115 protein-coding genes and 1 other RNA gene (2 of these 116 running past the window's edge) are annotated in these 114504 nt (G+C 54.5%); 27 read left to right on the forward strand and 89 right to left on the reverse strand.

Going from position 1 to position 114504, the window contains the following annotated elements:
* The 14 genes from ACT3RQ_RS00245 to ACT3RQ_RS00310 form a co-directional block, all read right to left on the reverse strand.
* Nucleotides 1–63 carry the start of a hypothetical protein gene (locus ACT3RQ_RS00245; protein ID WP_193056306.1) on the reverse strand. 1002 nt of this gene lie to the left of the window's left edge, so only the first 63 of its 1065 coding nucleotides appear in the window; its start codon is at nt 61–63; the stop codon falls past the left edge of the window.
* A gap of 4 nt (nt 64–67) precedes the next feature.
* A complete protein-coding gene (locus ACT3RQ_RS00250) occupies nt 68–838 on the reverse strand; it encodes an energy transducer TonB (RefSeq protein ID WP_193056305.1) in 771 nt (256 codons plus the stop codon).
* Nucleotides 835–1242, reverse strand: a complete 408-nt coding sequence (locus ACT3RQ_RS00255; RefSeq protein WP_193056304.1) for an ExbD/TolR family protein — start codon at nt 1240–1242, stop codon at nt 835–837. Before ACT3RQ_RS00255 ends, ACT3RQ_RS00250 begins: the two co-directional genes overlap by 4 nt.
* Nucleotides 1235–1777, reverse strand: a complete 543-nt coding sequence (locus ACT3RQ_RS00260; protein ID WP_172116391.1) for a MotA/TolQ/ExbB proton channel family protein — start codon at nt 1775–1777, stop codon at nt 1235–1237. The genes ACT3RQ_RS00255 and ACT3RQ_RS00260 overlap by 8 nt, the downstream gene beginning before the upstream one ends.
* A 1-nt stretch (nt 1778) precedes the next feature.
* On the reverse strand, nt 1779–3143 hold the full coding sequence (locus ACT3RQ_RS00265) for a MotA/TolQ/ExbB proton channel family protein (protein WP_193056303.1): 1365 nt from the start codon (nt 3141–3143) through the stop codon (nt 1779–1781).
* Nucleotides 3140–3925 (reverse strand): DUF3450 family protein, encoded by a 786-nt coding sequence (locus ACT3RQ_RS00270; protein ID WP_193056302.1) that lies wholly within the window; start codon nt 3923–3925, stop codon nt 3140–3142. The genes ACT3RQ_RS00265 and ACT3RQ_RS00270 overlap by 4 nt, the downstream gene beginning before the upstream one ends.
* Before the next feature lie 259 nt (nt 3926–4184).
* Nucleotides 4185–4598 carry an NUDIX hydrolase gene (locus ACT3RQ_RS00275; protein WP_193053755.1) on the reverse strand — a complete coding sequence of 138 codons (414 nt, stop codon included), beginning with the start codon at nt 4596–4598 and terminating at the stop codon, nt 4185–4187.
* Nucleotides 4599–4636: 38 nt separating this feature from the next.
* The gene (gene nrdF, locus ACT3RQ_RS00280) at nt 4637–5608 is read right to left on the reverse strand and encodes a class 1b ribonucleoside-diphosphate reductase subunit beta (RefSeq protein ID WP_087109253.1); all 972 of its coding nucleotides are present in this window, start codon (nt 5606–5608) and stop codon (nt 4637–4639) included.
* An 86-nt stretch (nt 5609–5694) separates the two neighbouring features.
* Nucleotides 5695–7878 (reverse strand): class 1b ribonucleoside-diphosphate reductase subunit alpha, encoded by a 2184-nt coding sequence (nrdE, locus tag ACT3RQ_RS00285; protein ID WP_253926942.1) that lies wholly within the window; start codon nt 7876–7878, stop codon nt 5695–5697.
* A complete protein-coding gene (gene nrdI / locus ACT3RQ_RS00290) occupies nt 7860–8297 on the reverse strand; it encodes a class Ib ribonucleoside-diphosphate reductase assembly flavoprotein NrdI (RefSeq protein ID WP_444679739.1) in 438 nt (145 codons plus the stop codon). Before nrdI ends, nrdE begins: the two co-directional genes overlap by 19 nt.
* A 7-nt stretch (nt 8298–8304) precedes the next feature.
* Nucleotides 8305–8526, reverse strand: a complete 222-nt coding sequence (nrdH, locus tag ACT3RQ_RS00295) for a glutaredoxin-like protein NrdH (RefSeq protein WP_087109257.1) — start codon at nt 8524–8526, stop codon at nt 8305–8307.
* A 252-nt stretch (nt 8527–8778) separates the two neighbouring features.
* Nucleotides 8779–9390, reverse strand: coding sequence for a superoxide dismutase (locus ACT3RQ_RS00300; protein WP_193053757.1), 612 nt, complete (start codon nt 9388–9390; stop codon nt 8779–8781).
* 200 nt (nt 9391–9590) lie between these two features.
* Nucleotides 9591–10517 carry an electron transfer flavoprotein subunit alpha/FixB family protein gene (locus ACT3RQ_RS00305; RefSeq protein ID WP_172116385.1) on the reverse strand — a complete coding sequence of 309 codons (927 nt, stop codon included), beginning with the start codon at nt 10515–10517 and terminating at the stop codon, nt 9591–9593.
* A gap of 56 nt (nt 10518–10573) precedes the next feature.
* Nucleotides 10574–11323, reverse strand: coding sequence for an electron transfer flavoprotein subunit beta/FixA family protein (locus ACT3RQ_RS00310; protein ID WP_192526376.1), 750 nt, complete (start codon nt 11321–11323; stop codon nt 10574–10576).
* 392 nt (nt 11324–11715) lie between these two features.
* Here ACT3RQ_RS00310 and ACT3RQ_RS00315 point away from each other — a divergent pair, with 392 nt between their 5' ends.
* On the forward strand, nt 11716–13380 hold the full coding sequence (locus ACT3RQ_RS00315; RefSeq protein ID WP_192526375.1) for an electron transfer flavoprotein-ubiquinone oxidoreductase: 1665 nt from the start codon (nt 11716–11718) through the stop codon (nt 13378–13380).
* Between the two features lie 47 nt (nt 13381–13427).
* On the opposite strand, the gene ACT3RQ_RS00320 is transcribed toward ACT3RQ_RS00315, so the two are convergent.
* The 15 genes from ACT3RQ_RS00320 to ACT3RQ_RS00390 all read right to left on the reverse strand — a co-directional run bounded on the left by ACT3RQ_RS00320 (nt 13428) and on the right by ACT3RQ_RS00390 (nt 26649).
* Nucleotides 13428–15635 carry an ATP-dependent helicase gene (locus ACT3RQ_RS00320; protein ID WP_444638903.1) on the reverse strand — a complete coding sequence of 736 codons (2208 nt, stop codon included), beginning with the start codon at nt 15633–15635 and terminating at the stop codon, nt 13428–13430.
* The gene (locus ACT3RQ_RS00325; protein WP_444638901.1) at nt 15632–16216 is read right to left on the reverse strand and encodes a DUF1285 domain-containing protein; all 585 of its coding nucleotides are present in this window, start codon (nt 16214–16216) and stop codon (nt 15632–15634) included. The genes ACT3RQ_RS00320 and ACT3RQ_RS00325 overlap by 4 nt, the downstream gene beginning before the upstream one ends.
* 26 nt (nt 16217–16242) lie before the next feature.
* The gene (locus tag ACT3RQ_RS00330; protein WP_444638900.1) at nt 16243–17082 is read right to left on the reverse strand and encodes a TatD family hydrolase; all 840 of its coding nucleotides are present in this window, start codon (nt 17080–17082) and stop codon (nt 16243–16245) included.
* A gap of 46 nt (nt 17083–17128) precedes the next feature.
* Nucleotides 17129–17461, reverse strand: coding sequence for a PilZ domain-containing protein (locus ACT3RQ_RS00335; RefSeq protein WP_444638899.1), 333 nt, complete (start codon nt 17459–17461; stop codon nt 17129–17131).
* A gap of 90 nt (nt 17462–17551) precedes the next feature.
* A complete protein-coding gene (locus ACT3RQ_RS00340; RefSeq protein WP_193053762.1) occupies nt 17552–18538 on the reverse strand; it encodes a DNA polymerase III subunit delta' in 987 nt (328 codons plus the stop codon).
* Nucleotides 18529–19182 (reverse strand): dTMP kinase, encoded by a 654-nt coding sequence (gene tmk / locus ACT3RQ_RS00345; RefSeq protein ID WP_441677068.1) that lies wholly within the window; start codon nt 19180–19182, stop codon nt 18529–18531. The genes ACT3RQ_RS00340 and tmk overlap by 10 nt, the downstream gene beginning before the upstream one ends.
* Before the next feature lie 62 nt (nt 19183–19244).
* On the reverse strand, nt 19245–20249 hold the full coding sequence (mltG, locus tag ACT3RQ_RS00350) for an endolytic transglycosylase MltG (protein WP_444679740.1): 1005 nt from the start codon (nt 20247–20249) through the stop codon (nt 19245–19247).
* Between the two features lie 9 nt (nt 20250–20258).
* Nucleotides 20259–21086 carry an aminodeoxychorismate lyase gene (gene pabC, locus ACT3RQ_RS00355; RefSeq protein ID WP_444679741.1) on the reverse strand — a complete coding sequence of 276 codons (828 nt, stop codon included), beginning with the start codon at nt 21084–21086 and terminating at the stop codon, nt 20259–20261.
* Nucleotides 21087–21092: 6 nt separating this feature from the next.
* Nucleotides 21093–22331, reverse strand: coding sequence for a beta-ketoacyl-ACP synthase II (gene fabF / locus ACT3RQ_RS00360; protein WP_444679742.1), 1239 nt, complete (start codon nt 22329–22331; stop codon nt 21093–21095).
* Nucleotides 22332–22522: 191 nt separating this feature from the next.
* Nucleotides 22523–22756, reverse strand: coding sequence for an acyl carrier protein (gene acpP / locus ACT3RQ_RS00365; protein WP_008956801.1), 234 nt, complete (start codon nt 22754–22756; stop codon nt 22523–22525).
* 124 nt (nt 22757–22880) lie between these two features.
* Entirely contained in the window at nt 22881–23624 is a 744-nt protein-coding gene (gene fabG / locus ACT3RQ_RS00370) for a 3-oxoacyl-ACP reductase FabG (protein WP_193056301.1), read from the reverse strand.
* A 68-nt stretch (nt 23625–23692) separates the two neighbouring features.
* Complete coding sequence (gene fabD, locus ACT3RQ_RS00375; RefSeq protein ID WP_444679743.1) at nt 23693–24652, reverse strand: ACP S-malonyltransferase; 960 nt, start codon at nt 24650–24652, stop codon at nt 23693–23695.
* Nucleotides 24653–24848: 196 nt separating this feature from the next.
* Entirely contained in the window at nt 24849–25868 is a 1020-nt protein-coding gene (gene plsX, locus ACT3RQ_RS00380; protein WP_193053765.1) for a phosphate acyltransferase PlsX, read from the reverse strand.
* Nucleotides 25869–25911: 43 nt separating this feature from the next.
* Complete coding sequence (gene rpmF, locus ACT3RQ_RS00385) at nt 25912–26082, reverse strand: 50S ribosomal protein L32 (protein WP_087109291.1); 171 nt, start codon at nt 26080–26082, stop codon at nt 25912–25914.
* A gap of 36 nt (nt 26083–26118) precedes the next feature.
* A complete protein-coding gene (locus tag ACT3RQ_RS00390; protein ID WP_087109293.1) occupies nt 26119–26649 on the reverse strand; it encodes a YceD family protein in 531 nt (176 codons plus the stop codon).
* 168 nt (nt 26650–26817) lie between these two features.
* On the opposite strand from ACT3RQ_RS00390, the gene ACT3RQ_RS00395 reads away from it, so the two are divergent.
* A complete protein-coding gene (locus ACT3RQ_RS00395; RefSeq protein ID WP_193056297.1) occupies nt 26818–27417 on the forward strand; it encodes a Maf family protein in 600 nt (199 codons plus the stop codon).
* 8 nt (nt 27418–27425) lie between these two features.
* Here the strand turns inward: ACT3RQ_RS00395 and sppA are convergent, their stop codons facing one another.
* From sppA to ACT3RQ_RS00410, 3 genes are all read right to left on the reverse strand, one after another.
* Nucleotides 27426–28550: a signal peptide peptidase SppA gene (gene sppA / locus ACT3RQ_RS00400; RefSeq protein ID WP_444679744.1), complete on the reverse strand. Its 1125-nt coding sequence runs from the start codon at nt 28548–28550 to the stop codon at nt 27426–27428.
* Between the two features lie 63 nt (nt 28551–28613).
* Complete coding sequence (locus ACT3RQ_RS00405) at nt 28614–29264, reverse strand: HAD-IA family hydrolase (RefSeq protein ID WP_193053768.1); 651 nt, start codon at nt 29262–29264, stop codon at nt 28614–28616.
* 32 nt (nt 29265–29296) lie between these two features.
* Nucleotides 29297–30238, reverse strand: coding sequence for an RluA family pseudouridine synthase (locus tag ACT3RQ_RS00410; protein ID WP_193053769.1), 942 nt, complete (start codon nt 30236–30238; stop codon nt 29297–29299).
* A gap of 673 nt (nt 30239–30911) precedes the next feature.
* On the opposite strand from ACT3RQ_RS00410, the gene rne reads away from it, so the two are divergent.
* On the forward strand, nt 30912–34127 hold the full coding sequence (gene rne, locus ACT3RQ_RS00415; protein ID WP_444679745.1) for a ribonuclease E: 3216 nt from the start codon (nt 30912–30914) through the stop codon (nt 34125–34127).
* A 65-nt stretch (nt 34128–34192) separates the two neighbouring features.
* Here the strand turns inward: rne and murB are convergent, their stop codons facing one another.
* The 7 genes from murB to ACT3RQ_RS00450 are packed head-to-tail and all read right to left on the reverse strand — an operon-like array spanning nt 34193 to nt 41815.
* Nucleotides 34193–35182, reverse strand: a complete 990-nt coding sequence (gene murB / locus ACT3RQ_RS00420; RefSeq protein WP_319643838.1) for a UDP-N-acetylmuramate dehydrogenase — start codon at nt 35180–35182, stop codon at nt 34193–34195.
* Nucleotides 35183–35226: 44 nt separating this feature from the next.
* A complete protein-coding gene (locus tag ACT3RQ_RS00425; RefSeq protein WP_444679746.1) occupies nt 35227–35697 on the reverse strand; it encodes a low molecular weight protein-tyrosine-phosphatase in 471 nt (156 codons plus the stop codon).
* Between the two features lie 27 nt (nt 35698–35724).
* Nucleotides 35725–36495, reverse strand: coding sequence for a 3-deoxy-manno-octulosonate cytidylyltransferase (gene kdsB / locus ACT3RQ_RS00430; RefSeq protein ID WP_444679747.1), 771 nt, complete (start codon nt 36493–36495; stop codon nt 35725–35727).
* Nucleotides 36495–36704 (reverse strand): Trm112 family protein, encoded by a 210-nt coding sequence (locus tag ACT3RQ_RS00435; RefSeq protein ID WP_172116363.1) that lies wholly within the window; start codon nt 36702–36704, stop codon nt 36495–36497. The genes kdsB and ACT3RQ_RS00435 overlap by 1 nt, the downstream gene beginning before the upstream one ends.
* Nucleotides 36705–36717: 13 nt before the next feature.
* The gene (gene lpxK, locus ACT3RQ_RS00440) at nt 36718–37743 is read right to left on the reverse strand and encodes a tetraacyldisaccharide 4'-kinase (protein WP_193053773.1); all 1026 of its coding nucleotides are present in this window, start codon (nt 37741–37743) and stop codon (nt 36718–36720) included.
* On the reverse strand, nt 37743–39476 hold the full coding sequence (gene msbA, locus ACT3RQ_RS00445) for a lipid A export permease/ATP-binding protein MsbA (RefSeq protein WP_444679748.1): 1734 nt from the start codon (nt 39474–39476) through the stop codon (nt 37743–37745). The genes lpxK and msbA overlap by 1 nt, the downstream gene beginning before the upstream one ends.
* Nucleotides 39477–39532: 56 nt before the next feature.
* On the reverse strand, nt 39533–41815 hold the full coding sequence (locus tag ACT3RQ_RS00450) for a DNA internalization-related competence protein ComEC/Rec2 (protein WP_193056291.1): 2283 nt from the start codon (nt 41813–41815) through the stop codon (nt 39533–39535).
* A 97-nt stretch (nt 41816–41912) separates the two neighbouring features.
* Between ACT3RQ_RS00450 and ACT3RQ_RS00455 the strand changes: the two genes are divergently transcribed.
* Nucleotides 41913–42464, forward strand: a complete 552-nt coding sequence (locus ACT3RQ_RS00455; RefSeq protein ID WP_172116359.1) for a DUF2062 domain-containing protein — start codon at nt 41913–41915, stop codon at nt 42462–42464.
* Here the strand turns inward: ACT3RQ_RS00455 and ACT3RQ_RS00460 are convergent.
* Together ACT3RQ_RS00460 and ACT3RQ_RS00465 are read right to left on the reverse strand one after the other, a co-directional pair.
* Nucleotides 42461–43141, reverse strand: a complete 681-nt coding sequence (locus tag ACT3RQ_RS00460; protein WP_193053882.1) for an ABC transporter ATP-binding protein — start codon at nt 43139–43141, stop codon at nt 42461–42463. The two genes, ACT3RQ_RS00455 and ACT3RQ_RS00460, sit on opposite strands and share 4 nt — an antisense overlap.
* A 106-nt stretch (nt 43142–43247) precedes the next feature.
* Nucleotides 43248–44489: a lipoprotein-releasing ABC transporter permease subunit gene (locus ACT3RQ_RS00465; RefSeq protein WP_193053776.1), complete on the reverse strand. Its 1242-nt coding sequence runs from the start codon at nt 44487–44489 to the stop codon at nt 43248–43250.
* A 222-nt stretch (nt 44490–44711) separates the two neighbouring features.
* Here ACT3RQ_RS00465 and ACT3RQ_RS00470 point away from each other — a divergent pair, with 222 nt between their 5' ends.
* The gene (locus ACT3RQ_RS00470) at nt 44712–45764 is read left to right on the forward strand and encodes an agmatine deiminase family protein (protein WP_193053883.1); all 1053 of its coding nucleotides are present in this window, start codon (nt 44712–44714) and stop codon (nt 45762–45764) included.
* Nucleotides 45765–45773: 9 nt separating this feature from the next.
* The gene (locus tag ACT3RQ_RS00475; protein ID WP_193053777.1) at nt 45774–46688 is read left to right on the forward strand and encodes a carbon-nitrogen hydrolase; all 915 of its coding nucleotides are present in this window, start codon (nt 45774–45776) and stop codon (nt 46686–46688) included.
* A gap of 147 nt (nt 46689–46835) precedes the next feature.
* Here ACT3RQ_RS00475 and ACT3RQ_RS00480 read toward each other — a convergent pair whose 3' ends face one another.
* The 4 genes from ACT3RQ_RS00480 to ACT3RQ_RS00495 all read right to left on the reverse strand — a co-directional run bounded on the left by ACT3RQ_RS00480 (nt 46836) and on the right by ACT3RQ_RS00495 (nt 52340).
* A complete protein-coding gene (locus tag ACT3RQ_RS00480) occupies nt 46836–47783 on the reverse strand; it encodes a Nudix family hydrolase (protein ID WP_193053778.1) in 948 nt (315 codons plus the stop codon).
* 109 nt (nt 47784–47892) lie between these two features.
* Complete coding sequence (gene argJ, locus ACT3RQ_RS00485) at nt 47893–49122, reverse strand: bifunctional glutamate N-acetyltransferase/amino-acid acetyltransferase ArgJ (RefSeq protein ID WP_444638885.1); 1230 nt, start codon at nt 49120–49122, stop codon at nt 47893–47895.
* A 36-nt stretch (nt 49123–49158) separates the two neighbouring features.
* Nucleotides 49159–51906, reverse strand: a complete 2748-nt coding sequence (gene secA / locus ACT3RQ_RS00490; protein WP_444638883.1) for a preprotein translocase subunit SecA — start codon at nt 51904–51906, stop codon at nt 49159–49161.
* An 86-nt stretch (nt 51907–51992) separates the two neighbouring features.
* Complete coding sequence (locus ACT3RQ_RS00495; protein ID WP_444638882.1) at nt 51993–52340, reverse strand: hypothetical protein; 348 nt, start codon at nt 52338–52340, stop codon at nt 51993–51995.
* Between the two features lie 107 nt (nt 52341–52447).
* On the opposite strand from ACT3RQ_RS00495, the gene ACT3RQ_RS00500 reads away from it, so the two are divergent.
* Nucleotides 52448–52903 carry a DUF721 domain-containing protein gene (locus ACT3RQ_RS00500; protein WP_193056286.1) on the forward strand — a complete coding sequence of 152 codons (456 nt, stop codon included), beginning with the start codon at nt 52448–52450 and terminating at the stop codon, nt 52901–52903.
* 159 nt (nt 52904–53062) lie between these two features.
* On the opposite strand, the gene lpxC is transcribed toward ACT3RQ_RS00500, so the two are convergent.
* From lpxC to rsmI, 17 genes are all read right to left on the reverse strand, one after another.
* Entirely contained in the window at nt 53063–53974 is a 912-nt protein-coding gene (lpxC, locus tag ACT3RQ_RS00505; protein ID WP_444679749.1) for a UDP-3-O-acyl-N-acetylglucosamine deacetylase, read from the reverse strand.
* A 135-nt stretch (nt 53975–54109) separates the two neighbouring features.
* Nucleotides 54110–55288, reverse strand: coding sequence for a cell division protein FtsZ (gene ftsZ, locus ACT3RQ_RS00510; RefSeq protein WP_172116350.1), 1179 nt, complete (start codon nt 55286–55288; stop codon nt 54110–54112).
* A gap of 34 nt (nt 55289–55322) precedes the next feature.
* Nucleotides 55323–56612 (reverse strand): cell division protein FtsA, encoded by a 1290-nt coding sequence (ftsA, locus tag ACT3RQ_RS00515; RefSeq protein WP_193053782.1) that lies wholly within the window; start codon nt 56610–56612, stop codon nt 55323–55325.
* Between the two features lie 301 nt (nt 56613–56913).
* Nucleotides 56914–57627, reverse strand: a complete 714-nt coding sequence (locus ACT3RQ_RS00520; RefSeq protein ID WP_193053783.1) for a cell division protein FtsQ/DivIB — start codon at nt 57625–57627, stop codon at nt 56914–56916.
* Nucleotides 57628–57636: 9 nt separating this feature from the next.
* Entirely contained in the window at nt 57637–58575 is a 939-nt protein-coding gene (locus ACT3RQ_RS00525; RefSeq protein WP_287077841.1) for a D-alanine--D-alanine ligase, read from the reverse strand.
* Nucleotides 58572–59984 (reverse strand): UDP-N-acetylmuramate--L-alanine ligase, encoded by a 1413-nt coding sequence (gene murC, locus ACT3RQ_RS00530; protein ID WP_444679867.1) that lies wholly within the window; start codon nt 59982–59984, stop codon nt 58572–58574. The genes ACT3RQ_RS00525 and murC overlap by 4 nt, the downstream gene beginning before the upstream one ends.
* Nucleotides 59985–60037: 53 nt before the next feature.
* Entirely contained in the window at nt 60038–61135 is a 1098-nt protein-coding gene (gene murG / locus ACT3RQ_RS00535; protein WP_444630104.1) for an undecaprenyldiphospho-muramoylpentapeptide beta-N-acetylglucosaminyltransferase, read from the reverse strand.
* A gap of 17 nt (nt 61136–61152) precedes the next feature.
* Entirely contained in the window at nt 61153–62337 is a 1185-nt protein-coding gene (gene ftsW / locus ACT3RQ_RS00540) for a putative lipid II flippase FtsW (RefSeq protein ID WP_444638879.1), read from the reverse strand.
* Complete coding sequence (murD, locus tag ACT3RQ_RS00545; RefSeq protein ID WP_444638878.1) at nt 62334–63713, reverse strand: UDP-N-acetylmuramoyl-L-alanine--D-glutamate ligase; 1380 nt, start codon at nt 63711–63713, stop codon at nt 62334–62336. The genes ftsW and murD overlap by 4 nt, the downstream gene beginning before the upstream one ends.
* A gap of 45 nt (nt 63714–63758) precedes the next feature.
* Nucleotides 63759–64841, reverse strand: coding sequence for a phospho-N-acetylmuramoyl-pentapeptide-transferase (mraY, locus tag ACT3RQ_RS00550; protein WP_444638877.1), 1083 nt, complete (start codon nt 64839–64841; stop codon nt 63759–63761).
* A gap of 9 nt (nt 64842–64850) precedes the next feature.
* The gene (locus tag ACT3RQ_RS00555) at nt 64851–66209 is read right to left on the reverse strand and encodes a UDP-N-acetylmuramoyl-tripeptide--D-alanyl-D-alanine ligase (RefSeq protein WP_444679750.1); all 1359 of its coding nucleotides are present in this window, start codon (nt 66207–66209) and stop codon (nt 64851–64853) included.
* Nucleotides 66206–67702: a UDP-N-acetylmuramoyl-L-alanyl-D-glutamate--2,6-diaminopimelate ligase gene (locus tag ACT3RQ_RS00560; RefSeq protein ID WP_444638875.1), complete on the reverse strand. Its 1497-nt coding sequence runs from the start codon at nt 67700–67702 to the stop codon at nt 66206–66208. The genes ACT3RQ_RS00555 and ACT3RQ_RS00560 overlap by 4 nt, the downstream gene beginning before the upstream one ends.
* A gap of 19 nt (nt 67703–67721) precedes the next feature.
* The gene (locus tag ACT3RQ_RS00565; RefSeq protein ID WP_444679751.1) at nt 67722–69431 is read right to left on the reverse strand and encodes a peptidoglycan D,D-transpeptidase FtsI family protein; all 1710 of its coding nucleotides are present in this window, start codon (nt 69429–69431) and stop codon (nt 67722–67724) included.
* Complete coding sequence (gene ftsL, locus ACT3RQ_RS00570) at nt 69428–69763, reverse strand: cell division protein FtsL (RefSeq protein ID WP_444638872.1); 336 nt, start codon at nt 69761–69763, stop codon at nt 69428–69430. The genes ACT3RQ_RS00565 and ftsL overlap by 4 nt, the downstream gene beginning before the upstream one ends.
* Before the next feature lie 2 nt (nt 69764–69765).
* Nucleotides 69766–70722: a 16S rRNA (cytosine(1402)-N(4))-methyltransferase RsmH gene (gene rsmH / locus ACT3RQ_RS00575; protein WP_444638871.1), complete on the reverse strand. Its 957-nt coding sequence runs from the start codon at nt 70720–70722 to the stop codon at nt 69766–69768.
* Nucleotides 70723–70786: 64 nt separating this feature from the next.
* Nucleotides 70787–71160: RNase P RNA component class A (rnpB, locus tag ACT3RQ_RS00580), an RNA gene on the reverse strand.
* Nucleotides 71161–71192: 32 nt separating this feature from the next.
* The gene (gene rsmI, locus ACT3RQ_RS00585) at nt 71193–72050 is read right to left on the reverse strand and encodes a 16S rRNA (cytidine(1402)-2'-O)-methyltransferase (protein WP_444638870.1); all 858 of its coding nucleotides are present in this window, start codon (nt 72048–72050) and stop codon (nt 71193–71195) included.
* A gap of 111 nt (nt 72051–72161) precedes the next feature.
* Between rsmI and ACT3RQ_RS00590 the strand changes: the two genes are divergently transcribed.
* The 4 genes from ACT3RQ_RS00590 to ACT3RQ_RS00605 are packed head-to-tail and all read left to right on the forward strand — an operon-like array spanning nt 72162 to nt 75267.
* Nucleotides 72162–73652 (forward strand): penicillin-binding protein activator, encoded by a 1491-nt coding sequence (locus ACT3RQ_RS00590; protein ID WP_444638869.1) that lies wholly within the window; start codon nt 72162–72164, stop codon nt 73650–73652.
* A complete protein-coding gene (locus ACT3RQ_RS00595; protein ID WP_087109372.1) occupies nt 73652–74023 on the forward strand; it encodes a YraN family protein in 372 nt (123 codons plus the stop codon). Before ACT3RQ_RS00590 ends, ACT3RQ_RS00595 begins: the two co-directional genes overlap by 1 nt.
* A 24-nt stretch (nt 74024–74047) precedes the next feature.
* Nucleotides 74048–74641, forward strand: coding sequence for a phosphoheptose isomerase (locus ACT3RQ_RS00600; RefSeq protein ID WP_172116335.1), 594 nt, complete (start codon nt 74048–74050; stop codon nt 74639–74641).
* 53 nt (nt 74642–74694) lie between these two features.
* Complete coding sequence (locus ACT3RQ_RS00605; protein ID WP_172116334.1) at nt 74695–75267, forward strand: BON domain-containing protein; 573 nt, start codon at nt 74695–74697, stop codon at nt 75265–75267.
* A 93-nt stretch (nt 75268–75360) separates the two neighbouring features.
* Here the strand turns inward: ACT3RQ_RS00605 and ACT3RQ_RS00610 are convergent, their stop codons facing one another.
* The 8 genes from ACT3RQ_RS00610 to zapE all read right to left on the reverse strand — a co-directional run bounded on the left by ACT3RQ_RS00610 (nt 75361) and on the right by zapE (nt 81707).
* Entirely contained in the window at nt 75361–75846 is a 486-nt protein-coding gene (locus ACT3RQ_RS00610) for a ClpXP protease specificity-enhancing factor (protein ID WP_193053794.1), read from the reverse strand.
* Between the two features lie 62 nt (nt 75847–75908).
* The gene (sspA, locus tag ACT3RQ_RS00615) at nt 75909–76535 is read right to left on the reverse strand and encodes a stringent starvation protein SspA (protein WP_172116332.1); all 627 of its coding nucleotides are present in this window, start codon (nt 76533–76535) and stop codon (nt 75909–75911) included.
* Between the two features lie 148 nt (nt 76536–76683).
* Nucleotides 76684–77424 carry a cytochrome c1 gene (locus ACT3RQ_RS00620; protein WP_444638867.1) on the reverse strand — a complete coding sequence of 247 codons (741 nt, stop codon included), beginning with the start codon at nt 77422–77424 and terminating at the stop codon, nt 76684–76686.
* A complete protein-coding gene (locus tag ACT3RQ_RS00625) occupies nt 77424–78674 on the reverse strand; it encodes a cytochrome b (RefSeq protein ID WP_444679752.1) in 1251 nt (416 codons plus the stop codon). Before ACT3RQ_RS00625 ends, ACT3RQ_RS00620 begins: the two co-directional genes overlap by 1 nt.
* Nucleotides 78674–79273, reverse strand: a complete 600-nt coding sequence (gene petA / locus ACT3RQ_RS00630) for a ubiquinol-cytochrome c reductase iron-sulfur subunit (RefSeq protein ID WP_444679753.1) — start codon at nt 79271–79273, stop codon at nt 78674–78676. Before petA ends, ACT3RQ_RS00625 begins: the two co-directional genes overlap by 1 nt.
* 235 nt (nt 79274–79508) lie before the next feature.
* Nucleotides 79509–79898, reverse strand: coding sequence for a 30S ribosomal protein S9 (rpsI, locus tag ACT3RQ_RS00635; RefSeq protein WP_444621412.1), 390 nt, complete (start codon nt 79896–79898; stop codon nt 79509–79511).
* A gap of 13 nt (nt 79899–79911) precedes the next feature.
* Entirely contained in the window at nt 79912–80340 is a 429-nt protein-coding gene (rplM, locus tag ACT3RQ_RS00640) for a 50S ribosomal protein L13 (RefSeq protein WP_172116327.1), read from the reverse strand.
* 185 nt (nt 80341–80525) lie between these two features.
* The gene (zapE, locus tag ACT3RQ_RS00645) at nt 80526–81707 is read right to left on the reverse strand and encodes a cell division protein ZapE (protein ID WP_444638863.1); all 1182 of its coding nucleotides are present in this window, start codon (nt 81705–81707) and stop codon (nt 80526–80528) included.
* Nucleotides 81708–81908: 201 nt separating this feature from the next.
* On the opposite strand from zapE, the gene ACT3RQ_RS00650 reads away from it, so the two are divergent.
* Nucleotides 81909–82373: a ZapG family protein gene (locus ACT3RQ_RS00650; protein WP_444679754.1), complete on the forward strand. Its 465-nt coding sequence runs from the start codon at nt 81909–81911 to the stop codon at nt 82371–82373.
* Between the two features lie 57 nt (nt 82374–82430).
* Here the strand turns inward: ACT3RQ_RS00650 and ACT3RQ_RS00655 are convergent, their stop codons facing one another.
* Nucleotides 82431–83192 (reverse strand): Nif3-like dinuclear metal center hexameric protein, encoded by a 762-nt coding sequence (locus ACT3RQ_RS00655; protein ID WP_172116324.1) that lies wholly within the window; start codon nt 83190–83192, stop codon nt 82431–82433.
* Nucleotides 83193–83330: 138 nt separating this feature from the next.
* On the opposite strand from ACT3RQ_RS00655, the gene ACT3RQ_RS00660 reads away from it, so the two are divergent.
* On the forward strand, nt 83331–84575 hold the full coding sequence (locus ACT3RQ_RS00660; protein ID WP_444679755.1) for a Do family serine endopeptidase: 1245 nt from the start codon (nt 83331–83333) through the stop codon (nt 84573–84575).
* An 18-nt stretch (nt 84576–84593) separates the two neighbouring features.
* Here the strand turns inward: ACT3RQ_RS00660 and hisD are convergent, their stop codons facing one another.
* The 9 genes from hisD to ACT3RQ_RS00705 all read right to left on the reverse strand — a co-directional run bounded on the left by hisD (nt 84594) and on the right by ACT3RQ_RS00705 (nt 91355).
* On the reverse strand, nt 84594–85925 hold the full coding sequence (gene hisD, locus ACT3RQ_RS00665) for a histidinol dehydrogenase (protein ID WP_444679756.1): 1332 nt from the start codon (nt 85923–85925) through the stop codon (nt 84594–84596).
* 12 nt (nt 85926–85937) lie between these two features.
* On the reverse strand, nt 85938–86591 hold the full coding sequence (gene hisG, locus ACT3RQ_RS00670) for an ATP phosphoribosyltransferase (RefSeq protein WP_193053801.1): 654 nt from the start codon (nt 86589–86591) through the stop codon (nt 85938–85940).
* 28 nt (nt 86592–86619) lie between these two features.
* Nucleotides 86620–87882, reverse strand: coding sequence for a UDP-N-acetylglucosamine 1-carboxyvinyltransferase (gene murA, locus ACT3RQ_RS00675; RefSeq protein WP_193053802.1), 1263 nt, complete (start codon nt 87880–87882; stop codon nt 86620–86622).
* Between the two features lie 10 nt (nt 87883–87892).
* Nucleotides 87893–88144, reverse strand: coding sequence for a BolA family protein (locus tag ACT3RQ_RS00680; RefSeq protein ID WP_444630089.1), 252 nt, complete (start codon nt 88142–88144; stop codon nt 87893–87895).
* 96 nt (nt 88145–88240) lie between these two features.
* Nucleotides 88241–88573, reverse strand: a complete 333-nt coding sequence (locus ACT3RQ_RS00685) for an STAS domain-containing protein (RefSeq protein WP_441677039.1) — start codon at nt 88571–88573, stop codon at nt 88241–88243.
* Nucleotides 88570–89226: an MlaC/ttg2D family ABC transporter substrate-binding protein gene (locus tag ACT3RQ_RS00690; RefSeq protein WP_444679757.1), complete on the reverse strand. Its 657-nt coding sequence runs from the start codon at nt 89224–89226 to the stop codon at nt 88570–88572. The genes ACT3RQ_RS00685 and ACT3RQ_RS00690 overlap by 4 nt, the downstream gene beginning before the upstream one ends.
* Nucleotides 89227–89252: 26 nt before the next feature.
* Nucleotides 89253–89717 carry an outer membrane lipid asymmetry maintenance protein MlaD gene (mlaD, locus tag ACT3RQ_RS00695; protein ID WP_193053805.1) on the reverse strand — a complete coding sequence of 155 codons (465 nt, stop codon included), beginning with the start codon at nt 89715–89717 and terminating at the stop codon, nt 89253–89255.
* A 16-nt stretch (nt 89718–89733) separates the two neighbouring features.
* Nucleotides 89734–90534 carry a lipid asymmetry maintenance ABC transporter permease subunit MlaE gene (gene mlaE, locus ACT3RQ_RS00700; RefSeq protein ID WP_172116316.1) on the reverse strand — a complete coding sequence of 267 codons (801 nt, stop codon included), beginning with the start codon at nt 90532–90534 and terminating at the stop codon, nt 89734–89736.
* Nucleotides 90534–91355, reverse strand: a complete 822-nt coding sequence (locus ACT3RQ_RS00705; RefSeq protein WP_172116315.1) for an ABC transporter ATP-binding protein — start codon at nt 91353–91355, stop codon at nt 90534–90536. The genes mlaE and ACT3RQ_RS00705 overlap by 1 nt, the downstream gene beginning before the upstream one ends.
* A gap of 255 nt (nt 91356–91610) precedes the next feature.
* Between ACT3RQ_RS00705 and ACT3RQ_RS00710 the strand changes: the two genes are divergently transcribed.
* The 10 genes from ACT3RQ_RS00710 to ACT3RQ_RS00755 all read left to right on the forward strand — a co-directional run bounded on the left by ACT3RQ_RS00710 (nt 91611) and on the right by ACT3RQ_RS00755 (nt 98737).
* Complete coding sequence (locus tag ACT3RQ_RS00710) at nt 91611–92597, forward strand: KpsF/GutQ family sugar-phosphate isomerase (protein WP_172116314.1); 987 nt, start codon at nt 91611–91613, stop codon at nt 92595–92597.
* Between the two features lie 36 nt (nt 92598–92633).
* Nucleotides 92634–93176: a KdsC family phosphatase gene (locus tag ACT3RQ_RS00715; protein ID WP_172116313.1), complete on the forward strand. Its 543-nt coding sequence runs from the start codon at nt 92634–92636 to the stop codon at nt 93174–93176.
* Nucleotides 93176–93748 carry an LPS export ABC transporter periplasmic protein LptC gene (lptC, locus tag ACT3RQ_RS00720; RefSeq protein WP_444630087.1) on the forward strand — a complete coding sequence of 191 codons (573 nt, stop codon included), beginning with the start codon at nt 93176–93178 and terminating at the stop codon, nt 93746–93748. Before ACT3RQ_RS00715 ends, lptC begins: the two co-directional genes overlap by 1 nt.
* A gap of 8 nt (nt 93749–93756) precedes the next feature.
* Nucleotides 93757–94248, forward strand: a complete 492-nt coding sequence (gene lptA / locus ACT3RQ_RS00725) for a lipopolysaccharide transport periplasmic protein LptA (RefSeq protein WP_444638853.1) — start codon at nt 93757–93759, stop codon at nt 94246–94248.
* A 9-nt stretch (nt 94249–94257) separates the two neighbouring features.
* Nucleotides 94258–95007, forward strand: coding sequence for an LPS export ABC transporter ATP-binding protein (gene lptB, locus ACT3RQ_RS00730; RefSeq protein WP_087109427.1), 750 nt, complete (start codon nt 94258–94260; stop codon nt 95005–95007).
* Nucleotides 95008–95130: 123 nt separating this feature from the next.
* Nucleotides 95131–96543: an RNA polymerase factor sigma-54 gene (locus ACT3RQ_RS00735; protein WP_444679758.1), complete on the forward strand. Its 1413-nt coding sequence runs from the start codon at nt 95131–95133 to the stop codon at nt 96541–96543.
* A gap of 98 nt (nt 96544–96641) precedes the next feature.
* Entirely contained in the window at nt 96642–96950 is a 309-nt protein-coding gene (gene hpf, locus ACT3RQ_RS00740) for a ribosome hibernation-promoting factor, HPF/YfiA family (RefSeq protein WP_172116309.1), read from the forward strand.
* Nucleotides 96951–96954: 4 nt separating this feature from the next.
* Entirely contained in the window at nt 96955–97425 is a 471-nt protein-coding gene (locus ACT3RQ_RS00745; protein WP_193053810.1) for a PTS sugar transporter subunit IIA, read from the forward strand.
* Nucleotides 97426–97492: 67 nt separating this feature from the next.
* Nucleotides 97493–98407, forward strand: coding sequence for an RNase adapter RapZ (gene rapZ, locus ACT3RQ_RS00750; RefSeq protein ID WP_193053811.1), 915 nt, complete (start codon nt 97493–97495; stop codon nt 98405–98407).
* Nucleotides 98408–98467: 60 nt separating this feature from the next.
* Nucleotides 98468–98737 (forward strand): HPr family phosphocarrier protein, encoded by a 270-nt coding sequence (locus ACT3RQ_RS00755; RefSeq protein ID WP_172116307.1) that lies wholly within the window; start codon nt 98468–98470, stop codon nt 98735–98737.
* A 10-nt stretch (nt 98738–98747) separates the two neighbouring features.
* On the opposite strand, the gene pmbA is transcribed toward ACT3RQ_RS00755, so the two are convergent.
* Entirely contained in the window at nt 98748–100088 is a 1341-nt protein-coding gene (gene pmbA, locus ACT3RQ_RS00760) for a metalloprotease PmbA (RefSeq protein WP_444638850.1), read from the reverse strand.
* Nucleotides 100089–100184: 96 nt separating this feature from the next.
* Here pmbA and yjgA point away from each other — a divergent pair, with 96 nt between their 5' ends.
* On the forward strand, nt 100185–100706 hold the full coding sequence (gene yjgA / locus ACT3RQ_RS00765) for a ribosome biogenesis factor YjgA (RefSeq protein ID WP_444621400.1): 522 nt from the start codon (nt 100185–100187) through the stop codon (nt 100704–100706).
* 3 nt (nt 100707–100709) lie between these two features.
* On the opposite strand, the gene tldD is transcribed toward yjgA, so the two are convergent.
* The 7 genes from tldD to ACT3RQ_RS00800 form a co-directional block, all read right to left on the reverse strand.
* On the reverse strand, nt 100710–102164 hold the full coding sequence (gene tldD, locus ACT3RQ_RS00770) for a metalloprotease TldD (protein ID WP_444679759.1): 1455 nt from the start codon (nt 102162–102164) through the stop codon (nt 100710–100712).
* The gene (locus tag ACT3RQ_RS00775) at nt 102161–106021 is read right to left on the reverse strand and encodes a YhdP family phospholipid transporter (protein ID WP_444679760.1); all 3861 of its coding nucleotides are present in this window, start codon (nt 106019–106021) and stop codon (nt 102161–102163) included. The genes tldD and ACT3RQ_RS00775 overlap by 4 nt, the downstream gene beginning before the upstream one ends.
* Nucleotides 106022–106025: 4 nt before the next feature.
* Nucleotides 106026–107489, reverse strand: a complete 1464-nt coding sequence (gene rng, locus ACT3RQ_RS00780; protein ID WP_193053815.1) for a ribonuclease G — start codon at nt 107487–107489, stop codon at nt 106026–106028.
* A gap of 74 nt (nt 107490–107563) precedes the next feature.
* Nucleotides 107564–108166 (reverse strand): Maf family protein, encoded by a 603-nt coding sequence (locus tag ACT3RQ_RS00785; RefSeq protein ID WP_444638847.1) that lies wholly within the window; start codon nt 108164–108166, stop codon nt 107564–107566.
* Nucleotides 108167–108168: 2 nt separating this feature from the next.
* Complete coding sequence (gene mreD / locus ACT3RQ_RS00790; protein WP_441677028.1) at nt 108169–108657, reverse strand: rod shape-determining protein MreD; 489 nt, start codon at nt 108655–108657, stop codon at nt 108169–108171.
* Nucleotides 108657–109598 carry a rod shape-determining protein MreC gene (gene mreC, locus ACT3RQ_RS00795; protein ID WP_444630078.1) on the reverse strand — a complete coding sequence of 314 codons (942 nt, stop codon included), beginning with the start codon at nt 109596–109598 and terminating at the stop codon, nt 108657–108659. Before mreC ends, mreD begins: the two co-directional genes overlap by 1 nt.
* A 24-nt stretch (nt 109599–109622) precedes the next feature.
* A complete protein-coding gene (locus ACT3RQ_RS00800) occupies nt 109623–110660 on the reverse strand; it encodes a rod shape-determining protein (RefSeq protein ID WP_441677026.1) in 1038 nt (345 codons plus the stop codon).
* Between the two features lie 234 nt (nt 110661–110894).
* On the opposite strand from ACT3RQ_RS00800, the gene gatC reads away from it, so the two are divergent.
* The 3 genes from gatC (at nt 110895) to gatB (ending at nt 114197) form a co-directional block, all read left to right on the forward strand.
* Nucleotides 110895–111182: an Asp-tRNA(Asn)/Glu-tRNA(Gln) amidotransferase subunit GatC gene (gene gatC / locus ACT3RQ_RS00805; protein ID WP_444679761.1), complete on the forward strand. Its 288-nt coding sequence runs from the start codon at nt 110895–110897 to the stop codon at nt 111180–111182.
* A gap of 100 nt (nt 111183–111282) precedes the next feature.
* Nucleotides 111283–112743, forward strand: a complete 1461-nt coding sequence (gene gatA / locus ACT3RQ_RS00810; RefSeq protein ID WP_444679762.1) for an Asp-tRNA(Asn)/Glu-tRNA(Gln) amidotransferase subunit GatA — start codon at nt 111283–111285, stop codon at nt 112741–112743.
* Nucleotides 112743–114197: an Asp-tRNA(Asn)/Glu-tRNA(Gln) amidotransferase subunit GatB gene (gene gatB, locus ACT3RQ_RS00815; RefSeq protein WP_444638844.1), complete on the forward strand. Its 1455-nt coding sequence runs from the start codon at nt 112743–112745 to the stop codon at nt 114195–114197. Before gatA ends, gatB begins: the two co-directional genes overlap by 1 nt.
* Nucleotides 114198–114274: 77 nt before the next feature.
* Here the strand turns inward: gatB and sixA are convergent, their stop codons facing one another.
* A protein-coding gene (gene sixA, locus ACT3RQ_RS00820) for a phosphohistidine phosphatase SixA (protein ID WP_444638842.1) crosses the window boundary here: on the reverse strand, nt 114275–114504 show its 3' portion. It continues 253 nt past the right edge of the window; the window shows 230 of its 483 coding nt (coding positions 254–483); the start codon falls outside the window, past its right edge — the gene reads right to left on this strand; it ends in the stop codon at nt 114275–114277.

Below are 114504 nucleotides of genomic sequence, written 5' to 3' on the forward strand. Positions count from 1 at the left end.
TGCATCGGCCTGGGCGGCAGAAGCCCAGACACTGAACATTAGAATCCATGCTAAACGCTGCATTCCGCTACCTCAATTGAAACTCTATGCGCTGTGTGGCACGCCGGATCTGCTGGCTGCTGGCAAACTGCCACTGCCCAATAGCCTTTTGGGCGGCGTCATCAAATACACGCCGTGGCTGAGAATTCGTTACTCGAACGGAGGACCGGTCAACGCTACCATCGCGACGAATAATAAATTCCACCTCAACGAACCCTTCCATACCTCTGCGCTGCGCGCGCGGTGGATAATTGGGGTTAACACGATTGGTAGGCGCCACCTGCCCGACACTTACTGGCTCGTTGGAAGGCGGCGCTTCGGCTACCGGGGCCGCTTCACGCTGAGCGGGTGCCTCCGTGGGCGTCTCTACTGGCGCTGCTTCCTTCGGCGGCTCTGGGGATGGCTCAGGTGCAGGTTCCGGCTGCGGTGCGGGCTGAGGCTCGGGTTGAGGTTCGGGCGCTATTTCCGTTAACTCCGGCAGCTCATCATCCATCTCCACCGGCTCGACGGGTACGTCAGGTAGCTCTACATCAGGCAGCGTAATAGCACTATCGGTTACCGGAGGCGGCTCGGGTGTCGGCATGGGCGGCGGCGCCTGCTGAGGCGTGGCTTGCGCAGGCTGCGGCGCTGGCGCCTCTTGCTCAGGCGCCACTTCTGGCGCTTCCACCATATTCATGGTCATGGTCATTATCGGCGTTTCAGGCTCGCTTTCTGGCGGCGTTACCAGTAGCGCCAGCAGCCAAAATAGACCCACTGCCAGCGTAATTCCCACCAGAAAGGACACCGCATGACGCATCATGGCGCACTCCGGCTCGCAGCGACGGCCACCTGCTCTACCCCAGCCTCTTTAAGGCGATCCATAACTTCAATGAGCAGCCCGGTCGTCGATGCCTGGTCCGCCTGAATCACGGCAGACCCTTGCTCGGTCAACATACCGGCCACTTCCCGCCCTACGTGATGGACATCCACTGGCTTACCGTCCACCCAGACAGCACCTTCAGGCGTAATAGCCACCAGCACCTGCGCTTCCGGGCGTGGACTCGCCGCACTCGATTCCGGGCGTTCAATCTCGATACCGCTCTCTTTAATAAAACTGGTCGTTACGATAAAGAAGATCAGCATAATGAACACCACATCGAGCATGGGCGTCAGGTTGACTTCATTGCTTTCTGCGTTTGCGTCCATTGAACGGCGTCTACGCATCACTCTCCTCCAAGGCACGTGCCAGCCGGTCATGCAACCGCTGATCTTCTCGACGAATCACGTGCTCTAAACGACTAATAAACAGAAGCCCCACGACCGCAATCGCCATGCCGGTTAACGTAGGCAGCGTTGCACGCGCCACGCCATCAGCCATCGCGCGCGCTTGATGCGTATCACTCATCGAGAGACTATCAAATACGGTAATCATGCCGGTAACAGTACCCAGCAGGCCCAGCAAGGGGCAGAGCGCGACCAGCAGCTTTAACCAGGGCAGCGGACGACGAAGCCTGGCCACTAGTGCTTCTGTCCACACGTGGCGTAGCGTGCGCGCGCTCCAGCTGCGGTGGTCGCGGCGCTCCGCCCAGCGACGAATCAACTGCCGACGGGCGGAACGCCAGGTAATGCGGTAGTACCACCAGCGCTCTATCGCCATGCCGAACACCAGCACCGCGACCAACGCCAGCACGACCAGAACCGCACCACCGGCATCGACTAACCGCTCTACCGGTTCAAGCCAGAGAGGTAGCGTGGGCATATCAATTCACCGACGTAGCATGAGCAGTAGATTGAGCTTCCAAATGATCCGCCAAGGTCGCACTCGCCTCGCCTTCAATCACCTGGCTTAAGTGACGGCTGCGGCTTGAAAGCGCCGTTTGCGCAAACAGCAAAGGCACCGCCGTAATGAGGCCCAGCACCGTGGTGACCAATGCCTGGCTAATCCCCCCTGCCATGAGCTGCGGATCGCCAGTGCCAAACACGGTAATCGCCTGAAACGTTACAATCATGCCGGTCACCGTTCCTAACAACCCCAGCAGCGGTGCAATAGCAGCCAATAGCTTAACAATGGGCTGACCCCGCTCAATGCGCGGCAGCTCTGCTAGTACCGCTTCATCCAAACGTGCTTCTAACGCTTCAGGGGTTTGGTGCTTATCCATCTCTTTAAAGCGAAGCAACACGCGGCCTAGTGGGTTATTCGACTGCAACTGATTAAGCGACTGACGTTGACGGCGCACACGAAGACTCTGTAGCACCAAGTAAGCATATTGCCCCAACGCCACCAATAGACCCAACACCCCTAGCACGACGATGACATAACCGACGTACCCGCCCTGCTGGAAACGCTCCCACAGGCTAGGACGTTGAGAAAGCGCCTGTAAAACGGGGCCTTGAGTGGGGTCAATCAGGAATTCCCTGCTTTCTCCCTGATGGTACGCCGCGAGCACACTTTGAATTTCGTCTGGCGTACGCGGCGCTTCGGCCAAATGACTGACGTCACCATCTTGCTGAAGTAGTGCATTTTCCGTAAACGCGGCGAAGTCACCCAATCGAACCACGTTACGGGGCGCGATCGTGCCGCCGGAATCCGCGACCGGAAGCTCCAAACGTTCAACCTGCCCGGTTTTTGCAGCCAGCGTTGCCAGGCTGTCGACCACGTTTTCTAGCTGACGACGCTCAAGCACTTCCGCGTTATCCAGGCGAGGCGGCAGTATCTCTTCTTGCAAGGTTAACCAGCTATCTTCACCCAATGCGTTGCGCACTTCGGTACTGTGTCGCGCAAGGTTGGCCAACAAGCCGGAAAGCGCTTCACCCTGTTCGTTCTGGCGCTCGGTTAACTCACTGGCCTGCTCAGCCTGCTCGGTTTGCTGGGCTTGCAGCGCCTCACGCTGCTCCTCGGCTGACTGGTGGGCGGCGCGAGCCTCTTCAAGCGCTGCATTTAACGCTTGCTGATCTTCCAAAAAGCGCGCCAAGCGCTCCTGATCACGCGCCTCAGCGGCCTGGCGTGCTTCGCGTAGCGATGAAACAGGCTCACTTTGCGCCGAGACGCCGAAACTGACGGCGACAAGCCCCACCAACAAACCAGCACTTACCAGGCGTTGCAGACGTTGACGATTGACGCTCATGGCTGACCTCCCTGCTGTTCTGCAACGGTAATGGATAGCGGCAACCTCAATAGATCCGGCGTGCGCTGGTCAGCGGCGATGCGCAGACCATTGCGGACTTCGCGCCGTGCTCGCTCATCCAACGGTAGCCATTCATGGTTGGCGGCATCCCAAACACCGCCTTCCCGAGCGTCTGGCGTCAGGTAGTAAAATCCAATTCTACCGACGCGTAGATAATCTACTTCCCGAGCATTGTCTTCAGGGCTTTGCAAACGTCCGCGCCAGTTATCAATGTCACGGCCGTATTCAAGCTCTACTCGCCATGCTTCTAATAAGCCGTTGATCCGCTCAACGGTGTTGCTGCTCTGCGCCTCATCAGAGTGCACGACTCGAGCCAAGCGCTCATCGCGCAAGAACGGCATATCCTGCTCAATCCAGCGCGTTAGCTGTGCTTGCATATCCTGCTCGATAAGCGGTAGCGCCGCGCGTGTCTCTTCCAGGGTATTCAGTGCAGTACTTAAACGCTTCTGACGTTCGGCTTCTTCTACCAAACGCGCACTTAGCGACGCGTTTGTGGCCTCCATTTGGCGAGTCTCACGCTCTAGCCGACGTAACTCTTCTAGCGCGCCCCGGGTCTCTTCATCGGCTGCATCAATTTGCTGCTGCAGGGCCGCCTGGGTTTGTTGGGCTTCTACGCTCTGGGCCGCCTGGCCCGCTGTTTCATCGCTTGCCATTAGCCCACCGCTGACTAGCACGAAGGCTAAGCAACACGTACGCACGGCAAAGAAAGACCTGTTCAGCACGTCGACTCTCCGTTACTGCCTAGCGAGCTTTACCATTAGCCACACTAGAAACCAATTAAGTATAAGAACGATTTGCGTTTAAATTCTACGCGTTAGCCTACCACCATCTCAATAAATGACAATATTTATCATTAACATTAAGACGTTTTTTTGCTTTATTTTGGGTATAAAAAAGGGCGCCAAATGGCGCCCCGCTTATAATGGTGATGCTTGATGTCTTAAACGTTCAACATGACACATGTCTTTATGGCACATGTCTTTATGACACGGTCCTTATGACATAGCCTTTGGTTAGCGGCGCGAGAGGAAGCTCCCACGCCTGCTCACGGCTTACCCATTTGGCTTCAGCGATTTCAGCGGCCGCCTCTACCGGCTCATCAATCACCAGCCCATAGAGCTGCGCTTCAATCGTCATGCCAGGCTCATTCGCCGCCGGGGCCTTCTGTACGCCCAAAGGAAGCAGCCGGTCTTCAGTGACATGCAAACCGAGCTCTTCTTTAAGCTCACGACATAGTGCTGCCAGTGCCGTTTCACCCAGGTCGATCTTACCGCCCGGCTGCATAAAGAAAGCGGTGCCCTGTTTACGCACCAGCAGCAGTCGACCATCCAGGTCACTTACAACCGCCGCTGCGATTTTCAGTACACTGGCCGTGTTTGGCGTTACATCTGGCATGGCCCTTCCCTCTTTTTACCGCTTACCGGATGAGACTATTAAAACTCCCAGTCATCATCTTCAGTGGCAATGGCTTTGCCAATAACGTACGAGGAGCCAGAGCCTGAGAAGAAGTCGTGGTTTTCATTCGCGCTGGGCGACAGAGCCGCCATAATCGTCGGGTCAACGTCGGTCACGCTACTGGGGAACAGCGGCTCATAGCCCAGGTTCATCAGCGCTTTGTTGGCGTTATAATGAAGAAATTTCTTCACATCTTCCGACAGCCCCACTTCGTCATACAGTGACTCGGTGTAGCGCACTTCATTATCATACAGCTCAAGAAGCAGCTCATACGCGTAATCCTTGACTTCCTGCTGACGCTCGGGCGTGGCTTCTGCCAAGGCTTGCTGGAATTTGTAGCCAATGTAGTAACCGTGTACCGCTTCATCGCGAATAATCAAACGAATAAGATCAGCGGTGTTGGTTAGCTTGGCGTGGCTGGACCAGTACATGGGCAGATAGAAGCCCGAATAGAACAAAAAGGACTCCAAAAATACGCTGGCCACCTGGCGCATCAACGGGTCATCAGAGCGATAGCGCTCCAGAATCAGTTCTGACTTAGCCTGGAGCGTGGGATTCTCTTCACTCCACCGGAAGGCATCGTCCACATCGCGCGTGGCGCATAGCGTCGAGAAAATCGAGCTGTACGAACGCGCATGCACCGACTCCATAAACGCAATATTGGTGTATACCGCCTCTTCATGGGGTGTGCGAGCATTTTCCATTAGCACCGGAGCACCAATGCTGCTTTGGATCGTATCCAGCAGCGTCAGGCCTGTAAACACGCGAATGGTTAGCTGCTTTTCCTGCTGGGTCAGTGTGTTCCACGATTGAATATCGTTGGAAAGCGGCACTTTTTCCGGCAGCCAAAAGTTACTGGTCAGGCGATTCCATACTTCAAGATCCTTGTCATCCTGAAGACGGTTCCAGTTGATCGCATTCACCCGCGATAAGCGTTGCGTGGTAGTCATGAAATAACTCTCATTAAAAGCGCCGTATTACATACGGCGCATCAAGTACAGAATATCAAATGCTGGCAATTTGCCAGGCACGGGTATTAAAGCGTGCAGGAAACACAGCCTTCCACTTCAGTACCTTCCAGCGCGCTTTGGCGCAGACGAATGTAATAGAGCGTTTTAATACCTTTTCGCCACGCGTAAATCTGCGCCTTATTGATATCACGCGTTGTCGCAGTGTCCGGGAAGAACAGCGTCAATGAGAGCCCCTGATCAACGTGCTTGGAAGCCTCAGCGTAGGTATCAATAATCTTCTCAGGGCCAATTTCATAAGCGTCCTGGAAGTAATCAAACGTGGACTCGCTCAAGAACGGCGCAGGGTAATAAGCACGCCCCAGCTTGCCTTCTTTACGAATCTCGATCCTGGCCGCTACCGGGTGGATACTTGAGGTCGAGTGGTTAATATAGGAAATAGAGCCCGTGGGCGGCACCGCCTGCAAGTTGCGATTATAAAGGCCGTGGGCCATTACCGAAGCCTTGAGCTCCTGCCAGTCCTGCTGAGTAGGCAGCGTGATGTCGCTACGCTCGAACAGGCCGCGTACTTTATCGGTGCGTGGCAGCCACTCCTGGTCGGTATATTTATCGAAGAACTCGCCCGTTGCATATTTGGAGTCTTCAAAGCCTGCAAACGTATCGTTATGCTCAATCGCCAAGCGGTTCGATGCGCGGATGGCATGAAAGGCGATGCAGTAGAAATACAGGTTGGTAAAGTCCAACCCCTCTTCAGAGCCATAATAAATGTGTTCGCGAGCCAGGTAACCGTGCAGGTTCATCTGACCAAGACCAATAGCGCGTGACTTGGCATTACCTTCGGCAATAGAGGGTACGCTACGTAGATTGCTCATTTCAGAAACCGCGGTTAACCCGCGAATGGCGATCTCAACGCTTTCGCCAATATTGCCGGCGTCCATTACCTTGGCGATGTTCATCGATCCCAGGTTACAGGAGATATCCTGCCCCATTTGGCGATAGCCAAGATCATCGTCGTATTCGGTAGGTGTGTTGACCTGCAGAATTTCCGAGCACAGGTTACTCATATTGATACGACCAGCAATCGGGTTCGCCCGGTTGACCGTATCTTCAAACATGATGTACGGGTAGCCCGACTCAAACTGCAGCTCTGCCAGTGTCTGGAAGAATGCCCGCGCATTGATTTTGTGCTTACGGATGCGCGCGTCCGCGACCATCTCATGGTATTTCTCGGTAACGCTGACGTCGCCAAACGGGACGCCATAAACACGCTCAACGTCGTAAGGCGAGAACAGGTACATATCGTCATTACGCTTGGCAAGCTCAAACGTAATATCCGGAATCGTCACGCCCAGCGACAACGTTTTAATGCGGATTTTCTCGTCAGCATTTTCACGCTTGGTATCCAAAAAGCTCAGGATATCGGGGTGGTGCGCATTCAGATAAACCGCGCCAGCGCCTTGGCGAGCACCCAGCTGGTTCGCATAGGAGAAGGCATCTTCCAAGAGTTTCATGATCGGGATAATACCCGACGACTGATTTTCAATACGCTTGATGGGTGCGCCGGACTCACGGATATTGCTCAACAAAAAGGCAACACCGCCGCCCCGCTTGGAAAGCTGTAGCGCTGAGTTAATCGAGCGACCGATCGACTCCATGTTGTCTTCAATACGCAGCAAGAAGCACGATACCAACTCACCGCGCTGCTGCTTGCCGCAGTTCAGGAAGGTAGGCGTCGCTGGCTGGAAACGACCGCTGATTATTTCATCAACCAAGGATTTTGCCAGCGCTTCATCGCCGCGCGCCAGGGTCAGTGCCACCATGCATACGCGGTCTTCATAGCGCTCAAGGTAACGCTTACCGTCGAACGTTTTTAGCGTATAGCTGGTGTAGTACTTGAAGGCACCTAAAAAGCTTGGAAAACGGAATTTGTAGGCATACGCCTGCTCAAACAACGCTTTAACAAAAGCGAAGCTGTATTGGCCGAGCATCTCCGCTTCGTAATAGCCCTCTTCCATCAGGTAATCGAGCTTTTCTTCCAGCGAGTGGAAAAAGACGGTGTTCTGGTTAACATGTTGCAGGAAGTACTGACGTGCTGCTTCACGGTCTTTATCCAGCTGTAGCTCACCGTTGGCACCGTACAAATTAAGCATCGCGTTTAGCGCGTGGTAATCCAAAGTACGCGCTTCGGAAGCTCCCGTAGCCGGCCGTTTGGGTTCAGCCTGGTTTTTCGTGACTAGGTTTGTCGTTTCCAAAACTCTTCTACTCCTTTGCGAACCTTGGCCACGTCATCGTCGGTGCCAAATAATTCAAATCGATACAGCAATGGCACACGGCACTTTTCTGCAATAACGCGACCAGCCAGGCCATACGCATCACCAAAATTAGTGTTACCGGCAGCAATGACGCCGCGAATAAAGCGTCTATTCTGCTCATCGTTAAGAAAGCGAATAACTTGCCCTGGCACCGCACCTTTTGCCTCGCCGCCCCCGTAGGTGGGCGTGATTAATATATAAGGTGCTGTGGCATGTAGCGTCGGTTCATCACGCCCTAGCGGAAGACGCTGTGCGGCCAGACCAAGTTTTTGTACAAAACGATGAGTGTTACCTGATTTGGTGGAGAAATAAATTAGGCTGCCGACCTGGGGTGTTGCAGCGGCGGCGTTCACCAACATAGCAATTTTACGCCAACGCTTGGATACGGTCCGGGCGGAAACCCGACCAGTGATCATCACCAGCAACGACCACTGGAAGCTGGCGGTAGCCAAGGGCTTCTACTTCTTGCTGGGCACCTGACTCAGCGGTGATATCAATAACGGTATACGCTAGACCCTGTTTATCCAGAGCACGGTAGGTAGCAGTACACTGAACACAAGCAGGCTTGCTATAAATCTGGATTGCCATGGTCATTTTCCCCTTTTCATAGCGGTATTTTTCGGGCAGAGCATATCTAGTACCTCCCCCCCTCTGAAGACATCACACATACTATATATAGACCATGGGAAAATCAATTCAAGCATATATAGTATTTTTTCATCCACAGGTTATTGACAGCTCATGCCCAGCCTACGGTCTGGAAACAAAAAAACCGCCCCACAGAGGGGGCGGCATTGTGCAGGCGCCAGCGGCTGGCATCCTGCCCGACATAGCGCTAAATTAAGCGATAGCAGCCTGATAGCGACGCTCTACGTCTTCCCAGTTAACGACGTCGAAGAACGTAGCAACGTAGTCAGGACGCTTGTTCTGATACTTCAGGTAGTAGGCGTGCTCCCATACATCCAGGACGAGCAGCGGCGTGTTGCCGTGCATCAACGGGTTATCCTGGTTCAGCGTATTTTCAACAACCAGCTTTTTCGCGGGAGTCACGGAGAGCCATGCCCAGCCGCTACCAAAACGACCTACGGCTGCCTTTTTGAACTCTTCCTTGAAGGAGTCCAGGCCGCCTAGTTCGCTATCAATAGCATTGGCAACATCGCCCTGAGGCTGACCACCACCGTTCGGCGACATCATTTGCCAGAACATGGAGTGGTTGGCATGGCCGCCGCCGTTGTTAATAACCGCTTGACGCTTGGCTTCCGGCACACGGTCCAGGTTTGAGACGAGCTCTTCAATCGCAACGTCCTCAAGGCCTGTGCCCTCAAGTGCAGCGTTGAGGTTATTGACGTACGTTTGGTGGTGACGCGAGTGGTGAATTTCCATGGTCATCGCATCAATATGCGGCTCGAGTGCGTCATAAGCGTACGGCAGTTCGGGAAGTGTATGTGCCATATTATCATCTCCTTGAGTGGCTTGCGTTGCGTTCATCATGATAGGTGTGGTCAGCCCACACCTTTTTCAACCGCTTTGGCGGCACTTTCTCACATTGCCCGTACTTTAGCCAACTACGGGCAGTTTATCTAATTTACTCTCCTAAAAAAGCCGGCTTTTAATAAGCCGGCTTGGGTAAACCAAGTCAATCCAGAAACGCCTTACAGCTTGCTCTCAAGTTCAGGCAGAATCTCGAACAAATCGCCTACCAGACCATAGTCCGCTACTTGAAAGATCGGTGCTTCATCGTCTTTATTAATCGCGACAATGACCTTGGAGTCTTTCATGCCCGCCAAATGCTGAATGGCGCCCGAAATACCTACGGCAATATAGAGATCAGGTGCCACGATCTTGCCGGTTTGCCCGACCTGCATGTCGTTAGGAACAAAGCCTGCATCTACCGCTGCCCGTGAGGCGCCTACGGCCGCCCCCAGCTTGTCGGCGATACCGTCCAGCAGCTTGAAGTTCTCGCCATTGCCCATGCCGCGGCCGCCTGAAATAACCACTTTGGCGCCACCCAGCTCGGGTCGGTCGGACTGTGCAAGTTCTTCTTTAACAAAGCTTGACTGGGTATTTTCAACCACCACATCGACCGCTTCTAGCGTAGCGCTGCCGCTGCTGGCAACGGCATCAAACGCGCTGGAGCGTACGGTAATTACTTTCAGCGCATCATCACTTTTCACGGTGGCGATGGCGTTCCCCGCATAAATGGGACGCAGGAAGGTGTCAGCGCTCTCAATGCCAATGACGTCGGAAAGCTGGCTAACATCTTTTAGGGCAGCCAAACGCGGCAACACATTTTTACCGGTTGTGGAGGCGCTCGCCAGCACATGGGTGTAACCACTGGCTAACTCCACCAGCAGCGCGCCCATGGGCTCAGCCAGTTGGTAAGCGTAAACAGCGTTATCTGCAACCCGCACCTTGCTGACGCCATCAAGCTTGGCGGCTGCTTCAGCGGCAGCCTGGACGCCCTCTCCAGCCACCAGAACGTCAATATCGCCACCGATGGCTTTGGCGGCAGCTACCACGTGAGCGGTGGCGCTGGCGAGTTGGCCGTCATTGATATCGGCAAGTACCAAAATGCTCATTAGATCAGCTCCTTTCAAAGCACTTATCTTGAAGAACTTATCTCAAAGAACTTTTCTTAAAGAACTTTGGCTTCGTTTTTTAGTTTATCGATCAATTCATCCACCGACGCAACCTTAATACCGCCTTTACGTTCTGCCGGGGACTCGACTTTCAAAAGGCTTACCCTGGATGCCACCTCAATGCCGTAATCGGCAGGGGTTTTGACGTCCATCGGTTTCTTTTTAGCCTTCATGATATCCGGCAGCTTGGCGTAGCGTGGCTCGTTCAAGCGCAAATCGGTTGTCACAATGGCAGGCAGCGTCAGCGCAACAGTCTGCAAGCCGCCATCGATTTCACGGGTAACGTTAACCGTATCACCATCAATGGCCACTTCTGAGGCGAACGTGCCTTGCGGCAAGTTGGTTAAGGCAGCCAGCATCTGGCCCGTCTGGTTATTGTCGGTGTCGATCGCCTGCTTACCCAGGATGACCAAGCCGGGCTGCTCTTCGTCAACCACCTTGGCCAGCAACTTGGCAACTGCTAGCGACTCAACTCGCTCGTCGGTTTCGATGTGAATAGCGCGGTCAGCACCCAGCGCCAGCGCGGTACGCAGCTGTTCCTGGGCGGCTTTGGGGCCAACGGTGACGGCCACCACTTCAGTAGCAACGCCCTTCTCTTTTAGGCGTACCGCCTCTTCCACCGCAATTTCGCAGAAGGGATTCATGGCCATTTTGACATTGGTAAGATCAACGTCAGAGTGATCTGCTTTGACGCGGATTTTGACGTTATAGTCGATGACGCGTTTAACCGCGACGAGTACTTTCATAGGTTCCTCGCTTGGCTGGTGGCAAAAGCCGTTAACCAAAGTCGGCACCCGCCCAGCGGACACCGCTTATAAAAGAGTCAGCCTCGCCATACGCGATGACGATGCCGAAGAGATTCATGCAAGCGTTTGATAGGCACGCAGTTACAAAACCTTGTTAATTTGCCACAGCCTGCCCAATGGCAACAATACCCATTCGCTACCGCTATAGTCGAACAATCACCAAACAGGGCTACGTTTGGGCCACTGAGCATGAAACGCGCTTTTAGCATCGTAGGCGTGACCTGACCACGGTATTATGCCTATCATGGAGCATAACCAGAAGCAAACGACCGTTTTATATTAAGGCCGTGTTTTTATAAGGCACTGCACTTATGAGAATAAGGAGAGACCAGGTGGAAAATGTTGAACGCGACGTCATGGACTTTGATGTAGTGATTGTAGGCGCGGGTCCTTCTGGGCTTGCCGCTGCCTGCCGCCTGATGCAGCAAGCAAATGAAGCCGAACAAGAACTGACCGTTTGTGTCGTGGAAAAAGGCTCTGAAGTCGGTGCGCACATTTTATCTGGCGCGGTGTTTGAGCCACGGGCGCTCAATGAACTCTTTCCCGACTGGCAAGAGCGTGGCGCCCCTTTGAACACTCCCGCCATTCGCGATGATGTTTACCTGCTCAAAGATGCCCAAAAGGCACAGAAGCTGCCCAATTCGCTGGTCCCCAAAAGCATGCACAATACCGGCGGTGATCAAACGCGCTACGTGATCAGTGCTGGTAATCTGTGCCGCTGGCTTGCCGAGCAAGCTGAAGCGCTGGGTGTTGAAATTTTCCCCGGCTTCGCCGCCCAGGACGTCATTATTGAAGAAGATGCCGTACGCGGCATTTTGATAGGCGATATGGGCGTCGCCGCTGACGGCACGCCGAAAGATGGCTATATGCCGGGCATGGAGCTGCGTGCCAAATACACGCTGTTTGCTGAAGGCGCGCGTGGTCATTTAGGCAAACGCTTAATCAAGCATTTTTCCCTTGATGCTGGACGCGACCCGCAACACTACGGCATTGGCCTAAAAGAGCTCTGGGACGTTCCCGCTGACAAGCATGAACCCGGGCTTGTGGTTCACGGTTCTGGCTGGCCGCTGGATAAAGATACCTCTGGGGGCTGGTTCCTGTATCACGCTGAAAACCAGCAGGTAGTGGTTGGCCTGATTATGGATCTTTCCTATCAGAACCCCTGGCTTTCGCCGTTTGATGAATTTCAGCGCATGAAGCATCACCCGGCGCTTAGCCAATATCTGGAAGGCGGTAAGCGTGTAGCTTACGGCGCCCGAGCGCTCACCAAAGGAGGTTTTAACTGCCTGCCTAAAATGACGTTTGCAGGCGGCCTACTAATTGGCTGTGATGCAGGAACCCTTAATTTCTCCAAAATCAAAGGCCTGCATACCGCCATGAAGTCAGGCCTGGTGGCCGCTGAAAGCGTTTTTGAAGCCCTAAAAGCAGGTGATGAAGGCGCGCAAGAACTGGCTAGCTTTACCCAAAAGTGGGAAGCCAGCTGGGCTTACGAAGAGCTTAAAGAAAGCGCAAGCTTTGGACCCGCCATGCATAAGTACGGCACCGTGGGTGGCGGCGCTTACAACTTTGTTAATCAGTTGCTGGGCAACAAGCTGCCCAATGTTCACGACACGACCACTGATTACGGCGCTCTAAAACCGGCGGCTGAGTTTGAAAAAATCAATTACCCCAAGCCGGACGGAAAGCTCTCGTTTGATAAGTCCTCTTCGGTGTTTCTCTCCAACACCAATCACGAAGAGGACCAGCCGTGCCACCTGCACCTGGACGATCCTGACATTCCGATTAAGCACAACTTACCCAAGTATGCCGAGCCGGCCCAGCGTTACTGCCCTGCAGGCGTGTATGAAGTGGTAGAGGATGATGCTGGGCAGCCACGTTTTCAGATCAACTTCCAGAACTGCGTGCACTGCAAAACCTGTGACATTAAGGACCCGGCCCAGAATATTACCTGGGTAGCGCCTGAAGGCGGCGGCGGGCCCAACTATCCCAATATGTAAGCTGTAAACAGCAGGCGCCAAACAGAGCCACTTGCACCGCCTAACAGTTAGGCGGATTGCACAGGTGGCTCTAATCGCTCAATGGGTGCGCGGCGAGCAATTAAACGTCGCCTGCCTGCTTGAACAAAACGCACATCAATGACCGGATCAGAGGGATTACCTTCTACCGAGGCAATCTCTCCCTCACCAAAAACGGCGTGATGCAGCCGCTGTCCGGGGTAAAAGTGCTCCCCTGGCGCATAAGCGGCCTGGGGCTCCTTCACCTCGGGCGCCGTTAACGTAATATCGTCACGCCCTAACCGCTCAAGATAGCGTTGTACAATCGCTGGCGAAGCCGCCCGTAACACAGCGCTTGTGGGCTCGCTCTTCGCTAGACACTCGGCAACCTGCATGCTGTCCTGCCATGCGCTTTCAGCAATAAAGCGACTTGGACGATGCGAGCCACCATCGTGCATAACCAGAAGCTGCTCTTCTGCGCGAGTAATCGCGACATAAAAGAGTCGGCGTTCTTCTTCAAGGCGCTCATCGCTCAGTGGCGTATCCCGGCTATAATGCGGGAAGTCTTCCTCATTGACGCCGGCGACTACCACAAGCGGCCACTCCAACCCTTTGGCACCATGCACGGTTGAAATCAGGACACCCCCGGCCTGGTTTTCAACCGGACGCTCTAATAACGCTATAAAGGCGTCCGGATCAGGCACGCTTTGAGCCTGTTCGATCAGCACATCCAAAAGGCGGACGTCCTCTTCGCCTTTATCCCGCCGGGCTGCGGCACGCTTTAGCGTTTTTTCAGCGTCGATGCTTTCCACCACATGGCTAAGTAATTTAGCGGATGGCCATGCACGTAGCCGGGGAAGCTCACACAATAACGTCCAGCGTTTTTTTAACGTACGCCGTTGAAGCGGCTTTAGCTCAGTAAGCACGGGGTCATGCCGTTCTGGCCACTCTTGCGTAGTGGCCAACTGGTAGGCCAAGCGCTGTAGCCGTTCCCGCGCGACAAAAGGCGTTGGCTGAGAGAGCAGTAACAGCAAGTGTTCTGGGTCGTGGAGAAGCTCAGGACGGCGAGATAGCTTTAAGTAACCCACTAACGCCTGCGCCAACGGTAAGCGAAAAACAAAACGATCTTCACGCAGTAAGCGAAAGGGGATGCCGGCCTGCAATAACGCCAGCTGGAACGGCACGGAAAGTGCCCAACTGCGCACTAACAGGCTGACCTGGTGAAAAGTGCGCCCCTGCGCACTCCAATCCATCAAGGTATCCAGCAGGACAGCACTTCCCTGCCCAACCGACACCCGCGTATGCGGATTATTTGCCGCCGCTAAACAGAGCTGATCGGGGCGTCGTTGATTGGCAACAATCGCATGATTCGCGGTTAATGCCAGCGCATGCCCATGGCGAAACGTCGTTGATAGTGGGTAATCGGTGGGCTGCCCGAAGGTCGCGGTAAAATCCTCCAGCATGGTGTCCGGTCGCGCACCACGCCACTCGTAAATGCACTGATTGGCATCCCCTACCGCCATAACCGCCGCCGTGCTACCCGCCAATACCGCAAGGAGGCGTTGCTGCGCCGCGTTGATATCCTGATACTCATCAATAATGACGTGGTCCAAAAAGCCTTCCACACGCTGGCGTAACGTAGCGTCAGCTTCCAGCGCCTGGAGCGGCCGATACAGCAAATCGGCGTAGGTCATAAGACCTTCATCCGCGAGCATTCGCTCTGCTTCGTTAAACGCGCTGGGGAAGTAATCAGTGTCCGGCTCGTAGTTAAGCCGCTCATAAAGTGCTTGAGGTTCGGCCATTTCTGCTTTGACCAGATTACAAAAATGCGCCAGCGCCTCCAGGCGCTCGCCCTCAATGGCCGCATCGCGCCGCTCAACGCTTTCACGCAGTACATGTAAACTGGCCTGGCGAAGCAAGCGCTCCAACTGCCAGTCAGCCGACAGCAATCGGCGTGGTGCGAGCACTCCCCAACGGCACAGACTTTGGGTTAATCGATGCCCCAGCGAGTGAAAAGTACGCACCGCAGGCAGCGCCTGCCCGAAGGGGGCCATGCTTACCAAGCGTTGATGAAAATCATCCCGTGCTGAGCGGTTAAACATCAATATCAACATCCGCTTGGGCGCAACCCCACCGGCCAGCAGATGCAGCACTCGGGCTGCCATGGTGGTGGTTTTACCCGCACCGGCGACTGCCGCTACTCTGGCATGGCCGTTTTCATGATGGACAACAGCGTGTTGTTCTGCGGTTAACTTCACAAAGCCTCACTCGGTGCGCCATTATCGCCGCCAGCGGCGTCCTCAGCATCCACACAGCCGAGTGGAAACCACTCACCGGCGCTCCACACACCGACTTCACACTGGCCATTAGCCAGTGTTTTCATACTTGCTGCATCAACCAGTTGATAAAACACATGGCGATGTAATCGGGCGGATAACCCATACCGGACAGCAATTTCCGGCAGCATCTCGCCACCTTGAGTCTCGCTGAACGCTAGAGGGTGTGTCGCGTCAAGGCGCACGACATCTTCAAACTGGGTCGTAAACCACCAGGCATCCTCATGAAAGTCGGCCTCAACAGCCACAAAAGGCAAATCGTCTACCTGGAGACACCAGCGCTCAACAGGCGTCACTAGGCAGTAGCCTTCCGGGTCGTGGCGCAACAGCGAGGATAGCAAACGCGCAACATCAGGGCGGGCAAACGGCTGCCCTTCGTGTAACCAGGTGCCGTCTGCTTGAATCACAATATTGATATCGCCAGACAGCGCTGGCCGCCACTGATCCACAGGCGGAATAGTGGCCCCACTTTGACGCTGCTGCAGGAGTCGATCAATATTCATTGCATCCGCCTTGCGCTAAATACCGCTTAACGTGAAGACACGAGCCCAGACTGCGCCAGGGCTTGTTTAACATGCGCAGGCGCATCGGGTACGGCCGCTTTAAACAGCTGAAAGAAGTTGGCCGTCGTTTGCATGGCCACTTCATCGACGCTGATGCCCCGCGCTTTGGCGATGCACTCTGCCACTTCAACAACCCACGCAGGTTCGTTGGGTTTGCCACGGTAAGGCACAGGGGCCAAGTAAGGACTATCGGTTTCAATAAGCAGACGATCCAGCGGCAGTTGGCGGGCCAATTCACGCAGCGACGCCGCGTTATTAAAGGTAATAATACCGGACAACGAAATATAGAAGCCAAGCCGCACCGCTTCACGCGCCATGTCCAAGTCTTCAGTAAAGCAGTGGAGCACACCACCGACACGTGGATCGCTATATTCTCGCAACAAGGCAAGCGTGTCTTCCTTGGCTTCCCGGGTATGCACGATAACGGGCAACTCAAGCTCGCGGGCAGCGATCAAGTGCTGCTTAAAGCGCTCATACTGCACCGCAACCGGCACGCTTTCCTGATAGTGGTAATCCAGCCCGGTTTCACCAATGGCAATGGCGCCGTACTGCTCTGCGGCTTCTTGAATATCACTCGCCACTGGCTCTTGCACAGGCGTATGCAGCGGATGAAGGCCCGCCGAAATAGCGACGTCGCTATGCTCACGAGCAATCGCAGCGAGCCCGGGCATATCCTCAAGGCTCACTGAAATCGCCAAAAACTGGCTAACGTTTGCAGCTCTAGCCGCGTTTAACGTGGCGGCGATATCACCACCATGCGTGTGCTCCGACAAACGATCCAAATGACAGTGCGAATCAACAAACATGAACGTCTCATCAACCAAAAAGAGAAATAAAAAAGGCAGGATAACGCTAAAGCGTCAATGAGGGAGCCGTATGATCATCAGCTTCCAGCAGCATTTCGATGTGCTCGCGCAGAGCGCTATCCTTAAAGCTAAAGTGAACGCCAATTCCCGCAACACGCTGGCTACTTATCTCGTCAGGCGATACCCATACGACATCACCCGAAACCGTCAGGTGCTCACACTCACCTGGCAACGTGAGCAATAAAGTGACCTGATCACCCAGTGCATAGGGCGTTTTAGTCGGTACAAACAGGCCTCCACGCTCCAAAAACGGCATATAAGCTGAAAATAGCGTAGACGTATCAGGCACGGTGAGGGCAAGGGCTTTTTGAATACTCATATCAACCTCGCTAGCCGGTAAATCCATGACCACCATCGTAACGACATGACTAGAAGGTGATGGTTGAAATCCATAGCCAACGCAATAACGCTATGAGCGCAGAAGCGCTGCCCAACGCACTAGCCATGCTTCAAGCACCAGTTGCGGGTTTGGATTGGCTCCAACCGCTAACAGGCGCCGCTGCTCTCGGGCGTAATCCAGCAAACGAAACCAATCCTGCGCACGGCCATTTTTGACCGCTTGGCGGTAAAGGGGTTCTAAATCGGGATTGTGCAGTACGCTTGCTTCACCTGAAATACCCAAGCGAATTAAGTCTTCAAGCCATGCAATACCGTACCACAAGATAGCGTCAATCGCTTGGCGGTCCAGCCGTGCGGCCTCCGATACCGGCTCAGCGCCTCGCACCAATTGCTCAAAGCAGTCATGAATCTGGTGGCGTAATGCCCGCTCTTCAGGCGAAGCTAATTCAGCCGCCAAAAGCGGCAAACCACCCGACACCCGCCACCAAAAATACGCCTCTTCCTCACCGCCCAACTGTTCGATTAACCAACTGCGACACGCAGTAAAAGGCACACTGGGAAACGACCACTGCTGGCACCGGGAACGAATAGTCGCCAACATGCGAGATGGCACATCAGAAAGCAGAATAAACAGCGTTTTAGCGCCAGGCTCTTCCAGGCTTTTAAGCAACGCATTGGCCGCGGCGATGTTCATGCTCTCGGCCGGTGAAAGAACAATCACACGATAACCGCCCTGTTGGGCGGTCTGTGAGACAAACCGATTAACCTCGCGAATAGGGTCAATACGTATCTGGCGCTTGCCTTCTTCCGGCGAAACCCGCAACAGGTCCGGATGATAACCCGACGCCAGCATGGAACAGCTATGACACTGGCCGCATGCCAGCACATTCGGGCTTGCGCACAACGTGCGGGCAATTAGCGCCTCTGCCAGCTGCTGCTTACCCACACCGTGAGCGCCACTTAACAAAATGGCATGGGGCATACGCCCCTCATCTGACAGCCGCACCAACTGCTGCCATGTGGCCTCATGCCAAGGCAGTAGACCACTTAACGCCATAGCGCTATCCGTTCGGCGAGCACATCCTGAATATCGGCTTGTACGCTAACCAGCGACTGATGGGCATTAATGAGCGCAAAGCGCTTAGGCTCAGCACTGGCACGCTCCAGGTAGGCGTCACGGACAGCTTGAAAGAACTCGCCCCGCTCTTGCTCAAAGCGGTCACGCTGCTCATTTTGACTGTTAAGCCGTGACTCCAGGCGCGACTGCGCCGCCGTTAACGGCATATCAAGCAGTAACGTCAGATCTGGCGTTAGCCCCTTCTGCACAAAGGCTTCAAGCTGGGCAATGCGCTCAACCGACATACCCCGCCCGCCGCCCTGGTAGGCAAAGGTCGCGTCAGTAAAACGGTCGCATACCACCCATGCACCGCGCTCCAATGCAGGCACTATTTTTTCGGCCAGATGCTGCGCTCGCGCGGCAAACATGAGTAACAGCTCAGCATCGGCGTGCAATGGCTCCTGGGGAGCAGGGTCCAGCAGTAGCGCGCGGATCGCCTCGGCGCGCGGCGTCCCCCCCGGTTCGCGGGTGCTCACCACGTCAAGACCTTGCGCTTCCAGCGCTGCGACCACAAAAGCCATATTGGTGGATTTACCTACGCCCTCACCGCCTTCAAGCGTAATAAAGCGTCCCCGCTTGGTCATTGCCATCCCTTAATCAACGCGTGCATCGTTGAGATTAACTTCATGAAAACCGACACTTTGGGTCAGCGGTTGCGAATATAGCGATTAACTGCATTATTGTGCTCACGCAGCGTACGCGAAAAGTGGTGTGTGCCGTCCCCCTTGGATACGAAGTAGAGCGTCTCGCCAGGCAGAGGATCAACCGCTGCTTCAAGCGACGCTCGCCCCGGCATGGCAATTGGCGTGGGCGGCATGCCATCAATCACATAGGTATTGTAAGGCGTGGCTTCACGCAGGTCGGCATAGGTAATGCGCCCTTGATACCGGTCGCCCATACCGTAAATCACGGTCGGATCAGTTTGCAGGCGCATGCCCTGCTCCGTCCGGCGCTTAAAGACACCGGCGATCTCACGCCGTTCTTCAGGCGCGCCTGTTTCACGCTCAATCAGCGATGCCATAATAAGCGCCTCATAAGGCGTCTCAATAGTCAGGTCATCGGAGCGTGCGGCCCATACCTCTTCTAAAATGTTTTCCATCCGCACCAACGCTTGGCGCAAAATATCGACGTCACTCATACCCAGGTGGTAGCGGTACGTATCGGGGAAAAACCAGCCTTCTGGAAAGGTGCCTTCTCTATCCAGCAAGGTCATTATTTCTTCATCGCTCAACTCCGCCGTGCGATGTTCCAGCTTGGGTGCGTTATTGAGCAGGTCGCGTAGCTGACTAAATGAGCGTCCTTCTGGAAGCGTCAGCGGATACGTCACCACGCGGTTACTGCCTAACAGCGCCAGCATTTCCAGCCCGTTCATGCCAGGCGTTAACTCATATTCGCCCACGCGAAGACGGGGAATACGTTCGGGCTGAACCCGAGCCAATATTTGAAAAGCCCAGGCATCCTCAAGAATTCCTTGCGCCTCCAACTGCGCAACCACCTGATTAAAGCCTGCTCCAGCAGGCACTTGATATAAAACAGGGGCTTCTAAAGCAAGAGGAGCTTCTAATCGGCTTTGCCAATAAAAATAGCTGCCTGCGACGCCAACGACGCCCAATACCAGCATAATTCCAACAGCGGCCAGTAACCGTTTCAACGTATCACCTCAACAAAATAGGTCAGGGCTTGCGGTATAAGTTGACGCATAGCCAAGCAGACGATGCGCCCGTGTTTGGAACTTATCGGGCTGATTAATTGGCCAACGCTGCAGACAAACCGCATCTTCAGACAATAACGTCGCCACTGGCCATACGCCCTGTACGGAGTTCGCTACCCAAGCGCGCTCAACGGCGGGTAAGGCCTCAAGGGTAAGATTAGCTTCACGCACAGCGCCTTCAGCAATTAACGCGGCACGCAATGTACCGGCCACGCCACACATATCGAGTGGCGGCGTAAACAGTTCACCGTGTTGCTGCCAAAACAGGTTCATACTGGTCGCCTCGACCAACTGCCCTTGAGCGTCCGCCAGCAAACCTTCGGCAATCGACACATCCTGCCACTCTTGTCGGGCCATTACATTTTCGAGGCGGTTTAAATGCTTGATACCAGCCAAAGCCGGTTGGTGAGCCAAGCGTATGCGGCAGGTACGCACCGTCACGCCGCTTTTCCAGCGCTCAACCATAGGGGCGAAAGAAGTCCGCCGACTTAGTAAACGGGGTGTTGGTGTATCAGGTAATGCATACCCCCTTCCACCACTACCCCGAGTAACAATCAGTTTTAATACCTCAAGCGGTGCCGTGGCGTCTCCCTGCCAAGTGGCATCAATCGCCTCTTGGCAGGGAACCGGAATACCGAGCCGCTGGCATCCCTTCACCAACCGTGCCACGTGGTATGTCCACAGCACCGGTTTACCGTTACGTAGCAGCACCGTTTCGAACACACCGTCCCCATACGCCAGCCCGCGATCATCAAACGGCACCTGAGGCAGGGTCATCTTGCGTTATACCTTTTTAAACAACAGCGAGCCGTTGGTGCCGCCAAACCCAAACGAGTTGGACAAGGCAACATCGATGCGCATGTTACGCGCCGTGTGCGGCACATAGTCCAAGTTGCAGCCTTCTTGGGGGTTATCCAGATTAATCGTTGGCGGTGCCACCTGATCACGAATGGCCAGAATGCTAAACACCGCTTCAACAGCGCCAGCAGCCCCCAACAAATGGCCAATCATGGATTTGGTAGAACTTACCGCCACATCCTGAGCAGCGCTGCCCATTACCCGTTCAACAGCCCGGCTTTCGGCCAGGTCGCCAGCGGCCGTAGAGGTTCCATGCGCGTTAATATAGTGCACTTCGGCAGGGTCCATTTGAGCATCTTTAATCGCATTGCTCATGGAGAGCGCAGCCCCGCGACCATCTTCAGGCGGTGCCGTCATGTGATAGGCATCATCACTCATGCCAAACCCGACAAGCTCGGCATAGATATTCGCGCCACGTGCTTTGGCATGCTCGTACTCTTCAAGTACCAGTACACCGGCACCATCAGAAAGTACAAAACCGTCGCGATCCTTATCCCACGGACGGCTTGCCGCTTCGGGATTATCATTACGCGTTGAAAGCGCTCGGGCGGCAGAGAAGCCTCCCAGGCCAAGTGGCGTCGTTGCCATTTCAGCACCACCGCAGACCATGACATCCGCATCCCCATAGGCAATCGTGCGTGCACTATAGCCAATGTTGTGCGTACCGCTGGTACATGCGGTGGTAATAGCGATGTTAGGCCCTTGAAAGCCATGTTGAATCGCCAAATTTCCCGAGATCATATTGATAATAGAGCCCGGCACGAAAAAAGGTGATACGCGACGAGCGCCACCCTTGTTAAGCGCATTGTGGTTATGCTCGATCATGGGCAGGCCACCAATACCTGACCCCATGGCTACCCCAATACGCGGTGCATTCTCTTCTGTACAGGTAATGCCAGCATCCTGAATTGCCTGCGCGCCAGCCGCCATGCCGTACTGAATGAACAGGTCCATCTTGCGGGCTTCTTTGGGATTCAGATAAGGACTAATATCAAAATTCTTAACCGAACCACCAAAGCGTGTATTGAAGCTACTTGTATCAAAGTGCTCAATGGGCGCTATGCCGCTCTTACCAGCCGTAATATTCGCCCATGTTTCATCCACGTTATTGCCCACTGGGGTCACCAGGCCTAACCCAGTTACCACTACCCTTCTTCGTGCCATTAGCTTTCCTCCAGGCATCCATGGTGACTCGACCCATCCGGGTCATTTTCAGTAGAAATCAGATGACTAGTATAACGGAGATTGAACGTTATGTTCACGGTGAAGCACAAAGCAAAAAAGCCGCCCTTTAAAAGGGCGGCTTTTAAGGGGGGTGCTAGCACCACACCCTCGTTTGATGCATCAACTTGCCCTTACTGGTGGGCGTTTACGTAGTCGATGGCTTCCTGAACTGTGGTAATTTTTTCCGCTTCTTCATCAGGAATTTCAGTATCGAACTCCTCTTCCAAAGCCATTACCAGCTCAACAGTGTCAAGCGAGTCAGCACCCAGGTCTTCAGTGAAAGAAGAGCTGTTCTGGATGTCTTCTTCTTTAACGTTCAGGCGCTCTGCTACAACTTTCTTAACGCGCTCTTCAATAGTACTCATTAACGTACTCCAGTCGTTCACATTAGCCGTTTTGGATAACCAGCTATTTGGAAACCGCAAGCCAAAAGCTGCGGGGTAGTTTATAGACGCCCTTAGGCAGACGCAACCGCTAAGCCTAAGGCCATCAACGCATATTCATGCCGCCGTTTACATGCAGGGTCTCACCGGTAATGTAACTTGCAGCATCACTGGTAAGAAAACCGACAGCGGCAGCTATCTCTTCCGGACCGCCCAGGCGAGCCAACGGAATTTGCTTCAGCAGCATTTCATGCTGCGCTTCCGGCAACGCTTGTGTCATATCGGTCGCGATAAAGCCAGGCGCCACTGCGTTAACCGTAATGGCACGTGAAGCCACCTCACGCGCCAACGCACGGCTAAAACCTTCCATACCCGCTTTCGCAGCTGCATAGTTAGCCTGACCCAGGTTACCCATGGTCGCCACTACAGAGCTGATGGATACGATACGCCCAAAACGCGCCTTGGTCATGCCTCGCAGGCACGCCTTGCTTACACGATAGACGGACTTGAGATTGGTATCCATCACCGAATCCCACTCATCCTCTTTCATGCGCATCAATAAATTATCACGCGTAATACCGGCGTTATTAACTAAAATTGTCGGCGCACCAAAGCGCTCCGTGATGACCTTAAGCACGTCATCAATGCTTGCCTGGTCCGTCACATTAAGGCAAAGGCCAGCACCCTCAATGCCGTTTTGCTGCAAATCGGCATCAATTTTTTGTGCCCCGGACTCACTGGTCGCGGTTCCGATCACGATACGGCCCTGACGGCCCAGCTCGTGAGCAATCGCTCGACCAATACCACGACTGGCACCAGTAACAAGCGCAACTCGGCGTTCTTGCGTCATAATTTTTTGCCTTTAACTATTGGCTTTTTAACCACGTAAATAAGCAAGGATAGCGAAAATTTAGCGAACTAGGCGTCACTAGTCTGCGCTTCACGTGCCAGCTCAAGCGCCGCATCCAGGCTGTCAGGATCATTGACTGCCAACCCTTTAGCGCCACGGACAATGCGCTTGTTAAGCCCTGTCAGCACTTTACCTGGGCCACACTCAATAAACACATTAACAGACTGAGCAGCCATGGCTTCAACGCATGCTGCCCAACGCACCGGCTGATAAAGCTGCTCGATCAACCGCGTACGCAGCGTATCAATGTCGGCATGCGCCTGCGCATCTACGTTTTGAATAACCGTGTAACGTGGCGCTCGAAATTCGACACTTTCCATAGCGGCGGCCAAACGCTCGGCAGCTGGACGCATCAGTTCACAATGCGAAGGCACCGAAACCGGTAGCGCCATTGCACGCTTGGCACCCGCCTCCTGACACGCCACAATCGCCCGCTCAACCGCAGCGGCACTTCCGGCAATTACGACCTGGCCCGGCGAATTATAATTAACGGCCGAAACAATATCCCCCTGCGCAGCACTGGCGCAAGCGGCTTCAACCGCACTATCTTCCAAACCGAGAATAGCCGCCATACCGCCCTCACCGACCGGTACAGCGTCCTGCATGGCTTCGCCGCGAAGGCGAACCAGCTGAACGCCTTCAGCAAAGCTCATCACACCCGCACACACCATGGCGCTATATTCACCCAGGCTGTGCCCGGCCATGACAGTAGGCCGAGGCCCTTCAAGCTCCTGCCACACCCGCCAAATTGCAACACTAGCAGAAAGCAGCGCAGGCTGCGTGCAAGCGGTCGCGTTTAGCGCGGCCTCGGGGCCTTCCTGGACGACTTTCCACAAGTCGTAACCAAGTGCATCCGAAGCTTCCTCAAATGTTGTTCCCACTACACTATAGCGTTCGGCTAGCTCACGCAGCATTCCAAGCTGCTGAGAGCCTTGCCCGGGAAAAATGAGGGCAAGGGGTTGAGACATGTCGTTCACCTTTGCTCTTTAGGCATTTGCTCATTTGAGCGATAAGCGTGGCTATGGCTACATCCTGCTGTCACCCATAGCCCGCAAAATAAGTTCTAACCTTTTATTATCGAGCACTTTACCTAGTAGCACTCTGCGCCCATACCCTACACCATGGTGTACACATAAGCGCCTTCCTTAATGACTGAAAATGGTATTAACGGCGCTCCCAACGCCCTGCCATACGCGCGGGTAGATTATGCTCCACCTCATGCACAGCACGCTGGATCGCATAATAAAAACCCTCTGCCTGGGTACCACCATGGCTTTTCACTACGATGCCCTTCAAACCAAGCAGGCTTGCTCCATTGTAGCGTACAGGGTTTAATTCTTGCTTTAGATAGCGCAACACAGGCTTGGCCAGTAGGCTTGCCAAACGACCGCTTAGGCGCGATTCAAACGCCATCTGGACACGCTCAACCAGCATACGAGTCAAACCTTCGCTTGCTTTGAGTACGGCATTCCCGACAAAGCCATCACACACCACCACATCAAGCTTGCCTTCAAAAAGATCACCACCTTCGGCATACCCCTGATAGGCAAAGGCGGACGCATCAGGATATTCGCGCAGAAGCCGGTCTGCTTCGCGCACATTCGCACTCCCCTTGGTAGCTTCCGCCCCCACATTAAGCAGCGCGACACGGGGCAGGCTTACATTATCAACGCACTGCGCCATGGCAGCACCCATGACGGCAAAATCAACCAACCGGTGCGCGGGCGAATCCACGTTCGCGCCCAAATCCAGTAAATAGCAGCGACGGCCATAGCGGGCCGGAATCGCAGTACTAATGGCAGGCCGTGAAATACCTTTAAGCGTTCCCAGCTCACGACGAGCAAGCGCGACCAACGCAGCCGTATTGCCCGCGCTTACGCCAGCGACTGACTCGCCCAACCGAAGACTCCGCAACATACACGCCATACTGCTTGCCTGGCCATGACGAAGCGCCCAGGCAGCACTGGAGGCCTGAGAGATGCTTAAAGGGGCATCACTAACCGCTAAACGTGACGCTGCCGCAGCCAGAGGCTGCGGCAAGCGTGAAAGCTCAGCAATAATATGCTGACGCGGACCAAACAGAGTCAATTCAAGACCAGGATGTTCAATCACTGCTCTTGCAGAGCCTTCGATAACCGCATGGGAGCCTTGATCGCCTCCCATCACATCAATCGCTAGGCGCATGCAGCACCCACTCTATTTGGCCGCTTAACAAGGTAGTTAAGGCTTATACCTCAACCACCTTGCGACCACGGTAGAAACCATCTGCAGCGACATGGTGACGCAGGTGCGTCGTACCGGTTTCTTTGTCCTGAGACAGCGTCGGCGCGCTCAGCGCGTCGTGGCTACGACGCATACCGCGCTTGGAACGAGTCTTACGGTTCTTTTGAACTGCCATGGGTGTTTACTCCAGGGTGTGTAGGGTAAATAACGCTTACTTTTTGCCCTTTAAGGCATTAAGCACTGCGAAAGGGTTCGTGGCCGGCGTCGCTTCTTCTGACGTGCCGTCTGTCTTGCTGACCAGCTGCTCCGCCGAGACATGGCATTCGGTCTCATCGTGATAGACCACCTGCGGCAGACTGAGGATAAGTTCATCCTCAACTACCGTTAGTAGATCCAGCTGTTCTTTTTCCACCAGCACCGGTTCATGACTGGCAGGCAGCTCGGCGGCCAAGGCCTCGTCACTGATCATTCCAAGCAGGAAGTCACTGGACACGTCTTGGCTCAGCGGCACCAGGCAACGACGACATGGCAATGCCAGCGTCGCTTGCAAATGGCCACGAATTTCACGACGACCTTGGGCATCCACACCAAACTCAAGGACAACATGACAGTCGCCCGTTTGGTCACCTGCCTCTTCGGCAAGCCGTGGCAACGAATTCAGTGCCACTACGCCTTCTAGTCGTTCGCGGCGGGCTGCAAGCTTATAAGGCTCAACCCGGCTGGGGAGTTGTGAGGTCAACATAGGCGCGCAATGATAGGCACTCCCCCCGCTGGTGTCAAAGCTTCAACTCAATTCTTCATGGTTTATCGCACATTTCCCCATGACTTATCGCCCACACCCGCAAATTAGGCACGCCCGCTGGCTTTCGCTACACTCCCCTTTTATTCCAAATCGCTTAGGAGAAATGGCGTGCCGCTTACTCAAAACGCATCGCTGGTGCTGGGCTCAAGCTCGCGCTGGCGACGAGAGCTGTTGGAACGCTTACAGCTTCCCTATCAGTGCTATTCGCCTGATATTGACGAAACACCTCGTGCCAATGAGTCCCCCAAGGCACTTGTACATCGTTTAGCGCTCAGCAAAGCCAACGCCGTGGCGCCCCACTTCCCCAATCACTACATCATCGGCTCAGACCAGGTAGCACTCTTTGAAGGCGACATACTGGGCAAGCCTCACACCCAGGAACGCGCCTGCGCCAACCTGGCGCGTTTTTCAGGTCAGCGCGTGACTTTTTTAACCGGGTTAGCGCTGCTTGATACCCAAAGGCAACGCCACTACACCCACATAGAGCCTTTCGACGTTATCTTTCGGCAGCTGACCACACGCGAAATTGAGCGCTACGTCACCCTTGAGCAGCCACTGGACAGCGCTGGCAGCTTTCGAATGGAAGGATTGGGCATCACGCTGTTTGAAGCGTTAGAAGGGCGTGACCCGAACGCCCTGATCGGACTTCCGCTTATTGCGCTGTGTAATATGCTGCGCCAAGTGGGCATGGACCCACTTGACGGTTAAGCTCGGGCTTATTGTGCCTGGTAGCGTAGCGGTGAGTGAGCCGCTTTAAGGCCAAGCACCTCCGCCGCCACTTGGGTAAAGCGTCGCGTCAACCGATCGAACGGGTCAAGGCGCGGCGTATAATCTTCCCAACTCGCCTCCCCCACCTGATCGCGCGCCACTTCTTCCAGGCTTGCCAACTGGTCCACCAGGCCAAGCTCAAGCGCCTGCTCGCCGCTCCAGATAAGCCCAGAGAATATATCAGACTGGTCGCTTAGCCGATCGCCTCGCCCAGCACGAACATCATTCATAAATTGCTGATGTGTTTGCGTCAAAACACTCTGCCAGAATGCCTGCGCCTCTTCATCAAGCGGCTGAAACGGGTCCAAAAACGCCTTGTTCTCGCCCGCCGTTAACACACGGCGCTCCACGCCTATCTGGCTGATCGCATCTTGAAAGCCAAACCCTGCATAAATAACCCCAATCGAGCCCACCAGGCTTGCCGGTGAAGCAATGATTTCATCGGCTGCCGAGGCGATATAATACGCCCCACTCGCACCGATATCCTCGATAACCGCCAGAATCGGCTTATCACCCTGTTCGCGCAGGCGCATGATTTCCGCGTATATACGCTGCGATTGAACCGGGCTGCCACCAGGACTATCAATATGCAGTACAACGGCTTCGGTATTATCTGATTCCCAGGCGCGATTTAATCCCTGAATGATACGCTCGGCATTCGCTGGAGCATCACTGGCAATAACGCCATTAACGTCTACGATGCCCAAGTGACGCTGCAGGGTAGACGCATCGCCCGTTGCGGCCCAAAAAGCGTTATATACAACAGTCGCGACTAACGCCAGTACCAAAAAGAGCGTCATAAAACGGAAAAACAACTTCCAACGCCGTGTACGACGCTGCTCCGTTAACACGCCGCCAATCCAGCGATCCATCATTTCAACCTGCGCCAAGCGCTGCCGCTCACGCAGCGTTTCAGCATCATCGCCTGCCGCCCCCACCGCAGCAGCCTCATCTTTATAAGCCGCCACGTCAGGACCCTGCGTCCAGCGATCCTGGTTTGAACGATCAGATGCAGGGTTGCCCTCAGGCTGTTGGTACCCGCTGGCATCACTACGGCGCCAATCATCACTCATATAGCATCCTTTTTTGAGTTTAGGGACGCCAGATGATTAACCATCCACCCAACGTCGCATCCTCTATCCATGCAGCCAGCCAAAAAGATCTTCAACGTTATGAGCGACCCACTTGGGCTGGCTTGCCGCTAGCCGCGCTGGCGTATGAACACCGTACGTTACTGCCACACGATCCATGCCGATGGCCCGCGCCATTTCCAGGTCATATTCCGTATCGCCTACCATCACTGCACGCTCCACGGGAACGTCAAGTTCTAGAAGCAACTCATTCAGCATTTGTGGGTGTGGCTTTGAACGTGTTTCATCTGCGGTGCGACTAGCATGAAACCAGCCCCCACTTCCCGTTTCAGTGAAAACCCGATCAAGGCCACGGCGGCTTTTACCCGTGGCAACGGCCAAACGCTGCTGTTCGCGCTCGCGAAGGCGAGCTACGTGCGCCTCGACCCCATTAAAAAACGGCATGGGCGTTGTGTTTCCATGCACAAACTGATGTGCATAGCGCTGACGCAAGCGTTCAGCCTGAGCAGGACCGATGCCCGGACACAGCGTGGCGATGGCTTCAGGGAGCCCCAGGCCGATAATATCTCTAATGGCCGCGACGTCCAGCTCGCCCCACTCAGCCTCCTGGGCCGCTACCTGCATACAGGCAACAATTTTCGACACCGAATCCATCAGGGTGCCGTCCCAATCAAAAATAATCAGCTCGTAACGCATTACCGCCCCTTATTACTTCACTGCCCGTACATTTATTGCCGAGCACGCTTGAGCACGTCTTCCAGAACGTCTGGCAACGGCGCCTTAACGGTCACTGGGCGGCCGTTGGTAGGTTCTGGAAACGTTAGCGAGCGGGCATGCAGAAACAGGCGGCTAACGCCTAGCTGTTTCGTCAAGTGCGCACTTTCACGTGTCGAGTACTTATCATCCCCAAGCAGCGCATGCCCCGCATGAGTCGCATGAACGCGAATTTGATGTGTTCGTCCGGTCACCGGCTCGGCTTCAATCAGCGTGGCTTTCTCAAAGGTTTCAACAACCGCAAAATGAGTGCGCGATACCTTGCCGTTTGGATCCACCCGCACTCTACGCTCACCGTTACCTGCGTCGAATCGGTCAAGACGCGCACTTTCATAGGTTTTACGTGCAGGCCAGCGACCGCTCACTAGCGCCAGATAACGCTTGTCCATGCCATGTTTTTTTAACGACTCGTTAAGTGTCACCAAGGCATCACGAGACTTTGCCAGCAACAAGCAGCCAGAGGTATCGCGATCAAGCCGATGAACAAGCTCCAAAAAGCTCAAATCATCCCGCACCTGACGCAGTGCTTCAATCAACCCGATTTTAACCCCGCTTCCCCCATGCACCGCCAAGCCAGAAGGCTTATTAAGCACCATCCAGTCAGGGCCTTCCATAATGACGCTACCTACTAACACGTCACGCAAATTATCGCTGACTTCCTTCACCGCCTCACGCGGCGCCAAACGTAATGGCGGCACTCGAACCAGGTCACCCGCTTGGAGACGGTAGTCCACCTTGACGCGCTTTTTATTAACCCGCACTTCACCTTTACGCACGATGCGGTATATCAATGCTCTAGGAGCACCTTTCAGGCGAGTCATCAAAAAATTGTCAATTCTTTGACCTGCCTGTTCAGGGGCGATATCCACCCACTGTACTTCACGCCCTTCGGCCATTGCCGCGCACTCCTGCTGTGTCTCTATGATGCCAGGCTAAAAACGGCATTCTAACGTAGACCCAAGGGCATTGCGTCAATTGCTGGTAGTTGTCTTTACTGTTATATTCCAAATCGTTCACTACTAAGCGTGGGCAGCTTGTCGAGTATTACAGTTTTCACAAGTGCTACTACCACGTTTAGCTAAAAGCGCCTGCCCGACTAACACGCAGGCCTGAGCACAAGAAGCGGCGCCAGTGTACGCATTGCCCGAATCTTAACGTATTAAAATGCAGTCACTCTGTCGCCCGTATGATGTCGACAGATTTGCTAACGCTTAGCCCAAAACGGCAAGCGAATGCTGAATATAACGCCACGCCCAGAACTGCCCCGCCTTTTCGTCACAAGGCGCTGGTCACTTCTGGGCGACAAGTTCAACGCTGTGCCGACGGCCGGCGTTGACGAATCGATGAATGCTAGGTGTAGGCGGTGTCAGCAGGGCCGGATGGACGTGACAGCCACCGAAACACGTCCTGCCTCCGCCACGTACTCAACCTGTCAGCCGGGTCGGTTAAAACCTTCCTGGCTTGCCGCGTCAGCATAACCATGCGCCGAGCACAAGCACGCAGCACCCACCGATTCGTCTACGTCACTCCTTAGACGGTCCGTCGGCGCGCAACGCTATGCGAGACAACATGAAACGGATGCTTATCAATGCGACCCAACCCGAAGAGCTTCGGGTCGCGCTGGTTGATGGACAACGCCTGTACGATTTGGATATTGAATCAGGTGCACGAGAGCAGAAAAAAGCCAATATTTATCGCGGCAAGATTACCCGCGTTGAACCCTCCCTTGAAGCGGCCTTCGTTGACTTTGGCGCAGAACGCCACGGTTTTCTACCGCTCAAGGAGATCTCCCGCGAATACTTTCTTAAAGACGTATCTGGCCGTCCCAGTATTAAAGAGGTACTGAAAGAGGGTCAGGAAGTTATCGTGCAGGTGGACAAGGAAGAGCGCGGCAACAAAGGCGCAGCCTTAACGACCTTTATTAGCCTGGCAGGCCGCTTTTTGGTGCTTATGCCCAACAACCCTCGTGCAGGCGGTATTTCTCGCCGCATTGAGGGCGAAGAGCGCAGTCAGCTAAAAGACGCCATGGGTCAGCTCACCGTACCTGACAAGATGGGTCTCATCGTGCGTACGGCGGGCATTGGCCGTAATCCCGAAGAACTTCAGTGGGACCTGGATTATCTGGCTCAGGTGTGGGAATCAATCACCACGGAGGCCGCCAAGCGCCCTGCTCCGTTCCTGATTTACCGCGAGTCCAACGTTATTATCCGAGCCATGCGGGATTACCTGCGCCAGGATATCGGCGAAGTGCTCATTGATAGCCCTGAGATTCATGCTGAAGCGCTGGGCTTTATCCGCCAGGTGATGCCGTCATACCAGCAAAAAATTAAACTCTATGCGGATGAAGTGCCGCTCTTCTCGCGCTTTCAAATTGAGTCACAGATCGAAACAGCCTATCAGCGCGAGGTAAAACTCCCGTCTGGCGGCTCAATCGTTATCGACCATACCGAAGCACTGGTTTCAATCGACATCAACTCCGCCCGAGCGACCCGCGGCAGCGATATTGAAGAAACCGCCCTTCAGACCAACTCTGAAGCGGCCGATGAAATCGCCCGCCAGCTGCGCCTTCGGGATATTGGCGGCCTGGTGGTGATTGACTTTATCGACATGGGCCCGGCACGCAATCAGCGCGAAGTCGAAAACCGCATGCGCGATGCCTTGAAGCTTGACCGCGCACGGGTACAGATTGGGCGCATTTCACGCTTTGGCTTGATGGAGATGTCTCGCCAGCGCCTGCGCCCTTCGCTGGGCGAAACCAGCGGCGTGGTCTGCCCGCGCTGTATCGGCCAAGGCACCATTCGTGATGTCCGTTCGCTCTCGCTCTCGATCATGCGCCTTATCGAAGAAGAGGCCATGAAAGAGCGTAGCGCACAAATTCGTGCGATTCTGCCCGTACCTGTTGCTACCTATCTGCTCAATGAAAAGCGTAGCGTACTGGCCGATATTGAGTCGCGCCAAGAGGTACGCGTTGTACTGCTACCCAATCCGGAAATGCATACGCCTCATTATGACGTGCAGCGTTTACGCGATGACCATTTAGATGAAGATGACACACAAACACTGTCAAGCTTCGAGCTATCTACCGATACCGAAGTAGGCAAAGAGCCCAACCCCAACTTCGCACCGCCCACACAGCGCGCTGAAGCGGCAGTTAAGAGCATTGCTCATAATGCCCCCGCCCCCGCCTCACTACAGACGGACGAGCCAGCAGCAGCCAAGGCCACCGCGCCTGCCACCAACGATGAGCAACCCAGCGTTATTGGGCGCTTTATCCGTGGGTTTGCAAAGCTACTGGGCAGCGATGACAACAGCCCAGCCGAAGCCCCTGCTAGCAAGCCAGAAGCGCCTGCGCCACGTAAACAAGCCGAGCGCAGCCAACAGAAACCGGCCCCATTAGGCAGTGAAACGAAACAGCGTCCTGCCCGTAGCGAGCGCACCGAAAACAGCAAGGCAGATCAGCGGCAGACCCCGTCGCGAAATGCCAATGTCGATGCCAGCGAAGAAGCCAACGATAAGCGCAGCGGCCCTTCTCGCACTCGCAATCGGCGCCGGAACCAGCAGCAGGACGATACTAAAACGCAGGAGAGTGGCAGCAAAAACAGCCGCCAGAATCAGAAAGAGACCTCTCCCGCAAAAGACGAAAGTCTGGATACATCGAAGAAAGCGCCTCAAAAAGAGTCGCGTCGAGAGGCTCAACGCGACAATAAACCTGCAAAAGAAGCTGCGCAAAACAACGCAGAACAGCCGACCCCCCAGGATGATGGCAAACCGAAGCGTACACGCAACAACCCGCGCAACCGTTCACGCAAGCAGGCAGTCAGCCCCCAGGCGGAAGCCGAGCAGTTAAAGCTGCAGGCCCAGGCAGCCGAAGAGGCCACGCACGCAGACGCTACAGCCCCAGCGGCGGAAACGCCCGAAGCTGCAGCGCCGAAACAGGAAGTCGCTCACGAAAGCCTTTCTGAAGCCTCTGCGCAGTTGCCTGAAACACAAGCCGAAGCTTCGCCTGCCAGCAGCATTGCAGATAGCAATTACGCTGACAGCCAATCGCATCAAGCGACCGCTGAGGAAAACACTCAGGAAACCGTTCAGGAACTTTCTCAAGCACCAGCTCAAGCACCAGCTCAGGAAGCAGCTCAGGAAAGTGTCAAGCCTCAAGACGCGGAAAATACCGGCGTTAGCGCTGCTGACGAAACGACTCCGGTAGCGGCAGTTGAACCCGCCGAAACACTTAAAGCGGAACAGCCCTCTCCGAAAGTCGCCGAGCATGACGATGCGTCAGCTGAAGCAACAGCACCGGCCCTGCAAGAGACGCCCGCAGCTGCCGAGCCTGAAAGCGCACCGGTCACGGAAGATGCGCCGAAAACGGCAGATGAAGCGAAGAGTGACGATGTCATATCTCTTCCGCAACAGACCGATGAAAAGCTTGAAAGCGACGCAAGTAGCGACGTCGATACTACGCTCGCACCATCGCCCACTGAATTGGCTGAAAGCGGCGTAGCCGATGACCCCCAACAGTTGGCACCGATCAATGCGTTGGCAGACGAGAAACCTGCAGAAATCAGCACATCTGTGGATAACGTACCTGCCGACAAATCGCTTGCCCAGGAAGATGTGCAGCCTGACGCCACTAACGTTGACGTTGCGCCACACGCCGCTAAACCGGTAGACGCACCTGTCGCCGAAGAAGTGGCTGAAGAAGCACCCAAGCCGCGTCGTCGCCGTACCCGTGCACATAACGACCCTCGTGAGCTGCGCAAGCAGGCACAAGAAGCCAGCAAAGAGTAATTTGCTGACTGCGTAAAAAACCCCGCCTGGCGGGGTTTTTTTATGCGTTAGTGCTCATGTATTTATCAACCTTGAACCAAGCGTGGCTCTGGCTCCAGCCGTACGTTAAAACGAGCATGCACACGGTCGATAATCTTGCCTGCAAAGCGCAGCAATCCCTTACGGTCGCCGCCGCCAAAATGAACCAACACTAATGCCTGGCGGTCATGCACGCCAAATTCGCCCTCACATACACCTTTAAGACCGCACTGATCAATCAACCAACCGGCCGCCAATTTGGTCTTTCCTTCGCCTAAAGGGAAATGTGGCATGTCAGGATAGCGGGCCAATAGCGCCTGCCCTTGCTGATCTGAAACAATGGGATTCTTGAAAAAACTGCCTGCATTGGCAAGCTGCCCCGGGTCTGGCAATTTTTCCTGACGAATAGCTGCCACTGCCTCTGCAATATCCAACGGGGTGGGCACATTCGGCAAGCGCGAGGCAAGATCGCCATAGTGAACCTTCGGTGCGGGCTGGCTGGAAAGCCGCAATACCAGCCGAGTAATCACGACACGATCACACAGCGCACCCTTGAAAAGGCTATCGCGGTAGCCAAACGCACACTCAGCAGTCTCAAGCCAACGCGTGCTTCCTGTCGCAATCTCCATGATCTGCACGGCCTGAAGGCTATCGGCAAGCTCAACGCCATAGGCGCCGATGTTTTGCACGGGGGCTGCGCCACAATCACCCGGAATCAGCGCCAGGTTTTCAATTCCCCAGAACCCTCGGGCCGCCATATTGAGCACCAGCGTATGCCAGTTAACGCCAGCCCCCACATGCGCCAACACATTATTACCCGCCGAGGTCAGCCACCACTGCCGTAGTGCCGGGCGTATCGCAATCCCTGTTAAGCGCGGCGGCAAAAGCACGTTGCTCCCTCCGCCCAAAAGCGTTACCGGCCAGCGCTGATGCTGGGCGATAGCAAGCGTCGCACGTAAGGCGTCTAGCGTGGTGGGTTCAGCGTAATAATCAGCCACGCAGGGCAAACGTAACGTATTGGACGATGACAGATCCACGTGCTCGTTAATGAGACAAGCCGAGTTTTTAAGGGCTGAAGCTGTCACACGCGGTCACTTTTCAGGTGCTGGATTAACCCCTGTGACGCCGTTTCGATCATATCAAGCACGTCTTCAAATCCCTGCTCACCGCCATAGTAAGGGTCTGGAACCTCTGCTCCCGGCGCTCCAGAGAACTCCAGAAAAAGCCCGACATAAGCGTTGCTTTCGGCAGGTTTCAAGGCACGCATTGCCTGCAGATTGTCGTTATCCATGCCCAGTACATAATCGAATGTCAGAAAATCTTCTGCGGTCAGCTGCCGGGCACATAGCTGGCTCAGGTCAATACCTCGCCGCTTGGCTGCTGATTGAGCGCGCGAATCGGGTGCTTTCCCGATGTGCCAAGCGCCTACTCCGCAAGAGTCAATACTGACATGTTCACTCATACCTGCGTTTTCCAGCGCACGTCGAAAAATGCCCTCGGCAGTGGGCGAGCGACAAATATTTCCTAAACAGACAAAAAGTACCCGCGTCACAACGCGCTCCCTGTACGTTGAAAAGTATTAACCAGATGGCGCTAACAGCGCGCGAACACGAGCTAAATCTTCCGCCGTGTCGACACCTGCCGGGTTAACCTCACACGCCAATGCCACCTGAATTAAATGGCCATGCTGCAAAGCGCGCAGCTGTTCAAGCTGCTCTAACTGCTCCAGCATTGAGGCCGGCCAGTCCCGGTAGGCGGCTAGAAAGCTCGCGCGGTAGGCATAAATCCCGATATGGCGCAGCCATGCATCCGTTTCAAGCAGTGCAGGCTGCTGCTTGAACTGCTCACGATCCCAGGGGATGGGCGCACGTGAGAAATACAGCGCCCGCCCCTGCAGTGAGCGCACTACTTTGACCACGTTGGGATTAAAGAGTGATGCTACATCGTTAATCGGCTCAGCCAACGTCGCAATGGAGGCTTCTGCGTCATCAGCTAAGCGCAGTGCCACCTGATCAATTAACGCGGGCGGAATGAGCGGCTCGTCACCCTGCACATTCACCACTAGCTCGTCTTCACCCAAAGAAAGGCTCTGGGCAACTTCGGCAAGCCGATCCGTCCCCGAGGCGTGATCATCGCGCGTCATGACGACCTCAGCCCCATACGGCAGCATCGCATCACGGATACGTTCATCATCGGTCGCAACAACGACACGAGCCGCCTGGCTTTGACAGGCACGCCGCCACACATGGGCGATCATAGGCTCACCAGCAATATCCAGCAGTGGCTTACCTGGCAACCGGGTTGAACCATAGCGGGCAGGCACAACGGCTATAAATGCAGGAAACGCCATTACAGGTCTCCCGTGCGACCTGGCGAGGTTGGGAGCTTTTCGTCAGCGTCCATTACCCGGGCTTCCTCAGGCAGCATAACCGGGATACCTTCTTGTATCGGATACGCTAGACCGTCATAAAGACAAACCAGTTCCTGCGCTTCGCGGTCGTACTTAAGCTTGCCGTTACATAACGGGCAAACCAGCATTGCCAGCAGTTCCTTATCCATTTATGCATCCCCTTCAGGACAGGGCTGACAGCCTGGCTGCCAGCCAATGTTCAAATTCTAATGGAAGCGTTGCCTCCACTTCTAATATCCAGCTATTGGGTGGCGCAATTCCCATGCATTTCACCGCATCTTTGGCGGTCATGACCACGGGCCGCTGTTTCGCCGGAGTAAATATATCCGCACTAAAACGCTGATGGTCTGCCAACGCCAGCATCTCACCGTTTACGCCTAAATCACGCAATGTAGTAAAAAAGCGCGCGGGGTGTCCGATACCGGCCACGCCAAACACCGGCACGCTAAAAGGTAGCGGTGTCAGCGGAAAGCGCTTGCCATCATTTAGGCGCCGCCAACTTATCGGCATTAGCTGCATGGAAGTGGCGCTCACCGAAAGTGATTGGCGCATGTCTCCCTTCGCTATTTCACCATTCACTATTTCACCATTAACAACCACCGCATCTACACGCGCTAAACGTTCGGGCGACTCACGCAGTGGCCCCGCAGGCAGGCAGCGACGATTACCCAACCCTCGCGCCCCATCAATCACCACGATCTCAATGTCTCGCTCAAGCGCCAGATGCTGCAGCCCGTCGTCACTCAAAATAATATCGCAACCGAGATCGACCAACGCTTGAGCGCCACGCGCACGCTTGGGGTCTGCTACCACGGGTAACAAGGTTTGCTGGGCCAACATAACCGGCTCGTCACCGCTTTGCGCGGGATCCGTCGAGGGCGTTACCTGGAGCGGGTAGTGCTCGGCTTTACCGCCATAGCCACGCGTGACAATACCCGGCGTCCAACCTTGTGTGACCAACCAGCGGCTTAACCAGGCCACTAATGGCGATTTCCCGGTTCCACCCAGGGTGATATTACCCACCACGATGACCGGCACTGGCGCACGCCATGTGGCCTTTTGGCCACTCACGTACGCGGCTTCACGACGCGCCATGGCATACTTATAAAGCGCGCCCAATGGCCTTAGCGGCAATAGCCATGGGCTATTGTGATAGCCCGCTTCAAGCCAGCGCTGCGCCAGCGTCATTATGCTTCCTGAAACTGAAGTTGATACAGCGCAGAGTAGGCACCACCTTTGTCCAGAAGCTCCTGGTGCGCTCCTTGCTCAATAATACGCCCCTGGTCCATCACCAGGATTCGATCTGCACGCTCAATCGTGGACAGACGATGGGCAATGACGAGTGTCGTGCGTCCCTGGCAGACGTGCTCCAGCGCTTTTTGGATGTAACGTTCAGACTCGGTATCCAGAGCGGAGGTTGCCTCGTCCAAAATCAATATTGGGCTATCTTTGAAAATCGCCCGGGCGATCGCCAGACGCTGGCGTTGCCCACCCGATAGCATGACCCCGTTTTCACCCACCACCGTTTCATAACCTTGTGGCAGCTTATCGATAAACTCGCTGGCATACGCCGCCTTGGCAGCAGCTTCAACTGCCTGACGATCAGGGTTCGCCGTGCCATAAGCAATATTATCGGCCACCGTGGCATTAAAGAGCGTCACTTGCTGTGTGACCAAGCCTATCTGCTGACGCAATGGGCCTAACGCATACTCATTAATATCCACACCATCGATTAAGATGCGCCCTTCATTAAGACGATAAAAGCGTGGTAATAGGCTAACGAGGGTTGATTTTCCGCTGCCTGAGCGACCCACAATCGCCACCATCTCACCAGGCGAGACGTGCAAATTGATGTCATGCAGCACGCTTGGCTGGTCGTCGGCATAGCGAAAGCCAACATTTTCGAGCATCAGCTCGCCCGTTAGACGCTTGGGCACACGCTGGCCGGTGTCTTGTTCCGGTGCTGTATCCATCAACCCAAAGAGCTCTGAAGCGGCGGCAAGTCCTTTTTGAATTTCACTGTTAATTTCAGTGAGCTGGCGTACCGGCTTGATCATCAAGGCCGCTGCGGTAATAAACGCAACAAACTCACCTGGCGTCATATTGGCCATTATCGCCGGCGCCATGGCCAGCCACACCAGCAGCGCCATGGATATCGCTACCAGCATAAGAATAACCGGGGAGCTTATCGCCCGCGTCATTGCTTCTTTCATACTCTGTTTACGGTTCTCTTCGCTTACCCGTGCAAACCGTTGCTTTTCATAATCCTCAGCGCCGTAGGTGCGCACAACGCGGTAGCCTGACAAGCCTTCGGAAGCGACATGAGTAACATCACCCATCGAGCTTTGTATGCGTTTTGAAATACGCCGAAAGCGCTTACTGACATAGCTCACCACCACGCCAATAATGGGGGTAACCCCTAAAAACAGTAGGGTTAGCATCCAGTTCGTCCAGAACAAATAACCCACCAATCCCACAACAAACAGGCCTTCACGCAAAATAACGGTGACAGCGTTCGTTGCAGCGCCCGCCACTTGCTCTACATGGTAGGTCACGCGCGAAACAAGGTGACCGCTTGAGTGCTGGTCAAAAAACCGTCCAGGCAGATGCAGCATGTGGGCAAAAACGTCGCAGCGCAGCGTGTGGATCACATAGCGTCCTACATACGCCATATAGTAGGTGCTTAGAAAAGTGCCTACACCACGCGAAGCAAACATCAAAATAACAAACAGCGGAAGAAACAGCCGAAAAGCAGCATCAGGGTTTTGGATACCGTCGATTAACCGCTTCATCATCTCAGCAAGTGCCGTACTTGATGCGGCATATACCACAAACCCAACAGCGGCCAAGCCAAATGCTTGCCAGTGTGGTTTTACGTAGCTAAGTAGCCGTTTATAAATAACCCAACTTGAATCGGTCACACGCGCTCCTGGCAATAGTGTGCAATGCGCTGGATTCTACCTTATGGCGAGGCGCATCAACACCGCTTAACGCCACCATGTTGAACACTGCCGGATGGCCAACGCATTGGTGTAATAGACACAGGATGATCTTTTTGAAGCCAAAACCGCAGTGCCCCATCGTGCCCGGTACTCCACAGGCAACTCTTATACGCTCGGAAGCGGCGTACCACATCATCGACCGGATGCTGGAAAGCATTATTGCGACCTGCACTAAAGATCACATGCAAAGGCGTCGTATGTTGGACAAACTGAACACCTGAACTTGTGCGGCTACCGTGATGTCCGGCGACCAATACGCTGAGCGGCACATCAATATCTTTTAGAAAACGCCGCTCTATATCACGGCTGACATCCCCGGTAATTAATAATTGATGCTCTCCCGCGCTGACTTCCAGCACGCAGGAGCGGTCATTGGCCGAGTAATCATTGGACCCGGCAGGCGGCCATAAAAACCGATACGTAATTCCATCGCGCTGCCACTGCTGGCCACGCTCGCACGGGGTGGCCGTTACCGGTAGAGCTTCACCTAGAGGCGCACGCCAGTGCGTGACTGCATGGCTCTCCAGTAGCGCGCCTATACCACCTGCATGGTCACTGTCGGCATGGCTAACAATCACCTCATCAAAACGCTGGCCTGGCGACCACAATGTTTGCAGAGGCATAAAGCCTGCCTGAAAACGTGGCCCAGTATCGTATAAAAGCCGGTACTGCTGGCTGCGTAGCTCGATAAGCTGACCTTGGCCCACATCATGCACCGTTACGCGCAACGTGCCTTTAGGTATTTGCTCCAACGGAAGCCACCAGGCAAGCGATACCACTAGGCACGTAGCCCCCACTTTCAACCAGGACACCACGCCAGGCAGACCCCAGCACAAAGCCAACAAAAGAAGAGCGCCGCTTAATGGGTACACTAGCGCATGATCAGGTTCCCACAGCGGCCATCGTTCTGACGTAACGGTCAGAAAAACGTAAAAAACCGACAGCGCTTGCTCAAACAACCACCACATGCCCGTGCCCAGCCACGGCAGAGGTGAAAATATCCAGCCCAGCAGCGCCAACGGCACCATGATTGAACTTACCCAGGGCACGGCGATTATATTAATAATGGGCGCGCCCGGCGCCATACGTCCAAATGCGATCAGCACGGCGGCGGCCATTAGCGGGGCCAGTAACAGCTGGGAACGCAGCAACGCCCAGCACCAGCCTTTAACCCCTTTTGGACGCGTGCGCCCTTGCCAAATAATGATCAACCAGGCAACAGCCACAAACGATAGCCAGAGCCCAGGGCGCCATAAAGAGAGCGGATCAAGCAGCAGAATAATGGCAAGTGCCAGCCACCAGGCCTGCCAAGTGGCTGGGGAGTGTCGACCACTGAGCACCCACAGCCCTACCAGCGTCATGACCATGGCGCGCATGGCGGGCGGTTCCATACCGGCCAGATAGGCATAACCGATGGTGACCAGCGCGGCCACCCACCAGGGCCACACGCGCATTCGCCAGTTCAAAGGCGTTGTTAGCCGTGCGATGAGCTTTGCCAGCAATAGCGCAAACCCGGCCACCAGCCCCACATGCAAGCCTGAAATAACCACCAGATGCGTCGTTCCCGTGGCATTGAGTAGCGACCAGTCCTCCTGGGTTAGCTGGCTGCCCTCCCCCAGCGTTAAGGCTGCGAGCCAGCGGCGCGTTCGTTCACCGAGTGGCTGCCTCTCCAGCACATCAAGCGCCAGCTTTCGTACAGAAAACCCAGCCGTGGCCAATTGCGTCGGCGCTGGCTCCTGGCGTACATACCCCGTTGCATGAATGCCTTCTCGCCAGAGCCACTGTTCAAAATCAAACGTACCAGGGTTGGCAAATCCGCGAGGCGGGCGCAGGCGTAGCGTCATTCGCCACTGCTCTCCCGCATAGTAAGTCGGCGCGTTATACGCCGTTACACGGACCTTGTTAAGCGTATCGCAAGCGGGGTGATGAGTAGGTCCTTCACAGGTTTTTACCGCTAACAGTAACCGCTGTGCATCACCCAACGGGGTTACGCTCAGCACCCTTGCTTTTACAACGACATCTTCGCCGTTGAGACCTTCGGGCAAGCGACTGCCCCACTCCTGATGAATGCCAACCATTACCCAGCCACCCAGTAATAGCCAGAAAGCCGCCTTGGCGCGCCAGGCCATCAGTAGCAGCACGCCCAATAAGCTAACGCCAACAAAAGGGTTCATTGCCCCCGTTATACCGCTTAATCCCGCGATTACTGCCCCTAACAGTGCCGCTAGCGCTGCCGGTATCGCCATGCCAAACGGCATACGACTCTCCTTGGCTTAAGAACTTCATCTACTTGGCATAGCCGAAGCGCTACGCGATATGGATAATAGGGTGCACTAATAGGCAAGAGTACCTGACATGCCGCGCCGGTTCCTGCAGCGCTACATGCCCAGACCCGACACGCTACGGCGACAGCGGTCGCTACGCTTTATAGCACCGCTAATTGCCGACCCCGGGCTGTGGCTTTTAACTCGGCGAAGCGTTGCCAACGCCTTTAGCGTTGGCTTGTTTTGCGCCATGCTACCGATTCCATTTCAAATGGTAGTCGCTGCCGTGGGCGCTCGCCTAAGCCGTTGTAATTTAGCACTTTCGGTAGGCCTTGTCTGGATTACCAACCCACTCACCATGCCGCTGATTTTTTATTTTAACTATCGAATTGGCACATTTATGCTTGGAGCCCCGGTACGTGAAGCACCTACGCGTATTTCAACGCGCTGGATTGCCGAACAAATGCACGATATCGTACCGCCACTGATTGTTGGCTCATTTATTACGGCTATTGTGCTAGCAGTGGCCGCCAATATCGGCATTCGCCTTATTTGGCGCTGGCATGTCTCTCATAATTGGAAACGCCGCCGCCTAAATAGGCAGCGGCGTCGGGCATGTATCGAATCCGAGTTCGATGATTAAGGCATGCGAGGCTGCTCAACCAACTTGCCCGCGTCCAGTTTAAGCACCCTGTCCTGATGTGCAGCCAGCCCCACGTCATGCGTCACGATAACAAACGCACACGCACTCTCTTTGGCCAACTCATCCATCAGGGCTAGAATCGTGGCTGCCGTCGTTTGATCCAGGTTACCGGTAGGCTCATCCATTAGCACCAGGCTTGGGTCTGTTACCAAGGCACGCGCAATGGCGACCCGCTGGCGCTCACCACCGGAAAGCTCGCCAGGCTTATGATCAGCCCGCGCCTTCATCCCTACACGCTCAAGAATCTGCATAGCGCGTTTTTCAGCGGTTTTTTTCGACTGACCACGGATAATTAACGGTAACGCTGCATTCTCAACGGCGGTAAATTCTGCCAGCAAATGGTGAAACTGGTAAACAAACCCAATGTAGCGATTACGAAACGTCCCTAAGGCCGCTTCGTTTAAGTTGGAAAGTGGCTCACCAGCGATCACCACCCGACCATCGCTTGGGCGATCCAGACCGCCCAGCAAGTTTAAAAGCGTGGTTTTACCCGACCCAGAACTACCCACAATCGCCACCCGTTCGCCCGCACGAACGGAAAGTTCAAGCTTATCAAGCACGGTCAGGTCTTGTGGTCCTTCGCTATATACCCGCGTTAAACCTTGGCAATCCAACATAACAGGCGGCTCGTTCGCTCCCCCTGCTGCGGCTGGCGTAGCGTTGGACGGCGTGGAAATTGACTGCATAGACGTTAACGGCCCAGTAGTAGACATGGAAGCATCCTTATTCATAGCGCAGAACATCCGCCGGTTGAACGCGAGCAGCGCGCCATGCTGGGTACAGCGTGGACAAAAACGTTAGACCGAAGGCCGCCAACACAATATTGCGCACGTCATCCCACCTAAGCTGGGACGGCAAATCGCTGATAAAGTAAACGCCTGCATCCAGAAACTTAATCCCAAAGGCCGCTTCAAACCAACCGATCAGATCAGATACTGTCAGCGCCAGCAGTATGCCCACAGCAACGCCAATCGCAATACCAATCAAACCAATGGCCATGCCTTGTACGATAAAGATGCCCATGATCGAGCGTGGCGTAGCACCAATGGTACGCAAAATAGCGATATCGGCACGCTTGTCGGTGACCACCATGACCAGAGTAGAAACAATATTGAACGCCGCAACGGCAATGATCACCGTTAGCAGCAGTGCAATCATGCGCTTTTCCATCTGAATGGCCTGGAAAAGGTTGCCATGCGAGTACGTCCAATCGGTGCCGCGGTAGCCTGGTCCCAGGTCGTTCACAATGGCCTGGGTCTCGCTGCCCGCAATAAACAGATCATCAAGCTCAAGGCGCAAACCACCTACCGCGTCGCCAAGGCGCGCGAGGGTTTTCATATCTTCGATATTGGCGTAAGCGAGATTGGCGTCCAAATCGGCGCCCACGCTGAAAATACCGCTAACGGTAAAGCGCTTTAACCGCGGGAAGACACCCGCTGGGGTGATAGAAGCTTCCGGCACCAGCAGCGTCACTCGATCGCCTACACCCACCCCCAGCTGACGAGCAAGCATAGAGCCAAGCACCACATTCCACTCATCTGGCACTAATTCAGCCAACGTGCCTTGGCGCATATGCTGACCAATAATCGAGACCTGGTCTTCCCAATCGGGATCAATACCGTTGACCATGGCTCCCTGGTTGCGGCCACCCGCGGAAAACATGCCCTGCTGCTCAACATACGGTGCAGCCCCCATCACGTGTTCACGCTGCGTCAATCGGTCTGCCAGCGCCTCCCACTCCACCAGGCCATCGGTTGCTTCAATTTTAGTGTGCGGCACCATTCCTAAAATACGGGTACGCAGCTCATGGTCAAAACCATTCATAACCGATAACACCAGGATGAGTACCGCCACACCCAGCATTAGGCCCAGCATCGATGTTAGTGAAATAAAAGAAATAAAGTGGTTCCGGCGTTTGGCGCGCACGTAGCGCAGCCCCACCAGAAAAGGCAAACGATCAAGCATGGCGTCATTCCTTATTAATAAGCGCTCATGGTACGGTTTTTTTAGCCATACTGCATGTGCAAACGGGCATTAGAGTAACAGACCCCAGGCCCGTTCCCTGAAACCACGTAACGCTTGCAAGTTCTTCGACGACGCCCTACATTGCGCCCATTTGCGCTGGCTAAATCGGTGAGCGCTTTACTTCAAATAACGTTACCAAGAGACTTCCTAACCTTGGCCAATATGACATATCGCTTGCTGCCGGAATGGCACCCCCAGGATGGTCTACAGCTGACCTGGCCACGCCCTGATGGCGATTGGGCATCGCTTCTATCGCGTATAGAAGCAACGCTTGAGCGCATCGTGCTGGCAACCGTTCGTTACCAGCAGGTAGTGATCAGCATGCCAGATCAAGCCACCTGTGACCGCGTACGCAAAACGTTCGATGCCTATGGTGTGCCTGCTCATAAGCTATTGCTGATCATAGCGCCTACCGATGATACCTGGGCGCGTGACCACGGCCCGATTAGCGTTGTTGATGATGAAGGCCAGCCGCTACTGTTGGATTACACCTTCACCGGCTGGGGCGGAAAATTCCCTGCCAGCAACGATAATCGGCTGACGCAGGCGTTAGCCGATGCAGGCGTCTGGGCATGCCCAGTGGCTTCACGCGATATGGTATTGGAAGGCGGGGCTATCGAAACCGATGGCGCGGGTACGCTGCTGACGACCGAAGCCTGCTTACTCAACCCTAATCGCAACCCGCATTTAACACGCCAGGACGTTGAAGCCTTGATAGGCGATGATTTCGGCGTCGACCGGGTGCTTTGGTTAACCAATGGGCATCTGGAAGGTGATGATACCGACAGCCACGTTGATACATTGGCGCGATTCTGTAATCCATCGACCATTGCTTATGTGCGCTGTGATGACCTACAAGACCCGCACTACACAGCCCTACACACCATGGAGCAAGAGTTAAAGGCATTTCGACAACGCAACGGCGAGCCCTACCAGCTTGTCCCGCTGCCTTGGCCACAAGCATGCTTTGACCCTGAAGACGGCCATCGGCTGCCAGCCACTTATGCCAACTTTTTGATTATTAATGAAGCAGTACTGGTGCCAACCTACGGCGACCCGGCTGATGCGTTAGCACTCAGTGCGCTGGCCGAAGCGTTCCCCAACCATGCGCTCATTCCCATTGAGTGCTCGAGCGTTATTCGTCAACATGGCAGCTTACACTGCCTGACCATGCAGTTGCCCAAGGGCACGCTCACCACCTCTTTTCATCAGTAAGGAGCCAGGATGTCTATCAAGGTAACCTCTGACCTAACGGTTGGCATAGTGCAACAGTTTGCCTGGCCCGATAAAGCGCAGAGCCTGGCAGCCAGTGAAGCGGGCATTCGTGATGCCGTAGAACGTGGCGCTCAGCTTGTCATGCTGCAAGAGCTGCATGCTACCCACTACTTCTGCCAGTATGAAGATCCGGCCCTGTTCGACCTGGCCGAACCGCTGGATGGCCCGACCGGACAGCACCTGGCCGCACTTGCTCGCGAATTGGATATCGTGCTGGTCGGCTCGCTGTTTGAGCGGCGCGCACCAGGGCTTTATCACAACACGGCGGTGGTATACGACCGAGATAAAGGCCGGGTGGGTCAGTATCGGAAAATGCACATCCCTGATGACCCAGGCTTTTATGAGAAGTTTTACTTCACCCCTGGTGACCACGATGCGAGCCGTGCAGAAGGCTTTACACCAATTGATACTTCGCTTGGCCGTTTGGGCGTGCTGGTGTGCTGGGATCAGTGGTACCCGGAAGCGGCTCGCCTGATGGCCTTGGCCGGAGCAGACTTGCTGCTCTACCCCACGGCGATTGGGTGGGATCCTAACGATGATATTGCGGAACAAACCCGCCAAAAAGATGCCTGGACGTTAATCCAGCGCTCGCATGGCGTCGCCAATGGCTTACCGGTGATTGTTGCCAACCGCGTGGGATTTGAAACCGACCATTCAGGCGTGGGCGATGGCATTCAGTTTTGGGGAGGCAGCTTTATTTGTGGGCCTCAGGGCGAGCTACTTGCCCATGCCGGTGAAGAAGCTGAACAACTGGTTGTGACCATTGATATGGCGCGCTGCGAAAATACTCGCCGTATCTGGCCTTACCTGCGTGATCGCCGTATCGATGCCTATAGCGATCTAACCCGCCGCTTTCGCGACTAGGCGTTATCGATCTATAGGCCAGTTTAACGTAGCGGTCTTTGACGGAAAACGCCTGCCAAAATCATCTGGCAGGCGTTTTTTCTAGTACCTATTTCTGCACGTACCGCAGCGCTGACTTACGCCATTACGTCAGCAGTAACAAACTTATCACTTCCAGAAATCGCGAATCGAGGCGATGCCTTGGGCGCCTACGGCGCGGGCGTGATTGGCATCAAAGCGTGTCATTCCACCCAGCGCAAAGACCGGCATTCCGGCACGCTCAACCAGTTGTTGAAAATCATGCCAGCCCATCGGCGCTACTTCCGGATGTGAAGGCGTAGTGCGAAGCGGTGACAGCGTCACAAAATCACACCCCAGCAGCGCCGCTTTGGAGAGCTGAGTTTGGTCATGTGTCGAGGCAGAGAGCCACTTTTGCTCGGCAATCGGACGTCGATCCAGCTGCATCAAGCGCTCGCTGGTTAAATGAATACCATCGGCATCCACATGTTCAAGCAGCGCAGGCTCGCCGTTGAGTAGAAGCTTGGCGCCATACTCATGACACATGCGCAAAGCGCGTTCAGCGCGCTTAAGATAAGCGGCTTCATCAAGCTGCTTGGCACGCAGCTGCACCAAGCGAATGTTGTCTTCTTTCAAGGCCCGCTCCAGGAGCGTATCAAAACGCGCCTCGTCAGCCTCTTCTTTTGTAATCAGATATTCAGTGGGCAGCATCACAGCACGCAGGATCGGCAGGTTGGCCGCCGGGAACGGATAATTAGCCAACTCCTCCATCGGCACCCAACGCACGGCTTGGCCTTCGCGACCAAAAGGCTCGCCAGCAAACTCATGAACCTGCCAAACATCTAACAAAATATGCTTGTCAGGATATTCGTGATGCACACGGATCAAGGGCTGCGCACGTACAATCTCAACACCAAGCTCTTCGTGCAGCTCGCGCTTAAGGCCCTCAAGTCCTGTTTCATAAGGCGCGAGTTTCCCACCCGGAAACTCCCACAAGCCACCCTGATCGACATTCGAGGGCCGACGTGCAATCAGCACTTGCTTCTGATCGGCACTAATGATGGCTGCTGCCGCAACATGAACTCGTCGTTTTACCATTACATTCATTACGTCTTTATCCACTGTGTGCGCACCGGCGGATCAGTGCCGGCGCTTACTCGCTGCGTGAGCCCTTTATGACTGCCAAACCCAGTCGGTGACTGGCTAACTAGCTACGATAGTCTGCGTTGATCGACACATAGTCATGGGAAAGATCAGAGGTCCATACGGTGGCACTCTCCTGACCGCGCCCTAAACTGATGCGAATCGTAATTTCGTCTTGCGCCATGACGGCACTGCCTGCGGCTTCCGTATACCCAGCCGCACGACCACCTTCTTCAACCAGGCGAACATCTGCCAGGTCAATGACAATGCGGTCCACGTCAAAATCAGCCACAGGCGCTCGCCCTACTGCGGCCAGAATACGCCCCCAGTTAGCATCAGAGGCGTAAAGCGCTGTTTTCACCAAGGGTGAGTGGGCGACGGTAAATGCGACATCCAGCGCTTCCTGACGACTTTCTGCGCCATCAACCTGGAGCGTCACAAACTTTGTCGCGCCCTCACCATCACGGATGATCGCCTGAGCCAAGCTCGTCATTACCTGCTGCAATGCATCACGGAAGACAGCGATATCCTCGTCGTCTTCAATCGCCGTTCCCGTACCTGTCGCTGCAAGCATGCACGCATCATTGGTTGAAGTGTCGCTATCCACGGTAATGCAGTTAAACGAGGTATCCACCGTCTCGCGTAACAAGCGATCCAGTAATGACTGTTCAATAGCAGCATCCGTGACGACAAAGCCCAACATGGTCGCCATGTTGGGTTTAATCATGCCTGAGCCTTTAGTGATGCCATTGATAGTAACTGACCCGTCACTAACCTTCACGGTAACGCTGGCACCTTTGGCTCGGGTGTCGGTGGTTAAAATCCCTTCACCGGCATGTTGCCACGCCTGACTATTGTCAGCACCTGACGCAAGCGCTGGCGTGATACCGGCTAAAAGGTGCTCCATGGGAAGTGGTTCACCGATAACCCCCGTTGAGAAAGGCAGTACCTGATGCTCGGCAACGCCAGCTTGCTCTGCTACCGCTTTACAGCTGGCGTAGGCATCATGAAGCCCCTGTTTGCCGGTGCCCGCATTCGCATTACCGGTATTAATTAGCCAGTAACGCGGTGCCTGGCCCTGCTCGCGGCAGCGCTCAATATGCGCCTTGGCAACCGACACCGGGGCAGCGCAGAAGGCATTTCGCGTGAACACACCAGACACGGTTGCCGAGGCGGGTAGCTCAATAACTACCATGTCACGACGACCCGGCTTTTTAATACCCGCCATTGCACTTCCCAAGCGCACCCCAGCCAAGGGGGGCATCACCGGAAAGGGACTATTTCCCACCGCCATGATCGTCTCCTCTACCTAAATCCAGACCGCTTCTGATTAGCTTAATTTACCGCAGCACTGCTTGTACTTCTTACCTGAACCACATACACACGGGTCGTTGCGGCCGACTTTCGGCCCTTCGCGACGGACAGGGCGTGCGTCCTGCTCAGTGCTTTCCACATCACTGTTTTCACCGCTTAATCCGCTTTCACTGGAAGAAGCATCATCGTGACGATTAGCGGCCGCGGCTTTTTCGCGGGCCAACTCTTCACGCCGCTTTTGCTCCAGCGCATCAACTTCTTCAGGCTGACGTACCTGAACATGGCTTAGAATACGGGTGACATCCGCTTTAATATTGGTCAGCAGGTGCTGGAACAATTCAAACGATTCACGCTTGTACTCTTGCTTGGGGTTCTTTTGTGCGTAGCCGCGTAAATGGATGCCCCGACGCAGGTGATCCATGGACTGCAAGTGCTCTTTCCAACGCGTATCCAGAACCTGAAGCATGACCTGCTTCTCAAAACGACGAATCAGGGTCGCGCCTGCGGCATCCACCTTGGCCGCATAAGCGTCATGGTGCATGTCTTGCAGACGCTCACGCAGCTTCTCTTCGCTAAAGCGCTCATCATCAGCGGCCCACTGGACCACCGGGGCATCCAAGTTGAACTCTGTCTTAAGGTGCATTTCAAGCCCAGCCAGATCCCACTGCTCGGCTAAACTCTGCGGCGGAACGAAGTCGTTAATGGTGTCTTCCATGACTTCTTCACGAATACCCACGATAGCTTCTGCAATGTCATCAGAGGCCAGAACCTCATTGCGCTGCTCGTAAATAACCCGGCGCTGGTCGTTTGCCACGTCATCATATTCAAGCAACTGCTTACGAATATCGAAGTTACGCCCTTCCACTTTTTTCTGGGCACGCTCAACGGCGTTAGATACCATTTTGTGCTCAATGGCTTCGCCGCGCTCCAGGCCCAATGCCTGCATGAGACGCTTAACGCGGTCAGAACCAAATAGCCGCATCAGGCTATCTTCCAACGACAAGAAGAAGCGCGTTGAACCTGGATCGCCTTGACGACCAGAACGTCCACGCAACTGGTTATCAATGCGCCGAGACTCATGGCGTTCCGAACCAATAACGTGCAGGCCACCGGCTTCCAGCACACCATCGTGACGCTGCTTCCACTCGGCTTTTAATGCATCAATCTGCGCCTGGCTTGGGTTTTGCAGCTTGGCAACGTCAGCTTCCCAGTTGCCCCCCAACATAATATCGGTACCTCGACCGGCCATGTTGGTGGCAATAGTGATCGCGCCAGGACGCCCTGCCTGAGCAATAATCTCGGCTTCACTCTGGTGCTGCTTGGCATTCAGGACATTGAACTTCAGCCCCGCTTCGCGCATTAAGTGCGCCAGATATTCAGACGTCTCGATGGACGCCGTACCTACCAACACCGGGCGGCCTGCCTCTGTCTCGACCTGAACGTCCTTAATAATCGCCTCGTACTTCTCTTCGGCGCTAAGGTAGACCAGGTCGTTAAGGTCTTTACGGGCTAACGGGCGATTGGTGGGGATGACGATAACATCAAGCCCATAAATCTGACGGAACTCAAAGGCTTCCGTATCAGCAGTACCGGTCATGCCTGCCAGTTTTTCATACAGACGGAAATAGTTCTGGAAGGTGGTGGATGCCAGCGTCTGGCTCTCGCGCTGAACGGTCACCCCTTCCTTCGCTTCAACAGCCTGGTGAAGCCCTTCAGACCAACGGCGGCCAGGCATCGTCCGTCCAGTATGCTCATCAACGATGACCACCTGGTCTTCCACTACAATGTAATCAACATCCTTGTTGTAGAGATGGCGTGCCCGGAGCGCAGAATGCATGTGCTGAAGTAAATTCAGGTTTTGAGCGGCGTAAAGCGATTCACCCTCTTTAAGAAGGCCTTCCGCCTGCATCAGCTCTTCAACCCTGTTATGCCCCTGCTCGGTCAGCTCAACCTGCTTTTGCTTCTCCTCCAGCACAAAATCGCCAGTTGCAGGCTGGTCGTCATCTTCCGAGACCTCACCCTCTTCCAACTGCTGGGCAAGCTGATTAACGACGTTATAAAGATTGGTATTTTCATCCACCGCACCTGATATGATCAACGGCGTACGCGCCTCATCAATCAGGATAGAATCCACCTCATCAACAATGGCATAGTGCAGGCCACGCTGCACCTTATCCTCCAAAGAGAACGCCATGTTGTCGCGCAGGTAGTCAAAGCCAAATTCGTTATTGGTACCGTAGGTAATATCACACCGATAAGCATGGCGTTTCTCCTCCCCGGTTTGGCCGGAAAAGATAACCCCAACAGAAAGCCCTAAAAACTCATACAGCGGGCGCATCCACTCGGCATCACGGCGGGCAAGGTAGTCATTGACGGTGACAACGTGTACGCCCTTTGCAGGCAGCGCATTGAGATAAACGGCCAGTGTTGCTACCAGCGTTTTACCTTCGCCGGTTTTCATTTCAGCAATACGACCACGGTGCAGGGTCATGCCCCCCACCATCTGTACATCAAAATGCCGCATACCCATGACGCGCTTGCTGGCCTCTCGCACAATCGCAAACGCAGAAGGCAACAAACTATCCAGCGCCTCGCCATTTTCCAGGCGCAAACGCAGCTCCGCTGTCTTACCTTGTAATTCAGCGTCGCTTAATCCTTCAAGCTCAGCTTCGAGCACGTTCACACTGCGAACGTTTTTGTGCATGCGCTTTACTTCACGGTCGTTCTTGGAGCCAACAACCTTGCGTAACAAATTATTAATCATGAAATTTCCAAATCATCTTGAGCGAACCAATGGGCTTCGCCCTGTTCCGTATAAGGCAAGTAAAGTACGTTTTAGAAAACCGTGAGTTAAGCGGGCGGACCGCGCTGGGTAAGCACATCGTGTGCGGCTACCTGGCGCTTTATAAAATCATAAACAGGTAAAAAGTGGCGCTGCACCGCGATACGTTTAAATCGCTGCTGCCAACCGCGCAATGCGCGTCGCCTTTTGGCGATCCAATGCGATTGAGCACGTAAAATAGCCGGTACCCACAAACACACGCAGACGTTACGCTCAGCCCCCCGCATGGCATCAAAAGGCACTAAACTATTGGGCAGTAAGCAGCTTACCAGGAGCCCTGCCAGCCACCAACGCGCCAAGCCATAGCGACGGTTACGTCGCGGCAAAGCAGAAAAGGTGTTAAGCGTGGAGGGCATGCTGTGGATTGGCTCCTGAGCGTGTTAGGCTCTGCAAATAAGTAATGCATCCGTGTCGATGCCGCTACTTGGCTATATATTGAGGGGTTACCCCAGGATTCAAGCGTATGAGTATAAAGGTTAAGCGTTCTCGCGCACAGCCCATCGCCCGTCTGCTAAACAAGTCAGGGGATATTGGCCAATTAATGCGTCAGTCTCGCTTGATAGATCAAGCCCAGTGTCATTTAAGAGCCCATCTGCCAGAAGAGATGCGCCCACATATCTTTGTCGGCGGCTTTCGCGATGGGCGCTTAACCCTGATCAGTGGGCAGGCAAGCTGGCTGACATGGTTGCGCTTTGAACAGCAGCGGCTGTTGACGCTGCTACATCAACTGCCAGGCTTTGAGGCTGTGAACGGCTTTACCTTTAAAGTGCGCCCCGTCCGTCCAGTTGAGGCGCCTTTGCGTAATACCCGACACTTATCCGCCAGTGCGGGAAAAACGCTCAGCGAGTGCGCAAGCGACACACACAATCCTGCGCTGCGTAAAGCGTTAGAGCGCCTTGCGTCTCACGCACCAAAATAAGCGTGCCGCGCGCCTTGCGCACTTTTCAAATGCCAGAAACGCAAAAGCACCGCCTGAGCGGTGCTTTTTTCATCAAGGGCAGTTATCGAGCTTGAGCACTACCAAAGGAGAAACCTGGATAGCGCGTCATAGCGAATATCTGACACTCCTGCTTGGCAGTTAGGCCATTGCAGGCGCTGCGTACGAAATAGGCGCAACGGCTTTTTCATCTTCAAACGTCACGATTTCATAAGCATCAGGCTGTGCCATCAATTCGCGGCAAAGCTGGTTATTCAGCGCATGGCCAGATTTTGTACCGTGAAACTCACCAATCAGGCTGTAGCCTAACTGATACAAATCGCCGATCGCATCCAGCACCTTGTGCTTGACGAACTCATCTTCGTAACGCAAACCGCCTTCATTGACGATGCGATAATCATCAACCACGATCGCATTATCCAGACTCCCCCCCAGGGCCAGGTTATTAGAGCGCAAAAACTCCAAATCCTTCATAAACCCAAAGGTGCGCGCCCGAGAAACTTCTTTCACAAAAGAAGTCGTCGAAAAATCGATAAGCGCGGTTTGTTTCTGCTGTTCGAAAACCGGGTGGTCGAAGTCAATGGCAAACGAGACCTTGAACCCTTGGTGCGGAAGGAAAACGGCTTCTTTATCGCCATCTTTAACCGCGACGCGACGCTTGATGCGTATAAATTTCTTTGCTGCATCCTGTTCAAGAATACCCGCCGATTGGATTAAAAACACAAACGGGCTGGCACTACCGTCCATAATCGGCACTTCGGGAGCACTTAGGTCAACGTAAGCATTATCGATGCCTAGTCCTGCAAACGCTGACATCAAATGCTCAACCGTTGCCACTTTCACACCTTCGTGTGAAAGCGCGGTGCAAAGTGTTGTGTCTTCCACTAACTCTGCGCGTGCGGGTATATGTACCACAGGCTCCAGATCGGTTCTAACAAACACAATCCCGGTGTTTGTCGGCGCCGGACGCAAAGCCATGTGGACTTTTTTGCCGGAGTGCAGACCCACTCCAGTGGCGCGGATGACGTTTTGTAGGGTGCGTTGTCTGATCATGGGCAGTGGTCGAACTCTAATGACGGTAGTACCGTAGGGGAAGGAAAGTTATCAAACAGTGTTCACTTTAACAGCAAACGAGCGTTTTAACCAATAAAACACTCGTTTGCTGGCCCGGTAAACCTATAGAAACAATCAATCGGCCTGACGGCGCAAGAAAGCAGGTATGTCCAGATAGTCGTCAGCATCGGCTGAGCGACTCTTTTCCGGACGCGGTTTGGGCGCGTGTTCAGGCGCCTCTGCACGGGCAGTTGCTTGCTGACGCATTACGGTAGGCTGCTGTAGCTTACGGTAATCAGAAGAGTCAGCAGAAGAGCGACGTGCAGGTTCACGTGTCGTCGCTTTGGCAGCTTTCGCGCCATCTAATCCAGCAGCAACAACAGTAACACGCAGCTCATCAGACATTTCCATATCGATGGAAGTTCCCACGACAATGGTCGCTTCTTGTGAAGCAAACTCTTGAACGGTGGCACCTACATCGTTGAACTCGCCAATCGACAGGTCCGGGCCTGCCGTAATATTGACCAGAATGCCTCGCGCACCATGCAGATCGATATCTTCCAGAAGCGGGCTACGGATAGCTTTTTCAGCTGCTTCGCGGGCGCGGTTCTCGCCGGTAGCACCGCCCGTACCCATCATCGCCATGCCCATTTCAGACATAACAGTACGCACATCAGCAAAGTCGACGTTGATAATACCAGGGCTTGTAATCAGCTCGGCAATACCTTGAACAGCGCCAAGCAATACATCGTTGGCAGCGCTAAACGCAGTTAATAGCGTCGCGCTTTTACCCAGTACGGATAAAAGCTTTTCGTTGGGTATGGTGATCAGCGAATCAACATGTTGAGAGAGCTCTTTCATTCCCTCTTCGGCAGCGCGCATACGCTTGGGGCCTTCAAACGGGAAAGGCCGCGTAACGACAGCTACCGTTAAAATACCCAGTTCTTTGGCAACTTGCGCAACCACTGGCGCGCCGCCGGTGCCTGTACCACCGCCCATACCAGCGGTAATAAAGACCATATCGGCGCCTTCAAGCAGCTCAGCGATTCGGTCACGATCTTCCATCGCGGCCTGACGACCTACCTCAGGGTTGGCGCCAGCACCGAGCCCCTTGGTGATTTCACCACCTAGCTGTAATACTGTTTTTGCGGATACGCGTTTAAGCGCCTGGGCATCGGTATTGGCGCAAATAAATTCAACGCCTTCAATGTTACTTTCAACCATGTGATTGACGGCATTGCCGCCACCACCACCAACACCGACTACTTTTATGACCGCACTACTTGAGGGTGCGTTATCTACCAATTCAAACATAAGCCCCGTCTCCTGAACCGCGCTTGCGGCCCTGTCAGAAATTTCCTTTGAACCAGCCCTTGATTCTGGCCAGCGCCGAATGGTCTTCCTTGATATCACGTCGAGAGAGCTCGTTGCGACCTTTATGAGGTGCAATGACTCCCCCGTGGCTTTCTAGACCCTGCCCATGCCGCGCTTCTTGCAGTGCATAGTGCAATAAGCCGACACCTGTCGCATAAATGGGGTTTCGCACGACATCCGCTAAACCTTTAACGTTTTGCGGACAAGCAATACGAACCGGCATGTGGAATATCTCTTCCGCCAGTTCGCCGACCCCTTCCATACGTGAGGTGCCACCAGTGAGCACAACACCAGCGGCAACCATGTCTTCATAGCCACTGCGACGTAATTCGTCTCTAACCAGTGTAAATAGCTCTTCATAGCGTGGTTCGACCACTTCTGCGAGCGCCTGACGCGACAAGTCGCGTGACGGACGATCACCCACGCTAGGAACCTTAATCATTTCATCGCTTGCGGCCAATTGCGTTAAGGCACAAGCGTATTTAACCTTGATCTCTTCTGCGTGCTGCGTCGGTGTACGTAGCGCCATGGCAATATCGTTGGTGACCTGATCACCAGCAATTGGTATAACGGCCGTATGTCGAATGGCACCTTCAGTAAAGATGGCCATATCAGTGGTTCCACCACCGATATCCACCATGCAAACGCCTAATTCACGCTCGTCTTCGGTCAACACTGCCATGCTGGATGCCAGCTGCTCCAGGATAATTGAGTCGACGTCCAAACCACAGCGTCGAACACATTTCTCAATATTCTGTACCGCGTTGAGTGCTGCCGTTACCAGATGAACTTGCGCTTCTAAACGTACACCGGACATGCCCAAGGGCTCGCGAATACCGCCTTGTGCATCAATTGCAAATTCCTGGGGCAGTACATGTAAAACGCGCTGACCTTCTGAAACCGCCCTTGCCCTCGCTGAATCAATAACGCGATCAATATCAGAAGGAGTAACTTCACGCTCTTTAATAGCGACCACGCCATCTGAATTCATCGAGCTAATATGACTACCCGCAATGCCCACATATACCGAGTGAATATCGCAGCCAGCCATAAGCTCGGCTTCTTCCACAGCGCGCTGAATAGATTGAACGGTTGATTCAATATTAATGACAACGCCTCGCTTCATACCCCGTGACGGATGCGAGCCGATACCAGCAATTTCAATGCCGCCATCATCGGTAGGTTGACCGACAATTGCGACGACCTTGGACGTTCCAATGTCCAGCCCGACCACCATATTCGATGCATTGGGTGAGCCTGCCATGAGTCGGGAATTCTCCTTGTAAACTTTTTAAATTAAAATAAATAGGGATACTTAAACCAACTTATTCTTTGCCTATTATAACTTGCAACCGGTAAGCGCTGATAGCTCAATAGCGCTGTACGCTGATGTAAAGTTTAAATCTACAAAATCACCGATATCCCATAGTATAGAAACAATTGGCATAATACGACCAGCCCAAGCCCACAATAATGGGCTTGAAGTGTAATTTAAACCCCATTAATGCGTTTTTACGCGCTGTCGGCGACTTATCATGGCTAAAGCGCGTTAATTAAAACTTGAGTTAGTCTTCTGATGCCTCAAAATCGCTCTGACCATGCCAGGCAACAGCGACACCGTTAGGATAGCGCAGATCAATATAACGAATATGCTCACTATACCTTGATAATTCGCGCTGCCAGGAGGCCGCTAAGCGTGCCAAACGCACTTCATGCTCGCGCCGGCCCAGCATAATCCAGGTACCGTTACTTAGCTGTACACGCCATGCACCGCGCGGCTCTAATCGAAACTGAGTAAGTGCCAACGACAAGTTTGCGAAATAAGGTGTTAGGCGATGATAGTAATTTAGCACCTCTTCACTGCTTCCGCTGGGGCCCGCAAGATCAGGAAGACCTGAAGGCACCGCCAGAGGTGCAAAAGCAAAGGGCTCGCCTTTCGGGTTAAGCAAAAAGTCATCATTCCAGCGCGCAACGGGCACTTGTTCCGCCAGTTCAAACACCAGCGCATTCGGCCACTCACGAGAAATACGTACTTCTTTAAGCCAGCCAATCTCCAGGGCCCGGTTACGCAGCACGCCTAAATCAGCCGATAACCAAGTGGCACCTTGAACCAAAGGGGCAAGCTGAGTGCGTAGGTAGTCTGCGCTTACGTAATCCCACTCCCCACGGATGGAAACACGCTCGATGGGCCGATCCAGCCATAGCCATAGCGCGCGCCCTCCTGCCACTAACAGTAACGCCAGAAGCAGGATACCAAACCAGGCATTACGCCTTTTCATAAGGCCTCATCATGATGCGTTCTGCTTTCCGGCAGAGTGGAGTATCTGCACCACCAGGTCATCAAATTCGATGCCCGCATAGGCAGCGGCTTGAGGCACCAAACTGTGATCGGTCATGCCAGGCACGGTATTAACTTCCAATAGCCAGAACTGGCCATTGGCATCCCGCATCACGTCCACACGCCCCCAGCCTTCACAACCAATGGCCGCAAACGCGTGCTGGCACAGCGTTGCCAGCTGCGCTTCCTCTTCTGCGGTAAGCCCACAAGGAAGATGGTACTGGGTCGTATTGGAAACGTATTTGGCTTCATAGTCGTAGAATCCGCCAGGCACTTCGACCCGAATAGCGGGCAATACACGCTCATCCAGCAGCGCCACCGTGTACTCCTCACCGACCACAAAGCGCTCGGCCATCACTCGGGCATCAAATTGTGCCGCTTCGCGATAGGCGGCCTCAAGCGCCTCCTGGCTTTTAACTATACTGATCCCAAGCGTGGAGCCTTCATGTACTGGCTTAACCATCATCGGCAACCCAAGCGTGGCGACCACTCCGGCCCAGTCTGCATCAGCCGTCAGCATAATGCTTTCCGGCGTGGGCAGCCCAATGGCTTGCCAAACCTGCTTGGTGCGCTGCTTATCCATTCCCAGTGCTGACGCCATAACGCCACTACCGGTATAGGGAATACCCAAGAGCTCAAGCGCGCCCTGCAGCGTCCCGTCTTCACCACCACGACCATGCAGAGCGACAAATATCGCCGATGGCGCCATAGCCTCAAGTCCGGCTAACCCCTTATCGCGTAAGTCATAGCCTTCTGCGTTAATCTTTTGGCGTTTTAGCGCCTCAAGTACAGCGGCACCACTTTTAAGGGAAACCTCACGCTCAGCAGAAGAACCGCCGTAAACCACCACCACACGTGAGCAATCAATATTGACGTCTTTCAGGCTCACAGTTCCACCTCACTCATTTGCAGCTTCGCCTTGGCCAAGCTGAGCGAGATACCACCTACGTCGCCCGCCCCCTGAGTAATTAGGATGTCGTCGGGTCTCAGTACATTGGCCAATAGCGCTGGCAGCTCCTGCTTATGTTCAACAAAAAGCGGGTCTACCTCACCGCGCTGACGAATCGAACCTGCAAGCGTGCGCCCTTCAGCGCCAGGGATAACCGCCTCGCCCGCGCTGTATACGTCTAAAAGTACCAGCGTATCTACCTGGGACAGTACTCGAACGAAATCTTCATAGAGATCCCGAGTCCGGCTGTAGCGGTGGGGCTGATAAAGCATCACTAAACGACGCTCAGGCCAGCCAGCGCGGACTGCTCTGATGACCATATCCACTTCGCGCGGATGATGGCCATAATCATCCACTAACATAATCTTGCCGGGCGCTTTAGGCGCAGGGAAATGGCCATGCACTTGAAAGCGCCGCCCTACCCCAGCAAACCCCGCCAGACCGCGCAAAATCGCCTCGTCACTCACGCCTGCATCCGTAGCAACAACAATCGCTGCCATCGCATTAAGCGCATTGTGCTGACCAGGCATGGCAAGCCGCACGTTTAAGGGCGCGGCCTGACCAGGCCGCAAAGCCGTAAAGGAAACTTCACCACTTTGCTGCACAAAATCGGTAATCCGATAATCGGCATCGTCTTCAAAACCGTAGGTAACGAACTGGCGCTTAATCTGAGTTCGCAGTGCCCGTACATGCGGGTCATCGATACACAATATAGCCAACCCGTAGAACGGCAGGTTGTGCAGAAATTCGATAAAGGTATCTTTTAACCGTTCGAAATCGCCACCATAGGTGCTCATATGGTCAGCATCAATATTGGTAACTATCGACACCATTGGCTGTAAATGCAGGAATGAAGCGTCAGACTCATCCGCCTCTGCAACCAGATAATCCCCTTCACCCAGGCGCGCATTGGTACCGGCACTGGTCAACTTCCCACCAATGACAAAGGTCGGGTCCAGGCCGCCTTCGGCTAACAGTGTCGCCGTTAAGCTGGTCGTGGTTGTTTTTCCATGGGTACCGGCAACCGCAATGCCGTGACGAAATCGCATTAACTCTGCCAGCATCTCGGCACGACGCACCACGGGGACACGGTGCTCATGTGCCCAGCGAATTTCAGGGTTGGTCGTATCAACGGCGCTTGAAACAACCACAACGTCGGCCCCTTCGACATTCTCCTCGGCATGGCCAATCTCAACCCGAACACCACACACGCGAAGCCGCTCAATAACCGAAGAGGCTTTCATATCACTGCCACTGACGCTGTAACCTTGATTGGCCAATACTTCGGCAATACCACACATGCCCGCGCCACCGATACCGACGAAATGAATATGCTGAATACGGCGCATACCCGGGCCGCTTGAGCTTATGCGTTGCAGCGACGATGGGGTTACTGAGTCGGTCACACGTTTTCTCCTTTGTGTAGTATCGCCAGGCATCCTTCGGCTAATCGCTCTGTGGCATCCAGGTGCGCAGCCTGGCGTGCACGGGAAGCCATCAGCGCCAGCGTAGCGGGCTCTAATAGGTCATTTAAATAGTGCGTTAAACGCTCAGGCGTCAGCGCGGATTGCACAACGCATAGCGCAGCACCCGCATTAACCAGTACATTGGCATTGACTCGCTGGTGATCATCGACCGCAAAAGGAAACGGAACAAGAAGCGAGGGCTTTGCCGCAGCCGCCAGCTCTGCAACCGTTAACGCCCCCGCTCGACAAACCACCAAATCAGCCCAATCATACGCTGCGGCCATATCATCAATAAACGGGGAAACATCGGCCTGTATGCCATGTTCGGCGTACCCTTGTGCCGTTTGAGCGTCCCGCGACTTCCCGGCCTGGTGGCGTATTTCCGGGCGCTTACCGGGTGGTAGCGCAGCAATCGCTTGAGGCAAGCGTTCATTTAATGCCACAGCACCTAATGACCCCCCCACCACTAACAAGCGCAGCGGACGCCCCTGTAATGCCTCGACCGTACGCGGCACTTGGCCAAGTGTCGCTATATCTTCACGCACGGGGTTGCCAATGACGTCTGCCCGCGTACCGAACGCTTCAGAAAAGGCAGCATAGCTGCGCGTCGCCAAGCGAGAAAGCACGCGGTTGGTTAAGCCGGCAACTGCATTTTGCTCATGAACGACCAGCGGAATACCCGATAGCCACGCAGCAAGCCCGCCCGGACCACTGGCAAAACCACCGAGGCCAACCACCAGCTGCGGCTTAAAGCTTTTTATGACGTCACGTGCCTGCCAAATAGCTCGACTAAGGTTCACAGGCGCTTTAAACCAGCCGGCCACACCATTACCGCGCAACCCGCTAACAGCAATGGTATGCAGCTTAATACCGGCCTCGGGCACCAGCCTGTTTTCAATACCTCTGGGGCTACCCAACCACTCAACGTCAATGTTTTGCGCCATAAGCGCACGCGCAAGGGAAAGCGCGGGGATCACATGCCCGCCCGTTCCTCCTGCCATGATTAAAACACGCCGATGTGCGTTCACCGTCACAAACGACTCCTTGAAAATTATTTCGATAACCGCGGCTCATGGCGCGGTTTATAGGGGGTTGGCGCACGGCTCGGCCGCTGTCGTGTTTCTGCGTCAACCCGCAAAAGCAGACCAATCATCATGCCAATAACCAGTAAGCTCGAACCACCATAACTTATCAAAGGCAAGGTCAGTCCCTTGGTGGGCAGTAGCCCCGAGCTTACCGCCATATTGATAAATGCCTGAGAGGCAATAACAAAACAAATACCGTAACTTACGTAAGCACCAAAAAGATGGCCCGCAAGCTCAGCCTTCCGACCAATCCACATGGCGCGACTAATCAATAGAGTAAACAGCAGGATAATCGCAATAGCGCCAATCATGCCCAGCTCTTCGGCAATAACGGCAAAGATAAAATCGGTATGCGCCTCGGGTAAATAGTGCAGTTTCTGGACACTATTACCTAACCCGGTGCCTGTAACATGCCCACGACCAAAGGCAATCAGCGCTTGGGTCAACTGATAGCCGGTTGCGAACTGGTCTGCCCACGGATCCAAAAAACTGGTCCAACGCGCCAGACGATAAGGCTCCAGCGCCACCATCATGACCGCACCAAATCCCAAAACAGTACCGCTGCCAATAAGTAACACGAGCGATGCACCACTCATCATTAACATGCCAATGACACACGTGGTGTAGACCACCATGCCGCCAAAGTCGGGCGCTAAAAACAGCAGTCCTGCGGGTAGCGCCAACACCGCAATGGGACGCCACATGGTAAAAACACGGCGGCGTAAATCATAGGTAAAACGCGACATAAACATCGCCATGTAAAAGATAAGGCCTATTTTACCAAGCTCAGATACTTGAAGACTAGGCAGCGGGCCCGGCAGCGCTATCCAGCGCTTACTGCCGTTAATTTCCTGACCAAACAGCAACACGCCTACCAACAATGCTATGCTTATTAAAAAAATCAGTGCCGCATTCTGGCGCCATACTTCAAGGGGTACGCTAAGCATAAACAAGCAGCCTAACGTTGAAATGAGCAAGAAAACCCCATGCTGCCGAAAATAGTAGAAGCTATTCTCCAGAAGTCCTATTGAGGCCGAGCTAACCATCACCCAGCCAATGCCTGCAAGCGCCACAGCAGCTGCAATGAGCCAGATATCACAGGGGAAGTTTCGCGTCGTTAATACAGTATGCAAGCGCTGTAATCGGCTCATAAGGATACTCCCGCCGCACTGCTTTCCACCCAGCGACGAAAAGCATCACCTCGAACCTGGTAGTTGGGAAACTGGTCCAGGCTTGCACAGGCAGGCGACAGCAACACACAGTCGCCAGGCTCTGCTTGGCTAAATGCGGCCTTCATTGCCTGCGTTAAGTCATTTACCTGCTGGACCGGCACATGCGCCGCTACCGCGTCTGAAATTCGCTCACTATCAGCACCAAATAGCAGTGCCAGCCGCGCGCAGCGCGCCAACGGCACCGCTAACGGCGAAAAGTCAGCGCCTTTACCTACACCACCCGCCAACCAAATCAAGCGACCTGTTAACGTAGCGCCCAACCCTTCAATAGCGGCTAATGTTGCCCCAACATTGGTGCCTTTCGAGTCGTTTATCCACGTCACCCCATTAATACAGGCCACTGTTTCGCTCCGGTGAGGCAACCCCGTAAAGGCTTTTAAGGCTTCTACCATGGCAAATGCATCAAGCGCCAACGCCTGCCCCATTGCCAGTGCCGCTAATGCATTCGTATAGTTGTGCTGGCCAGCCATTTTCAATTCACTTGCCGAAACCCATGGCGTCTGCCCCTGCATGAGCATAAGCTCGGCCCCTTGCCATACCAGCCCCCAGTTGGTGTCTATGGGCGGGTTCGCTGAAAAGCTGACAATGCCTGGCCCTGCTTGAAGAGGCCAGGTCAGGGGGTCGTCCTGATTGACAACCGCATACTGCGCGCCGTTAAAAATACATTGTTTTGCCAAACGATAGGCCGACATATCACCATGCCTATCCAAATGGTCTTCGCTCAGATTCAAGAAAGCCGCGACTTTTGCACCCAAGACAGGCGTGGTTTCAAGTTGAAAACTGGAAAGCTCAAGAACATACAGCTCTGCATCCGGCTGCTCGACCAATAAATCCAGCGCGGGCGTTCCCAGGTTGCCGCCAACCGCCACTCGCAAACCAGCCGCCCTGGCCATCTCACCCAGTAGAGTGGTCACCGTGGATTTCGCGTTTGAGCCCGTGATAGCCGCAATGGGGACTTGGGTCGCGCGAACAAACAGCGCCGTTTCACCAATCAGCACAGGCTCGCCTGTATGCGGATTAACGCGCCCAGCCAGGCTTTCAAGACCCGGCGAATCAGGGCCAACGCCTGGGCTAAGCACTACTTCATAAGCGTCCGTAAAATCGAGCGACGTCAGAGGGCCGCAGATGACGTCAACGTTTGGATGGGCTGCATAAAAAGCGTCAATCCTCGGCGGCTCGCTGCGCGTATCGACGACCATAAACGGCGTATGCGTGCGTGCCAGGTGGCGGCATATTGCTCGACCTGAAAGGCCCAAGCCAACGACCACCGTGACACCCTTGGGTACTCGCACCATCTCTGGCTCCTTTGCGGTTTACGCTTAAGGCGATAACGCTACCGATTAACGAACCTTGAGCGTCGCGAGGCCCAGCAACACCAGCACAACGGTAATGATCCAGAAGCGCACAATAACGCGTGGCTCAGGCCAACCTTTTAACTCGAAGTGGTGATGCAGCGGCGCCATACGGAAAATACGCCGACCCGTCAGTTTGTAAGACCCAACTTGCAGGATCACCGACAACGTCTCCACTACGAAGATACCGCCCATAATAAACAGGACGATCTCCTGGCGAACGATGACCGCCACAACCCCAAGCGCCGCCCCCAGGGCAAGCGCACCTACATCTCCCATAAACACCTGGGCGGGGTACGTGTTAAACCATAAAAAGCCGAGACCCGCACCTGCAATCGTGGCGCAGAAAATAGCCAGCTCACCGGTGCCGTTTATAAACGGGATATGCAAGTAGTTGGCGAACACTGCATTACCGCTAGCGTAGGCAAACACCGACAATCCCATCGCTACCAGCACGGTTGGCATAATGGCCAAGCCATCCAGCCCGTCGGTTAAATTCACGGCGTTAGAACTACCCACAATCACCAGGTAGGTTAATACGATATAGAACACGCCAAGCGGCAGTGCGACGTCTTTAAACAGCGGCACCAACAAGCTGGTTTCAACGGGCGTGGTTGCGGTGAAAAACAGCACTAACGCAGCGCCAAGACCTACCACCGACTGCCAAAAGTACTTCCAGCGTGCCGGCAGGCCTCGCGGGTTCTTTTCTACCACTTTCCGGTAATCATCGACCCAGCCTATCGCACCAAAGCCCAGCGTAACGGCCAATACCACCCACACATAGCGGTTGGTTAAATCACCCCATATGATGGTGCTGATGCCGATGGCCAGCAGGATCATCACCCCTCCCATAGTAGGGGTGCCCGCTTTTGATAGATGTGACTGCGGGCCATCATCACGCACGGCCTGGCCTATCTGGCCTTCCACAAGCCGGCGAATAACCCACGGCCCTAGCCAAAGGCAAAGCATTAATGACGTTAACGCGGCAAGAATGACGCGCAAGGTGAGATAGTTAAAAACCTGAAAGCCCGTATAGTACTGAGCTAAAAAACTCGCCAAGTAAAGTAACATGAACGGCGTTTACCTTATTTCATCCGAGCACAGCACAGTAATGATCTTTTCCATACCGGCGCTACGCGACCCTTTAACCAACAACGTGGCATTGGGCGGCAAAGTATTAATGACATGACGCACTAGCGTCTCGTGGTCGTCAAAATGCTGCCCGCGACCGAAGGCGTCACAAGCTGGACGCGCGTTATCACCCAACGTCAACAGCCCGTCGATGCCAAGCTCAGCCGCGTAGCGGCCCATCTCAGCATGCAGTTTTTCCGTTTCGTCTCCCAGCTCACCCATGGCGCCCAGCGCGCACCAACGCGGCGCGGGGAAACGCATTAACGTCTCCATAGCGGCTTTGACCGCCCCAGGGTTGGCATTATACGTATCGTCTAACAGCGTGGCACCATTAAGCCCCAAAACGATACTTAGCCTTCCCTTCAACGCGCGTAGGGTCTGCAGACCTTCAATCACATCCGTGGGCGTTACGCCTATCGCTAATGCGGCCGCAGCCGCGGCCAGCGCATTGCTCACGTTGTGCTTACCTGGCATGGCAAGCTGCACATCGCCCAGCGGTTTGCCATGTTGAACAAGCGTGAAAGCATACCGCCCCTGAGAGTCACAGGAAAGCGCCGAGGCATGAACATCCGCAGTACTATCAAACCCAAAACTGATCACACGGCGCGGCGACGCACAGGCAGCCCAAAAGGGGTAGTAACGATCATCGCGATTGAGCACCGCGATGCCCTGCTCACTTAGACCGTTCAGCAGCTCGCTTTTGGCTTGGGCAATATGACCCATGCCTCCAAACTCGCCAACATGCGCGCCCGTTACGTTGGTGATCACCGCTACATCCGGTACGGTTAATCGACTAGACCAGGCGATTTCGCCCAAGTGATTTGCGCCTAGCTCAATCACGCCTGCTTGATGCTCGGGCGCTAAGCGTAAAAGCGTGAGAGGTACGCCAATATCGTTATTAAGATTGGCTTTGGTGGCCAACACGTTACCCAACGGCGATAACAGCGCAGCCGTCATCTCCTTCACCGTCGTTTTGCCACTATTTCCCGTGATACCGACTAACGGAATCCCGCACTGACGGCGCCACGCGCCCGCTAAAAGCCCAAGTCCCAAGCGTGTATCAGGGCATACCAACTGAGTCAGTGGACTTTCAACAGCGGACTCAACCAGTGCCGCCGCCGCGCCTTTGTCGCGGGCCTGTTCGATAAAATCATGACCATCAAACCGCGGCCCTTTAAGCGCGATGAATAAGCAGCCAGGAACAATCTGCCGAGTGTCCGTCACAATGGAGGTAAATGCGCGCGATGCATCGCTGACGGGCACCATAATTCCCAGCACTCTGGCGGCATCGGCCAGTGTCCAGTTCATTGTGCACTACCCCGCAATGCAAACGCCTTCATGACTTCATCTTCATCGTTATAAGCGTGACGGACGCCGTTGATCTCCTGGTAGGCCTCGTGGCCTTTCCCAGCGACCAGAATCACATCGTTTTGAGCTGCCTGTTGAATCACTTGGCTGATCGCGTGACGACGGTCCGCTATTTCGAGCAGTGTTGCCGTTGAGGCGAGCCCGGCAATAATGTGCTGACGAATCTGCGCTGCTGACTCGCCCCGTGGATTATCGTCAGTCACCACTACCACATCCGCCAGCGCCTCCGCCGCTTTTGCCATTTCTGCGCGCTTGCCTGTGTCGCGCTCACCGCCACAGCCAAACACACACCACAGCTTGCCCGCCTTGCTTAAATGGGCGCGCAGCGCTGTGAGCGCATTGTGTAACGCATCAGGGGTATGGGCATAGTCAATCACCACGCCCGGAACGCCTTTTGCGTGATAAAGCGCCATACGGCCAGGCACCGGGGTAAGCGCAGCGGCAGCCTCGAAAAGTGAGTTAATCGAATGGCCCCATCCATAAAGCGTCGCCATGGCCAACAACACATTATCCAGGTTGAAACGCCCGACCAGACCCAGCACTAACATGCGCTCGCCTTCGGGCGTGGCAATAAGTGCTTGCTGGCCTGTTTCGCTTGTCTGAACGTCCATCACCCGTAGCGTTACGGCCTCATCCTGACCGACCGCCAATACGCGAACGCTTTGATCACAACCAGCCAGCATCAATCGCGCTAGGGGGTCATCGGCATTAACCACTGCAAGCTCAAGCTCGCTACGTCTGAATAGCTTCGCCTTGGCCGCGGCATAAGCCGCCATGCTGCCATGATAATCAAGATGATCTCGCGTTAGATTGGTAAACACGCCCACCTTTATATTGGCAGCATCTAAACGATGCTGGTCAAGGGCATGGGAGGAAGCCTCAAGCGCTACTCGCTTAATGCCCTGAAGCGCCAGCTCTCCAAACGCCGCCTGCAGGGCTAAAGGCCCCGGCGTGGTGAGCCCAGTATCCACTAGCTGGCCCGAGCGGCCTACACCCAGCGTTCCTACCACACCCGCCGGAACACCTAGCGCTTCGCTAAGTTCTGCAATGTAATGAGTAACGGAGCTTTTACCATTGGTACCGGTGACGCCAATAACCTCAAGGTCATCCGGAACATTAAAAAGTTGTTTACCCAGCGCTCCCAAACGGACAGCCAGATGTGGCAAGTAGAGTACACGCCCATCCCAGGTCGCATGGTGCTCCGTGGTATGCGCCAGCACCAGCGAAGCGCCTTGCTCAAGCACTGCGCGAATAAAATCGCGCCCGTCACGCTGACTACCTGGAACAGCTACAAATATATCGCCGACTTCCAGCGCGCGTGAGTCGGTGGTCAGACGTAAAGACGCGGGTAGTTCGGGAAGCGGCTGCTCAAACGAAGCACCCGGCCATACTTTGCTCAGCGCACTCCATACATCGGTGGGAGCCAACGTCATGCCATCTCCTTAGCCATTCTTACTCGTCAACTTCATGGTCTGGCGGTACGTCCAACAAGCGCAATGCGTTGCCTGTCACGCTTGAAAAGACCGGAGCGGCCACTGCACCGCCATAAAATTCACCCGCTTTAGGGTGATCAATCATCACCACGGTCACAATACGCGGGTCGGAAATAGGCGCAATGCCTGCAAATACGCTGCGATAAGCATCCGTGGTATAGCCGCCCTGCCCCGACTTACGCACAGTCCCGGTTTTGCCTCCCACACGATAACCTTCAACGCGTGCGCGCCGACCACCGGTATAGGCGGCAACGGATGTCTCCAGAATATTCAGCAAATCATTGGCGACGGCGGGCTCAATGGCAGGCAGTCCTTGGGGCGGTTCAGAAAGGCGCAACAATGAAGGCGGTAAGCGCATGCCACCATTAGCCAGTGCGGTATAAGCACTGGCTAATTGAACAGCCGAGACAGACAGGCCATAGCCGTAAGAGAGCGCTGCCCGCTCACTACGCGACCAGCGCACCGGGGCCGGAAGACTACCCGTTGACTCCCCTGGAAAACCCGTCCCTGGGGATTGCCCCAACCCTAGCTGGTTATATTTTTCCCACATAGCCGTATCGCTTAACTGCAACGTTAAACGGGACATACCCACGTTGGATGAGTGCTCCAAAATACCGGCAAGCGTCAACTCGCCATAATCGCGAAAGTCACGAATGGTAAATTGATCGAGACGCATCCAGCCAGGCGACGTATTCACAACCGCATCGCGATCAACAATGCCGCTTTCAAGAATGGCAGCCATGGCCAGCGGTTTCATAACAGAGCCTGGCTCAAATACATCAACCAGCGCCTGGTTACGCAACCCACGGGGATCAAGCCCGGCACGATTATTAGGGTTATAAGAAGGCAGGTTAGCCATCGCCAACACCTCACCGGTGCGGGCATCCATAGTGACAAGCACGCCACCATCCGCTTCATGCTCAGCCACCGCCGCTCGAAGCTCCCGGTACGCCATATATTGAATGCGCTGATCAATTGAAAGCACCAAGTCGCCGCCTGGCTGCGCTTCACGTATGACGCCTAGCTCGCGCACCAAACGCCCACGTCGGTCTTTAATGACGCGGCGCTGGCCAAGATGACCGGCCAGGAAAGGCTGATAAGAGAGTTCCAACCCCTCCTGCCCCCTATCATCTACATTGGTCACGCCAAGTATCTGTGCGGCGACCTCGCCAGCAGGGTAGTAACGCTTGTGCTCGCGCTGGGGATACACGCCGGGTGTGCGTAAATCCAGAATCCGCTGGGCCGCTTGTGGCGTCATCTGGCGGCGAAGGTACATAAACTCACGGCTGCTATAAAGTTCAACCCGCGCCTCAAAGTCATCCGGCGACATGCCTAGCGCCTGCGCCAGCATTACGCGCTGAATACCATCTTCGGGTAGCTCTTGAGGATTGGCCCACAGCGTAACAACCGGTGTTGAGATCGCGAGCGGCTCGCCGTTTCGATCCGTGATCATGCCACGGTGCGCAGGGATCGCTTCATGGCGAAGTGTTCGCGCATCTCCTTGGCTCTGTAGAAAGGGTCGGTCAATCACCTGTAGCAGTGTGATGCGCCCAATAAGGATGCATGCCACTACGCAAAATACGATCAATATAAAGTAAAAACGACCGCTACCTAACGGGGGGGCAACAGGTAGGTGGCGGGGCATCCCTCCCCGACGTTCGCCTCTCATGGTCGTATCACCTCAACATCGTGCACATCAGGAATACGCATATCCAGGCGCTCCGTCGAAATTTGCTCAATACGAGCGGGTGTCGACCAAGCGCCCTCTTCCAAAAGCAACTGCCCCCATTCGGTCTGCAACTGATTTTTCTCCTGCCCAAGCTGTTGCAACTGAGCATACTGAACGCGCGTTAAATGAGTAACAACAACGGTAGCTAAGCCACTAACAATGCAGGCAAAAAAAAGCAGGCAAATAACCAGCGGCCACGTGCGAACACGTAGTTTAAAGGGCCATTCGGTGCGTAGCGTTGAGCTCCAACGCTCAATCCGATCCATGCTCATGGTTATACTCGTTTTCGGGCAGCCCGCATAACGGCGCTGCGCGCACGTGGATTGCCGACTACCTCTTCATCACTAGGGCGTACGCCTTTGCCCAACGCTTCAAGACGGCGATTTAACTGATCATCTCGGATAGGCATACCACGCGGTAGATGCGAATCGCCACGCACATAATGACGTATAAAGCGTTTTACACGGCGATCTTCCAGCGAGTGGAAACTGATAACCACAAGATGACCACCGGGCGCTAGCGCTTCAAGGGCTGCGTCTAAGGCAGCATCAAGTTGATCTAGTTCACCATTTAGATAAATTCGTAACCCTTGAAATGCTTTGGTCGCAGGGTGCCGCCCCTTTTCCCAAGCAGGATGGGCTTTTTTTAGCACCTCGGCCAGGTCGACCGTATGCGTAAACGGCGTTTCGACACGCCGCTCGACCACTGCACGGGCCAAGCGCTTTGCATAGCGCTCTTCACCGTAGGCTTTAAACACGTGAGCGATATCCGCCTCTTTAGCACGTGCTAAAAATGTGGCTGCACTTTCGCCTTGCGTCGGGTCCATACGCATATCCAGCGGACCATTGCGCATAAAGCTAAACCCACGCTCAGGGTCATCCAACTGCGGAGAAGAAACACCTATATCCAACAACACGCCAGACAGCTTGCCAAACACACCCTGCTCACGCGCATAGTCAGCCAGGTGGGCGAATTCACGCTGGGTAATTTGAAAACGCGCATCATCGATTTCAGCGGCAGCAGCAATAGCCTGGGGATCGCGGTCCATGCCCATCAAGCGCCCTTGGTCGCCAAGGCGAGACAGGATTAACCGTGAATGACCGCCACGACCGAAGGTACCATCTAAATAAATACCGTCAGGAGTATGTACAAGGGTATCAACCGCCCCTTCCAGTAATACGCTGGTATGGCGAAAGGGTGAAACAACCTGGTCAGCGTCAGGAGAAGGCATGTTACTCTCACACAAATCTCATAGAAAAATAAAAGGGGCTCGCTACTGCGGGCCCCTTATGGAAATGGGGAGTCGGCCGATAAGCCGGGTTCTGTCGTGGACAGTCATTCCTCTAGGCACTGCGTCACCACAGCGCTCAAGCAACCTACCCGGACCCAGCGCGGGCCACGCCTTTGGGTCCCTATTTGGTCTTGCTCCGAGTGGGGTTTACCATGCCACGCACTGTTGCCAGGCGCGCGGTGCGCTCTTACCGCACCCTTTCACCCTTACCGGCCCTTTGAGGTTTATTTCAAGAGGCTTAGGCGGTCTACTCTCTGCTGCACTTTCCGTCGGCTTACGCCGCCCAGGCGTTACCTGGCACTCTGCCCTATGGAGCCCGGACTTTCCTCCCCCAGCCCATCAAAAAGATGGGCTAGCGGCGACTGTCTGGCCAACTCCGGCGGCAAGCATACCAGCGCCCTCGCTTCGCCTCAATGCTCAGTTTTAATTGCCTGCAACCTTGCATACCACTCTTGTTTGCGACCGCCCAGCATTCGAGCCACTATCGCTGCTCCTTGCTTGACACCTACGCCCTCATCCAGCAGCACTTTCATCAACGCATCTGCACCAATATTCTGATGTTCGCTTTGAGTGACGGGCGGGGCGCCTGCCACCATCACCACAAACTCGCCTCTTGCCTGGTTAGGATCTTCTGTTAGCTGCGCCAGCAGGGCTTCCGGAGTGCCCTGAAGAAAGGTCTCAAACGTTTTAGTCAACTCCCTGGCCAATACCACGCTACGTTCAGGCATTTGGTCACGCAGCGCCTCTAGGGTATGCACAATGCGGTGTGGGGATTCGTAAAACACCAGCGTTTCTTCCCGAGCTTGCCACTGCTCCAGCGCCTGGCGGCGCGGGCCTGGCTTGGCGGGTAAAAAACCGCAAAACGTAAAGCGATCAGTCGGCAGACCCGCCCCAGAAAGCGCCGTTACAAAGGCACAAGGCCCGGGCAGCGCCACCACATGACGGCCACGCACGCGCAGCTCTCTCACCAGCACAAACCCTGGGTCACAAATAAGCGGCGTTCCAGCATCACTAATCAATGCGATACTTTCACCTGCCTCCAGATAAGCATCCAGGGTATCCACTCGGCGCGCCTCATTATGTTCATGAAGCGACAGCATGGGTGTACTAACCCCCAAATGCGCCAATAAGCGGGCGCTATGACGCGTATCCTCTGCCGCTATGCGCGATACTTCCGCTAATACCCGAGCTGCACGCGGCGATAAATCGTCCAAATTCCCAATTGGGGTGGCAACCACGTACAATGTGCCCGGATTGTGGTGTGTCATCGTGACTCCCGATTTGTTAATGGCTTGCTCTGACGGTGCGCTATGCTTGTGCTATGCCAACCTACCCACTGACATGCGGCGACAGCGCAAATGAAAACTAAGGAAGGATACATGAAACAGTCTCTGCGTGGCGTACTCGCCACAGGCCTCTTGGCACTTCTTATGACTGGCTGTGCGGTGCAATCGCCCAGCGTAGTCGACCGCGCGGACGATCAGGAAGCGGGCCGTTTGCTCAATCAGGCAGAACAGCAGGCCCCGGATCAAGCGGCTAAAACTCGTCTCGAAGCAGCCACCATTTTTGCCCAACAAGGGCAGCGGCAACGTGCTTTTGAGACAGCCGATGCGCTTGAGGAAGTCAGGCTTTCAGACACGGATCGCGTTCGCTGGGCACTGCTTTTCTCTGAATTAGCGCGCGGCATGGATGATCCACGCGCTGTGCTGCGTGCCACACAAGTGCTCAACGACGACCTGCCCATTCAGGATGATCAACGCGAAACGCTGACAGAGCGCCAGCGCTGGGCGCGTACCGCGCTTGATGAACCCGATATGGAACAACTGACACTACCAAGCCTTGAGGGTCAGGACATAAGCCGCATCATTGTGGCCCTGCCCGAATCTGGCCCGCTTAGCGGCGTCGCCAATACGCTATCGACCGCCATGCGTCGCCATCACGAGATTCGCGGTGACAATGTACATCTCAGCTTCATCGACGCATCACAATATTCGATGGATGAGATTTATAGCCGTGCAGGACAGATGAACGCGCAGCTGATTATCGGCCCCCTCGCCAAAGACGAGGTTAGCCAACTCGAACAACGCAATAGCGTACCGCTTCCCACCCTTGCGCTGAACTATGGAAGCGGCGAACAGAACCGTGCCGCGGGTCTTTTCCAGTACGGTCTTTCCGCTGAAGATGAGGCCCACCAGGCAGCACGCCGCGCATACCAGGACGGACATCGCCAGATGTCGGTAATGGTGCCGGATAATGACTGGGGACGCCGAGTCGGCGAAGCATTCTGGAATGAGTTTCACGGCCAGGGTGGCGAAGTGACGACGGCGGTACGCTATAACCCGAACAGCGCGGTCACCAATGCCGTACAAACCGCCTTAAACGTGAGTGGCGAACGTGCCCAACTGGGCAATATTGATGCCTTGTTCCTACTGGCCTTGCCTGACTACGCTCGCCAAGTCCCGCCCACCATGGATTACTACTACGCGCCCAACCTGCCTATTTACGCTACCTCCCACCTGCATGAAGGGCACTTACAAGCGCGTCGTGACCAAGACCTTGACGACGTCATGTTTATGGATATTCCATGGCAAATTCCTGACGCCGCTGTCGGTGGTGAAGAAGTACTTCCGTTCTACCCTACCTACCAGCGCTTGAGCGAAGAGTCTGACGCTTCCATGTTCCGCCTAATGGCCATGGGCGTAGATGCCTATGAAATTGCGACCGAGCTTTCAGACATTTCAGCGCTAAATGGCCTACGTGGCAGCACAGGAACGCTCTACCTGACGGGCGACGGCCGCATATATCGCGAACTGCCGTGGGCGAAGTTTCAAAACGGTGTCCCGGCGCCCATCTTAATCCCTGGGCAATAATGGCAAATAACGCCCAAACCGCCCGTAAACGCGGCGCAGCCATTGAGCAGTTAGCTGCTCAATGGCTGCAGCAAAGGGGTCTTACCCTCGTTACCCAAAATCATCACGTAAAGGGTGGCGAGCTTGACCTGGTGATGCGCGACGGTGACACACTGGTGTTTGTTGAAGTAAAGCACCGGGTGACTACGCGATACGGACACCCTCTGGAAACCATCACGCCGACAAAAAGAAAGCGCCTAATTCGGGCCGCTCAGCTATATCTTGGCAATTTCGGCCTTACATCGCCTTGCCGCTTTGATATTCTTGCCATTACGGGCGCTCCGCCCACTCTCGAGTTCCACTGGGAGAAAGCGGCTTTTGATGCCTACTAATTCCATTTTAACCAGGAAGCCCTAATGGACTTTCAATCGCGCATTCTTAACCACTTTAACGCCAGCATAGACACCAAAACCTATGCGAGCGAAGTACTCCCCCCCTTTATCGAAGTCGCCAGTCAAATGATGGTTCAGTGCCTGGTTAATGAGGGAAAAATTCTGGCATGCGGTAATGGAGGCAGTGCGGGCGACAGCCAACACTTCTCTTCTGAACTGCTCAATCGGTTTGAGCGGGAACGGCCAAGCTTGCCTGCCCTTGCGTTAACCACCGATACATCAACGTTGACATCCATTGCCAACGACTACAGCTATAACGAAGTATTTTCCAAACAGATACGCGCCCTGGGGCAGCCAGGCGACGTATTGCTGGCGATCTCTACCAGCGGTAATTCGGCTAATGTCGTGCAGGCGATCCAGGCAGCTCACGACCGTGAAATGACGGTTGTAGCATTAACCGGGCGAGACGGTGGCAACATGGCTTCCTTGCTGGGTCAGGATGATTGCGAGATTCGCGTCCCTGCCACATCAACAGCAAGAATCCAGGAGATTCACCTACTGGTCATTCACTGTTTATGTGACCTTATTGATGAACAGTTATTCGGCAGCGCTGACTAACGGGGCAGTACCCTACCACTCATCATTTTCATTAAGATAAGGAGTCATCCAACATGGCCCTGCGCTTTTTCTCTCGTCCGTTATTAGTTGCGACACTAGTAGCTGCTGCTCTGATCAGCGGCTGCGCCACGCACAGTGCTTCCAACCCCTCTAACTATGGGCAGCTCAGCAAGGACGTTAAAGCGGTCGATGCGACCATTGAGCGCGAATCCAAGCGTGCGCTGGACCAGGCCGATGCTCGACTGGCCGATGCCCGCATTCGTACGCACAGCTATAACGGTACATTATTATTGGTAGGCCAGGTCCCCAGCGAAGAACTACGCACGAAAGCGGGTAATGTTGTGCAAAACCTGCGTGGCGTTAATCAGGTGCACAATGAGCTCACCATTGCGGGCAATCTGCCCGCCACCCAGCGCCTAACCGACACATGGATAACGACCAACGTTGTAAGCACACTCGCCACCAACGACCGCATCGACTCCTCCAAGATCAAAGTGACCACTGAAAATGCCAATGTTTACTTGATGGGCTCGGTCTCCCACGAAGAGTCTGATCGAATCGTTGCTGCGACCTCTTCAGTTGGCGGTATTCAGCGCATTGTCAAAGTATTCGAATACATTGATTAACCGGCTCTTGGGCCTATAAAAAAACCTCGCATAGTCACTATGCGAGGTTTTTTATGGCCTGACCTTTTATAGCCTGGCCAGATAGCACTGGCGCTATTTTACGACGCGCAGCGTTGGCTTCTTCTTGGACGTCGAAGACGTTGAGGACGCTTCAGAAGCATCTTCAAGGTTGCCGCCAGAAACAGGCTCCGTCACCGTCAATTCAGGCTTGGAAGGTGAGTCAGGCGCCTCATCAAACTGCTCCTCTTCATCCCCTTCTTCAGCAAGCTCAGGCTCGTGACCAAACACCATGCCCACACCATTTTCACGGGCATAAATAGCAATCAGCGCAGGAATGGGCACCATCACCTGCATGGGCTGGCCGCCAAAACGTGCGTTAAAGCCAATTGCCTGATTCTCCATAAACAAATCACGCACGGCTGTTGGCGCCACGTTCAACACAATCTGACCATTCTGTACAAACTGGCGCGGCACTTCGACCCCGGCCTGCGTCGCATCAACGACCAGGTAAGGGGTTAGTTCATTATCCAGCAACCACTCATAGAGCGCTCGGGCGAGATAGGGGCGACTCGATTTCATAAGACTCCCTCCTCCTGACAAGTAAGACCCCAGCCCTTACCGGGCGATGGGGCCATGTAAATTCAAGTACGCATCTCTTTTTCGCGCTCACTCAAAGATGCTTTGAACGCTTCCCGCTCAAACACTCGCGACATGTAGCTTAAAAGTGGCTTAACCTGCTTTTCAGGCAGCTCAATATTAAGATCTGGCAAACGCCACAAGATCGGCGCGAGACAGCAGTCCACCAGAGTGAACTCTTCGCTCATAAAGAAAGGCATATCTTCAAAGATCGGTGAAATACCAATCAGGCTTTCACGCAGCTCTTTACGCGCCTTGTCCGCCTCTTTCTTCCCACCGCTACGGATCTGGTCGACCTTGGGGCACCACTCTCGCTCAATGCGGTGCATCCAAAGACGGCTCTGCGCACGGGCCACAGGGTAAACTGGGAGTAACGGTGGATGCGGGAAACGCTCATCCAAATACTCCATCATGACTTTTGACTCATAGAGCACTAAATCACGATCCAACAACGTGGGCACACTGTTGTACGGGTTGAGGTCTGCTAAATCTTCGGGCGGCTGCTCTTCGTTAACATCAACAACATCAACGGCCACCCCCTTCTCAGCCAGAACAATGCGCACACGATGACTAAAATGATCATCACTACCTGAGTAAAAAATCATCGACGACCGCTTGGCCACAACACCCATGAAAGCATCCTCGCATTAAAACAATTATGGATAATAACACGCCAGAGCCACCTTATGGTAAGGCAGCCTGTTTTGGGTTACCGCTTAACAACAACGCAACCGCCATGTGATTTACACGATGGCTTAACTCTATTTTTAGCATTCGACGCTAACGGATATCTTTCCAGTACTCACGCTTCAGCAAGTAAGCAAATACGCTAAAAATAAATATAAAAAACAAAACTTTAGGACCAATACTCTGCGCCTTCAGCCTAGAAGGCTCGCCAACATAGGCTAAAAAATTGGTAATATCGTATACGGCTTTTTCAAACGCTTCGGGCGATAGCTCTCCAGGCGCCGCCACGCTTAATTGCTGACACCGCCCGCCACCTAGTGCTAAAGGCCGAGCCTGACGACAGTCGAGCTCTTGCACACCTTGAAGAGGCTCAAGCACATTCGGCATTGCCACCGACTCATAGACCGTATTATTGACGCCTGTAGGGCGCGCGGGATCTCTGTAGAACCCCAACAGAAAGCTGTACACCCAATCGACCCCACGCACACGTGTCGTTAGGGATAAATCTGGCGGTGCAGCGCCCCACCATTGCGCGGCATCGTCGTCGCTTAGCGCATTATGCATAGCGTCGTTAAATGAAAGACCTGATGAGAACATAACACTATCTTTCATCAACGCCTCAGGAATACCCAGGTCGTCCGCAGTGCGCGAAAATCGCTGATAACTCAGCGTATGACACCCAAGACAGTAGTTAACATAAAGCTTGAGACCATTTTGCAGAGACGCTCTATCCTGCAAGTCGGGCGACATTGAAGTCACGTTACGTGCTTCTTCTTGCGCCGTAGCCGTCATCGGCAATAGCCATAAAAACAGAGCCATTACGTATTTTTTCATTAGCCAGTCACCCTTTTCGGCACGGGCCTGGTTTTTTCCAACCGGGTATAGAGCGGCATCAATAAAAAATACGCAAAGTACAGCACGGTAAATAGTTGCGCCAATCGTGTCCGAACAGGGGTAGACGGCAATACACCCAACACGCCTAACGCGACAAAGCTTGCAACAAACACGACCAGCATCAGCTTCGACATCCAGCCTTTATAGCGCATGGATCGCACCGGGCTACGGTCCAACCACGGCAAAACAAACAGCACTGCAATAGCACCACCCATAAAAACAACGCCCAAAAAGCGAGCATCCAGACCCAACAGCGAGAAGTTCACTCCCCGTAAAATGGCATAGAAAGGCGTGAAGTACCAAACAGGCGCAATATGGTCGGGCGTATTAAGCGGATCAGCCGGCGCAAAGTTCGGCTGCTCAATAAAAAAACCGCCGCCTTCCGGGAAGTAAAACACAACGCCACAAAAAACGAAGAGAAAGATGGCCACGCCAACCAGATCTTTAACGGTATAGTAGGGATGAAAGGGAATACCATCTACCGGCTTGCCCGCAGCGTCTTTCAACGCGTTAATTTCAATACCATCAGGATTATTCGACCCCACCTCATGCAGCGCGACAATGTGCAGCACCACCAGCCCAAGAATCACCAGCGGCAGTGCAATGACATGCAGCGCGAAAAAACGATTCAAGGTAGCCCCTGACACCACATAATCGCCGCGCACCCACTCGGCAAGCCCGGGGCCGATACCTGGAATAGCTGAAAAAAATGAGGTAATTACCTGCGCTCCCCAATAGGACATTTGCCCCCACGGCAGCAAATATCCCATAAACGCTTCGGCCATCAGAATCAAATACAGCGCCATACCGAACACCCACACAAGCTCACGCGGCGCTTTATAAGAACCGTACAAAAGCCCCCTAAACATGTGCAGATAAACAACAATAAACAGAGCGGATGCGCCCGTTGTATGGAGATAACGAATCAACCAGCCCCACTCAACGTCGCGCATTATATATTCGATGGACGCAAACGCCTCTTCAGGAGAAGGACGATAGCTCATGGTCAACCAGATACCGGTCAACAGCTGATTGACCAGCACCAGTAGCGCAAGCGATCCAAAGACGTACCAGATATTAAGATTTTTAGGTACGTAGTAGTTGGCCAGATGGTCGCGCCATAGCCTGCTTACTGGAAACCGAGCATCCAGCCAGCCCAGCAAACCGCCCGACTTCTCGCGCGCCGCCATCAAACAGCCTCCTTATCTTCGCCCACCACGATAATAGTATCGTTCAGATAATGATAAGGGGGCACTTCTAGATTCGTCGGTGCAGGCATACCGGTATATACGCGCCCCGCCAAATCAAAACGCGAACCGTGGCACGGGCAAAAAAAACCACCTGACCAGTCATCATCACTATCGGCCTGTGCGTCTGGCTCAGGCCGATACAGCGGCGAACAGCCAAAATGCGTGCAGAGGCCAATCAACACCCCCACTTCCGGCTTAATCGAGCGAAGCGCTCCTTGCACATAGACAGGTTGCTGAGGGTGATTTGAATCAGGGTCTGCCAAGCGCTCTGTCGCCACGATTTCAGTGCGCGCTATCATTTCAGGCGTTCGGCGAATGATCCATACGGGCCTGCCCCGCCACTCAACGGTCATACGCTGACCAGGCTGCAGCTTGGATATATCCGCTTGAACCGGCGCACCCGCCGCTCGCGCCCTCGCACTGGGTTGCCACGATGCCACAAAGGGAACGGCCACGCCGACCATGCCTACTGCTCCTATAACGGAGGTAGCGCCAACAAGGAAACGTCGTCGACCTTTATTGATGCCGTGCTCTGCCATGCAAGGCTTCTCCCATTAACGTGATACGTGGCCACCCGATACATAAAAGAACGAATCTGCGAAATACTATACGATAAATAGAGGGATATCTTTGACAGCCGTCATGCTGCTCCAGGACCGCCAAAATAACTTGATGCTAATATAATTTGATACTAATGCATTATGATTTTTGATTTTACAATAAAAAACGCCCAGGCCGATGGCCTGGGCGTTTTGCCGCATAAGCGTTGAAAAATTAACGCTTGGAGAACTGCGGACGACGACGTGCTTTACGCAGGCCGACTTTCTTACGCTCAACTTGACGCGCATCACGCGTTACGTAGCCAGCGGCACGCAGCGTAGGACGCAGGTCTTCGTTATAGCTCATCAGGGCACGAGTAATGCCGTGACGGATAGCGCCAGCCTGAGAAGAACCACCGCCACCAGCGACAGTGACAAAAATGTCGAACTGGCTCAGGGTTTCAGTCAATTCCAGCGGTTGACGAACCACCATACGACCAGTAACACGACCGAAATACAGGTCGAGTTCTTGGTTGTTAACGGTGATTTTGCCAGAGCCCGGCTTCATAAACACGCGAGCGGTGGAAGTCTTGCGGCGCCCGGTACCGTAATACTGCTGTGTCATGGCGAAGATTTCCTCAGATGTTCAGTTCAAGCGGCTGCTGGGCAGCATGCGGATGCTCGGCACCGGCGTACACTTTTAACTTGGTATACATGGCACGACCCAACGGACCTTTCGGCAACATGCCTTTAACGGCAAACTCAATGATGCGCTCGGGCGCATGATCAAGCATTTTGTCGAATGTCATGGTGCGCAGGCCGCCCGGGTAACCGGTGTGGCGATAATAGGTCTTAGCCTTCGCCTTGTTGCCAGTCACTTGGACTTTCTCAGCGTTGATGACAACGATGTAGTCGCCAGTATCAACGTGAGGAGTAAATTCGGGCTTATGCTTGCCACGCAGGCGGCGAGCAATCTCGGTTGCCAGACGACCGAGCGTTTTGTCCGTAGCGTCGACAACATACCAGTCGCGCTGGACGGACTGCGGCTTAGCACTGAACGTCTTCATGGATGAAATCACCAGATTAAGTGTATTGGGTGGCTAACACCGTCAAGCGGTGAAGCACCTTCCCTATTTTTTTTGGTTGCCAAGCTTAGCCTGACAACATGTAGCGAGGCGGCATTCTACAGTATGGCACGGGACAAGTTAAGCCCTAATCGTGGCTTTTCTTAACGACTGGGCCATAAACCTCATCACGGCTTATGGGGCAGCGCCAAATATTCACGCGACTGCATTTCCTGAAGGCGCGACAGCGTACGCTGAAACTCAAAGGTTAGCTTACCGTCACTATAAAGCTCTTCTACCGGCACCTCTGCTGACATTAATAGCTTTACCCCGCGATCATAAAACTCATCGACCATATTGATAAAGCGGCGCGCCTGATCGTCATGCCTGGCTTCCATCCGCTTCACATTCGACACAAGCACCGTATTGAAGCTACGCGCTATTTCAATATAGTCATTCTGGCTACGCGGCCCATCACAGAGCTCCAGGAATTCAAACCACGCCACATTTTCATGCAGCCTGCGCGCTTTCAGCACCCGATGATTGATTTCCAACGGCGCATCCGTCTCACCCTCGTGACCAGCAATCTCGCGAAAGCTACGCGTAAGCTCCAGCTCGGCCGCCTCATCCAGCGGTGAGTGAAATATCTCCGCGCGCTCCAAGGCGCGCAGCCGGTAGTCGACCCCGGAATCAACATTGACTATTTCACAGTGACGCTTGACCAGATCGATGGCAGGGAGAAAGCGCGCCCGCTGCAGGCCATCCTTGTACAGGTCATCCGGCACGATGTTGGAAGTAGCGACTAGCACAACACCCCGCTCGAACAGCGCCTCAAGCAGGTTGGCCAGAATCATGGCATCCGTAATATCCTTGACGAAGAACTCATCAAAGCAGATAACCCGAGCCTCTGAGGCAAATTTACCAGCAATCAGCGTGAGAGGATTCTTCTCACCCTTATAGTGGGTTAACTCGTTATGCACCCGCTGCATGAAACGATGAAAATGGGTGCGCATCTTTTCAGGAAAGGGCAGCGACTCAAAAAAATTATCAACCAGATAGGTTTTACCACGCCCTACACCGCCCCAAAAATAGAGGCCTTGCACTTGGGGCAACGTCGGCTCGTTTGACGATGAGGCTTTACCGAACAGGCCCTTCATTTTGGCCTTCAAGCCGCCATGTGCCAGTACGGCCTTGGAAACCGTGGTGGGCGTCGCCATTAGGTCGTCATAAAGGCGCTGCAAATGCTCAACCGCTAACTCCTGCGCCGCATCATGCTGAAAGTCCTCGCGCCGTAGATCTGCACGATAGCGCTCCATGGGCGTTGGCCGAGATGACGAACCTGCCTTTTGGTTTGCAGAAGTAGCTGACATTTACTCGCTCCAATGCGTATTACGACGGCCCTCTAAATCCGACCAGCCGCCTTCAAAAAGCTGGGATTATACGCTGCACATCGTCTAAGCGCATGGTTGGATTGACCTAACCTGCCAATCGACGCCTATAATGAGGCTTGATCCGTTCGCAAACCGTCCACTCAAGCGTGACGGGGCGCTCCAAGTATCAGGGAGAAAACTGTGGAAGCAAGCTCGCCTTATACCTTTGCCATCATTGGCATTATTATTGGCTTCATCCTCGGCTTGGGATGCTATCGGCTGTTTAGTAAAGGAGAGCGTCATAACGCGTCTTTACGCCAAACAGTGCTGGAACGAGAACATCAAATCGCCGAGCTTAAAAAAGGCATGGGAGGCCATTTAGAGGGTGTCTTCGAGCATTTGAAGTGCATTCGCGCCGAGGCCGACCAGCTTGAGCAGAAAATCATCGAGGATGCACAGCAGTGGCATTTGGGCAGCAACACGCCTGCGGCCATCAAAGAGCGACAGCAACCAGCGCAGCATCAAGCCGCCACACCCACAGGGCCTGATTCGGAGGGTAGCCTGGCCACCCCCCGTGACTATGCGGATGGTAAAAATGGCACGCTGGCAGAAAACTTTGGCTTAAAAGGCGATAACGCCGATACGCCCCAACCGCCTCGCTATTAAGCCTGCACCTCACGCCATCGCCCGTTACCGGTGATTTTCAACCCCGTCGTCAAAAGGTCAGGCGGGGTTATCGATATCGACAAAGCGGTGCTCAATATCGTACTCATCGGCCAGCCACTCCCCCAGCGCCTGCACGCCATAGCGCTCGGTTGCATGATGACCCGCGGCAATGTAGTGAATGCCCAGCTCGCGCGCCAAATGGGTAGTACGTTCAGAAATCTCACCTGACACAAACACCTGTGCACCTGCTTCAAAAGCAGCTGTAATCATGTCTTGCGCGCCCCCTGTACACCAGGCGATCCGCTCAATATCCCCCATGTTCGGCGCCTCAATCACCAAAGGCGCACGTTGCAAGACATTCGCCATTTGTTCTGCCAACGCGGTCACGCTTTGTGCTTGAGCCAAGCGCCCCGACCACAAAAAACCCTCTCCCAACTCACCATCCAGACAACCCTCTACCCGCCAGCCCAATCGCCTGGCAAGCTCTGCGTTATTCCCCATCTCGCTATGGGCATCAAGCGGAAGATGATAGGCAAGCAAATTGATATCGTGGTTAATCAGCGTTTTTATACGCTGATGCTTCATGCCTGTAATGGCCACTGGCTCATTTTTCCAGAAGTAGCCGTGGTGAACCAACAGCATGTCGGCCTGCCAAGCGACTGCTTCCTCCAGCAACGCCTGGCACGCAGTGACCCCACTCATTACGCGCTTAATATCCGGCCGCCCAGCGATTTGCAGGCCATTGATCGTAAAGTCCTTAAACGTTGAAGCACGCAGCTGATGGTCGCAAGCAGCTACGATTTGATCGCGATGAGTCACAAGGGCTCCTTTAATGATTCGTCGACTATCATGAGGATGAGCATCAGAAAGTGTTACCATAATGCCATAGTAAAACCCGCTTCGTGTGATCGCGAACCTCACGTTTGACAAGACCACTACCCGCTGAGGAATTTTTGCATGCACCGCTTTGTGCTGCCTTATTTATGGCCTATTTTGACCGGGGTATTATTAGCTGCCCTGCTACTGTTTGCATTCCCGGACACGCTACCCAATCCCTTTACCAACGCGCCCTCCACGACATCACAAGCACCCACCTCCCCTCTGGTGAATGTCAGCGACGAGGTTAGCAGCCGCCCGGCCCCCGAAACTCGCCAGGCCGCTCCGCTTTCGCGTGACCAAGGGCCTGCCAGCTATTCAAGCGCGGTCAGCCAGGCAGCGCCTGCCGTCGTTAATATCTACTCATCGCGTATTGTCGAGCGCGATCAACACCCGCTGATGTCTGACCCTTTTTTCCAGCAGTTTTTCAGCGGTGACGATGCGACAACCCACCAGCGCATGTTATCCAGCCTCGGCTCAGGGGTTATTATCAGTCACGATGGCTACGTACTAACCAACCATCACGTGATAAATGGCGCTGATGAGATTCAGGTGGCACTGCGCGATGGGCGCGAGACACTCGCCGAAGTCATTGGCACCGACCCTGAAAGCGACCTCGCCGTATTGCATATCGACCTTGAGGATCTTCCGGTCATTGAAATAGCCGACTCAGCGGATGTGGCCGTTGGGGATGTTGCGCTGGCCATCGGCAATCCATTTGGTGTAGGGCAAACCGTTACCATGGGCATCATCAGCGCGACCGGCCGTAATCATTTAGGCTTAAATGCCTATGAAGACTTTATTCAAACGGACGCGGCAATTAATCCGGGTAACTCAGGCGGCGCACTGATCAACCCCGACGGCGCCCTGGTGGGCATCAACACAGCGATTTTCTCACGCTCCGGCGGCTCGCAAGGCATCGGCTTTGCGATCCCGGCCAACCTGGCGCACAGCGTTCTGGATGAGCTAGTGACTCAGGGGCGGGTTATACGTGGCTGGCTGGGAATTGAAGCGCAAGCGCTTTCACGCGAACTCGCTGCCTCGTTTGGGCTACGTACACCTCAAGGGGTTATTGTTGCGGGTGTGACGAGTGGAGGCCCAGCAGACAAGGCAGGGCTAGAGCCTGGCGACATCCTACTCTCGGTTAACGGCCAAACCGTGCTGGACGCTCGCGCTACGATGAGCAATATTGCCTCTATCCCCCCCGGCACAACGCTGCCTATCACCATTGTTCGTGGCGGCGAGCGCATCGATATCTCGCTTGAAGTGGGCGAGCGCCCGCTGATTCCCAACGCACCATTGGGCGAGCGACCTAAAGAATCCTAGCACTCGCCCGCAGGCTAATTACGGCTTAATCCGATACTCCGCTGACCGCGCATGCGCGGTCAGCGACTCTCCGCGAGCCAATACTGACGCGACCTCGCCCAATGCTGATGCCCCCTCACGCGAGCAGTGAATAATGGAGGAGCGCTTCTGGAAGTCGTAAACCCCTAGGGGAGATGAGAAGCGCGCCGTACCGGACGTGGGCAGAACATGGTTTGGGCCTGCGCAGTAATCCCCTAGCGCTTCTGCCGTGTAACGCCCCATAAAGATCGCACCGGCATGACGTACGTCAGCAAGCCAAGTGTCCGGTGCATCGACAGAAAGCTCAAGATGCTCGGGCGCGATACGGTTAATAATATCAACCGCCTCAGCCTTGCTCTGACAAAGCACCAACGCCCCCCGCCGACTCAGCGATTCACGCACGATTGATTCGCGATCAAGCGTGGGCAACAAACGCTCAATAGAGGCGGACACCGCATCCAGGTGTTCACTATCCCAACTGACCAGAATCGCCTGAGCATCTTCGTCATGCTCCGCCTGTGAAAACAGGTCCATGGCCAGCCAGTCCGGGTCGGTCTGCCCGTCGGAGACCACTAAAATCTCGGAAGGCCCTGCAATCATGTCGATACCGACCTGACCGAACACCGCCCGCTTAGCCGTCGCAACATAAATATTGCCGGGCCCAACAATCTTGTCCACTCTCGGCACGGTTTCTGTGCCGTATGCCATCGCAGCGATAGCCTGAGCGCCACCAATAGTGAAGACGTCATCGACCCCCGCCAAATGCGCCGCCGCCAATACCAACTCATTGACCACGCCGTCAGGAGTAGGAACGACCATCACAATTTCGCGCACGCCCGCCACATGGGCAGGAATCGCGTTCATCAACACAGAAGAAGGATAAGCCGCCTTACCCCCCGGGACATAAATACCCGCGCGATCAAGCGCCGTAACCTGCTGCCCCAGCACCGTGCCATCAGCCTCTTCATACTGCCAAGAGGTTGGCTTTTGCCGCTCATGATAGAGCCGAATACGCTCGGCGGCGCTGGCTAACGCATCGCGCTGCGCTGCGGGCAAGTTTTCGAATGCATGTTTTAGCTGCTCGGGCTTTAAACGCAGTTCGTCCATGCGTTCAACCGAAAGCCGATCAAAACGATTGGTCGCTTCAATAACCGCTGCATCGCCGCGCTTTTTAACATCCGCCAGAATCTCATCAACCCGTGCTTTTACCGCCGTATCCGAGACCCCTTCCCAATCCAACAGCGTATCAAGGCGGTCATCGAACGAGGCATCAAGCGTTGAAAGCCGGGCGACCATGGGCGTGGAGCCAACCGCTGAAGACATAGTGCTCATAAAGACCCCGCGTTATGTGGAAGGCTGTGCTTGGCGTTTTTTCACGGCGCACTCCAAGCGCGCCAAAAGCGGCTTGATACGCTCATGCTTCATGGTCATGGCGGCCTTGTTCACGACCAGGCGTGTGCTGATATGAGCAATTAACTCACGTGGCTCCATGCCATTGGCACGCAGCGTATTGCCCGTATCGACAATATCAACAATTTCATCGGCCAGATTCATTAAAGGCGCTAACTCCATTGCCCCATAAAGCTTAATGACTTCGGCTTGAATACCCTGTTCGGCATAGTAGCGCCTGGCAATATTCACAAACTTGGTAGCTACACGCCGACGCGCATGAGCAGGCTGCTCCCCTGTCACCCCGGCGGTCATCAGCTTACAGCGAGCAATATCCAGGTCCAGCGGCTCATAGAGACCTTCAGCACCATGCTCCAATAAAACATCTTTCCCCGCGATACCTAGATCAGCTGCGCCCAGCTGTACATAGGTCGGCACATCGGTGGCACGAATAACCACCAGTTTTACATCGGGCAGGTTGGTATCAAACAACAGCTTACGGCTCTTGCCCAGGTCTTCTGCCGGTGTAACACCGGCATCAGCGAGTAACGGCAGCGTCTCATCCAAAATACGCCCTTTGGAAAGGGCTAAAATTAGTTGCTTACTCATTATAATGGCCAATGGTTAATAGCATGGCTTAGCCAGGAATACGGCGAATACGTGCACCCAGCAGCTGCAATTTCTCTTCGATACACTCGTAGCCACGATCAATATGATAGATACGGTCAACCAGCGTTTCGCCTTCCGCCATCATGGCGGCAATCACCAGCGACGCGGAAGCACGCAGATCGGTGGCCATCACAGGCGCGCCTGAAAGCTTTTCAACACCGTTAATTAATGCGGTGTTACCTTCAAGGGCTATGTCCGCCCCCATGCGGTTAAGCTCTTGCACATGCATGAAGCGGTTTTCGAAGATGGTTTCCACTACGCGCGAATGGCCAATGGCGACGGCGTTCATGGCCACAAACTGGGCCTGCATATCGGTAGGGAACGCCGGGTACGGCGCGGTGCGGATATTAACGGCCTTGGGCCTGTTACCGTGCATATCCAGCGCGATCCAGTCATCACCACTGGTAATCTCGGCGCCCGCTTCTTCAAGCTTGGCAAGCACGGCTTCCAAAATGTCCGCACGGGTGCGCTTTACTTTCACCCGCCCACCGGTCATGGCGGCTGCCACCAAGAAAGTGCCGGTCTCAATACGGTCGGGCATAACATCGTGGTGACAACCATGTAGCTTCTCGACACCTTCAATCACAATGGTGTCAGTACCGTGGCCACGAATATTGGCGCCCATTTTGATCAAGCATTCGGCCAGATCAACAATTTCTGGTTCACGCGCCGCATTCTCAAGGACAGTCTTACCCTCGGCAAGGGTGGCGGCCATCAAAAGATTCTCAGTGCCAGTTACCGTGACCGTATCGAAGAAAATAGTCGCGCCTTTCAAGCGACCATCAACGCGAGCACGGATATACCCGGCTTCAACCCGAATGTCCGCCCCCATGGCCTCCAGGCCACGGATGTGCAGATCAACAGGCCGAGAACCGATGGCACACCCGCCAGGCAGCGACACATCTGCCTCGCCGAAGTGGGCAAGCAAGGGGCCTAGCACCAGAATGGAGGCACGCATTTTCTTCACTAACTCATAAGGAGCGTGACAGTGCGTGACTTGAGAGCCATCCAACTGAATAGTGAGCCGTTCACCCATGACAGGTTCAACGCCCATACGGCCCAACAACTCAAGCGTCGTGGTAATATCCTGAAGATGTGGCAGGTTGCCGACAACCACCGGGCCATCGGCCAAAAGGGTGGCACATAAGATAGGCAGAGCCGCGTTTTTGGCGCCGCTTACCCAGACCTCACCATCCACCGACCCATTGCCGGTAATAATTAACTTATCCATGCAGGCGCCGTTATTGAGCGTTTTCCGACGCAGTGGACCACTGCGCCGGAGTGAACGTTTTAATACTGATGGCGTGTAAAGCGCCCGAGGCAATTTCATCACTTAATGCGGCGTAAACCAGCTGTTGGCGCTTAACCGGAGAGAGGCCTTCAAAGGCATCACCCACCGCAATCACCTGAAAATTACAGCCTTCGCCCTGGATATGAAAGTCACATCCGTCGATACGGGATTCAAGCAGTGCTTTTACCTCATTGGGTTGCATGAGACAGGAAACTCCTTCAGGTCGATGTGAATAGTACTAATAAGGCAACATAATAAAGAAAAGCGACACGCTTGGCGATGCCAAGGGTGCCTCCCCCTAACGGGCGAGGGTTGGCGGATGAATAAGGGATTCAATTTCTGAAAGAAGCGCTAAGCGTTCAAGGGGCGCTGAAAGGGTCACCGCATTGACGGTAATGCTGCGCGACTGGCAGGTACGCATCCATTCAAACAGCACACTTATAACCGCACTACTGGCTTTATGGACGCCATTAAAATCAAACGTAACATCACGTTGCTCTGTCGCCTGAAGCCATTTTTTACCCGCGGCGGCAAGCTCTGCCGCCGCGTCCATGCCAACATCGCCCGTAACGCACAATGTATTTTGCGAGGCCTCGAGGCTTAGCTGGGGCAGTGACAGTAAACGTGTCACGCATCGCCCCCCTGCTCCAGCTCGTCGACACCAATTTCAGGTGCCCAGCCACGAATAACCGCATCATAGTCACGATTGTTTTCGCGCATTGCTTGGTCAAACTGGTTGCGGAACGTCAGGCCCAGGTTAATACCGTTAACAATCACGTTCACTACGCGCCATTCACCGTCAGACAGGCGCAGGCTATAGCTCACCGGATAGACCTGTCCGTTATTGGCCACCACTTCCATATCGACACTTGCCTGGTCTTCGTAACGCTGACCGCGCTGGTTATTCAACACCCGTAGCTCACGATAATCGAACGTTACCAAGCCACGTGCATACGTATCAATTAAGGTCTGGCGAAACACGTTTGCAAAGCGACTGCGCTGCTCCGGGGTCGCGTTACGAAAGTAGCTTCCCATCACGCTGGCACCGATATAGCGAAAGTCCGCCACGCCTTCAAGGCTAGTGTCGACCAACGCTTCAAGCTCACCCATATGATTGGCGTAATACTCCCTCTTGCCTTCGATCTCTCCCATCAGAGCATTGACGTTTTCCCGAACCATCGCTTCAGGCGACTGGGTTTGCGCATGCGCCTGAAGCGGTAAGGCCAGTACCAACATCATGAACGCAAAAAGCCAGCGCATCGGCGTCAGTGTCGTGTTTCGCATTGCATTCACCTCTACTAATAGAATGTTTAATTACTCGCCATATTGGATACAAATTGCTGGATTAGTTCTTCAAGCACCAGCGCAGACTGGGTGTCACGAATGGTATCGCCATCTTCAAGCACTTCAGGGGCGCCACCCACGCTTAAGCCAATATACTGCTCGCCCAACAGGCCGGAGGTTAAAATGGCGGCTGTTGTGTCTTCGGAGAGCTGCCCTTCCAAGTCATTATCCAGACGTAGCGTGACCCGAGCGTCAAACCAATCAGTATCTAAATCAATCGACTCCACGCGCCCAACGGTCACGCCCGCCATGGTGACTCTAGAGCGCGGCTTTAATCCGCCAATATTGGAGAAATTGGCGTCAAGGTGAAACGTTTCAGAAGAGCTAGCAAGGCTTAAACCACTGACGCGCAGGCCCAGAAAAATCAGCCCAACAATCCCCGCCAGCATAAATAGACCCACGCCAAATTCCATTGTTTTACTGCGTTTCATGAAACCACTCCACCTATTAAAGGCCGCCGAACATTACGGCGGTTAATACAAAATCAAGCCCCAATACTGCAAGCGATGAATAAACGACGGTGCGCGTTGTGGCCCGCGAAATCCCTTCAGACGTCGGCATTAAGTCATAGCCTTGAAACACCGCGATCCAGGTAACAACGACGGCAAAGACAAGACTCTTGATGATGCCGTTACCTACATCGCCGATAAACGATACGCTGGCCTGCATGTTGCTCCAGTAAGAGCCTTCAAAAACGCCAAGCCACTCCACACCGACCAGGTAGCCACCCCAAATACCCACGACGCTAAAGCCAACCGTTAGAATGGGCAGCGAAACGAACCCAGCCCAGAGCCTGGGCGCAATAATTCTACGCAGTGGGTCTACGCCAATCATTTCCATACTGGTTAGCTGCTCGGTGGCTTTCATTAAGCCAATCTCAGCGGTGAGTGCCGACCCTGCCCGCCCGGCGAACAGCAATGCAGCGACAACCGGTGCCAATTCCCGCAGCAAGGAAAGCGCAACCATTTGCCCTAACGCCTGCTCCGCGCCAAAGTCGACCAAAATAGTGTAGCCCTGCAGCGCCAGCACCATGCCAATAAAAAGCCCCGATACGATCACAATCGCCAGCGAGAGCACGCCCACAAAATGCATTTGACGCAGCCAGAGGCTCCACCCTTCACGAGACGGCACGCCGACCGCTGACTGGCCAAGAAATAGCCCGGCACGGCCCAGCGCTTCCATTACATCGCACCCTTTACGCCCCAAACGGGCGATATAGCCGATGCCTTGTTCAAATTTCGACTGCATTACCCTGCCCTTGTCGCGGTAACGGGGCCAAGAATATCGCTATACAGCGTCTCGGCGGGATAGTGAAATGGCACAGGGCCATCTGGCTCGCCATGAACGAACTGGCTAACGCGTGGGTCCTGGTTGGCATTTAGTGTTTGCGGCGTTCCCTCAGCGACGACCTGACCATCAGCGAGAAGATAGAGATAATCGGCGATGCTTAGTGTCTCTTTAATATCGTGAGAAACCACCACCGAGGTAAGTGCTAGTGCCTGGTTAAGCCGTTTAATCAACTGCACCAGCACGCCCATGGAAATAGGATCCTGCCCGACAAAAGGCTCATCATACAAAATGAGCTCCGGGTCTAACGCTATTGCCCGGGCCAGCGCCACGCGCCTGGCCATACCGCCCGAAAGCTCTGCAGGCGTTAGATGACGAGCCCCGCGCAGCCCCACCGCTTGAAGCTTTAGCAATACCAGGTCTCGAATCATGGCATCGGGCAGATCGGTATGGACGCGCAAGGGAAACGCGACGTTCTCAAACACATCCAGGTCAGAAAACAGAGCGCCGCTTTGAAACAGCATGCCCATACGTTTACGCAATGCAAACAGCGCTTTTCGCGACAGCCGATGAACGTCCTGGCCATCGACGATAATACGTCCACGATCCGGCGTTAGCTGACCACCAATGAGTTTTAGCAAGGTTGTCTTGCCGGTACCGCTAGGCCCCATAATGGCGGTGACGTTACCCTGAGGAATAATCATGCTGATTCCACGAAAGATCTCATGGCTCCCACGTGAAAAATGCACGTCTTCAATTTCGATGAAGGGAACGTCTGTCATGGGTTGGTTGACTCCCATTGTTACTTAATAGTAGCGGGTGCGTTTATCGGTTGGATATTCTACCGTTTAAAAACAGCGTTTTCTAAATATTCTCGAACATCAAGCTTGGCTTCAATGGCACTTATGGCAAGGCGTGCGTTCCAACCCACCCTAAAAACCCGTTAAAGCGCTATGCTTATAGATGCCCACAAAATGGTATTCTTGTCAGTTAATCGCACTACGTTTGCACTGTATTTCTATTAAAACGAGATGTTCATGCCCCAGCCCTCACCCACTGTTAGCCCGTTGCGTGAAAGCGCCCTACGCACGCTGCAAATAGAACAAGCCGCCATTGGCGGTCTTCAAGGCAAGCTTGATGAAAGCTTCGACCGTGCATGTGAATTGATGCTGGCGTGTCAGGGCCGGGTCGTCGTGACGGGAATGGGCAAGTCTGGCCATATAGCAGGAAAGCTGGCCGCCACGCTTGCCAGCACCGGCACACCTGCTTTTTTTGTTCACCCAGGTGAAGCTAGCCACGGCGACCTGGGGATGATTACGCGCAACGACGTGGTCCTGGCGCTTTCAAACTCCGGAGAAACCGCCGAAGTGACGGCGCTACTGCCTCTGTTAAAACGGCTAGGCACACCGTTAATTAGCATGACAGGCCGCCCTGGCTCAACACTTGCCAAACATGCGGATGCTCACCTGAACAGCGGTGTTGAACGCGAAGCGTGCCCTCTGGACTTGGCCCCCACAAGCTCCACGACGGCCGCCCTTGCCCTGGGCGACGCGCTTGCCGTTGCGCTACTTGAAGCACGCGGATTTACCGCTGATGATTTTGCCTTATCGCATCCCGGTGGCAGTCTGGGAAAACGACTGCTATTGCGCGTTAAAGACCTTATGCATAGCGGCACACGCTTGCCGCAGATAGCACTAGGCAGCCCGCTGCGTGATGCGCTCTTGGAGATTACCCGCCAAGGGTTGGGATTTACCTGTGTTGTCGACAGCGAAGGGCGACTTGCAGGTGTTTATACCGATGGCGACTTACGCCGCACCCTCGACCAGTTTCATGATCTGCGTAAAGTAACCGTGGACGATGTAATGACCCGACCCGGCAAACGCATTGGCCCCGACCTACTGGCCGCCGAAGCGGTGCGCATCATGGAAGACAGCCGTATTACTGCGCTAGCGGTCGTCGATGACGAACAGCGCCCCATTGGGGCGCTCCATATGCACGACTTGCTTGCCAGCGGCGTTATCTAACCATTTTACCCAACAGTTTACTGACAAGGAGTCCCTATGGCCCTCCCCACTGCGCTACTTGACCAGCTTCGCCATGTGCGACTACTTGCCCTCGATGTTGACGGTGTGCTCACCGATGGACGGCTATACTTTCAGGCCGACGGTATCGAGATCAAAGCCTTCCATACACAAGACGGCCATGGCTTAAAGTTGCTTAAACGTGTGGGCATTCATGTGGCGTTAATTACAGGACGCGACTCCCCCATGGTGAGCCAGCGTGCTGCGGCGCTGGGAATTAATCTTGTCCACCAGGGCTGCGAAGATAAGCTCACTACTTTGAAAGCGCTGTGCGAGCGCCTCAATCTGAACCTAAGTCAGGTGGCTTACTGCGGCGATGACCTGCCTGATCTTGCGCCTATCAAACGCGCAGGCGTTGGCATTACGGTACCCAACGCACCCGATTACATGCATACCCACGCTGACTGGATTACCGACCGCTTGGGTGGTCACGGCGCCGTACGTGAAATTTGCGATACATTACTTGAAGCGCAGGGCCACTGGAGTACTGTTCTTGAGTCGTATTTGAATGGTCGCGTGTAATGTTTCAAAGAACCAAGAAACGCGTCGGGTTAGCGGCCCTGGTGGTCGCTTTAGGGGGGCTGCTGGTATGGCTGGACCCACGCGGCCCGGAAGACCGGCCCGTTGACGAAGAAGCGCAGGCTGAAGAGCCTGGCCACGTGCTGGAAAATGCCGAGATCACGCTGTTTGGTGAAACAGGGCATATCCAGCAGTCGCTGTCCGCGCCTTTATTGGTTTACATACCACAAAGCACCCAAGCCGAAGTCACTCAACCCGAAGCGACGCTGTTTGATAGTGATAACCGAGAGTGGCTCGCTCACGCCAACGAAGGCGTTCTGAACACGACCACCCAAGCGCTAACACTGTCTGGTGATGCACAGCTTCTGGCGCCTACAGAAGGCTGGCAGCTTGATACTGAGTTATTACATTATGATGGGGTAGCGCGTCATGTCTGGAGCGAGGCGCCCGCCGTGTTTCAGCAGCCACCTCAACAAATGAGCGCATCACGTATGGATGTTTGGCTTGATGATAGCCAGGTCCGACTAACCGATAACGTCCGCGGCCATCACCCCCCCGCAACACAAAATCCTTAGGAGTCGCTATGAACGCTTTTATTCGCACCGCGCTTTTCGCCCTTGCGGTGCCGCTATCGGCAGCGGCCCAGACAAGCCAAGCCCCCATTGAAGTAGAAGCCGACCAGCTAGACCTTGATCAGCGTGCAGGCACTGCCGTTTATTCAGGCGATGTCAATATTCGCCAAGGCAATATGCAGCTACGTGGGGATCGCGTTGAAATTATCCGTAACGACGCGGGTGAGCTTTCTCGCGCTATTGCCACCGGGGAGCGCGCCTACCTACGCAATCAACTCGATGATCAGGACACGCCGATGGAAGGATGGGCACGACGCGTGGTTTATCACGTAGCAGAGCGGCGTGTAGAGCTTATTGACCAGGCCGAACTGACCCAGGCGGGTGATCAGTTTACCGGTGGCCGCCTGGAGTACTTCATTGACCGCGAAGTGGTGCAGGCACGCTCCGATGCAAACGGTAGCGAGCCGCAGCGTATTCGTATGACGCTTCAGCCAGCGCAATAGGAGCCAACCATGTCTATTGCGGAAGCACCGCCCATAAAAACCCTTTACGCCAATCACTTGGCAAAAAGCTATAAGCGCCGCCGCGTGGTTAAAGACATTAGCCTGGAGATTGCTCAAGGCAGCGTGGTAGGCCTACTTGGCCCTAACGGCGCGGGCAAAACCACATCGTTTTATATGATTGTGGGCCTGGTGAAGTCTGATGCGGGTACGGTGCGTATCGACGAGCAAGACTTAACCCGCGTTCCCATGCACGAACGCGCGATGGCCGGCATTGGCTATCTACCCCAGGAAGCGTCTATTTTTCGCAAGCTATCGGTTGCGGATAATATTATGGCGATTCTGGAAACCCGCAAAGATCTGGACAGGGCAGGACGAGAGCAGCGGCTTGAGGCCCTGCTTGACGACTTTCATATTACCCACATCCGTGACAGCTTGGGCATGAGCCTTTCCGGCGGCGAGCGGCGACGCGTCGAAATTGCCCGCTCCTTGGCCACAGAGCCCGCGTTTATCTTGCTGGATGAGCCATTTGCAGGTGTCGACCCCATCTCGGTTGGTGAAATCAAGAGCATTATTCGCGCCTTAAAACAGCGCCACATTGGCGTGCTAATTACTGACCATAACGTCCGAGAAACACTGGATATTTGCGATATCGCCTATATTGTCGGTGACGGCCACATCATTGCTGGCGGCAGCCCTCAGACTATCCTTGATAACCAAAAAGTGAGGGAAGTTTACCTGGGTGCTGATTTTCGCTTATGAATTTAATTTCACCGCTAAACAGTGATCTGCAGTAAAAATTTTATCAGTGGCATGCTTATTGCACTTGCACAACAACATGACTCGCACTAGGGTGAAGCTTTCCGATTAACGAGTGGTTCTCAGATGGTCATGAAAGCTTCTCTCCAATTGCGTATCGGTACGCAGCTGACCATGACACCTCAGCTGCAGCAAGCGATTGCACTGCTACAGCTATCGACATTGGATCTACGTCAGGAAATTCAGCAGGCACTGGATGCCAACCCAATGCTGGAGCAGGAAGACGAGTTCGGCGAGCAGGCGACCGTCGAAACACCTGACGAGGAGTGGTCAGAAAGCATTCCCGAGGAACTGTCTGTCGATAGCGACTGGTCTGATACTTACCAGGACATGGGTAGCTCTGGCAGCAGCGAAGGCCCCGATTTTGAACGCCAGGCCGCGGGACAAAGCCTGCATGGACATCTCCTTTGGCAGCTGGCGATGACCGACTTTACGGCTCGTGAGCAGCTAATCGCCGAAAGCCTGATTGATGCACTGGACGCCAATGGCTACCTGACGCAGCCGCTCAACGATATCCGCGATGGGTTACGTGCTCAGAGCATCGAAGGTCTCAGCCAGCGAGAGTTGGAGACCACTCTGATGCGCTTACAGCAGTTCGAGCCAACGGGCGTCTTCGCCCGTGACTTGCGCGAATGTTTGATGCTTCAGCTAGCAACGCTCCCCGACGACACGCCCCTACTGGTTCCCGCGCGCCGATTGGTTCGTCAGTTTCTTGAAGCGCTGGGCAAAAATGACATGCGCCTATTAAAGCGCCGCCTAAGCTTGGACGATGAGCAGCTAGACGATGTGATCGGTCTGATCCGAAGCCTGGACCCACGCCCAGGCAGCGCTTATGGCGTCACCGACGATAGCTATATCACGCCCGACCTGGTCGTACGTCATGATCATGAAGGCTGGCACCTGGAGCTAAACCCTGAAGCCCTGCCCCGGCTGCGTATCCAGCCCGACTACGCCAGTTTAATCAAGCGTGCAGACAAGAGTCAGGATAACCAGTTTTTAAAAGAGCACTTGCAAGAAGCGCGCTGGCTAATCAAAAGCCTGTCCAGCCGCAACGACACGCTTCTACGCGTAGGGCGCGAGATTATCACTCGCCAAATCAGTTTTTTAGAGCACGGTGAAGAAGCGATGAAGCCGTTGATTCTTGCCGATATTGCCGAGGCGGTTGAGATGCACGAATCAACCATTTCTCGGGTCACCACACAAAAATATATCCATACCCCACGGGGCATCTTCGAACTTAAGTACTTTTTCTCAAGCCAAATTAGCGGGCAGGATGGCGCAGACAGCCACTCAAGCACCGCGATTCGCGCCCGGCTTAAAAAGTTGATTCAAGATGAGCCTCCCGGCAAACCTCTTTCGGACAGTCGTTTGGTGACATTACTGGGAGATGGCGGCATCACAGTGGCACGCCGTACGGTGGCGAAATATCGTGAGTCGCTGGGCATTCCCTCATCAAGTGAACGTCGTCGTTTGCGTTAGTCGTTACAAGAGAAATGGCAAAACTCGCGACAGGGGCTTTGCAACACCGTAAAAAGGGTTACAATCGAAATTCAGTCCGATGGATAAGGAGCACGTCAATGCAAGTAAATATCACGGGTCATCATGTAGAACTGACTGACGCCTTGCGTGACTACGTTAATGAAAAACTTGAACGCATCGAACGTCATTACGACCACATCACCACGGTACAAGTCACCTTATCTATTGAGAAGGAGCGCCAACATGCCGCGTGCACCCTTCATGCGGCAGGCGCCGACTTACATGCCGACGCCGAAGATGTCGATATGTATGCCGCTATTGACGCCTTAGCAGACAAAATTGATCGTCAACTCGTTAAGCACAAGGAAAAAGCACAAGCTCGCGCCCAAGGCGCTGGCGTGCGTTAATTCAATGACGTTGGAAACCATCCTCCCCCCGGAGCGCGTACTTTACGACGTGCCCGGGGGCAGCAAAAAGCGGGTGCTGGAGTTTTTCAGCACCTTTATCGCTCAAAATACACCCAGTCTGGATAGCCAGGAAGTTTTCAGCCGACTGATCGGCCGGGAACGTCTTGGCAGCACGGGGATCGGTAACGGCGTCGCCATCCCCCATGCGCGCAGCCCACATTGCGTTACGCCTATTGCGGGTTTTTTAAAATTATCAGAACCTATTGATTTTGATGCTATTGATGGCGACCCGGTCGACCTCGTCTTTGTGCTGCTGGTTCCCGAAGAGGCTGACGACACGCATTTGTCGCTTTTGGGCCAAGTGGCCACCATTATGAATGATGCGAGCACACGCCAGGCATTACGCAAAACCAGCAGCCAGCACGATTTGCTTGACCTGCTAATGGGCAAGATTCGCGAACAGGCCGCTCCATAATCGCCCATAACGACTAACACATTTTCATGCGTTATCCCTTTTATACGTTCAATCAGAGAGAGCCACTATGCAACTGGTGATTATTAGCGGCCGCTCTGGCTCTGGCAAATCAATCGCATTACAAGCGCTGGAAGATATTGGCTATTACGCCATTGATAATCTCCCCGCCATGTTGCTTGGTTCTTTGGTTGACGAACTCCGTGACGAGGGTGAGCGCACGCATCTAGCGGTCAGTATTGATGCCCGCAACCTGCCAGCGGCGCTTGAGCGCCTTCCCGCACTGCTTGAAGAGCTGCGCGCGCGGCCTATAGATTGTCAGGTTATCTATCTAACCACCGATTCACGTATTTTACTGGAACGCTATTCTGCGACACGGCGACGCCATCCGTTAACGCGCAACAGTGATATGACGCTTGAAGAGGCGATAGAGAAAGAGGAAGAGACGCTCAACGAAATACGTGATTTGGCCGACCTGCGGATTGATACATCACGCTTATCGGTCCACGACCTGCGTCGGCGCATTTCAGACCAGGTAGCCCACCAGCGCAAAGACCAGCTAACACTCACCTTTGAGTCGTTCGGCTACAAGCATGGCGTACCCATGGATGCAGATTTAGTCTTTGATGTACGCTGCCTGCCCAACCCTTATTGGGACCCAACGCTACGCCAGTACACAGGACGTGATGCCACGATTATTGCGTTTCTGCGCGGCTACCCGATTGTCGAAGAGATGAGCCATGATATTCAGGCAATGCTTGAGCGCTGGCTGCCTGCTTACCAAAATAGTCAGCGCAGCTATATGACGGTGGCTATTGGCTGTACCGGCGGGCAGCACCGTTCTGTGTATATTGCCGAACAGCTGGCGCAAAAGCTGGCACCGCTCATCGGCGAAGTCCAGTTGCGTCACCGAGAACTGGAGCTGCAATACACGCTACGAGGAACCCGGGCAGAGCCACCGACGGCTCCTCCATTTTCCGAGTAGACGCCCAGCCCTACGTAAACGCTTATGCCTAATGACACCACTCGGAAAAAAGGAACCAGGGTGCCAGAAAGAACCTTAACGCTTACCAATCAGCGCGGCCTACATGCCCGCGCCGCCACAAAACTGGTGAAGTGCAGCCAGCACTACTCCGCCAGCATACAGGTGTATAAACAGCAGCAAATGGCTGATGCAGCCAACATCATGTCGCTATTGATGCTGGCCGCACCCTGCGGCACCCAACTGCGGATTTGTGCGGAAGGCGAGGATGCCGAACAAGCGCTTGATGCAATCCAAGCGCTGTTCGACGCCCGCTTTGACGAAGATCAGTAGTGCGGCTTTTTTAGCTACCGGCGACGGTCATCGCATCCACTAACCAGCTGCCCGTATGAATGCTGCCGCGCGTATCGATATCACTTCCGATACCAACAAGGCCTGAGAACATACGCTCAAGGTTTCCAGCGATGGTAAATTCTTCAACCGGATACTGGATTTCTCCATTCTCGACCCAGAAGCCCGCCGCACCACGCGAGTAATCCCCGGTTACGCCGTTCACGCCTTGGCCCATTAGTTCGGTAACCCAAATGCCTCGACCCATCGTTTTAAGCAGCGCATCACGCGTCTGCAAGGGTGCGTCTAAACGCACGTTGCGGACACCGCCAGCATTCCCCGTGGTTTGCATGCCCAAGCGACGGGCACTGTAGGACGAAAGCATATAGCTTGCGATACGCCCCTGTTCGATAAAGCGGTTATTACGTGTCTGCACACCTTCTCCATCAAACGGCGTACTGGCGGTCGCTCCTATTTCCATAGGGCGCTCTTCCAGACTAAACCACTCAGGAAATAACGGCGTGCCCAAACGGTCACACAAGAAAGAGGATTGACGATACAGCGCGCCACCCGCCAATGCGCCCAATAAATGCCCAACCAAACCACTAGACAGCGAAGGATCAAACAGAATGGGAAAGGTGCCGGTTGGCGGCCGCTTGGCACCTAACCGGCGCAGCGTACGGGCCGCAGCCTCGCGCCCTACTTCGCTCGGGTCGCGCAAATGCTGAGGATTACGCGCAGAGGTATAGTCGTAGTCCCGCTGCATACCGTCTTCATCCTGAGCAATGAGCATGCATGAAAGGGAGTGACTACTGCCTTTTTGGGTACCTAAAAAACCATGGCTGTTAGCATAAACCCGTACGCCCTCACCGCTTGAAAGCGACGCGCCTTCTGACTGACTAATACCCTCAACGTCGCGACCCGCCTGCTCGCAGGCAAGCGCAAGGTCGATTGCTTGCTCAGTTGTCAGCGCCCACGGGTAATGAACCTTAAGGTCCGGCAATTCGGTCGCCATCTGATCGGCATCCGCCAAGCCAGCCACCGGGTCTTCACCGGTATAACGCGCAATGGCTAATGCTTTCTCAACCGTTGCTTGAATCGAGGCACTGCTGGCGTCACTCGACGATGCACTTCCTTTGCGCTTGCCGACGTAAAGCGTGACGGCAATGCCCTGGTCTCGTGAAAGCTCAACCGTCTCCACATCGCCCAAGCGCACGCTAACGCCCACGCCCTGGTCAACGCTTGCACCCACTTCCGCCGCATCGGCTCCCAGGCGCTTGGCCAAGGTCAACGCCTCTTCTGCACGCGCGGTTAACAGTGCCTGCTGCGAGGATGCATCAAATGCCTGTGCCATATAGCCTCCTTTTTCGTACGAATCTCATCGCCGAATCAATGTTCTTGTCGCAGCCTGATATAATGCTGCCAACGAATCTTGTCTGTGAGCCTTACTATGCCGAAGAAACGCCCCGAGCCCCTTGATACTCAAGAACCCGAAGAGCGCCCCAGCAAGTCGCAGCTCAAACGCGAAATGCATGCGCTCCAAGCACTCGGCGAAACCTTAATCGCCATGAAACCTGCTGAGCGTGCCCGCTTTCCTCTCTCCGACGACATGCTGCGTGCCATCGAAGAGACCTCTCGTATTCGCTCCCACGAAGGGCGCCGCCGTCATATGCAGTATGTCGGCAAGCTGGTTCGCAAAGAGGACCTGACCGCGATTCAAGGTGTCTTTGACTCAATTGAGCAGGAAAAAGAGCAGCGCGACCATGCCTTTCATCGTCTTGAAAAGTGGCGGGACCGGCTTATTGGAGAAGGCGATCCTGCCATTGACCAGTTTATGGCAGACTATCCCAATGCGGATCGCCAAGCGCTACGTCAGTTAGTTCGCAACGCTCAGCGTGAGCGCGATCAGGACAAACCACCCGCCAGCTCGCGTAAGCTGTTCAAACTTCTACGCGACACGCTGGCGCTTTAACACTTACGAGGACTGCGTACCGCCAACGGTTAGCTCATCCAGTTTTAGCGTGGGCTGACCCACCCCAACCGGTACGCCTTGACCCTCTTTGCCACACACGCCAATGCCTGTATCCAGCGCCATATCGTGGCCGATCATGGAGACACGCCCCATCGCCTCCGGCCCATTACCAATCAGCGTTGCACCCTTAACGGGAACCGTAATGCGCCCATCCTCAATCAGGTAGGCTTCGCTGGCGGAGAATACAAATTTTCCCGAGGTGATATCCACTTGGCCGCCACCGAAGCTAACAGCATAAATTCCTTTTTTGACGCTTTTGATAATATCCTCGGGTGCATCCTGGCCTGCCAGCATGACCGTATTGGTCATGCGCGGCATGGGTAAATGCGCAAACGACTCGCGGCGAGCATTACCGGTTGGCGCCATGTTCATTAATCGAGCATTCAGCTTGTCCTGCATATAGCCAGTAAGAATGCCGTCTTCGATCAACGGCGTGTTTTGCCCGGGCGTGCCCTCGTCATCGACACTTAACGAGCCGCGACCATCAGCAATCGTGGCATCATCGACCACCGTCACACCCTTGGCAGCGACGCGTTGCCCCATACGACCCGAGAATGCCGAACTGCCTTTACGGTTGAAATCACCTTCCAGCCCATGGCCGACGGCTTCGTGCAGCAAAATACCCGGCCAGCCAGAAGCCAGTACCACCGGCATTTGCCCGGCTGGCGCATCGACCGCTTCAAGATTGACGAGCGCTTGGCGTACGGCCTCTTTTGCGTATCGCTCGGCAACACCTTCATTACGCAGGCGAGCCATGGAGTAGCGTCCGCCACCGCCTGCACTGCCGCGCTCTCTGCGGCCATTTTTCACGGCAATTACGCTAACGTTAAAGCGCACCAGCGGGCGAATATCCGCGGCCAAGGTACCATCACTGGCACGCACCAGAACCACTTCGTAAGTGCCAGAAAGCGAGGCGCTTACCTGAGAAACGCTAGGGTCAGCCGCGCGAGCGATGCGATCGGCTTCTTTTAGCATGGCGACCTTCTCTTCAGCAGTCAGCCCCGCTAAAGGATCAACACCAGCGTAAAAAGGGGCCACTGAAACCGGCTGAACGGCTTGCCCAGGCAGACACTTGCCACTACGCACAATGCCTGACGCCGTGCGCCCGGTATCGATCAGCGCATCCGCACTAATCTGATTGGAGTAGGCAAAGCCGGTTTTTTCTCCGGCCAGGGAGCGGACGCCCACACCGCCATCAATGTTGTAGCTTGCCTCTTTTACCTCACCATCCTCCAACACCCAGCCCTCTGTCCAGGTGCGCTGAAAGTAGAGATCGGCGTAATCCACACCCGCGCCCATGGCGTACTCAAGGCCTTTATCAAGCCCATCAAGGTCCAAGCCACCCGGCGTAAGAAGAATGGAAACGGCGGAGTCTATATCGCTCTTAAATGCGGTCATTCGGAGCCTTCTAAAGTAACCTGCGGCGAAGTCCAGGGGCCTCGCGCGCGATAATGAATGGTCGTCGCTCGGTCCAGAGCGCTGCCAAAAAGCTGATCAGCAATAAATAGTGCGCCACCTACAACAGGAGCGCCCACCGCAATGGCGGCAATGGGCAGTGTTTGCGTCACCGGCATCACAACGCCAAGGCGCAAATCAAGCTCTCGATGAAGCAAGTTAACATTACCGGTTAGGGTTAAGTTGGCGGCAGGTGCTTTAATTTGCAATGGCTCGCTCAACGAAAGCTGGCCATTTTCGACATCTGCCGTGCCGTCAACGCGATCAAAAGCGGTGCCCGTGCCGGTGACGTCAGAAAAATCCAACCGCAATCGACGCAATATATTATCGAAATTCAGCAGGCCAACGAGGCGCACCGGTGCAGAGTCCAGATGCATAAAGCGCCCATCCTGCACGTCGATGCCTATGTCGCCCTGCGCCTGATTTAACGAGAACTGCCATGGTGCGCCTGCCCAGCCAAGATTGGCGGTTGCGGTAGTACGTCGGCTGCGTAAGGCAACGGGTTGATCCATGCGCTCAAGAGCGGTACCTACATCGCCGCCTTCAATGGAAATATTGGCCTGGGTTCGACTGGTCGAGGCATCGCCCTCCCAATAGAGTTCACCACGAGCAGAAAGTTGCCCAAGCGTTAACCCAACCGGCATTAGCGAAAACCGGCCTGGTTCAGTGTGCCAATAGGCGGATAAAGGCCCGAAACGGCTTTCCCCCACGCTCATTTCCGCCAACCGAAGTCGCCCATCGGGTAGCTCAGCCAGCCACTCAGGAATAGCCGCAGGCACTGTGCGCTGCGTCTCCACTTCACCGAGCCAGGAATCCGGCGAGGTCGTTTCTGACTCACTGCTCGTATCTGCCAAATTAGTCAGCCGATCCAGTGCTAACTGGCTAATGGTGATATCCAGAGGGTGCTGAGCTGCTTGCTGATAGCGAAGATGCCCCGTCACCAAGTCGCTCTCAAGCGCTGCGGTAACTGTGCCATTCTGTACACTGCCGATTAATGCCGCACCACCAACGCATGCTTGCTGATAGACAAGGCAAGCGGTATCCAGGGCGAACTCCAACGGCGGATGCTGACCGGATAGTTGAGCGGTTAGGCCACCGCTCTGGTCGCCTCGAAACAGTGGAGCGACGGCTTGTTGCCACGCCATCGGGTCAATGCGAGGAAGGTTTGCCTGTAAGCGAAAGCCTGACTGCATCGGCCACTCGGGTGCGCTTACCTCAGCATCCGCCACATGCAGGTTGCCTGACACGTCACCTAACCGATCCTTTAAGCGTAAATGCGCGATATCGGCCAAGCGGCTCTCCACCCGGCCACTGTCGAAATCAGCATTAAGCGTCCAGGGCCAAGGCTCGCCTACAGCCTTGGCAAAAGGTTCAGGCAGATCAAGGCGCACCCCTTCAAGCTGGCTTTCTAGAGATAGCGCAGGGCTTGGCTCAAGCGTTACGCGCCCTTGCCACTGCATAGTTCCATCAAGCAGCTGCTTGCCTTGCTCGGCAGGTATATCCACCAATGAGAAAAGTGACGCCACCGGCGTTGTCCCCCGCAAGCGGATACCGTCTCGCTGGGTATGCATGTCAGCACTAATATCGCCGCCCAATAGCTGTCCATCGACACTGCCTATTAGCGCCATGCTGTCACCGTACTGCTGCCAGGTTAACTGGCCCTTTACCGCCTGAAGCGCCTCGCCCACGGGGGCGTAAGCGATACGGGTGAGCGCAGGGATTGCATTGACTTCCAACTGGAAATTATCTGGCGCTTCTAGAGGTAGCGATATGGCTAAATCAGCCTCTACCTCGCCTTCAGCCTGAAGGTCGTTGAGAATATTCATATCGACATCAGGTATCGATGTTAAAAATGCGATCAGGGCGGAGCCATCGCCATGCAGGTTACCCGACACATTGAGTATCTCATCTTGCATGGTCAGCTCGCCTTGTGAAGCGGTTATACCGCGACTCTGGGCATGCTCAACCCGCGCTTCAAGCACCTGATTTTGCCACTTTAAACGCCCTTCAACATCCTCCAGGCGAGGCCAGCCGGGGGCAATAGGCAAATGCCCTTCGGTTATCTTTAGTGCCAGCGTTGCGGATATATCATCAGCGCTAATGTCGCTCTCGATAGGCAAACTCAGTTTGAGCGAACCATTAGGCACCTTGCCGCCAATATCATCTAGCAGCCAGTCACGCAGTTCCTCATCGAATACATGTAAGGGCAGCCATTGACCCAGAGGGCGCTCAAGCGCATCGACATTGGCAAAATCGATATCCAGTCCGAACCGACCTGTCTCCTCTGCAACCACTAACCCAAACCCACCGCTTATCTGGGCATCGTCCCAATCCACGTTAATTTGACGGCCGCTGACCATCGTATTAGGTCCATCGTAGACCCACTCTACGATGCCCTCAGCCTGCTGAAGCTGCATGGGTTCGGTGAACAAGTCTGGGAAATAGAGCGAACTGTCACCGGCACTATTAAACGTCACCCGACCACGGGAGTCCCGAGCTTGAACCCAGGCATCCATGGGACCGCCACCTGGTGCGCCTTCCCAGGGCGATACTTCGACGCTGGTTAACGCCGCATCGACCTCCCAGCTACCCTCCTTCTGGCCTAAGCTCAGCCCTTGCACCCGCCCCCTCGGAGCCAGCGTTTCCAGTACACGCGTCACGGATTCGGGTAACAATACGTAGTCTCGCCAAGCAGTGAGCGAAGCCAGCTCAAAAGCACTGGTACGCAGCGCCCACTGGCCTGGCCGATGAGACAGGTACCAGTGATGCGGCAGTGCTGGGCCCTCTATCGCCTCGCCAGGTTCGGCCCAATCAACACTCTCTGCGTTACCGCTTAACCACGCTTCACCGCCCTCTCCTTCGCGTTGCCACTCACCCTGTGCTTGTATGTTTCTTAGCACGGCGAACTGAATATCCTGGCGCAGCACTAGCTCAGGGATATCGATGGCAAGGCGCACCTCCTGAAGCCCGCCTTCATACCAGCGGCCCCACACGCGTGCATCGCCTCCGGCCTGCTCCAGGTTCGGCACATGTTCTGGCCGAAACAGCTCAACCAGCGTCAGTAACTGATCAAACTGGGCCTCCAGCTTCAACGTGGCAGAGAAGTCGTTCAGGCCATCTCGGCCCGGCTGCATTTCCGCTAGTAGCTGTACGGCGGGTATTGGTGGCGCTTCGCTGCGCTCCGAATCAAGAACGTCGACCGTACCCAGAAGTTTTGCCCCTTGCTGATTGCCAGCTAATAACAGCGCAGGAGCTTCGAGCATGACGCGCTCTTGCTTGCCGTGCAGCACAACACGTGTGTCATCAATCCAGATTTGCTGGCGCAATACCCATTCCGTCCAGGCATCAATGGTTGGCAGGTCAACATCCTGCTCTGGCGCTATATGCACCGGCAGCTTGGCAGGGTCGGGCCACTGCCAAACGTCGTCCACTCCTTGATAAAGGTGAAATTCGGTTTGATGTAATCTGATATCGCTAAAAATAGGCAAGAGATTACGTAGCGATGCGCCAATATCCAGGCGCAGCTCGGCTTGGCGCAGTGAAAAAAGCGGCTGACCGCTCGGCGTTTCGGCCCCAAAGCCTTCAAGCTCCACGATCAGCTCACTGCGCACCATTGAAAAGGAGAGGTTTTCAATCGTGACCGGCACACCAATCTGAGCTTCCAAAAAAGCTTCAACATGCGGCGTCAAAGTATCTGCCTGACTGACCATGAGCCGGAAAAGCAGCGCTACTACCGCAATACCGCCCAGTCCCCAGGCAAGCAGAAGTAAACTCCAACGCGTCAGCGAGCGGATCGTCATGGCATCACATCAACACAATGTCGTACTGCTCTTGTGAGTAGTGTTGCTCCACCTGAAAACGAATCGTTTTATTAATAAACGTTTCCAAGTCTGCCACTGCCGCCGACTCCTCATCCAGCAGCCTATCAACGACGGCCTGGGAAGCAAGCACGGTATACGTTTCAGGGCTATAGGCGCGTTCTTCACGCAGAATCTCGCGGAAGATCTCGTAGCACACCGTTTCAGGGGTTTTGAGCGTGCCGCGTCCGCTACACGTAGGACAGGCATCGCACAACGTTTGCTCGAGGCTCTCACGAGTACGCTTGCGCGTCAGTTGCACAAGCCCTAACTCGGTAACACCGGTGCATTTGGTCTTGGCATGATCACGCTCCAGCGCTTTTTCAAGCACACGAATAACCTGGCGCTGATGCTCTACCTCCGCCATATCGATAAAATCGATGATGATGATGCCGCCCAGATTGCGTAACCGAAGCTGGCGGGCAATGGCCGTTGCTGCCTCAAGGTTGGTCTTGAAAATGGTCTCTTCGAGGTTGCGGTGCCCAACGTACCCCCCCGTATTGACATCAATGGTTGTCATCGCCTCGGTCGGGTCAATGACCAGATATCCGCCTGACTTCAGTTGCACCTTGCGGCCCAGCGCCTTCTGAATCTCATCTTCTACACTATAGAGATCAAAAATGGGCCGCTCGCCTGGGTAGTACTCAATTCTATCCACGGCATAGGGCATAAACTCTTCGGCAAATTCGACCAGCTTGACAAAATTTTCCCGAGAATCGATACGCACTTTCTCGATGTCATCACGCATCACATCGCGCAAAGTACGCATAAACAGCGGCAAGTCGTCATAAATGACGTTGGACGGCGCCGCGCTAATTTTGCGCTCGGTAACTTTACGCCAGATACGCAGCAAAAAGTGCATATCGCCCGCCAGTTCCTCATCACCGACGCCTTCAGCGGCCGTGCGTACGATAAAGCCGCCGGTAACTTCCAATGTTTGCTCAGTAATGCTGCTATCCAGCAGGGCCTTCAGGCGCTCGCGTTCACGCTCATCTTCAATGCGCTGTGAAACTCCATGATGAGGAGAGTCGGGCATATACACCAGATAGCGAGAGGGAATAGAGAGGTGCGTGGTAAGACGCGCCCCTTTCGTACCAATGGGGTCCTTGGTTACCTGTACGACCAGCGCTTGCCCCTCGTGCAATAACTGCCCAATGGTTTGCTGCTCATCAACGGGCGTGCCGGAGGGCATAACTTCATGGGCATGGATAAACGCCGCGCGCTCAAGGCCAATATCGACAAAGGCAGCCTGCATGCCAGGCAATACGCGAACCACTTTGCCTTTGTAGATATTACCTACAATGCCACGTCGTCGTGAGCGCTCTATAAGCGCCTCTTGCAAAACGCCATTTTCAACGAGCGCAACCCGTGTTTCCATGGGCGTTAAATTGATGAGGACTTCACCGCTCATGCAAAATTCCTTCTCGGTTCACGTATATCACACCCGTTACAGGGGGCATGAGACGACGAATAAGTGTGCGAGTATTAATGCCCCATCCAAATAGGCACTCCCTGCTGGCCAAGCAACTGCGCCGTTTCATAAAGCGGCAAACCCACAACGGCAGAGTGGCTACCCTTGATTTCTTCGACAAAAATGGCGGCCAAGCCTTGTATGGCATATCCGCCCGCCTTGTCCGCTGGCTCACCCGTTAACCAGTAATCGCTAATTTCCTGAGCGGTGACCTGTCGCATCTTGACGTCCGTCGTTACGCAACAACACAGCACCCCCTTGGGCCCCGTAACAGCCACCGCCGTCAGCACCTGATGTGTCCGATCCGACAACTGCCTCAGCATGGCGGCGGCATCGTCTGCATTAACCGGCTTGCCCAGAATAGTACCGTCTACCACTACGGCGGTATCCGACCCAAGCACCGGTAACAGCGTCTTCGGCGCAGCGGCCAAGGCCTTGGCAACCGCAAGACGCTTTACATAAGCCGCTGCTGACTCTCCCGGCTTTGGCGTTTCATCTACATCGCTGGGTATAACACTCACCGTCACCCCAATGGACGCCAGCAGGTCTCGCCGCCTGGGTGAAGCAGACGCCAAACAAAGCATGGGCGATGATGTAGTAGCCAGCGTTGACTGCATGCCTAAGCCCCCAGTAAGCGTCTTTCCAGTGCCTTAAACATGGTAGCTAACCATGGCCATAAAAAGGCACTGATTAACGCCGACATCAGGAAAGAGAGGTGTATTGAGAACTCCCCGGTTAAGGTACGTAACCACTGCTCGACTAACTGCACCAGGCCAAGCAGCACCAGCACCAGCAGCGACTGTTGAACCAGTGAATACGCTCGAAAGCGCGGATACACCAAGGCGCATAGAAACGCTAATAACGACAATATCAGCGCATGTTGGCCAAGCGCCGTTCCCTCTATCAGATCAAGCAGCAGCCCAAGCACAAAGCCATGGAAAACACCGACTCGGTCAGGTGATCGCATACACCAGTAAATCAGCATCAGCCCGATCCATTCAGGCCGATAAACTTGCCACCCCTCGGCCAGTGGCATGACTTGCAAACACAGCGCCAGAATCAAGCTAAACCACACCACTACCAAAGGTACAACAGGTGCGCGCGCCATTAGCGAACCTCCTGAGGATCAGCAGGTACCGTTGGCGCAAGGCGCTGGGCTGCATGTATCGCGCTGGCTGAGATATCCATGGACTCATCCCAAATTGAATCTTCGATGTCTTCGCGCGGCGGTGGGAAAAGCAGCAAGAAATGACGAGCACGCTGCAACTGGGCAGTAGGTTCAGCCGTTACATGCGCAAATGGCTGGCCGGGGTCATGATAAACGTTGGTAACGCGCGCAACGGGGTATCCTGGTGGAAAACGACCGGCAATCCCTGAGGTGGTGAGCAAGTCGCCTTCCCGAATATCCGCCGTGTCTGGCACGTGTAATACATTGACGCTGCCATAGCGACCAGCCCCCTGGACAATAAAGCGCAATCCGTTACGGTTAATCTGAACAGGCAGTGCATGGCTTGCATCTGCCAGCAACAGCACACGACTAGAGTACGCTGAAACGGCTGTCACTTGGCCTACCAGCCCCGACGCATCAATCACAGGCTGCCCAACATACGCCCCGTTACGATGCCCACGATCAACCACCATTTGATGGCTAAACGGGTCATTATCCAGGGAAAGCAGCTCTGCACTGATATAAGGAATTTGGCGCCGTTCTGCGGCGTTTAATAGATGACGAAGCTCGGTATTTTCAGCCGTCAGGTTGGCCATGCGCTGCCCACGATGAGACAGCGTCAAAATTTGTTCGCGCAGTCGGCGGTTTTCGTCCACCAATGCCTGCTGATCAGACAGCGCGAGCGCGCCCCAATTCAATAGATCGCTAGGCACGCTAACAATCCATTGAACAGGCGCAACAACCATCGTCATTTGGGCGCGCACGCCTTCCATGCGTGTAAATCGGTGGTCGGCAAACATCAAGGCGCTTGCCGCCAGCACGCAGAAAAACAGCCGGTAGCCCGGCAGCGACCCGTGTGAAAATAGCGGTTTAATAGGCAATCCCCCGCGATAAACCGCTAAAAATTAGTCGCTTGAGAGCAGCTCAAACGTGTGCTGATCGATCATTTCAAGCGCTTTACCGCCGCCTCTTGCCACACAGGTAAGTGGGTCTTCGGCAACGATGACCGGCAATCCCGTCTCTTCAGCAATCAGCTGATCGAGGTCGCGCAGCAACGCGCCACCGCCTGTTAACACCAAACCGCGCTCCGCAATATCAGAAGCAAGCTCTGGAGGCGACTGCTCAAGTGCGCTTTTAACAGCGGCGACAATCGAGCCAAGCGTTTCCTGCAGCGCTTCCAGAATCTCGTGCGAGTTCAACGTGAAACTGCGCGGTATACCTTCCGCTAAATTACGCCCACGGACGTCGATTTCACGCAGCTCACCACCGGGGTAGGCGCAACCAATCTCTTCCTTGATTCGCTCAGCCGTGGCTTCACCAATCAAGCTGCCATAGTGGCGGCGCACGTACGCGGTGATCGCCTCATCAAAACGGTCACCGCCTACGCGGATCGATTCTGAATACACCACGCCATTAAGCGAAATAATGGCAATTTCGGTGGTACCACCACCAATATCTACCACCATCGAACCTTGTGCTTCCTCAACTGGCAGCCCAGCGCCAATCGCAGCAGCCATTGGCTCTTCGATCAGGAACACTTCACGGGCGCCAGCCCCTTCAGCCGATTCACGGATCGCTCGCCGTTCAACCTGCGTTGACATGCACGGTACGCATACCAGTACGCGCGGGCTAGGCGTCAGGAAGGTGCTTTGGTGCACTTTACGAATAAAGTGCTGAAGCATCTGCTCGGTGACCGTAAAGTCGGCGATAACGCCGTCTTTCATGGGCCGGATGGCGGTAATATTGCCAGGCGTACGTCCCAGCATACGCTTTGCGTCGGCACCTACCGATGCCACGCTACGCATACTGCCAGACTGGCGAATAGCGACAACGGACGGCTCATCGAGCACGATGCCACGACCGCGAACATAAATCAGTGTGTTGGCCGTACCCAGATCGATCGACAGATCGCTGGAAAACAGCCCCCTCAAACGTTTGAACATGGATGTTGTTACCTAGTGCAGACCGGGAACCCTGTGCGGATGCAAACGGTATCACCGCAACCCCTTGGCAGCAAGCACGAGTCGCGCTGAACACTGCCCGCGGAGGTCAAAATGTGCTACCTTTTACGGCTATTTTCCACGTCTGCTACACAAGACGTTTTTTTCGATGACTGATTGTATACCGTATAACGCGGAATATGTTCCATCTCACGTTTTAGCGAGGAATTTTCGATCATGGCGCTTGAAGAATCTCATGTGCGCCGGGCTGCACATCTGGCCCGACTCGCCGTCAGCGATGACCAGGCTATTGGCTTTGTAGACGATCTAAGCCGCATTTTGGACATGGTCGACCAATTACAAGGTATTGATACTGAGGGAGTTTCTCCGCTTTCACACCCATTGGATGCCACCCAGCGCCTGCGTGCGGACGAAGTAACCGAAACCAACCAGCGCGACACCTTTCAGCGTTGTGCTCCGGCAGTGGAAAACGGCCTATATCTGGTCCCCCGCGTCGTTGAGTAAGAAAGCCGTGTTTTTAAGGCTGTTTTAATGACGGTTTTAAAGACAGTTTTAACGACGGTTTCCACACTTTTCATACGTTCTCGAACGGAGCTTTCGGGTCATGCTTGATAAAACGTTAACGCAACTCGCTGCCGCCTTAAAAAGTGGTGAGTTTTCCAGCCGCGAGTTAACCTCGCACTATTTACAAAAAATTGAAAAAACAGATAGCAAGATCAACAGCTTTATTACCGTGACCGCTGAACAGGCGCTTAATCAGGCCGAAGCGGCCGATAAAGCACGCGCAGCCGGTAATGCCGGGCTGCTTACCGGCATTCCTTTGGCGTTAAAAGATATTTTTTGTACACGCGATGTAAAAACCAGCTGTGGCTCCAAAATGCTGGATAACTTCATCGCGCCGTATGATGCCACCGTCGTAGAGAAGCTGAATGCGGCCGGCACCATCAGCCTGGGTAAAACCAATATGGATGAGTTCGCCATGGGCTCCTCCAATGAGAATAGCTACTACGGTGCGGTTAAAAACCCTTGGGATTCAACCGCTGTTCCCGGCGGCAGTTCCGGCGGAAGCGCTGCAGCAGTCGCCGCCGGCCTTGTGCCTGCGGCCATGGGTACCGATACCGGCGGCTCTATTCGCCAGCCGGCGGCTTTTTGCGGCATTACGGGCTTGAAGCCCACTTACGGGCGCGTTTCGCGCTACGGCATCATTGCCTACGCATCCAGCCTGGACCAGGCAGGTCCAATGGCCCGTTCGGCTTCCGACTGCGCGCATTTGATGAACGTGATTGCGGGTCACGACGTACGCGACTCCACTAGCGTCGCTCGCGGCGTGCCGGACTACACCGAAACCCTCAATGCTCCGCTTTCAGGTCTAAAAATCGGCCTACCAAAAGAGTATTTTGGTGATGGGCTAGACCCCGAGGTCGAAAAAGCCGTGCGTGACGCGGTAAGCGTGTATGAGTCACTGGGTGCGACGGTACGCGAAGTGAGCCTTCCGCATACTCACTATGCGATTCCGGCCTACTACGTCATCGCCCCTGCGGAAGCTTCCTCCAACCTGTCGCGCTATGACGGCGTGCGCTTTGGTCACCGCTGCAATGAGCCGGTCGATTTAGTCGATCTTTACATGCGCAGCCGTGCCGAAGGCTTCGGTGAAGAGGTCAAACGACGCATTCTGATTGGTACGCATACTCTTTCTGAAGGCTTTTTTGACGCCTACTACACCAAAGCGCAGAAAGTTCGCCGCTTGATTCGCCAGGATTTTTTAGACGCGTTTGAAGATGTTGACGTCTTGATGGGCCCGGCCTCACCGACGCCGGCCTTTGACCTGGGTGCCAAAAAGGATCCGGTCTCGATGTATCTGCAGGATATTTATACGATTGCCGTGAACCTGGCGGGCATCCCCGGCATCAGCGTACCCGCAGGCTTTGCCGGCGGCCGCCCAGTAGGCTTACAGATTCTGGGTACGCACTTTGCTGAAGCGCAGCTTTTAAATGTGGCGCACCAGTATCAGCAAGCGACCGACTGGCACCTTCAACTTCCTGCTATTGCCGAGGAGCACGCCTAATGCAATGGGAAACCGTAATTGGGCTGGAAGTCCACGTACAGCTCGCGACTCGCTCCAAGATTTTCTCTGGTGCTTCTACCGCGTTTGGCGCCGAGCCAAACACTCAGGCGTGTGCAGTTGATTTGGGCCTTCCAGGAACGCTGCCTGTGCTCAACGAGCAGGCCGTGGCCATGGCCGTTCAGTTTGGTCTAGCGGTCCATGCGGATATTGCTGAAGTATCGGTATTTGATCGCAAAAACTACTTCTACGCGGACCTACCCAAAGGCTATCAAACCAGCCAGATGTATCAGCCCATAGTGGGCCCTGGGGACGTGGAAATTACCCTGGATGACGATACTACCAAGCGTATTCGCATTCACCATGCGCATCTGGAAGAAGACGCTGGCAAGTCGCTGCACGAAGACTTTTTAGGCATGACCGGCATCGATTTAAACCGTGCAGGCACCCCGCTGCTAGAGATCGTTTCCGAGCCGGATATGAGCAGCGCCAAAGAAGCCGCCGCGTATCTTAAGGCGATTCACTCCATCGTTACGTACCTGGGCATTTCCGACGGCAATATGGCCGAAGGCTCAATGCGCTGCGATGTAAACGTGTCCGTGCGCCCGAAAGGTCAGGAAGCCTTTGGCACTCGGGCAGAGATCAAAAATGTTAACTCGTTCCGCTTTGTCGAGCGGGCGATTGCGTTTGAAGTAGAGCGCCAGATTGAGCTCATCGAAGACGGTGGCACCGTTGTCCAGGAGACACGCCTGTTTGATCCTGAGCGCGATGAAACCCGCAGCATGCGGACCAAAGAGGAAGCCAACGACTACCGCTACTTCCCCTGCCCCGACCTACTGCCCGTCGTACTTGATAACGCTTACCTGGACCACTTACGCAGCCAACTGCCTGAACTGCCCGCCGACAAGCGTGAGCGCTTCAAGAGTGAGCTAGGCCTTTCTGCTTATGACGCCTCGGTGCTGTCTGCCAGCCGTGAAATGGCCGAGTTCTTTGAGGAGGTTCACCAAGGTTGCGGTGATGCCAAGCAGGCCGCAAACTGGGTACAGGGCGAGCTTTCCGGGGCGCTTAACCGTGAGAACCTCGCCATCAACAGTAGCCCGATATCGGCGCGCCAGCTGGGCGAGCTACTTAGCCGAGTGATTGACGATACGATCAACGGCAAAGCCGCTAAGCAGGTCTTCCAGGCGCTTTGGAATGGCCAGGGCGAAAGCGCCGACGCCATCATCGAAGCCAAAGGGCTTAAACAGGTCACTGATACCGGCGCGATTGAAGCCATGATCGACCAGGTGATTTCTGAAAGCCCGGCTCAGGTCGCGCAGTATCGCGACGCAGAACCTGAAAAACGCGGCAAGATGATTGGCTACTTTGTGGGTCAGGTAATGAAAGCCTCGCGCGGCACGGCTAACCCCCAGCAGGTTAACGGCGTGTTAAAAGAGAAGCTCGACGCGCTGCTGTAAGCATCAACGTTTGGCTCGTGCAGCAACGCGAACGGTGGCCCAGGGGCCGCCGTTTTTATTACCTTAAAACGGTTCTTTCAAGCCAACTGACCTGGCGACATATAACGCGCTAACTGAGCGCAGCCTGCTGCCCATACATCTGCCTCTAACTCCGCAATGCCCGCGGTGTCGAACCCCAGCCCCTGGCCCGGCCTGCCCTCCACCAGCAGTTCCGTCAGATTACCCACCAGCGGCATATGGCTGACCAGCATTATCGGCGCGCAGTCTGGCTGTGTTAACAACCAATCGCTTACCTTGGCCGGGTCAT

Source organism: Halomonas sp. AOP43-D1-4 (assembly GCF_052446175.1).
GTDB classification, from domain to species: Bacteria; Pseudomonadota; Gammaproteobacteria; order Pseudomonadales; family Halomonadaceae; genus Vreelandella; species Vreelandella citrativorans.

Bases quoted from the DNA above. Each gene is read 5' to 3' on its own strand.
- murC (WP_444679867.1), bottom strand. From the start codon at position 59,984: ATGCGCCGTATTCAGCATATTCATTTCGTCGGTATCGGTGGCGCGGGC.
- ACT3RQ_RS00680 (WP_444630089.1), bottom strand. From the start codon at position 88,144: ATGCAACCCAATGAGGTAAAAGCACTGCTTGAATCCCGTATCGACGGA.
- rapZ (WP_193053811.1), top strand. From the start codon at position 97,493: ATGCAACTGGTGATTATTAGCGGCCGCTCTGGCTCTGGCAAATCAATC.
- ACT3RQ_RS00775 (WP_444679760.1), bottom strand. From the start codon at position 106,021: ATGACGATCCGCTCGCTGACGCGTTGGAGTTTACTTCTGCTTGCCTGG.
- nrdH (WP_087109257.1), bottom strand. From the start codon at position 8,526: ATGGCAATCCAGATTTATAGCAAGCCTGCTTGTGTTCAGTGTACTGCT.
- ACT3RQ_RS00620 (WP_444638867.1), bottom strand. From the start codon at position 77,424: ATGAAAAAATACGTAATGGCTCTGTTTTTATGGCTATTGCCGATGACG.
- mlaD (WP_193053805.1), bottom strand. From the start codon at position 89,717: ATGAAACGCAGTAAAACAATGGAATTTGGCGTGGGTCTATTTATGCTG.
- ACT3RQ_RS00705 (WP_172116315.1), bottom strand. From the start codon at position 91,355: ATGACAGACGTTCCCTTCATCGAAATTGAAGACGTGCATTTTTCACGT.
- gatB (WP_444638844.1), top strand. From the start codon at position 112,743: ATGCAATGGGAAACCGTAATTGGGCTGGAAGTCCACGTACAGCTCGCG.
- ACT3RQ_RS00480 (WP_193053778.1), bottom strand. From the start codon at position 47,783: ATGGTAAAACGACGAGTTCATGTTGCGGCAGCAGCCATCATTAGTGCC.
- ACT3RQ_RS00255 (WP_193056304.1), bottom strand. From the start codon at position 1,242: ATGCGTAGACGCCGTTCAATGGACGCAAACGCAGAAAGCAATGAAGTC.
- rsmH (WP_444638871.1), bottom strand. From the start codon at position 70,722: ATGCCTTCTCCTGACGCTGACCAGGTTGTTTCACCCTTTCGCCATACC.
- ACT3RQ_RS00605 (WP_172116334.1), top strand. From the start codon at position 74,695: ATGGCCCTGCGCTTTTTCTCTCGTCCGTTATTAGTTGCGACACTAGTA.
- ACT3RQ_RS00715 (WP_172116313.1), top strand. From the start codon at position 92,634: ATGGCCCTCCCCACTGCGCTACTTGACCAGCTTCGCCATGTGCGACTA.
- hisG (WP_193053801.1), bottom strand. From the start codon at position 86,591: ATGAGTAAGCAACTAATTTTAGCCCTTTCCAAAGGGCGTATTTTGGAT.
- ACT3RQ_RS00610 (WP_193053794.1), bottom strand. From the start codon at position 75,846: ATGAAATCGAGTCGCCCCTATCTCGCCCGAGCGCTCTATGAGTGGTTG.
- ACT3RQ_RS00590 (WP_444638869.1), top strand. From the start codon at position 72,162: ATGAAACAGTCTCTGCGTGGCGTACTCGCCACAGGCCTCTTGGCACTT.
- rng (WP_193053815.1), bottom strand. From the start codon at position 107,489: ATGAGCGGTGAAGTCCTCATCAATTTAACGCCCATGGAAACACGGGTT.
- ACT3RQ_RS00500 (WP_193056286.1), top strand. From the start codon at position 52,448: ATGAGTATAAAGGTTAAGCGTTCTCGCGCACAGCCCATCGCCCGTCTG.
- sppA (WP_444679744.1), bottom strand. From the start codon at position 28,550: ATGAGTGATGATTGGCGCCGTAGTGATGCCAGCGGGTACCAACAGCCT.
- ACT3RQ_RS00265 (WP_193056303.1), bottom strand. From the start codon at position 3,143: ATGAGCGTCAATCGTCAACGTCTGCAACGCCTGGTAAGTGCTGGTTTG.
- ACT3RQ_RS00560 (WP_444638875.1), bottom strand. From the start codon at position 67,702: ATGACGTTGGCTCCCACCGATGTATGGAGTGCGCTGAGCAAAGTATGG.
- hpf (WP_172116309.1), top strand. From the start codon at position 96,642: ATGCAAGTAAATATCACGGGTCATCATGTAGAACTGACTGACGCCTTG.
- gatC (WP_444679761.1), top strand. From the start codon at position 110,895: ATGGCGCTTGAAGAATCTCATGTGCGCCGGGCTGCACATCTGGCCCGA.
- sspA (WP_172116332.1), bottom strand. From the start codon at position 76,535: ATGGGTGTTGTGGCCAAGCGGTCGTCGATGATTTTTTACTCAGGTAGT.
- ACT3RQ_RS00600 (WP_172116335.1), top strand. From the start codon at position 74,048: ATGGACTTTCAATCGCGCATTCTTAACCACTTTAACGCCAGCATAGAC.
- ACT3RQ_RS00435 (WP_172116363.1), bottom strand. From the start codon at position 36,704: ATGGATAAGGAACTGCTGGCAATGCTGGTTTGCCCGTTATGTAACGGC.
- ACT3RQ_RS00735 (WP_444679758.1), top strand. From the start codon at position 95,131: ATGGTCATGAAAGCTTCTCTCCAATTGCGTATCGGTACGCAGCTGACC.
- mlaE (WP_172116316.1), bottom strand. From the start codon at position 90,534: ATGCAGTCGAAATTTGAACAAGGCATCGGCTATATCGCCCGTTTGGGG.
- yjgA (WP_444621400.1), top strand. From the start codon at position 100,185: ATGCCGAAGAAACGCCCCGAGCCCCTTGATACTCAAGAACCCGAAGAG.
- lpxC (WP_444679749.1), bottom strand. From the start codon at position 53,974: ATGATCAGACAACGCACCCTACAAAACGTCATCCGCGCCACTGGAGTG.
- lptA (WP_444638853.1), top strand. From the start codon at position 93,757: ATGAACGCTTTTATTCGCACCGCGCTTTTCGCCCTTGCGGTGCCGCTA.
- ACT3RQ_RS00460 (WP_193053882.1), bottom strand. From the start codon at position 43,141: ATGTTGGATTGCCAAGGTTTAACGCGGGTATATAGCGAAGGACCACAA.
- mreD (WP_441677028.1), bottom strand. From the start codon at position 108,657: ATGGCGCGCGCACCTGTTGTACCTTTGGTAGTGGTGTGGTTTAGCTTG.
- petA (WP_444679753.1), bottom strand. From the start codon at position 79,273: ATGGCAGAGCACGGCATCAATAAAGGTCGACGACGTTTCCTTGTTGGC.
- ACT3RQ_RS00625 (WP_444679752.1), bottom strand. From the start codon at position 78,674: ATGGCGGCGCGCGAGAAGTCGGGCGGTTTGCTGGGCTGGCTGGATGCT.
- ACT3RQ_RS00660 (WP_444679755.1), top strand. From the start codon at position 83,331: ATGCACCGCTTTGTGCTGCCTTATTTATGGCCTATTTTGACCGGGGTA.
- ACT3RQ_RS00495 (WP_444638882.1), bottom strand. From the start codon at position 52,340: ATGCCCTCCACGCTTAACACCTTTTCTGCTTTGCCGCGACGTAACCGT.
- ACT3RQ_RS00300 (WP_193053757.1), bottom strand. From the start codon at position 9,390: ATGGCACATACACTTCCCGAACTGCCGTACGCTTATGACGCACTCGAG.
- ACT3RQ_RS00450 (WP_193056291.1), bottom strand. From the start codon at position 41,815: ATGCCGTTTGGCATGGCGATACCGGCAGCGCTAGCGGCACTGTTAGGG.
- ACT3RQ_RS00565 (WP_444679751.1), bottom strand. From the start codon at position 69,431: ATGAGAGGCGAACGTCGGGGAGGGATGCCCCGCCACCTACCTGTTGCC.
- lptC (WP_444630087.1), top strand. From the start codon at position 93,176: ATGTTTCAAAGAACCAAGAAACGCGTCGGGTTAGCGGCCCTGGTGGTC.
- ACT3RQ_RS00455 (WP_172116359.1), top strand. From the start codon at position 41,913: ATGCCGCGCCGGTTCCTGCAGCGCTACATGCCCAGACCCGACACGCTA.
- mraY (WP_444638877.1), bottom strand. From the start codon at position 64,841: ATGTTACTTTACTTGGCGAGTTTTTTAGCTCAGTACTATACGGGCTTT.
- ACT3RQ_RS00690 (WP_444679757.1), bottom strand. From the start codon at position 89,226: ATGCGAAACACGACACTGACGCCGATGCGCTGGCTTTTTGCGTTCATG.
- ACT3RQ_RS00475 (WP_193053777.1), top strand. From the start codon at position 45,774: ATGTCTATCAAGGTAACCTCTGACCTAACGGTTGGCATAGTGCAACAG.
- fabG (WP_193056301.1), bottom strand. From the start codon at position 23,624: ATGACGCAAGAACGCCGAGTTGCGCTTGTTACTGGTGCCAGTCGTGGT.
- ftsA (WP_193053782.1), bottom strand. From the start codon at position 56,612: ATGGCAGGCTCACCCAATGCATCGAATATGGTGGTCGGGCTGGACATT.
- ACT3RQ_RS00785 (WP_444638847.1), bottom strand. From the start codon at position 108,166: ATGCAGTCAACGCTGGCTACTACATCATCGCCCATGCTTTGTTTGGCG.
- rsmI (WP_444638870.1), bottom strand. From the start codon at position 72,050: ATGACACACCACAATCCGGGCACATTGTACGTGGTTGCCACCCCAATT.
- zapE (WP_444638863.1), bottom strand. From the start codon at position 81,707: ATGTCAGCTACTTCTGCAAACCAAAAGGCAGGTTCGTCATCTCGGCCA.
- ACT3RQ_RS00310 (WP_192526376.1), bottom strand. From the start codon at position 11,323: ATGAAAGTACTCGTCGCGGTTAAACGCGTCATCGACTATAACGTCAAA.
- ACT3RQ_RS00340 (WP_193053762.1), bottom strand. From the start codon at position 18,538: ATGGCGTTAAGTGGTCTACTGCCTTGGCATGAGGCCACATGGCAGCAG.
- tldD (WP_444679759.1), bottom strand. From the start codon at position 102,164: ATGACCGCATTTAAGAGCGATATAGACTCCGCCGTTTCCATTCTTCTT.
- ACT3RQ_RS00250 (WP_193056305.1), bottom strand. From the start codon at position 838: ATGATGCGTCATGCGGTGTCCTTTCTGGTGGGAATTACGCTGGCAGTG.
- tmk (WP_441677068.1), bottom strand. From the start codon at position 19,182: ATGACCAAGCGGGGACGCTTTATTACGCTTGAAGGCGGTGAGGGCGTA.
- ACT3RQ_RS00595 (WP_087109372.1), top strand. From the start codon at position 73,652: ATGGCAAATAACGCCCAAACCGCCCGTAAACGCGGCGCAGCCATTGAG.
- lpxK (WP_193053773.1), bottom strand. From the start codon at position 37,743: ATGACGCTGGCGCAGCGCTGGCTTGAAGCGGGCTATCACAATAGCCCA.
- ACT3RQ_RS00390 (WP_087109293.1), bottom strand. From the start codon at position 26,649: ATGTTGACCTCACAACTCCCCAGCCGGGTTGAGCCTTATAAGCTTGCA.
- rpmF (WP_087109291.1), bottom strand. From the start codon at position 26,082: ATGGCAGTTCAAAAGAACCGTAAGACTCGTTCCAAGCGCGGTATGCGT.
- ACT3RQ_RS00520 (WP_193053783.1), bottom strand. From the start codon at position 57,627: ATGAAAAGGCGTAATGCCTGGTTTGGTATCCTGCTTCTGGCGTTACTG.
- ACT3RQ_RS00470 (WP_193053883.1), top strand. From the start codon at position 44,712: ATGACATATCGCTTGCTGCCGGAATGGCACCCCCAGGATGGTCTACAG.
- murA (WP_193053802.1), bottom strand. From the start codon at position 87,882: ATGGATAAGTTAATTATTACCGGCAATGGGTCGGTGGATGGTGAGGTC.
- secA (WP_444638883.1), bottom strand. From the start codon at position 51,906: ATGATTAATAATTTGTTACGCAAGGTTGTTGGCTCCAAGAACGACCGT.
- ACT3RQ_RS00330 (WP_444638900.1), bottom strand. From the start codon at position 17,082: ATGTTTGTTGATTCGCACTGTCATTTGGATCGTTTGTCGGAGCACACG.
- nrdF (WP_087109253.1), bottom strand. From the start codon at position 5,608: ATGACTACCACGCAACGCTTATCGCGGGTGAATGCGATCAACTGGAAC.
- ftsW (WP_444638879.1), bottom strand. From the start codon at position 62,337: ATGAGCCGATTACAGCGCTTGCATACTGTATTAACGACGCGAAACTTC.
- pmbA (WP_444638850.1), bottom strand. From the start codon at position 100,088: ATGGCACAGGCATTTGATGCATCCTCGCAGCAGGCACTGTTAACCGCG.
- ACT3RQ_RS00260 (WP_172116391.1), bottom strand. From the start codon at position 1,777: ATGCCCACGCTACCTCTCTGGCTTGAACCGGTAGAGCGGTTAGTCGAT.
- ACT3RQ_RS00305 (WP_172116385.1), bottom strand. From the start codon at position 10,517: ATGAGCATTTTGGTACTTGCCGATATCAATGACGGCCAACTCGCCAGC.
- pabC (WP_444679741.1), bottom strand. From the start codon at position 21,086: ATGACCCTGCCTCAGGTGCCGTTTGATGATCGCGGGCTGGCGTATGGG.
- ACT3RQ_RS00405 (WP_193053768.1), bottom strand. From the start codon at position 29,264: ATGCGTTACGAGCTGATTATTTTTGATTGGGACGGCACCCTGATGGAT.
- rne (WP_444679745.1), top strand. From the start codon at position 30,912: ATGAAACGGATGCTTATCAATGCGACCCAACCCGAAGAGCTTCGGGTC.
- ACT3RQ_RS00275 (WP_193053755.1), bottom strand. From the start codon at position 4,598: ATGCCAGATGTAACGCCAAACACGGCCAGTGTACTGAAAATCGCAGCG.
- ACT3RQ_RS00335 (WP_444638899.1), bottom strand. From the start codon at position 17,461: ATGAGTATTCAAAAAGCCCTTGCCCTCACCGTGCCTGATACGTCTACG.
- acpP (WP_008956801.1), bottom strand. From the start codon at position 22,756: ATGAGTACTATTGAAGAGCGCGTTAAGAAAGTTGTAGCAGAGCGCCTG.
- murD (WP_444638878.1), bottom strand. From the start codon at position 63,713: ATGGTGCGAGTACCCAAGGGTGTCACGGTGGTCGTTGGCTTGGGCCTT.
- ACT3RQ_RS00710 (WP_172116314.1), top strand. From the start codon at position 91,611: ATGCCCCAGCCCTCACCCACTGTTAGCCCGTTGCGTGAAAGCGCCCTA.
- argJ (WP_444638885.1), bottom strand. From the start codon at position 49,122: ATGGCGGTGGGAAATAGTCCCTTTCCGGTGATGCCCCCCTTGGCTGGG.
- kdsB (WP_444679747.1), bottom strand. From the start codon at position 36,495: ATGGCGTTTCCTGCATTTATAGCCGTTGTGCCTGCCCGCTATGGTTCA.
- gatA (WP_444679762.1), top strand. From the start codon at position 111,283: ATGCTTGATAAAACGTTAACGCAACTCGCTGCCGCCTTAAAAAGTGGT.
- ACT3RQ_RS00555 (WP_444679750.1), bottom strand. From the start codon at position 66,209: ATGAACTGGACACTGGCCGATGCCGCCAGAGTGCTGGGAATTATGGTG.
- ftsL (WP_444638872.1), bottom strand. From the start codon at position 69,763: ATGAGCATGGATCGGATTGAGCGTTGGAGCTCAACGCTACGCACCGAA.
- ACT3RQ_RS00325 (WP_444638901.1), bottom strand. From the start codon at position 16,216: ATGAATATTGATCGACTCCTGCAGCAGCGTCAAAGTGGGGCCACTATT.
- lptB (WP_087109427.1), top strand. From the start codon at position 94,258: ATGTCTATTGCGGAAGCACCGCCCATAAAAACCCTTTACGCCAATCAC.
- ACT3RQ_RS00465 (WP_193053776.1), bottom strand. From the start codon at position 44,489: ATGCTTGATCGTTTGCCTTTTCTGGTGGGGCTGCGCTACGTGCGCGCC.
- ACT3RQ_RS00800 (WP_441677026.1), bottom strand. From the start codon at position 110,660: ATGTTCAAACGTTTGAGGGGGCTGTTTTCCAGCGATCTGTCGATCGAT.
- nrdI (WP_444679739.1), bottom strand. From the start codon at position 8,297: ATGTTGGTGAACGCCGCCGCTGCAACACCCCAGGTCGGCAGCCTAATT.
- ACT3RQ_RS00745 (WP_193053810.1), top strand. From the start codon at position 96,955: ATGACGTTGGAAACCATCCTCCCCCCGGAGCGCGTACTTTACGACGTG.
- ftsZ (WP_172116350.1), bottom strand. From the start codon at position 55,288: ATGTTTGAATTGGTAGATAACGCACCCTCAAGTAGTGCGGTCATAAAA.
- rplM (WP_172116327.1), bottom strand. From the start codon at position 80,340: ATGAAGACGTTCAGTGCTAAGCCGCAGTCCGTCCAGCGCGACTGGTAT.
- fabF (WP_444679742.1), bottom strand. From the start codon at position 22,331: ATGGCACGAAGAAGGGTAGTGGTAACTGGGTTAGGCCTGGTGACCCCA.
- plsX (WP_193053765.1), bottom strand. From the start codon at position 25,868: ATGCGCCTAGCGATTGATGTGATGGGAGGCGATCAAGGCTCCCATGCG.
- hisD (WP_444679756.1), bottom strand. From the start codon at position 85,925: ATGAGCACTATGTCTTCAGCGGTTGGCTCCACGCCCATGGTCGCCCGG.
- rpsI (WP_444621412.1), bottom strand. From the start codon at position 79,898: ATGACACAGCAGTATTACGGTACCGGGCGCCGCAAGACTTCCACCGCT.
- ACT3RQ_RS00410 (WP_193053769.1), bottom strand. From the start codon at position 30,238: ATGGCCGAAGGGCGTGAAGTACAGTGGGTGGATATCGCCCCTGAACAG.
- fabD (WP_444679743.1), bottom strand. From the start codon at position 24,652: ATGTCTCAACCCCTTGCCCTCATTTTTCCCGGGCAAGGCTCTCAGCAG.